Raw genomic sequence first — 114,147 nt, 5'->3', positions numbered from 1 at the left:
TCGCACGCTCGCAAGCGCATCGCCACAGAGCTTCCTGGCCAGTGCCGCGCCGACCGTGCTCTTGTGGCGCAGCGGAGCGTCCATGGCCCAGGGCTTGAGGACAATTGCATCTCTCAGGGCGCCGGGGATGACGTGCAGTCCCTTGTCGCGCAGCAGATCCTGCGACAGCTTGTCCGCCCTTGCCGACAGCTGGATGGCGGATGTGAAATCGTCCCGACCGATGGCATCGGAAATCAGCGACAGGAACATGCCGACGTTGAAATCCAGCAGTCGCGGATAGATGTCGTGATCCTCGGTGGTGCCGGGCAGGGGGTAAAAGACAAGCCCGCTGTCACCCTCGGCATCCTGCACCTCCAGCCCGATCAGCGGCGACGACAGCGGCCGGTAGCGCATGGTGAACCGCAAGGCCAGCCGCAGGTCCGGCTGGCTCATCACCGCGAGTCCGAAAATGCCGAAATCGGTAAAGCGAAACCTCTGTCCGGCCCGAAACACCGTATCGGCGTTGGCCACATGGGCGACGATCACGCGAAAGATCGCGAGGATCTCATCGAGCGCAAAAAGCCGGTCCACATTCCTGAACTCGTCCGGCCCGATACCGAAGGGCGATAGAAGCTGGCGCAGCGTACCATCCGAGAGGCCCGCTTCATCGACCAGCGCCAGGAGTTTCGCCGAGGTGTGTTTCATGACCCCAGTCTACATCGCGTCCCGCCGCAAACAAAGCTGCGCCGAGCGCTACTTCAGGGAAATCGGCGCGATGTAGGGTGCTTACCGGCGGTGCGATGCCCTTGCGCATCACGCGGGCGTATGGCCGTGGCGTGCAAGGTTCTTTGGGCAAGAAGCGCTTTCAGACCAGCGTGGCTTCCCAAATGCCGCGCTGTACCAATTCGCGCGCCACGTCCAGAGTCAGCTGTTCGACCGCGCGACAGGCACGGGTCATCACCCGTGCCGGATTCGACACGATGTAGACCGGGCGTGTCAGCGTCGGCGCGACGATCGGAGCGCGCAACAGCTCTCCGCGCTCGACGAAGTCCTGAGCCGCGACGGGCGCGAAGATCGTGTAGCCCGATCCGCGCGCCACCAGTTCCTTGATCTGGGTCATCGCATCCATCTCGATCACGACGTTCAGCTTGATGCCGTGGCTGCTGCAATAGCGTTCGATGGTGTTTCGCAGCCCGTTCGATGTCAGGATCATGTCCAGTGGCTGAAGTTCCGCCAGCGGGACGGGCGTGCCCGGCGGGGTGTCCAGAGGCCAGGCGTCGGGCGCGGAAAAGAAGAACAGCTGCTCTTGCATCACCTGCGTCTTGCGCAGATGTCCCGCATCGGTGAGATCATAGAGAAAACCTATGTCGACCGTGCCGTCCTCGATCCAGGTCTTGAGATAACCGCTCATGGACTCGACCGCGCGCAGGCGGACCTCGGGCAGTTCAAGCCGCACGGTTTCCGCCAGCGGGACCGACATGACCATGGAGCAGGACGGGGGCATGCCAAAGGCAACACGTCCCCTGATTGTTCCCCCCAGCTCGCGCATGTCCGCGACACAGCGATCGAGGCTGTCGCAGATCCGGCGGGCGTGTTCCACAAGTTCATGCCCCTCCTGCGTCAGCAACGTGCCACGGGGGGACCGATCCATGAGCTTGACGCCAAGTTCCTCTTCCATGCGCTGCACGTGCTGGGACAGCGAGGGTTGCGCCACGCCGATGGTATGTGCCGCCGCAGAGATCGACGGCGCGTCGGCAATGGCAAGAAAGTAACGCAGCTGCCGGATGTCGATCATCTGTCGAACTCGATCACCTGACGGATCGCGGTGCCCTGGTCGAGCTGGTCCATCGCGCGATTGATATCGGCCAGTTTCACGCGATGGGTCAGCATCTTTTCGACCGGCAGTTTGCCCTGCGCATGAAGCGAGAACATGCGGGGCAGGTCGCGCTGCGGCACGCAGGAGCCGATGTAGCTGCCCTTCAACGTGCGTTCCTCGGCAACAAGCTGCAGCGCGTTCAGTGACATGCGTTCATCCGGATGCGGCAGGCCGGCGGTGACGGTCAGACCACCACGGCAGGTGCAGCTCCAGGCGGTCTCGAGTGCGCGGCTCGACCCGGCCAGTTCGATCGCCACGTCGACGCCCCCGCCGGTGGCCTCCCGGATGGTTTCGATGGTATCGGCATCGGCCTTGATCGCACGTGTCGCACCCATGTCCAGCGCGGTCTGCATCTTTGTTTCGAACGTGTCGATGGCGATGATCTCTCCTGCTCCGGCCGCCGCGGCACCGAGGACGGCCGAAAGACCGACACCGCCCAGCCCGAAGACCGCGACCCTGGACCCGGGCATGACCCGCGCCGTGTTGAATACCGCTCCGGCTCCGGTCAGCATTGCGCAGGAAAAGAGAGCGGAAATATGCGGAGGAAGGTCGATATCGACTTTCACCAGGGACTGACGCGCGACCACCGCATGGCTGGCAAAGGCAGAGACACCGACGTGATGGTTCACAGGGCTGCCATCCATCGCCAGCCGCCGATGCCCAGTCATCAGTTCGCCGATGCCGTGATGCGCGGCGGCGCGCGTGCAAAGTGCCGGGCGACCTTCGGCACAGGGCAGGCAATTGCCGCATCCCGGTGCGAAAATGCACACCACGTGATCACCCGGCGACAGGTCATCGACACCCTGTCCGACCTCCTGCACAAAGCCCGAGGCCTCGTGCCCCAGGACCATGGGCAGCGGTCGGGGCCGTGTGCCGTTGATCACCGAAAGGTCGGAATGACAGACGCCTGCGGCCGCGATCCGGATCAGCACCTCGCCCGGTCCCGGCCCGGCCAGATCGACCTCGCGTACCTCCAGCGCATTGGCGGCTTCGAAATCACGCTCTATCCCTGTGCGCGTCAGCACGGCAGCTTCAATCTTCATGGTGGCATCCTCCCGCTGGCCAATTCGATTCCTCTTCCGGCTAAACTAGGACGCCGGGCGCGATGTGAAACGCAATTTAGCCCGGGACATAGGTTAACGCTATGACCGGAATTGCATCACGGTATTGGCGGCTGATCGCGGTCTGACCTTAGGCTCCTGCACATCTCTAAGCTCTAGGAGGAAGCGATGAGGGTTCAACGGAACATTGGTAGTTGCAATTGCGCCGCCGTCGGAACGACCGCGCGATTGACCGGACTTGCAGCCGTCGCGCTTGCGGCTTCGATCGGAGCGGCAGCAGCACAGGAGACCGCTCCTCCGGAATGGGCAGATCATAGATGGGGAGCCGAGGACGAGCTGGGCGCGGCCAACCACATGACTGCAGAGCGGGTCAAGCTGGCGGCCGAACTGGTCACTGACGGCAAGGTATACAGCCTCGGCATGATCGTCGGCTCGGACACGCCGGCCTTTCCGCCCCGCAGCCTGTCGGTGACCGTCCTGCAACCGGGTCAGAACGGCAACTCGGGTCTGGGCGAAAACAAGTTCACCTACAACGACGACATATTCATGGGCTGGCTGGGCATCGGTCCGCAGATCGACGGGCTGGGTCACGCGGGTGTCGATCACGTCTATTACGGTGGGCGCACCTATGCCGATTTCGCGCCGGCGTCCGGGCTGAGCCAATTGGGTCTTGAAAAGCTGCCGGGTCTGGTCGGGCGCGGTGTCATGCTCGACATGGCCGAATACTTTGGCACCGACATGGTCGAGGAAGGCACGGCCTATACCGCAGAAGACATCAAGGCGGCTGCCGAGGCCCAGTCGGTCGAGTTGCGCGAGGGCGATGTGGTCCTGTTCAATTCCAACTGGATGGACCTGCTGGAAGGTGACAATGCCGACCCGGAACGGTTCGGCGCGGCAGAACCCGGGCTGGGCGTAAGCGGCGCGGAATACCTGGCAGAGATCGGTGTCATGGCCGTCGGCGCGGACACCTGGGGCATGGAAGTCGTGCCCGCCGAGGTCGAGGGAGAGGCCTTTCGCGCACATCAGATCCTGCAACCCGAGAATGGTATCTACATTCTGGAAAACATGGATACGCGCGCCCTTGCAGCGGATGACGTTCACGAATTCATGTTCGTTCTGGGCCAAGCCCGCGTGAAGGGGGCCGTGCAGATGATCATCAACCCCATCGCGATCCGCTGACCGATCTGCACTGAAATCCGGGAGGAAATCCAAGATGAAGAACCTGTTGACGATGACCATGCTTTGCGCCGGGCTGCCGTTTGCGGCTCTCGCCGCTGACAAGCCCGAGACGCTCAAGATCGGCATGACCACCTTTTTGACCGGCCCCGCTTCGGTGTTCGGTGTTCCGGCACGCGATGCAATGAATATCCTGGTCGAGAACATCAATTCAGAAGGCGGCGTCAACGGCGTGCCGATCGAGGTGACCTATATCGACGAGGGGGCCGGCGCCGAAGCCCTGACGTCGGAATACCGCCGGGTCGCCCAGAGCGGTGGCGCCGAGGTCATGCTGGCCTCGATCTCTTCGGGCAACTGCCAGACGCTGGCGCCGCTGGCCGAGGATCTGAAGGTTCCGAACCTGATGTGGGACTGCGGCACGCAGCGCATCTTCGAGGAAAACAGCTATGACTACGTCTTCCGCACGCAAGGGAATGCCACCTCGGAAATGCTGGCGGCGGTGACCTACCTGCTCAAGACCAAGCCTGACTTCAAGACCATTGCCGTGGTCAATCAAGATTACGCCTGGGGCCGTGACAGTTGGGATATCTTCTACACTGCGCTGCAGGTCATGAAGCCGGATGTCGAAGTCGTGGGCGAGTTCTTCCCGAAATTCGGCGCGCCTGACTTCTCAACCGAGATTTCGCGCCTGCAGGCCTTGCGGCCTGACGTTATCCTCTCCACATCCTGGGGTGCGGATCTCGATACCTTCGTGCAGCAGGCGTTCCAACGCGGCCTGATGAACACGTCGACCTTCGTTCTGCCGCTGGCCGAAAGCTCGCTTGAACGGCTGGGCAGCAGCCTGCCTGCCGGGCACATCATCGGCGCCCGCGGGGATCATTATTTCCTGCACCCCGAGCGTCGCGATGACGCGGATTTCAAGAGCTTCATGGAGCAATACAAGCAAGCCACCGGCGATATCCCGGTCTATCCGGTCTTCCACGCCAGTCAGGCGATTGCCGCGCTGACGGCCGCCTATGACAAGGCCATTGCCGAGAATGGCGTCGACTGGCCAAGCAAGGACCAGCTTCTGGCGGCCTTCGAAGGGCTGGAGTTCCAGGGCCTCGGTCGCTCTCTGCACTTGCGCGAGGACAATCAGGGTGTCGAGTCGCAACTCATGGGGACTTCCGTCCAAAATGGCGACTACCCGTTCGCGACCCTCGAGAACATCATGATCTTTGACGGCGAAGACCTTCTGCCGCCGCTGGGTGAGGTCTCTCTGGACTGGATCAAGGGGCTCGATGCGGGCTTCGCCGACAGCCTGACAGTCTCGACATATGAAAAGTGATACCGTCGCGGGTTGTCCACGGATGGCATCATCAGATGCAATGTGAGGACAACCCGCAGGAAATGGCGCTTGGGCAGGGCCGGAGGCATGTCGTGGCGAGGCATCCTGCGCGCCTTTCACCGGGCGGCTTGACGGTCCACCAACGAGAGGCGGTTTCATGAACCTGACGATCTTCCTGCTCGCTCTGTTCGACGGGATCTCCTATGCGGCGCTGGTGTTCATCGTGGCGCTCGGTCTGACCCTGATTTTCGGCGTCATGCGCATCCTGAATGTCGCCCACGGGTCGCTTTACGCGATCGGCGCCTATGTCACGGTGTCCCTGAGCGGCTATTTCCTGGCGCTCGGTTTCGCGCCGGTGTTCGCTTTTCCGCTGATGATTGTCTCGGCCGCCCTCGTGGGGGTGGCCCTCGGGGGGCCGATCGAGTGGCTGTTGTTGCGGCGGATCTATGACAAGCCAGAAGTCCTGCAGCTTCTCGTCACCTTCGCCGTCTTCATGATCCTTGAGGACGTGCAGCGGCTGGTCTGGGGTTCGCAGCCCTATTTCGAGGCCCGCGTCCTGCAGGCCCTGGGAAATGTGACCGTCTTCGGCGTGACATATACGGTCTACCAGTTGATCCTGCTGCCGGTGGTCGCCACCGGCCTGCTGCTCGGGCTGCGCTTCTTTCTGCGCCGGACGGTGATCGGCAAGCTGATCCTGGCCACCACGGAAGACCGCGAGGCGGCGCAATCCATCGGGATAGATGCCGACCGCGTATTCCTGTTTACCTTCATGGTTGGCGCGGTGCTCGCCGGTCTTGGCGGCGCGCTTGCGTCGCCGACCACGTCGATCCTGCCCGGTATGGGCGCCGACATGATCGTGCTGTCGTTCGCCGTGGTCGCCACTGCGGGTCTGGGGCAGATCGGCGGGGCCGCGGTCGCCGCTCTGATGATTGGCCTTGGCCGGTCTTTCGCGGTCTATGTCTGGCCCGAGGTCGCCGTTCTCGTGCCATATCTCATCATGGTGCTGGTCCTGCTCGTGCGCCCCGAGGGACTCTTCGGCAGCCCTGTCGCCCGCAAGATCTGAGGACACCGCATGAGCGATACGACACGACACCCGACATCGGACAGCGCGAAATCCGGTGCCATGCCTTCGATACGCGCGATTCTGACATTGCTGGGAATCCTGTTGCTGGCGGCGGTGCCTTTCATCGCGCCCTCCATGCAGTTGCTGATCAATCTTGCGCTGGCCAAGGGGCTTGCTGTACTGGGGGTCACCGTCCTGCTGCGGGCGGGGCAGGTTTCTTTCGGTCATGCGCTATTCTTCGGCATCTCGGCTTATGTCGGTGCTTTCCTGATGGCGTCGCTGCCCGAGGCGGATCTGATCCTTGTGCTTGTGGCCGGGGTCGGCGGAGCCGCCGTCAGCGGGTTGCTCGTGGGGCTTTTCGTGGTGCGCTACCGGGGGATCTTCTTCGGAATGCTCAACCTGGCCTTCTCGATGATCTTCTGGTCGATTCTCGAAAAGTTCTATCATGTCACCGGCGGGGCCGACGGCATTCGCCTGGCACGCCCGGCGGTCCTTGGGATGGTCATGGAACGCTCCGATTTCGAGGCGGTGATATTCTACCTTTCGATCGTGCTTATGGTTGTGCTCGGCTGGTTTACGCTGCGCTGGTTCGCCTCGCCTGTCGGGCAGATTTTCCAGACCATCAAGACCAACGAAACGCGGCTTGAATATCTCGGTTTGTCGCCAAGGCGCGTATTGTTGTCGGGCTACATGCTGTCTGCGGCGCTCTGCGGTGTCGGCGGGTCGCTCATGGCGTTGACGCAGGGTGTGGTGACACCGGAATATGTCTGGTGGGTGCGTTCTGCGGAAATGGTTTTCATTGCCGTGCTTGGCGGCGCAGGTTCGGTGCGCGGTGCCTTTATCGGCGCGCTGATCTACGAGGTCGTGCGGATCTATGCCTCGGCCTTTGCGGGTGACGTCTGGCAGCTTCTGCTGGGAAGCTTCCTGCTGGTCATCATCCTGTTTGCGCCGGGCGGGATCATGGGTATCGCCGATACCCTGATCGGTCACCGCAAGATGAGCAGCCAGCGACCGGGAACAGCGGAGGAGGCCAAATGAACGCGACACCGAGATCGGGCACGCCGCCGCTGCTGGAAACCCGCGATCTGGTCATCAGGTTCGGTGGCGTGACCGCAGCCAACAATGTCTCGATGCAGATCGAGGCCTGGCGCAACCTTGCCATCATCGGTCCCAACGGGGCGGGCAAGACCACCTTCCTGAACATCTGCACCGGCTGGCTCAAGCCGCAACAGGGCAAGGTCTTTCTGGAAGGCGAGGACATCAGCGCACTGCCGCCGCGCAAGATCGTTCGGCGCGGTGTCGCGCGGGCGTTTCAGATCCCGCAGCTTTTCACCGAGCATACGGCGCTGGAAAACCTGCTGATCTCGGCGGCGGCGCGCGAAGGGCTGCGCAACCCGCTGCAAAGCCTGCACAGGATCAGGCAGCGTGACGAGATGATGCACCTGCTTGATCTGGTAAACTGCGCCGATGTGGCCGACCGCGTGGTGGTCGAGCTGTCCGAAGGGCAGCGCAAGCTGATCGACATTGCCGTTGCTCTGGCCCTGAAGCCGCGGCTTCTGCTGATGGATGAACCCACGTCCGGCGTGGCGTCTTCCCAGAAGCACGAGGTGATGGAAATACTTGTTGGTGCTCTGGCCGAAGCCGGGGTGACGTCGGTTTTCGTCGAACACGACATGGGGATCGTGTCGCGCTATGCCGACGAGGTCGCGGTCTGGAATGCAGGCAATGTGCAGTTGCGCGGCACACCCGAAGAGATGCTCGAACACCCCGACGTCATCCGCGATGTCATTGGCGAGGAAGTGGCCTGATGCTTGAATTTCGCGATGTGAGCGCCTCGATCGGAATCATCGGGATCCTGCGCAACCTGACCTTTCGCGTCGAGGCCGCCGAGACCCTGGCCCTGATCGGGCGCAATGGCGCGGGCAAGACCACGCTTTTGCGCACCATCATGGGCTTTACCAAGATGCAGACGGGCGAAATCCTGTTCGAGGGAAAGTCCCTCGGCTCGGTTGCGCCACCGAAACGGCCCGGTCTCGGCATCGGATATTCACCGGAAGACCGGCGGCTGTTCTCAGCCTTCACGGTCGAAGAGAATATCCTGCTGCCCGCCGATGCCGCCAGGCTTGGTCCGGTCGAGACGCGGCGCAGGCTGGACAGGGTCTATGACATTCTTCCCGAATTGCGGGAAATGGCGAACCGTCCGGCGGGCAACGTATCGGGCGGGCAGGGCAAGATGGTTGCCCTGGCGCGGGCGCTGATGCTGGGGACCAAGCTGGTGATGCTGGACGAGCCGTTCCAAGGCCTCGCGCCGGCGCTGGCCCTGCGCTACGCCGATGCGCTGCGCGCCCTGCGGGACAGCGATCGCAGCATTACCCTTGTCATCACAGAATCCAATCCCTCGCTGTTGCGCGGTTTCGCCAGCCGGACGCTGGTCATCGAACGCGGCGAGGTCTCTGAGGGGTCGCTTGACCCGGAAAGGAAAACGGCATGAAAGATTTCCCAGTCAGCAAGCGCGGCCTTGTGCTGCCCAGGCCCCTGAACCTGATCGGCAACGCCTTTGTGCCGGCTGGCACGGGGGCCGAGTTCGACGTCCTCTCGCCGCTGGACGGTCAGCGGTTCGCGGCGATCGCCGACAGCGGCCCCGAGGATGTCGATGCCGCCGTCGCGGCGGCCCGCGCAGCCTTTGACGGCGGTGCCTGGAGCAAGCTTTCGGCGACCGAGCGCGGGCGCCTCATGCTGCGCCTGTCTGCGCTGATCCTGGAGCATGCCGAAGATCTGGCGCAGCTGGAAAGCGCCGACAATGGCAAACCCATCTTGCAGGCGCGTGCCGACATGCAGGTGACGGCCCGCTATTTCGAGTTTTACGGCGGTGCCGCCGACAAGGTGCATGGAGAGATCATTCCCTTCCTGCCGGGCTACAATGTCGAGGTACAGCGCGAACCTCACGGCGTCACCGGACATATCATTCCCTGGAATTACCCGGCGCAGATGTTCGGCCGCTCGGTCGCCCCGGCACTGGCCATGGGCAATGCGACGGTGCTCAAGCCCGCGGAAGATGCGTGCCTGACGGCCCTGCGCATCGGTGAACTGTCGGTCGAGGCAGGCTTCCCGCCCGGCGCGCTGAACATCGTGACCGGGCGCGGGGATGTGGCGGGCAAGGCGCTATCGGAACATCCGGACATTGATTTCATCTCTTTCACCGGCTCGCCCGAAGTCGGTGTGATGATCCAGATCGCGGCCGCGCGCAATTTCATCGGCTGCACGCTGGAACTGGGCGGCAAGTCGCCGCAGATCCTGTTCGAAGACGCCGATCTCGATGCGGCCATTCCCGTGGTGATCAACGCGCTGATCCAGAACGGCGGGCAGACCTGTTCGGCAGGCACCCGCGTGCTGGTGCATCGCAGCCTCTGGGACCGCGTCGAGACCCGGTTGAAGGCCGCTTTCGAGGGCATCAGCGCCAGTGCGTCGGACGAGGCGGCGGTGCTGGGGCCATTGATTTCCGCCAGGCAGAAACGCCGGGTAGAAGAATATATCGAGACTGCCGATGCACCGCTCATCGCGCGCGGTGGCATCTCTTTCGAGGCGCCCGAGGGCGGTTTTTATGTGGCGCCGGCGGTCTTTGGTCCCTGTGCGCCGGACGCCCGGATCGCGCAGGAAGAGGTATTCGGCCCGGTTCTGGCCATGATCCCCTTTGATGACGAAGCCGACGCAATCCGTATAGCCAATGGCACGGATTACGGTCTGGTGGCCGCGATCTGGACACGGGATGGCGCTCGACAGCAGCGCGTCGCCAAGGCGCTGCGCTGCGGCCAGGTCTTTATCAATGGCTATGGTGCGGGCGGCGGCGTCGAACTGCCTTTCGGCGGTGTCCGCAAGTCCGGGCATGGTCGCGAAAAGGGATTTGCTGCGCTGCTGGAGTTTTCCCACATCAAGACCGTGGTGAACAACCACGGGTGAGCCCCATGCGCGACAGAATGCGATGCGACCCGCGAGGTCGATCCACAACACACTCAGATCAGCACAACGGAGAACGCAGGTGAGACTTCAAGGCAAGACGACAATGGTGACCGGTGCGGCTTCGGGTTTTGGCAAGGGTATTGCCGAAACCTATATTCGCGAAGGGGCGAAGGTCGCGATTTGCGACATCGATGCCGAAGGCGCCCGCGCCGTGGCCGAGGAACTGGGTGAAGATGCCATCGCGGTAACCTGCGACGTGGCGCAGGGTGATCAGGTCGAGGCGGCCGTGGCCCAGGTGACCGACGCGTTCGGCAGCCTCGACATCGTGATCAACAACGCCGGCTGGACCAACGCCAACAAGCCGCTGATGGAAACGGACGAAGCGACGTTTCGCAAGATCTATGATGTCAACGTGCTGTCGATCTTTCACATGACCAAGACCTGTGTGCCGCTCTGGCGCAAGCAAGGGGGCGGGGTGATGATCAATGTCGGCTCAACCGCCGGAATCCGGCCGCGGCCCGGGCTGACCTGGTACAATTCGTCAAAGGGAGCCGTGAACCTGATGACCCGGTCGCTCGCGGTCGAACTGGCACCGGACAATATCCGGGTCTGCGGCATCGCGCCGGTCATGGGCGTGACCGGGCTGTTGGAGAAATTCATGGGTGTGCCGGACACGCCGGAGAACCGGGAAAAATTCATAGCCACCATCCCGCTCGGACGTCTGTCCGAGCCACGCGACATTGCCAATGCGGCGCTCTATCTCGGCTCGGACGAGGCGGATTTCATCACCGGTGTCATCCTCGAAGTCGATGGTGGCCGTACCATCTGACGTTCCGGCGTCCGGTTCAGAAAGAGAGAGAGCAAATGCCAGTCAGCAACACGCGCGGGGCGGCAGGTCGGGGGGTGGTGCGGGAGCCAGACGTCGTCACCGCCCGAATCCTTGCACTTCTCGCGGACGAAGAGGTGCACCGGGTCGTCGATATCGGTTGCGGACGGGGTGGGCTGGCGGCGGCGCTGGTCCGTCGTGGTTACTCGGTGACCGGTGTCGATCCGTCTGACCTGGCGCTGGACGTGGCGCGGGCCCGGGCACCCGGCGCGCGATTCCTTCGGGCCGGCGCCGAAGCCATTCCCGCCAGCGACAGCAGCTTTGGTGCCGCGATTTTCCATAACGCGCTACATCATCTGCCAGAGGGGCGGATGGAGGCGGGCATCGTCGAAGCCTGGCGTCTGTTGCGGTCCGGCGGCGTGCTGGTGGTGGTCGAGCCGCTGGCCTCGGGAAGTTTCTTCGAGGCGATGCGGCGCGTGGACGATGAAACAGCGATCCGTGCGCAGGCACTGGCGGCTCTGACACGCTTTGCCGACCGGCATGACAGCTCGCTGGTCGAGGACAGTCAGCTTGACCGGATCAGCCGTTTTTCATCCGTGGATGAATTCCTGAGCTACCTGTGTGCTGCGGATCCGTCGCGACAGACGGTCATCGATGCCGACCGGGACGCGGTGACACGCGATTTCCTGCACCATGCTGAGGCGGTCGAAGGCGGCTTATCGCTCCTGAGGCAGCCTCATATGATACGGGTGTTGCGCAAGAACGCGGGTTAGCCTGGCCTGCAGGTCTCGGGATTTACCATGTGGCGGTGGCATCCATTGCGATGGGCCCGCCGGGCCGCGCGGTCCAGAGGCGCATACCATCATCCGTTGTTTCGGCATTGAGCACCACATCGCTGGTATCGAACAGCGGTGAAAGGCTGCGAAAGCGGAACTCTTTCGGGACCTCGCCGCGCAGATCCGCTGCGAAATGGACGAGAAGCGTCGCTTGCAGCGGCCCGTGAAAGATCAGGCCCGGATAGCCCTCTTCGGCGGTGACATAGGGCTGGTCATAGTGGATGCGGTGGCCGTTGAACGTCAGCGCCGAGTAGCGGAACAGCAGCACAGGATCGGTCGCGATGACCTTTTGATTTGCACCGGCCCCGGCGATGGCGGGCACATTTCCGACGCCCGCCTGTCCGGTGCCGCGGTAAACGATGTCCTGACGCTCGGTCAGGGCGATGCCCTGCGGGTCGGAAATCCGATGATCGACGGTGACGAAACACAGCGGCCCGCTCCGTCCCTGCTTGAGCACCACGTCACGGATGGTCGAGCGACGGGTGACAAGTGTGCCGACCCGCAGGGCGCGGTGGAAGACAAAGGCGCCGCCCGCCCACATGCGACGGGGCAGGGGGACAGGCGGCAGGAACCCGCCCCGCGCCGGGTGGCCGTCAGGACCGATTTCGCTGGCCGGTACTGCCGGCTGGGTCAGGCAAAGATGGATCAGCGACGGAGCCGCGGCACCCGCGCCGGTGTCTCCCGTGCGACCGAGCGTGGCGTTGAACCGTTCCGCCAGTGCCGGTGTCAGGTCTTCGGAACGGGTTTCGGTCCTGCCGATCCAGCCGCGCAACATCTCGATATCAAGCGCCAGGTCTGCCCCTGTGTCGTCCGATTGGGTCATTGATCCACCTTCGTCTTGATCGCGGGAAGCGCCGGGACGGGACCATAGCGGCGGGTCTCTCCGGCGACGCGTGCGGCGGGCGCAGGATAGGTAACGGGGCCATTGGGGGTGAGGACTTCGATCCGGCGCAGATGCGGATGCGCGGAAAGGCCCGACATGTCGTTGACAGAAGCCATGGCGACATCGGCGTGCCCAAGCGCCTTGATGGCCTGCTCATGGCACATCGAGGCAAAGGCCGCGGCGACAATCCCATCGGTTTCGCTACGGTTGGCAACCCTTGCGACATTGGTGGCAAAGCGCGGATCCAGGCCCAGATCCGGGCGTTGCAGGAAATGTTCGCAGAGCATGCGCCATTCCCGGTCGCTCTGGATCGAAATCAGGATCAACTGGCCGTCGCGGGTGGAAAAGGCACTGTAGGGCGAGATCGAGGGATGCGCCATTCCGACCCGCTTCGGCGATTTGTCGCCTTCGTGATTCAGCAACGGGACCGTCATCCAATCGGCCATCACATCGAACATCGAAATGGTGATCGCTGCGCCCTTGCCGGAAATACCGCGGGCGATCACCGCCTCCAGAATCGCCGCATGAGCGGTCGCGCCGGTGGCGATGTCCACGATCGACATGCCGACGCGGGCAGGTTCGGAAGGTCCGCCGGTGATCGAGCAGAGCCCCGATTCCGCCTGAATGAGCAGGTCATAGGCCTTGCGATCCGCCATCGGTCCGTCTTCGCCATAGCCGGTGATCGAACAGGTGATCAACCTGGGATAGTCGCGCGCCAGCCGCTCGGGTGTGAACCCCAGACGCCCGAGCGCGCCGCGCTTGAGATTTTGCACCAGCACGTCCGCGTCGGCCAGCAGGCGTGCAAGCTCAGCCTTGCCGCTCTCGGAGCGCAGGTCGAGCACAACCGATGTCTTGCCCCTGTTCAGCCAGACGAAATAGCTGGACTGGCCGGCGGCGACATCATCGTAGCCACGTGCAAAATCCCCTTCTGGTCGTTCGATCTTGATCACCTCGGCACCGGCGTCAGCCAGCCGGCAGGTGGCGAAAGGAGCCGCAACCGCCTGTTCGACGGCGACGACCTTGAGGCCTTTCAGCGGCAGCGTCATCAGAAGCTCCGGGGCAGGCCGAGCACATGCTCCGCGATGTAGGACAGGATGAGGTTGGTCGAGATCGGCGCAACCTGATAAAGGCGCGTCTCGCGGAACTTGCGTTCGACATCGTATTCGTGGGCAAAGCCAAAGCCGCCATGAAACTGGATGCAGGCATTCGCGGCTTCCCAACTCGCCTTGGCGGCAAGGTACTTGGCCATGTTCGCCTCGGCGCCGCAGGATTTGCCCGAGTCGAAAAGCGCGCAGGCCTTGTAGCGCATCAGATTGGCGGCCTCGACTTCGATATGGCTTTCGGCAATGGGAAACTGCACGCCCTGGTTCTGTCCGATCGGACGGCCAAAGACGATGCGGTCCCTGACGTATCTTGTCACCCGGTCGATGAACCAATAGCCGTCACCGATACATTCGGCCGCAATCAGCGTGCGCTCGGCGTTCAGACCGGTCAGGATGTAACCAAAGCCCTTGCCCTCTTGGCCGATGAGATTTTCCTCGGGGATTTCAAGGTTGTCGAAGAAAAGTTCGTTGGTCTCGTGGTTGACCATGTTCGGGATCGGCGTCACCTGCATTCCGGATTTCATTGCATCCTTGATGTCGACGAGGAAGATCGACAATCCCTCGGATTTTTTCTTCACCTCGGCAAGTGGTGTGGTGCGGGCCAGAAGGATCATCAGATCCGAATGCTGCACCCGGCTGATCCAGACCTTCTGGCCGTTGATGACATAGCGGTCCCCGGTTTTCACGGCTGTGGTCGTGATCTTCGTGGTATCGGTGCCCGTGGACGGCTCCGTGACACCCATGGATTGAAGGCGCAATTCACCAGAGGCCAGCCTCGGCAGGATGCGCTGTCGCTGTTCCTCGCTGCCGTGACGGACAAGCGTGCTCATGTTGTACATCTGACCGTGGCAGGCACCGGAATTGCCACCGGCCCGATTGATTTCTTCCATGATGACCGAGGCTTCGGTCAGGCCCAATCCGGAGCCGCCATATTCTTCGGGGATCAGGGCGGCCATCCAGCCGGCGCTTGTCAGCGCATCGACGAACTTTTCCGGATAGGCGCGGGCCGCGTCGACTTTTCGGTGGTATTCGTCGGGAAACTGCGCGCAGACCGCACGCACGCCATCGCGAATATCCTGAAAGTCGCTCTCGACGTCTTGAAGCAATGGCCTCTCCTTGTCTTTGCAGCCAATCGACATAGCTGCCGCCCCTCGCGGCACCTCGCTCGCAGACTGACCCATCCGCGTCAGTATACGGAAATACCGCTTTGTCATGGGGGGCATATCGTAAGTCTATGGCCCCGGATTCCGGTGTGGTATTGCGAACCAGGGTGCTGTCACGCGAACCTGCGGCAGTCAACCAAAGCCAGAGTGATTTATCGCCCGTTAACACACGGGTTTACAATGCGCCGGTTTCAAACGCGATACGTGAGGCATCGCTCCGAAAACGGAACCGGGACCCGCGCTGTCGTTCCGGGCTGGAATGACGCGCACCCGGACCGTCCTGAATCCGTCTCTCCAGAATGCCGCGCTCCGGCCAATGGCCGCCAGGCGGTAACATCGTTGACATTGCTCTATTGGATGCTCTACCGCTGACCTCATGATCAGATCGTTCTTCGTATCGCAGGACTATTATCCTCAGCTTCCATAGCTGCGGGTAATTCATCATTGGTTTTCCGCTGCCCCTGTCAGCGGTCAACATGCAATCGACCTTGTGCCGGGCGGCAAGTTCAAAGGTCGAAAGATGAACAACAGAATTCAAAACACCTCGCTTGGCATCGTCGGGTTTGGGGCATTCGGACAACTCGCAGCCCTTCATCTTGGCCAGTATTTCGAAATATCGGCCTATGACCCGTCCGTGGATGTTGCCGAGGCTGCAAAGCAACTCGGAGTGCGGCTGGCATCGCTACAGGACGTATCGCAGGCTGATGTGGTTCTCATTGCGGCCCCGGTGTCCTCATTTGAGCGGGTGGTCAGCGAGATCGCAGTTGCCTGTAAACCCGGCGCGCTGATTGTCGATGTTGGCTCAGTCAAAGTCATTCCCACGGAAATCATGCGGCGACTGTTACCGAACCATGTAGATATCGTGGCGTCTCACCCCTTGTTCGGACCTCAGAGCGCCACGACCGGTATTGAAGGGCTAAAAATCGCGATCTGTCCCATTCGGGGAAAACGACATTTGAGGCTGGGTGCTTTTTTGCGCAGGTCTCTTGGTCTGACCGTTGTCATGACGACACCAGAAGCGCATGACCGAGAAGCAGCCGTCGTACAAGGGCTCACGCATCTTATCGGCAAAGTGCTCCTGAGAATGGGACCGCTGCCGACGCGCATGACCACGAAGAGCTTTGACTTGTTATCCGAGGCGATTTCGATGGTTCAGCACGATGCGCCAGAAGTATTCGAAGCGATTGAGAAGGCCAATCCATACGCCGAGGCTGTGCGACGACGGTTTTTTGATTTGGCTGCAAGTTTGAGCGTCGAATTGGAAACGGCTTTGAGGACACCGCAATATAACGAAAGCGAGCATTGATGGAGCGGTAACCTGATCCCGGTCATTTGTGCGCGGGCAACGCCATCAGCAGTTGATAGACTCCGTTGCGGAGTGTCTGCGACGGGGCCGGTAGAAAACATCATGCCGGAAACATTGCTTGGCGGATGAGCACCTTCTTTTCGTATTCCGGCACCTTCGAAAGTGTCGCGGCATGCAGGATCAGGGCGTTTCGCATCAAACCGAAACGCCCCATCATCCGGTCGTCGGCATCACCCATGTGGCGTTACGGGCATGGTGATGATGTATCGGATTGGCGATATGGAACGGGCCCCGATCATACCGGGGCCCTCGTGTCCGGATCAGTTACCCGCCAGCGCCTTGTCCGTGATGACGGTTGTAAACGCGCCTTCCGGTTCCCTGGTGATCACCGGGTCCGATCCGCCCGCCAGCAGTGTTGCCACCGTGCGCTCGTAATCGGCAGAATCCAGCGCGCCATTCGAGCCGGCGGTCAGCTTGGCGACCTCGGTCATCATGCGCACCTGATGCGCTTCGGTCTGTGCGCCGGTCTCGTCATAATCAAGCACGATCATCGCCGCGTCCTCGGGGTTCTCTTCGGCCCATTTCCAGCCTTTCATCGACGCGGCGACGAATTTCTCCATCCGTTCGACAAAGGCCGGGTCGGACAGGTTTTCTTCCATGACATAAAGCCCGTCCTCGAGCGTCGCGACGCCCTGATCCTCGTATTTGAAGGTGATCAGCTCTTCGGGCGCGACACCGCTGTCGAGTACCTGTCCATATTCATTGTAGGTCATGGTTGAAATGCAATCGGCCTGACGCTGCAGGAGCGGATCAACGTTGAATCCCTGCTTCAGAACCTCGACGCTGTTCTCGCCCTTGCCATCGGTTCCGATGCCCAGATGCGACATCCAGCTGAGAAACGGGTATTCGTTGCCAAAGAACCAGACGCCGAGTGTTCGGTTGACCAGCGTTTCCGGTCCCTCGATTCCCACGTCGCCCCAGCAGGTCAGCATCATCCCAGATGATTTGAATGGCTGCGCGATATTGACCAGCGGCAATCCGTTTTCGCGTGCCGCCAATGCGGCGGGCATCCACTCGACGATGACATCCGCCCCGCCTCCGGCGATCACCTGCGTCGGCGCGATGTCCGGCCCACCGGGCAGGACGGTGACATCAAGCCCGGCCTCTTCGTAATACCCGTTCTCAAGAGCCACATAGTACCCCGCGAATTGCGCCTGCGTGACCCATTTCAATTGCAACGTGACGTCGTCGGCAAAGGCCGGAACGGTCAGCGCGGTCGACGCGAGCGCCGCGATCAGCATGGATTTTGTCATGATAGTCTCCTGTTGGTTTTGGTCCTTGGTTTGTTGTTGTCTGCGGTTCTCAGCCGCGCTGTGACGGGTGCCAGAAGGTGAGCCATTTTTCGATCAGTGCCGCCAGCCCGTAGGCCAGCGTGCCGGTGATCGCCGCAACCAGAATGGCGGACCAGACGAGGCCAAGATCAAGCTGACCGATCGACGTCGATATCCGGAACCCCAGCCCCTGGGTCGGAGAGCCGAAAAACTCCGCGACGATGGCGCCGATCAGGGCGAGCGTCGTGCAGACCTTGAGCCCGTTGAAAATGAATGGCAACGCTGCCGGCAGGCGCAGTTTCAGCAGGGTCTCGCCCCAGCTCGCCGCATAGGTCCGCATCAGGTCGCGCTGCATCGCGGATGTTTCCGACAGGCCGGCAACCGTGTTCACCAGCATCGGAAAGAACACCATCAACACCACGACCGCCGCCTTGGACTGCCAGCCGAAGCCGAACCACATCACCAGAATGGGTGCGGTGCCGACGATGGGCAGCGCGGCCATGAAATTGCCAAGCGGCAACAGGCCCTCGCGCAGATAGGCATAGCGGTCAACCAGCAGCGCGGTCAGGAAAGCGGCGGCGCAACCGATGACATATCCGGCAAGCGCGCCCTTGAGAATGGTCTGCACGAAATCGCCCCACAACATCGCGCCGTTGCTGGCAAAGGTGGCTGCAATGACGCTGGGCGGGGGCAGGATGACCTGCGGGACATCGAGGCCACGCACGATCAGCTCCCACATCGCCAGTACGGTCGCGCCGAATATCAGCGGAACCGCCAGCCGCGCCGCGCGTCCCTGTGCGCGCGCCGAAGACGCGAGCCAGAGGTTCAGCGCGAAACCCGCCGCCCAGATCAGCAAGGCAAGGATCACGAGATTCATGGCTGCCCCCCCATCGCGCGCAGCGTGCGCCGCTCCAGCCAACCGGTCAGCCAGACCAGCAGCGCCGCCAGCGCCGCCGCCATGATAAGCGCGGCCCAGACCTGCGACGTCTGACCATAATAGCTACCCGCCAGCATCCGTGCACCCAGACCGCCTTTCTGTACCGGCAATTCGCCGACGATGGCCCCGACCAGGCTGGCGGCGATGGCGATTTTCAGCGAGGCAAAGAGATAGGGCACCGACGCAGGCAGACGCAGCTTGGTCAGGACGGTCATGTCGCTGGCATTATAGGTGCGCATCAGGTCGAGCTGCATCGCATCGGGCGAGCGCAGACCCTTCACCATGCCGACGACCACGGGGAAAAACGACAGGTAGGCCGAGATCACCGCCTTGGGAATCAACCCCTGTATGCCGATGGAATAGAGCACCACGATGATCATCGGTGCCAGCGCAACAATCGGTATCGTCTGGCTGACGATGGCCCAGGGCATGATCGACATGTCCATGACGCGCGAATGCACGATACCGACGGCCAGCGCGATCCCCAACGCGGTGCCGATCACGAACCCGAGAAATGTCGCGCCCAGTGTGATGCCCCCGTGATAGACAAGCGAACGATTGGACAGGCTGCCCGACCTGACAAAGCCGCGCCGTCCGTTGATCTCTTCGTCTATGGTTGAACGATACAGTTCCCCGGCGACCTGATGCGGCGCGGGCAGGCGGGGCCGGTCCAGGCTCCAGCTTTCGCCCAGCAGGCCGGGATTGCGCATCACAAGGGTCCAGGCGCCCATATCGCGCCGTTCGACCGCTGTCGGCGGCGAAACGGATTCCCCTGCACGCTCTGCACGGGTCAGCACGTCCTGCACGTTCATCGGCACGACCGCGAGATACCAGATCGCCAGGACCGCCAGGACCATCGCCAGAACCGGCGGCAACCGCCAGCGGCCGGATCCGGTGCCGGCGCTCACTCTTCGTACCCCGCGCGCAGCCCGTCGCGCACCCGGTGGGCGATCTCGATGAACTCGGGCGTGTCCCGAATATCGAGCGGCCGTTCCTTCGGCAGCGGGCTTTCGATCACATCGCTGATGCGACCCGGGCGCGGGGACATCACCACGATATGCGTGGACAGGTAGACCGCCTCGGGGATCGAATGGGTGACGAAACAGATGGTTTTCCGTGTCCGGTCCCACAGGCGCAACAGTTCTTCGTTCAACCGGTCGCGCACGATTTCATCCAGAGCGCCAAAAGGTTCGTCCATCAGCAAAATTTCGGCATCAAAAGCCAGCGCCCGCGCGATGGATGCGCGTTGCTGCATGCCGCCGGACAATTGCCACGGGAATTTCTTTTCAAAGCTGCTCAACTCCACGAGTTCGAGCACCCGCGCGACGCGCTCGGCCTGTTCCGCCCTGGAGAAGCCCATGATTTCCAGCGGCAGGCGGATATTTCCGCCGATACTGCGCCACGGATACAGCCCCGCCGCCTGAAACACATAGCCATAGGCCCGTGCCCGCCGCGCCTCGTCCGCCGTCATGCCGTTGACCGTCAGGCTGCCGCCCGTCGGCGTTTCCAGTCCGGCGATACAACGCAGCAGGGTGGTCTTGCCACAGCCTGACGGACCGATGAAGCTGACGAAACTGCCGTTGGGCACATCGAGCGACACGTTTCTGAGGGCATGGACCGGACCGTCGGCCGTCTCAAAGGTCAGGTCCAGCGCGTTGGCCGCGATCACTGGCGTTGCAGCGTCCGGGGCCGGTGCGGAGTCGAGAGCGGAGACGCTCATGCGCAGGTCTTTGCAGTGCAAACCGATGCCATCAGACCCCCGTTGCGGGAATGCCGCTGCGCTCGACCGGGCGCGGCGCGGTCAGTTCTTTCCAGGTCGACAGCGCTTTGTTCACCGTGGTGTTGGCCGCGCGGCTGACGAATTCGCCATGGCCTTCCTCGGTGCGGATTTCCCCGTCCATCACCGCAACCTGTCCGCGGGTCAGCGTATAGCGCGGCAATCCCTTCACGGCCTGCCCCTCGAACACGTTGTAGTCGATGGCGCTCTGCTGGTTTGCGGCGGAAATCGTCTTTTCCTTTTTCGGATCCCAGACCACGATATCTGCATCCGAACCGACCATGATCGCCCCCTTGCGTGGATAGCAGTTGAGGATCTTGGCGATATTGGTGGACGTCACCGCAACGAATTCCTCGGGTGTCAGCCGCCCGGTTTCCACCCCCCGCGTCCACAGCATCGGCATCCGGTCCTCCAGCCCGCCGGTACCGTTGGGGATCTTGGTGAAATCGCCGACGCCATAGCGTTTCTGCTCGGTGGTAAAGGCACAATGATCGGTTGCCACCACGCTGAGCGACCCCGATTGCAGCCCGGCCCAGAGACTGTCCTGATGCTGCTTGTTGCGGAACGGGGGCGACATGACGCGACGGGCAGCGTGATCCCAATCGGCGTTGAAATACTCGCTCTCATCCAGCGTCAGATGCTGAATCAGCGGCTCGCCCCAGACCCGTTTGCCCTGCATCCGGGCGCGGCGGATGGCCTCGTGACTGTCTTCACAGCTGGTATGCACCACGTAAAGCGGCACACCCGCCATGTCCGCGATCATGATCGCGCGGTTGGTTGCCTCGCCCTCGACCTGCGGCGGGCGGGAATAGGCGTGGGCCTCGGGGCCGGTATTGCCCTCGGCCAGCAGCCTGGCGGAGAGTTCGGCGACCACGTCGCCGTTTTCCGCGTGCACCATCGCGATTCCGCCCAGCTCGGCCAGTCGCTGGAATGACGCGTACATCTCGTCGTCGTTGACCATCAACGCGCCCTTGTAGGCCATGAAATGCTTGAACGTGTTGATGCCGCGATCCTCGACCACGGTTTTCATCTCGTCAAACACCTGTTCGCCCCACCAGGTCACCGCCATGTGAAAGGAATAGTCGCAATTCGCACGGGTCGATTTGTTGTCCCACATTTGCAGGGCATCCAGCAGCCCCTGACCCGGCGAAGGCAGCGCGAAATCAACCACCATCGTGGTGCCACCGGCAAGTGCCGCGCGGGTGCCGCTTTCGAAATCATCGGTCGAATAGGTGCCCATGAACGGCATTTCCAGATGCGTATGCGGATCGATCCCGCCGGGCATCACGTAGCAGCCGGTCGCGTCCAGCACGTCGTCACCGGTCAGGTCGAGGCCGATCTCGGTGATCTTTCCGCCCTCGACCCTGACGTCTGACTTGTAGGTCAGATCGGCGGTGACGATGGTTCCGTTCCTGATGACGGTGCTCATTGATTGTTCTCCCCGTGTCGTGGGCACCTCGTTTCGGTGCCTGATTGTTCTTGTTCCCAGGTGGGATCAGGTGACGATCTCCGCCGTTTCGGCAACCGCGTGCAACAGCACATCCGCCCCGGCGCGCGCCCACTCGCGGGTGATCTCTTCGGCCTCGTTATGCGACAGCCCGTCGACACAGGGGCACATCACCATCGCGGTCGGTGCGACCTGATTGATCCAGCAGGCGTCGTGACCGGCCCCCGAAATCAGATCGCGATGCGAATAACCCAGACGCTCGGCGGCGTTGCGCACGGCGCTGACGCATCCCGCGTCGAACTCCACCGGATCGAACCCGCCGACCTTTTCGAATGCAACCTCAAGCTCCATGTCGTCGCAGATTTTCTGCGCCTCGGCCTTCAGGCGCGTCTCCATGTCCTGAATCACCGCCAGGTCGGGCGAGCGGAAATCGACCGTGAACACCGCGCGGCCCGGTATCACGTTGCGCGAATTGGGAAAGACCTCGATATGGCCCGCCGCACCTACCGCGTGGGGTTTGTGCGACCATGCGATCTCTTCGACCTTTTCCAGTATCCGCGCCATGCCAAGACCGGCATTCCTGCGCATCGGCATGGGGGTCGAGCCGGTATGGGCGTCCTTGCCGGTGACGGTGACCTGTGTCCATGACAGGCCCTGACCATGGGTCACGACCCCGATATCCTTGCCCTCGGCTTCGAGAATGGGGCCCTGTTCGATGTGCAGCTCAAAGAAAGCGTGCATCTTGCGTGCGCCGACTTCTTCCTCACCGCGCCAGCCTATGCGTTCGAGTTCATCACCGAACCTCTTGCCATCGTGATCCTCGCGATCATAGGCCCAGTCCTGGGTATGCACGCCCGCAAATACTCCCGACGCCAGCATCGCCGGCGCATAGCGCGTGCCCTCTTCGTTGGTCCAGTTGGTGGCGACAATTGGATGTTTGGTCTTGATGCCAAGGTCGTTGAGCGTGCGGATGATCTCGAGCCCGCCCAGCACGCCAAGCACGCCGTCATACTTGCCCCCGGTCGGTTGGGTATCGAGATGGCTGCCGACATAAACCGGCAGCGCGTCCGGATCCGTGCCTTCGCGCCGGGCAAACATGTTGCCCATCTGGTCGAGACCCATCGTGCAGCCGGCCTCTTCGCACCAGCGCTGAAACAGGGCGCGGCCCTCGGCGTCTTCGTCGGTCAGCGTCTGGCGGTTGTTCCCCCCCGCGACGCCCGGCCCGATTTTGGCCATTTCCATGAGAGAGTCCCAGAGCCTGTCGGCATTGACTGTCAGGTTCGCTGATGGTGCGGTCATATCATCCCCGATCTTGCTAGCAACTGCTGGCCATTTCATGATTTGACCAACCGGTCAAAGTCACGCTACCACGGAGCCAAGGTCAGTCAAGTCCGCCGCAAGCAAAAGCGGCGATCGCGTGAAAAATCGGCAGGGAATGTCAGGCAATGACGAAAAGATCGGCGCGACCGCATCCCCGCGACGGCAGCAAACCCAGAACCCGCATCCAGAAGCGCAACCGCGAGCTGATCCTCGGCGCGGCGCTCGAAGTATTTTCGAAACATGGCTATCGCGGCGCGACGCTGGATCAGATTTCCACCGAAGCGGGTCTGAGCAAACCCAACCTGCTATATTACTACCCGTCGAAAGAAGCCATTCACCGCGAGCTTTTGCACGGACTGCTCGACACCTGGCTGGACCCGCTCAAGGAACTTGATCATGGGGGCGAGCCACTGGACGAGATCCTGGAATACGTGCAGCGCAAACTCCAGCTGGCCCGCGATTACCCGCGTGAGAGTCGCATCTTCGCCAACGAGATCCTGCAGGGTGCTCCGACGATCCTGCCCGATCTTGAAGGCGATCTGAAAGCGCTTGTCGATCGCACGTCTGAAACCATCCGGCGCTGGATCGCGACGGGGAAGCTGGCACCGGTCGATCCCGTGCACCTGATTTTCTCGATCTGGGCGCTGACGCAGCATTATGCGGATTTCGATATCCAGGTCCGGGCCGTCAATGGCGGCGTCGATCCTTTTCCCGGTGCGGAACAGCATCTGAAAACGCTGTTCCGCCGCATGCTTACACCCGATTAATGCGTTTTGCGATTGACTTGAAACATCTGGTATCACCTGACGCGTTGAAATCTCTGATTTCAGGCAGCATCAGGTGATGCAGGTTTATCGCGAAATGCGATAGAGTTCATTCCGCCGCACGCGCCATCGGATTGTTGGGATGCGAGGTCCAATCCGCATGCTCGGCCGACACGACACGGCCGGTGCGCGGATCGGTCACGCCGGGTTCCAGCCGCTCCATGGTGATGCAGCCCTCGACCGGACAGACATCGAGACACAGGTTGCAGGCGACGCATTCGCTGTCGTCCACATCGAACACCCGGTCCGGGCTCATGGTGATGGCCTGATGCGACGTGTCCTCGCAGGCGGCATAGCAGCGGCCACATTTGATGCAGGCACTCTGGTCGATCCGGGCCTTGGTGACGAAATTCAGGTTGAGATACTGCCAGTCCGTCACGTTCGGAGCCGCGCGGCCCTGGAAATCGGCGATCGAGGCATAGCCCTTTTCATCCATCCACTGCGACAGGCCGCGTTTCATTTCCTCGACCACACGGAACCCGTAGGTCATCGCGGCGGTGCAGACCTGGACGGTTCCACATCCGAGCGCGATGAATTCCGCCGCATCCCGCCAGGTGGTGACGCCGCCAATGCCCGAAATCGGGAGGCCGTGTGTTTCGGGATCGCGGGCGATCTCGGCCACCATGTTCAGAGCGATGGGTTTGACTGCAGGGCCGCAATAGCCGCCGTGACTGCCCTTGCCATCGATGCTCGGCTCGGGGCTGAAGGTATCGAGGTTGACCGAAGTGATCGACGACACCGTATTGATCAGGCTGACCGCATCGGCTCCGCCGGCACGGGCCGCCCGCGCCGGATAGCGGATATCGGTGATATTCGGCGTCAGCTTCACGATGACGGGCCTGTCGTAATATTGCTTGCACCACTCGGTGACCATCTGGATATAGTCCGGCACCTGGCCGACCGCCGCGCCCATGCCGCGTTCGCTCATCCCGTGCGGGCAACCGAAGTTCAGTTCGATCCCGTCGGCCCCAGTTTCGGCGACACGGGGCAGGATGGCTTTCCACGACGCCTCTTCGCAGGGCACCATGATCGACGCGATCAGCGCCCGGTCCGGATAGTCGCGTTTCACCCGAGTCATTTCCTCAAGGTTCACGTCCAGCGGCCGGTCGGTGATCAGCTCGATGTTGTTCAGCCCCAGAAGTCTGCGGTCTGCGCCCCAGATCGCGCCGTATCGCGGACCGTTGACGTTCACCACCGGCGGTCCGGCTTCGCCCAGGGTTTTCCACACCACACCACCCCAACCGGCCTCAAAGGCGCGGCGCACGTTGTACTCCTTGTCCGTTGGCGGCGCCGAGGCGAGCCAGAAGGGGTTGGGGCTTTTGATGCCCAGGAAGTCGGTCGTCAGATCTGCCATTGTCTTGATCCTTTCCGGGCCGTCGCCCGTCATGATGTGGGGCGCGTCACTCTGAAAGTGCGGCGTGAATATCCTCGGCAGCGTCACGGCCCTCGGCCACGGCGACCACCGTGAGGTCCTCGCCCGGCGTGCAATCGCCTCCGGCCCAGACACCGGCAAGACTGGTACGCCCCGCGCCGGATACGGCGATCTTGCCACGTTTGGTCGCAAGCCCGGCGTCCTCGGCCAGGTTCTGCCCGATGGCCAGCAACACCTGGTCGGCGCGCAGCCGGATGCGTTCACCCGTCGCTTGCAGCGTGCCGTTGCCAGCCTGGGTGTATTCCAGTTCGATTTCCTGCGCCGCGCCATCGCCATGCACGGCAACCGGCGTGACATTGGTCATCAGCTGGACGCCGTGTGTGGCCGCAAGATCCTGCTCGTATCCGCTCGCTCCCATCGCCGAACGATCGCGCCGGTAGGCAAGCGTTACGCTCTGCGCCCCGAGCAACCGCGATTGCACCGCGGCGTCAATGGCTGTCATGCCGCCGCCGATGACCACGACATTGCGACCCACGGCGAGGCTGGACTTGTCATCCGCCTGCCGCAGTTCGGCGATGAAATCCACTGCGTTGCGCACACCCGCGAGGTCGAAACCCGGCAGGTCGAGCAGGTTGACGCCGCCAAGGCCGACCCCAAGGAACACCGCGTCATGATCGGCCTGCACCGTCGCAAGATCGACATTTTCGCCGAGAACCTGCCCGTGAACCACCTTGATGCCGCCGATACCCAGAAGCCAGCCGATTTCGCGCTCGGCGAAATTGTCGGCGGTCTTGTACGCGGCGAGACCGTATTCATTGAGACCGCCCGCCCGTTCGCGCGCCTCGTAGATGGTGACATCGTGCCCTTTCATGGCGAGGCGATGGGCACAAGCCAGACCGGCCGGTCCGGATCCCACGACACCGATGCTCTTGCCGGTACTGGGCGCCCGCAGAAACGGGTGCCCCTGCCGGGCCATCGCGGCGTCGGTCGCATAACGCTGCAGGCGGCCGATCTCGACCGGCTTGCCCTCGGCGGCCTCGCGCACGCAGGCTTCTTCGCAGAGTGTCTCGGTCGGGCAGACGCGGGCACACATGCCGCCCAGAATATTCTGCTCGAAGATCGTCCGCGCCGCAGCTTCGGGCTGCGCGGTCGCGATCTGGCGGATGAAAAGCGGAATGTCGATATCCGTCGGACAGGCCGTGACACAGGGCGCATCGTGGCAAAAGTAACATCGGTCGGCGGCAACGGCGGCTTCGTGAGGATCATAAGCCGGGTGCAGATCGGCAAAATTCACGGCGATCTCGTCGGCATCAAGGCGTCCGGCAACAAGGCCTGGGGTGTACGAGTTGGTCATTGAGTCTCCCTGGGCATTTTTACCGAGCCTGCCACAAGTCAGAATTTTATCAAACGGTAAAATTTTGGCAGCGCATGAATTCGCGCGTGTTTTTTCCGTGAAAAACTTGCCCAGAGGTCACACGCGCAAGGACTATCCTGCCGTCCGGGCAATCGGGGCGAGGCGCGGCAAACCGTCTTTTGCGAGTAATCGGTATTTTATTTACCAATTGTGTTCGCTACAAACCGGGCGGCGGCATTAATAAAGGTCGGAACAATGCAACTTCGGAACTCAGACGGAACAACATTCAATTCCGTGCGCCCTGATCTGACCCGGAACCTGATGGAGGAAACCGGTCTCGACAACGCGCAACTGTCCGTTCTTGTGGAAGAGTTCTACTCCAGGGTACAAACCGATCCTCTGCTGGGGCCGATCTTTGCCGCGCGCGTCACCGACTGGCCCGCGCATATGGAACGCCTGACCGCGTTCTGGTCTTCCGTGGCGCTGATGACCGGGCAATACCACGGCGCGCCGGTTCCGGCGCATGCGGATCTGCCGGTCGCATGGGCGCATTTCGAACGCTGGCTGATGCTGTTTCGTGAAACCGCAAACCGGGTCTGCTCGCCGGACGGAGCGGCGCATGTGATCGAGCGGGCGGAACGCATTGCGCGCTCACTGCACATCGCGGTTCAGGATGCGGCGGCCACCGCACCGGGCACGATTCCCAACCTGCGCTGAGCGTCGGATACTCGCTGACCGGGCAAAAAAACAGACCGCCGGAAAACTCCGGCGGCCCCGGCGAAAACCAATCCGCCCTGTTCGTTCGGTCAGACCCGCGGGCGGGCCGGCCTGATGCGTTTACCCGACCAGCGCGTTGTCGTTGCGCTTGATTGCCACGATGGTCGAGCGGGGCAAACCCTCGCCCGGGAAACCTGCATCGGGATGCTGGATCCCGACAAACATCGTGCGCTTGTCCGCCGACCAGCAGAGCCCGGTGACTTCGGACCCGTAGGGACCGGTCATGAAACGCTGGATTTCACCGGTTGCCGGGTCACCCGCCAGCATCTGGTTGTTTCCCATGCCCTCGAAGTCGCCTTCGTTGCTGAAGTCGCCATCGGTCTGAATCCAGATCAGGCCTGTCGAGTCGATGGCCATGCCATCGGGCGAATTGAACATGTTGCCTGCCGTGACGTTGCGCGAACCGGAATAGACGTCATCGTGCTTTTCCGGGTTACCCGCCATCACATAGAGATCCCAGGTAAAGGCCGGATCGGTGTGATCCTCGTTGGCCGGGTACCAGCGCACGATCTGGCCATAGCGGTTCTCGGCACGCGGGTTCGGGCCACCAACCGGCGTTTCGTCACCACCCGCGTTGGTCTTGATACCGCGGTTCTTGTTGTTGGTGAGTGCGCAATAGGCCGCAACCTCGTTCGGGCTGACGGCAACCCATTCCGGGCGATCCATCGTCGTTGCGCCAACCTTGGAAGCGGCGATCCGGGCAAAGACAAGAATCTCGTCCATTGCCATATCCGTCGTTTCCGGGGTCAGCGGCAACCATTGCCCCGAACCGTTCTCGAGGAATTTGGCGACATAGAGGGTCCCGTTGTCGAGCAGGGTCGAGGTGTCACCACCCGGAACGTAAACGTCATCGGATACGTATTTGTACAGGAACTCTCCGCGCTCGTCGTCGCCCATATAGACCGCGACACGGCCATCGGGCGCGATCGCGCAGGCGGCGTTCTCGTGCTTGAACCGTCCAAGCGCGGTACGCTTGTTGGGCACGGATTCCGGGTCGGTCGGATCGATCTCGACAACCCAGCCCTGCGTGTTCGGTTCGTTCGGGTCCTTGGAAATGTCAAAACGCTCTTCGAAATTCTCGTAGCCATAACGGCCCGTCAGACCGACGCCGTAACGCATCTGCTCGGGGGTACGCTCGAGCGTCTCGTCGGTCGAGCCGAAGTAACCGTTGAAGTTCTCTTCACAGGTCAGATAGGTGCCCCAGGGGGTCTTGCCCGCGCCACAGTTGTTCATGGTGCCGCGCGCCGTCATGCCCTGCGGGTCGGACACCGTCTTGAGCAGGTCGGAACCCGCAGCAGGTCCGGTCAGGTTGATCACGGTGTCCTGGGTGATACGGCGGTTGTAAGGGCTGTCGACCACCACGGCCCAGCCATCTTCTCCCTCTGCCACCTCGATCACGGCGACGCCCTGCAGGTTGCGCAGGAGCTGCGCGTCCTGTGCCGAGCCTGCCTTGCCCTCCACATGGGTATCGGGCAGGTTCACCTTGTTGTTGGTGTATTCGTGGTTCACCGCGATGATCTGGCGATTGCCCACGAGGAAAAGCTCCATGCCATCCGTGTTCTCGCCAAAGACACGCGTGGCAGAGGTGTGGGTCACGCCGTTTTCCGGGTCAAAGGGTTCGGCATCCGAGAACAGCGCGTCACCCCAGCTGACCATCGACTGCCAGGTATAGCCCTCGGGGACATGCACGGTGCCGTCGGTCGAGATCGGAACCGGTTTGAAGGCAAAGCGCGCTGCGTCCTGTGCCTGCGCCGAGGTGCCATTCAACAGCCCGGTTCCAAGCGCCGCTGCGCCCGAGCCGAAAGCCACGAGACCCGAGAGAAAACCACGGCGCGACAGGCTTGCTTCGACCACGCGGTCGAACTCGGTGACTTCCGGACGGGGATCGTTCGCTTCGTCCCACTCGTCCCAGCTCATTGCGCTTGCGTCAGAATTGTTCATTTTCCTGGCTCCAGTATGTTGCTGTGGCGGTAACTAGTCAGGATTTGAAACCAATATGTGACAGCCTGGCAGCAATGAGAAGAACATAAAGATTACAATGTCCTACCTGGTTTCCACTGAGACAATCCCCTGAATTGACATGCCGAGGGACGCAGCGGGCAAAACCGCAACGTATTGCGCCCACGCGTCCTGTCGGGAAGAACCGTTCGGCGCGCGTTATTCGGCCGACGCGACGGGCGCATCTCAAATGCACTCATCAACTGTGCTGGCGAAGCGCGTAGTGCGTCCGGTGGTGAATGCCATGCGTCAAAGATCTGTTGGAGTGTGACGCATCACGCACGAAATCCGCCCGAATGGTCTCTTTTCTCTGTGCTGTTCGGAAAGTTGGCTGGGGTGGTAGGATTCGAACCTACGATACACGGTACCAAAAACCGCTGCCTTACCACTTGGCTACACCCCAACGGTGAGCGGCTAATTAAGCTGCCGAGGCGGGCGGTGCAAGACCCGATTTGTCAAAATGCATCTATTCTTCGGGCGCTTCGGTTGTCAGCAGGTCGGCGGCTTGCAGGGAAAGGCGTTCTTCGGTGACGATTTGGTCGAGATCGCTGTCGGCTGTCGTCGCGACGTCCTGCGTCCCGGGGTCAGCCAGCGTGACGGCCTTTTGCGGGCGATCCTGCTGCGAATCGCCACCGGTATCCGGGAGCAGTACGCGCATTCCCGGTTCCGGCATCGATATTCCTGCGGCGTCGAAGGCCAGCATGGTCTTTCGGATCGCTTCTCCGCGGGCGAGCGCGAAGGAGGCATCGTTTTGCAGGATCCACGCGGTGATCTGCAGGATGATCGTACTGTCGCCCACGGTCTCGATCCAGACCGAAGCGGCGGGGGTCTCCAGCACGAAAGGCAGCGACTTGACGGTTTCGAGGGCGAGTTGACAGGCCTGCGCCAGATCGGTGTCGGGTGCGACACCGAGTTCGAAGAGAAATCTGCGTTCGTCGTTGCGCGTGTAGTTCACGATCCGGCTCTTGAACACGGTCGCATTGGGAATGCGGATATGATTGCCGTCAAAGCTGAGCAGGATCGTCGCGCGGCTGGTCAGCCGGATCACCTTGCCGATGTCGCCCTCGATCTCGACGGTGTCGTTGGGGCGGAAAGGTTGGCGTATCGACAGCAGGATAGATGCGATGAAATTCTCGACCGTGTCCCGCACTGCGAAACCGATGGCCAGACCGACGATCCCGGCCGCGCCGAGGATCGTCGACAAGAGTGCTGCCGCGCCCATGATATCGAGCGCGATCACGAGCCCTGCCACAGCGAACACGAGCCGCACGATCTGTCGGTAGATATCCGCGATGAAGGCGTTTGGCGCCAACCGGTCCCAGGGTTGTCGCATACGCGCAAGGAGGATACCCACCAGAAACACGAGGGCAAACACCCCGATGGCGATCACCAGCAGGGGCAGGAAGGCGATCGCCTGTTGCAGGCGCTCCTTGAAACGCAGGAGGGCCGGGTTCAGGCGTTCGACGACATCGGTTGTCTCGGTGATGTCATTTTCGATCGCGACAACCCCGTCAACGCGACTGACCAGCGTCGTGAGGCGTTGGGCGGCGTCGCTGTCCAGCGTATTTCCGCGCAAGGTGACGATCCCCGACGTGACCGTCACCGTGACATCTTCGAAACCATCCAGTTCCGCGAAGATGGTGCGAATGCGATTGGCGATGGCGGCGTCTTGCGCCGCACTGTTTTCGATCGGGATCGGGCCGTTCGGTTGATCGGTCTGCGCCACGAGCAGATCGGGAAGCAGCACGACAAGGCAGAGCATCAGAACGCGCATGGGCATGTCCTTTGGTTGATCTCAGGCAAGGTGGCGCACCCGATGGAAAATGCCAACCTCGCTTTGTGATTGCTTTGTGATTCAGGGGCACGGATCAGGACGGGCCGGAGCAGGGACCGCATCGGACAGGGGCACGCTCACTGTCCGCGCCCCAGGCAATGTCCGAGAGAAGACAGACATGATTCGCAGGCAACGGCCTATCTCGCCGCGCATGACGCATTCCGTTGGGTAAATCCCACTCACGGAACTCGGCTTTTTGCGAAAGCACGTTTCAATTCGGTCACAAATCCGCGCCATTCCGGATTGAGCGCTTGAAAAACCACTTGAAAAGCATCATCTAGCCGCACGCCCTGCCTTTTGGCGGGACCCATCACTATGGAGACAACATGGCCAAGGAAGATATCCTCGAATTCCCCGGTGTCGTGAAGGAACTCCTGCCAAATGCGACATTTCGGGTCGAACTTGAGAACGGCCATGAAATCATCGCACATACGGCGGGAAAGATGCGCAAGAACCGCATCCGTGTCCTTGCCGGCGACAAGGTGCAGGTCGAGATGACGCCCTATGATCTGACCAAGGGTCGGATCAACTATCGCTTTAAGTAACGCCAGATTAATGGCGTTCATTCTCGGATCGGGCAGCCCCCGGAGGCTGGACCTGCTGGCGCAGCTTGGGTTGACACCGGATGCGATACGCCCGCCCGAGATCGACGAAGACCCGCGCAGGGGCGAGCTGCCTCGTCCTTACTGTGCGCGTATCGCCCGGGAAAAGGTCGCTGCCGTATCGGCCGAAGCAGACGATGTCGTGCTCTGTGCCGATACGACCGTGGCGCTCGGGCGTCGCATATTGGGCAAGCCTGCAAACGCAGGTGAGGCGGCCGAGTTTCTGCTGGCCCTTTCCGGCCGACGGCATCGCGTCATCACCGCGGTCGCCGTGCGCCGGGGTGATGAAATCCGCGAAACCGACGTGGTCAGCACGGTGCGAATGAAGCGCCTGTCGGATGGTGATCTCAATGCCTATCTCGCGACCAATGATTGGCAAGGCAAGGCCGGCGCATACGGCATCCAGGGGCCTGCGGGGGCTTTTATCCCGTGGATCAGCGGGTCGTTCACAGGGATCGTAGGCCTGCCGCTCGCTGAGACCGCAGGGCTTCTGCAAAGCATGGGCGTCATGCGGGGTGCGGATCCGACATGAAGCGGCGTTGTATCATTCTGGACCATCTGGAAGGCCGGGAAGCCGCCGCGCTCATGGTCGACGGACAGCTTGACGATCTGCTGATCGAAAGCGACGCGCCCGCACCGGGAACAATCTATCGCGCCCGCGCGGATCGCCCGGTCAAGGGGCAGGGTGGCATGTTCCTGACAACGCCGGACGGCTCTGCCTTTCTGCGTCAGGTCAGGGGGCTCGCGCCGGGGCAGTCGCTGCTGGTGCAGGTGACGGGCTATGCCGAACCGGGCAAGGCGATTCCGGTGACGCAGAAGCTGCTTTTCAAGAGCCGCTACGCGATCATTACCCCCGACGCGCCGGGTCTGAACCTTTCACGCAGCATTCGTGACGAAGCGGAGCGCGACCGTCTGCTCGAAATCGCGCATGACACGCTCGGCGACGCGTCTTATGGGCTGATTCTGCGGTCGTCCTGCGCCGGAGCAAACGAGGACGAAATCGCCGATGACATCGCGCGCATGGCGGGCCTCGCTCAGGATGTGCTCCGCGACACCGGAAGCGAGGCCGAAACCCTGCTCGACGGCGATGGTCCGCATCTGCTCGCTTGGCGCGACTGGACCGATTCGGCCGAGATTATCACCGAGTCAGAGGGATTTGCAGCGCACGGCGTGCTTGACGCGATTGATCTCGCAAGGGGAACGGCAGAGCCGTTGCCAGGCGGTGGCCGCATGTTCATCGAGCCGACACGCGCGCTGATTGCCGTCGATGTGAATACCGGTCCCGACACGTCGCTCGCCGCTGGCATCAAGGCCAACCTGGCCTGCGCCAAGGCCCTGCCGCGTGCCTTGCGCCTGCGCGGGCTCGGTGGACAGATCACGCTCGATCTCGCCCCGATGCCCAAGAAGGATCGGCGGGGGTTTGAAACGGCCCTGCGCGCCGCCTTTCGCAGCGACAGCGAAGAAACCGCGCTGGTCGGCTGGACACCGCTTGGACATTATGAGTTGCAGCGTAAAAGAGGCCGGGCACCGCTCTGTCAGATGTTTGACCCTGCCGTTTGATGATGTGAGCCTTTCTCCATCGCCCTCGACGCGACTGGTATCGGCTGGATTCGTATGCTGAGCCAAGCTCGTGACAAGCCGTGACGAACTGGGTGCAATTGAATATACCTATGGGCGAAATTCGCGTGATCAATACCGTAATGGAGGTCATGCGCCATTGTCGCTGGCCCGCTGAAACACGCAATAATACCCGGAGTTCAAAATGAACGATCACCCCGAGAACCGGAATGACGAAGTCTATGGTTCAAATCTCCTGTCACAGACGTTGCCGAAGTCGGAATTTCCGTCGGCGGAAAATGATCCCGGTCGGGTATTTGCGGCAATCCGCGACGAGCTGATGCTGGACGGGAATTCGCGGCAGAATCTCGCGACATTTTGCCAGACGTGGGAAGAGCCGGAAATCCACAAGCTGATGGATGCCTGCATCGACAAGAACATGATCGACAAGGACGAGTATCCGCAGACCGCCGAGATCGAGGCGCGTTGCGTTCGGATGCTGGCCGACCTGTGGCATGCGCCGGCGGGAAACCCGACCGGATGTTCAACCACCGGGTCAAGCGAGGCCGCGATGCTGGGCGGGCTGGCGATGAAGCGCCGCTGGGAAGCCCGGCGCAAGGCCGAGGGAAAACCGATCGACAAACCCAACCTCGTGACCGGACCGGTTCAGGTCTGCTGGCACAAATTCACCCGCTATTGGGATGTCGAACATCGCGAGATCCCGATGGAAAACGGCCGTTTGCTGATGACACCGGAAGAGGCGCTGAAATATTGCGATGAAAACACCATCGGCGTCGTGCCGACACTCGGTGTGACCTTTACCGGCGAATACGAACCGGTGAAGGCGGTCAGTGACGCGCTGGATCGGTTTGAACAGGACACCGGGCTCGACATACCGATCCATGTCGATGGTGCAAGCGGGGGGTTTCTCGCTCCGTTTTGTGCGCCCGATCTGGAATGGGACTTTCGCCTGCCGCGCGTCCGCTCGATCAATGCGTCCGGTCACAAATTCGGGCTGGCGCCGCTCGGGGTTGGCTGGGTCATGTGGCGCGAGGAGCGTGACCTGCCCGAGAACATGATTTTCTGGGTGAATTACCTTGGTGGAAACATGAAGGACATCGCGCTGAACTTCTCGCGACCGGGCGGTCAGATCGCCTGCCAATACTACAATTTCCTGCGTCTTGGACGCGAAGGATACCGCAAGGTTCATGGCGCCTGCTACGACTCGGCCCGCTTTCTCGCGAATGAGATCAGCGCGATGGGTCCGTTCGAGATCGTGTTCGACGGTGATCGTGGCCGGGGTATTCCGGCGGTGTCGTGGAAACTGAAAGACGGCATCGACCACGGCTTCAGCCTGTTTGATCTGGCCGATCGTCTGCGCGTGCGGGGATGGCAGGTGCCAGCCTATACCCTGCCCGCGCATTGCGAGGAACAGGCGATCCAGCGCATTCTCGTCCGCAACGGCGTCAGCCGCGACCTCTGCGCACTGCTGATCGCGGATATGAAACGCGCGCTCGCTCATCTGGACAAGCATCCCGCCCGGGTTCCATTGGGTGGTGACGAAGCCAGCGGGTTCCACCATTGATCCGTCCCGTGCGCGTCCCGAACCCGGGTGTGGGATGACCGATCGTGAAACCTTGCCCGGCGAAACGGCCAAGGGCGCGGGGCCTTTCATCACCCTGCGCACCTACCGGCACCACGGGGCAGGTGTGCGCTGGCGGGCAAGGCAGCACCGCAAGGGCCTGTCTCGCCATCCGGATCAGACAGATGTGCCGGTCTGGCAACGGGCCGCGTATAACTGGTGGACCGGGCTGTGTTTCAGTGTGGGCTCGCTCCTGTTCATGTTGGGGGCGCTGTTGTCTGTCTTGCCGTATTCACTCGCTCCGGTGCAGATTGCGCGCATGTTCTTCCTCGGGTCGATTCCGTTCACGATTGCTGGTTTCCTGCAGAACTTTCAGGCCGCAAACGCGACAGAGTTTTCAAAAGACGCACCCGGGCCGCCGCGTCGCGTGCACCTGCTGGGCTGGCGTCCGCATGATCCGGGCTGGCTCAGCACAATTACCCAGTTTGCCGGTACGATTGCGTTCAACTTCAATACCTTCGACGCGATCAACCCGGTGGATGGCTGGTATCTTCAGGATTTGACGATATGGCTTCCGGGCATGATCGGATCGGTGCTGTTCCTGTTATCCGGCTATCTGGCCTTCGTGGAAACCGGCCATGCCTACTGGTCGTGGAGACCGCGTGACCTCGACTGGCAGATCGTGTTCATCAATCTCCTGGGTTGCATCTTTTTCATGGTGGCGGGGCTGCTGGCATATATCCCCAAGGGACCCGAGCCCGGCTGGGTTGCAGACCTTGCCAACATTCACCTGTTCTTCGGCGCGCTCTGCTTCCTGACCGGCGCCCTGCTGATGATGCGCGAAAGCCGCCAGGTCGAAACGCTCGGCTCAAACGCCTAAATGAAAACGCGATTGCCCAAGCCACTCTCGGTAACGGACTCGCGGATCAGCGCCCTACCGTCCATGAATGGCGCGGCCAGTGGTTGCGGGTCCACGAGACTCAGAACCCTGTGCTATGTATGTAACAACGGGTCTTCCTGACGCCATGCGGCCACACCCGTTCCTCTACGTAATCGTAGGCGGCGTACTCATCGTGGAACTCTTTGCGGGACAAGATCGACATGACCTTTTCCTCGTCTCACCAACCAACATATGGATCGAAGTGGGTTACGGAAAATATAATAATATCTCGGCAAGGGCACTTCTAATTTCTCTCAGGTCCGGCGTCTGGCGGTCGTGCGAGCGGCGAAGCTCATCAGGCGCTTGAACTTGGGGCAGTCCATGTGGTTTTCGGCAGGGCAATCCGCCACGTGCCGCAGGGCGTCGCGCAAGCGTGTAAGATCGCGGATCTTCTGCTCGAGCGCGTCGGCGCGCAGAAGCAACTCGGTGCGCGGCAATCGGGGCGTTCCGTCGCTGGCGAACATGCCCTTGATATCCTCGAGCGAGAACCCGGCCATCTTGCCCAGTGAGATCAGCGCGAGTTGCATGACCGCCTGCGTATCGAATTGCCGTCGCAAACCGTGCCGGCCGACCGACTGGATCAGTCCGATTTCCTCGTAATAGCGCAGCGTCGAGGGGGCGACACCGCTTTGTTCCGACAGGACCCCGATATCGAGCAATTTCATGGTTGACCTCAAGCTAACTTGAAGTGGCAGGCTATCTGCCACTGACCACGAAGGCAAGAGATCTACCATGTCTGCAATATCCGAGGCGCGCGCGCCGTTTCCCGTCCTGTTGGCGCTGGCCGCCGCGTCGCTGACCGCATCTCTCGGGATCAGCGTCGCGTCCGTGCTGCTGCCCACCCTGACACGCCATTTTGGTGTGTCCGTATCGGAGGCCCAGTGGGTTGTGCTGGCCTATCTGATGGCGGTGACGGTCACCATCGTCTCGGCCGGACGTCTTGGCGACCTGTTCGGCCACCGCCGGGTGATGATCCTGGGACTGATCGTCTTTGTTGCCGGGTCAATACTGAGCGCGACGGCCCCGAGCCTAGCGTTGCTGATCCTGTGGCGGGCGATTCAGGGGATTGGCGGGGCGATCCTGATCGCGCTGCCCTTGTCAATCACGCGCGACATGGTGCCTCCCGGCAGGCTTGGAAGGGTCATGGGCCTGTTGGGGACAACGTCCGCCGTCGGTACCGCACTCGGCCCCTCTCTGGGTGGTCTCGTGCTGGCGTGGAGCGATTGGCGGCTGGCGTTCTGGCTTCTCGCGGGGTTCTCCGGGCTGACCCTTGTTCTGGCGCTCCTCACGATCCGGCGTGATGATGAGCGTCCCCGCGCATCGGTGAGGTCACTGGACCTTGCCGGAACCTTCCTTTTGATCATCGCGCTTGCGACCTATTCCCTTGCCACCAGCGGCGGCGTGGCGGGTATTCCGGGTTCCGTGGTCGTACTTGCCTTGGCCACGGTGATCGCGACGGCGCTCTTCGTGGTTGTCGAGACCCGCGTGATCATGCCGCTTGTTCCAATGACCGTGCTGCTGGACCGGGTCGCGGGGTCCGGATTTGCCATGAATATACTCGTTGGCACCGTCATGATGGCAACGCTGGTCATCGGTCCGTTCTTCCTGACGTTCTCGCTTGGGCTGGATGAGGCCGTTGTCGGGCTGGTTCTGGCGGTCGGGCCGGTCGTTTCCGCAGTCTCGGGCGTGCCCGCGGGGCGGTTGACCGACCGCTTCGGGCCGCGTCGGGTGATGCGAACGGGTTTGTTGCAGACCATGATTGGTCTGCTCTGCCTGGCCTATTTGCCGCGCTATTTCGGTGTGGGTGGATACATAGCCGCGTTGATCTTACTGACGCCGGCTTTTCAGCTGTTTCTCGCGGCCAACAACACCGCGGTCATGTCCGGCGCCGGAAGGGATGAGCGCGGGCGGCTGGCCGGTCTGCTCGGGCTGTCGCGCAACCTTGGATTGATGACGGGTGCCGCCGCGATGTCCACGCTGTTCGTCATCTTCATGGGAACGGGTGAGGCGGCGGAAGCGCCAATCGCGGATATTTCGCGTGCCTTTTCGGCGACCTTTTCCGCTGCGGCCGGCCTGATCGCGATTGCCCTGGGAATGGCAATCTGGAGCCAGCCCACGCGGCGCTCGCTGTCTTGACCTTGCGCTTATGACCCTGGCTGAGCGAGGGCACAGCATGACTGTGGCTGCGGGCACGCGCGCGCCGTCGCTGCAACGCAGGTCGCAGATCAAACACTCCTGTCGCGCAGCAAGGTCGGTTGGCGCAATCATCGCTGCGTTTCGAACGGTCGAATGCGTTTCGCCGATGACAACTCTTGGATGACATGACGGATGTCGGAGGCTAGGCTTCTTGCGAGGAGACTATCCACGGAGGACTTCCTTATGAAACTCACGATCTTATTTGCAGTTGGTTCACTGACCTTCGGCATCGCCGCAAGTTCAGCGTTCGCGCAGGAGAGCGCGCCGCCGAACATCCTGGCCATCATGGTCGATGACGTGGCCCAGACGAGCCTCAGCGCCTACAGCCACGGGATGCAATATCCGACGCCGAATATCGACCGGATCGCGGCCGAGGGTGCATTGTTCACCGATCACTATGCCCAGCCAAGTTGTACAGCCGGTCGTGCCGCCTTCCTGATGGGGCAACTGCCGGTGCGCACCGGTCTGACGACGGTTGGCCAGCCCGGCAACCCGCTCGGCATTCAGCCCGAGGACCCGACGCTTGCCGAAGTCCTGAAAGAGCAAGGGTACATGACGGGGCAGTTCGGCAAGAACCACCTTGGCGATCTTGACGAGCACCTGCCCACGAAACATGGCTTTGATGAGTTTTTTGGAAATCTCTACCACCTGAACGTGTCCGAAGAGCCGGAGCAGGCGGATTATCCCAATACCCCCGAGTTTCTCGAGAAGTTCGGTCCGAGAGGGGTGATCGAGTCCTTCGCGGATGGCGAAATCAACGATACCGGTCCATTGACCAAGAAACGCATGGAAACCTTTGATGAAGAGGTGCTCGCCCGCAGTATCGACTTCATGGAGCGGGCCGTCGATCAGCAAAAGCCGTTCTTTATCTGGCATGCGCCCAGCCGGATGCATGTTTACACGCATCTCAAGGACGAGAGCCGCAATCTCGCTACCGACATCAGTTCGGAAGAGGACCTGTTCGGAAGCGGCCTGATCGAGCATGACGGTCATGTCGGCTCGCTGCTCGACAAGATCGACGAACTGGGTATCGCTGACAACACCATCGTTCTCTACACGACGGACAATGGCCCCGAAAGCGGCACCTGGCCCGATGGCGGCGTCACCAAATTCCGCGGTGAAAAAATGACCACATGGGAAGGCGGCGTTCGGGTGCCCTTCCTGGTCCGCTGGCCGGATCAGATTCCTGCGGGGCTGAAGCTCAACGGGATTTCCTCGCACGAGGATGTTCTGCCGACGCTCGCCGCCGCCGCAGGCCGGCCCAACGTGTCCGAAGAGTTGCGCGAGAGCCATAAGGTGATGATCGACGGGATCAACAATCTCGATTACTGGACCGGTAATGCCGAGGAATCGGCCCGCAACCACTTCTTCTATTACTACGAAACCAACCTGTCTGCGGTGCGCGTGGGGCCCTGGAAACTGCACTTTGCAAGCAAGCCCGGGGGCAAATATTACGAGGATATGGTTCAGCACACGATGCCCAAGCTGTTCAACCTGCGCAAGGATCCGTATGAATATTACGATGGCGACATCGGTTTTCAGCAGATGATGCGCAAAAGCTGGGTGATGCAGCCGATTATCGCCCTGCTGACCGAACATGTCGCGACCTTTGCCGAATTCCCGCCACGGCAGGAAGCGGCGTCTCTGAATATCAATGAGGCGATCGAAAAGGCCAAGTCGGCGACCGGCACGCGGTAAGGCAGTCCGGTGGCCTAAATTTGCGCGACAGGCCGGGAACCCCCGGCCTGTTTGCTTTGAACCGGCTGCTGAAATCTCATCAGATAACACCGGACGGCACATTCACACACAGGATCCGGCCCGCCTGGCCGGCGGCTCAGGTCTGGCCCGCGCGGTTCAGTCTGCGGCCATCGGTATCAAAGACATGGATCGACGAGGACCGTGCCGCCAAGGCAATATCTGCACCGCGCCGCAAGTCCAGATCGCCGGGCAGTTTCGCGATGATCGGTTTGTCGGCCATGCCGACATCCGTGTGGACCAACTGCAATTCTCCCAGATGCTCGATGTGGTCGATCCTGCCCCGGAACAAGGGGGCGGCATCACCGGCCAGCGCAAGGTCTACGGGTCGCACGCCCATCTGAACCGGGCCGGCACCGAATGCACCGGCACTGCCGAGCACGCATTCGCCGCTTGCGGCATGGGTGATGCTGACCCCGCCATCCCGGTGATGCAATTGCGCCGGCAGGACGTTCATCGCGGGCGAGCCGATGAACTGCGCCACAAAGACGTTTCGGGGGGTTCGGTAAAGCTCTTGCGGCGTGCCCACCTGCTCGATTTCGCCGTCGCGCAAGACAACGATCCGGTCCGCCAGCGTCATCGCCTCGACCTGGTCGTGGGTGACATAGATCATTGTCGTATCGGGCATGGATTGCTTCAATTTGGCAATCTCGATCCGGGTCGCCACCCGCAGCGCGGCGTCGAGATTGGACAGCGGTTCATCGAAGAGAAAGACCCGCGGATCCCGAACGATGGCGCGCCCGATTGCGACCCTCTGGCGCTGCCCGCCCGACAACGCCTTGGGATAGCGCCCGAGCAGCGGCGTGAGTTGCAGGATGTCCGCAGCGCGGTGAACCCGCTCGCGTATCTCGTTCTTTTTCATGCCGGCGATCTTCAGTCCGAACGCCATGTTGTCAAACAGGGTCATGTGCGGATAGAGCGCGTAGCTTTGGAACACCATTGAAATCCCGCGCCGCGAAGGTGGCACGTCGTTCATCAGTGCACCGCCGATCCGCAGTTCGCCGCTGCTTATTTCCTCAAGCCCGGCAATACAGCGCAGCAAAGTGGACTTTCCGCAGCCGGATGGGCCGACGAAAACCATGAATTCGCCCTTTTCGCATTCAAGATCGATGCCGTGCAGGACTTCGAGCCCGCCATAGGTCTTGCGGATTTGGTGAAGCGTCATCTCTGCCATGGCGGTTGCCTCCTGGATTGGGGGATAGCGGCGTCAGCCGTTGCCCGGTGTGAGGTCCGAAAGAAATCGGGTGAGCCGTCCGGGACGGTGTCCGGCGATCTCTGCCGCGTTTCGGCGGCGCACCGCGGCCCGTATGATACGCGCGCCGCAATACCGGATCGGTTCGGGCGGCAGCACCTTGCGACGAGCGAGACCCACGAGCCCGCTTTGCGCCCATTCATCCGCACGCCCCAGCACGAGGCTGGCCAGAATACGTCCGGCAACAGGGGTCTGCGCGATGCCGGTGCCGTTGAATCCGAGACCGAAAAAGATATTCGGATGGCCGGGAAGACGATCAAAGATTGGCATGTGATCAGAGGTGCAATCCACCGGGCCGGCCCAGTCATGGGTGATCCGGGCGTCGCCGAGCATGGGGTAGACCCGCGCCAGTTCGGTACGATTGACCTGCCCCCGGTCCCGGCTTCGGTTGAACTCAGTGCCGAAATCGTCGCGAAAGGCGATCTTGCCGCTGCCATGTCCGAAGATCACCCGCCCGGCGGAACTGCGTTGATAATACAAGACCTGCCGCTGTGAATCGCAGATTGCGGCCCCGTCCTTCCAACCGATTGCATCGAGCCTGTCTGGCAAGGGTTCGGTGGCGATGATCTGGCTCTGCACCACGAACATGTACCGGCGCAACGCGGGGATACCGGCAAGCCAGGCATTCGCAGCCAGAACCACCTTTGGCGTCCGCAGTGCGCCCCGGTCGGTCTCGACGGAACAGCGCGCGCCCGGCACGATCCGGCGTACCGGCGATTCCTCGAACACCCTGACGCCATTGGCGATGGCCAGATCGCGCAGACCCATTGCAAGCTTGGCGGGATGTACGCTCCCGGCGCGGTCTTCGGCAATGCCTGCGTAAGAGGCTGACGATCCTGTGCGTCTCGCGATTTCTCCGGCACTCAGGCTCCGGAACCGCCGCACTCCGGCAGCGGCGGTTGCGGCGGCGGCCCGTGTCCACGCGCCCTCCTGAGCCTTGGAGCTGGCAGTCCAGAGCCAGCCATCGAGCCTCAGATCCATATCAATCGCTCCGGAGATCTGAAGCGTTGCCAATTCCTCGATCGCCTCTGCAGACGCGGCGCAGAGCCGACGGGCTTCGGCGTCTCCGACCACCTCGGCCAGCGTGTCGATCTCGGCGTACCAGCTGTGCACCTGTCCGCCGTTTCGACCCGACGCGCCCGACCCGCAGCACCCGGCCTCGATCACGCAGACGCGGGTATCGGGCGCCATCTCAACCAGACGGAGTGCGGTCCAGAGCCCGGTATATCCGCCACCGACGATCACGACGTCGGCGTCTATGTCGCCGTCCAGCGGTTTGGTGGCCGCGGTCGCCTCGATGTCCTGCAACCAGAAGGACCGATCTTCCGGCGCCGCCTGAATGGGTCGCCGCATGGTGATCGCGGACATCAGAAACTCTCCTTCGTGGCATTGATCGTGTCGGCGTATTTCGCGCGGATCCAATCCGGAGCCGCACGCAGATCCTGTGGAAAGCCGCCTTTGTGCTGGCAGGTATCTGCGGCGGCTTGGGTGGCGGCGGTCATGGCGTCTAGAGGGTCATGGCCGTCGATGCAGAATGCGTCGATGAAGCGCGCTATGAAACTGTCGCCAGCACCACAGGTATCAAGGACCGGGATCCGGCGCGCGGGAACGGCATGAAATGCGGTGCCGTCGCCATAGAACGCGCCGCGCCCTCCACAGGTCACAACGGCGCGCTGCGCGCCGGCCGCCAGCAGTGCCTCGACCAGAGGCGCGACCGGACGGGCGGTGTCTTCTGGGCCGGAGGCAAAGACCAGCCGCGCGCCTCGCAATTCGAGATCCAAGGGGCGGGTCGAAACATCTATGCTAAAGGGGATTCGGTTCGAGACCAGCCGACGCACCAGTTCCGGATTGGAATGCGTGCCCAGATGAACCCAGTCGGCCCCCGCAAGCGCGGTGAAACGCTCGTCAGAGGGCAGATAATCCTGACCGACACCGAGATCCTCGAGCAGGAAGTGACGGTCCCCGTTGGTCTCGCGCAGCAGGGTGACGGCGGTTTTGCCGGCGCGGCGCTCGACATCCTCTACCGGCAATCCGGCGCGCGCCACCTCGTCGAGCAGGATGTCGGCCTCTGCATCGTCTCCGACGGCACCGAAATAGCGCGCATTGCGACCTGCGCGATGCCATTGCACCGCCACGTTGAGCGCGTTGCCGCCAACCGCCATCGTATTCTTGTCGATGTAGACATCCAGGCAATTGTCGCCGACGGCGATCAGGCGCGGACTTTCTCCTGCGCTCATGCCGAGGCCCCTGATGCGCCGGGATTTGGTGCGATTGGCCAAAGCATGATCTTGCCCGGTCCCGGGGGCAGGGAACAATTCAGCCGGCACTGCGTGACCGCGAAATCCGCGCCAGCCAGCCGCGACGCAACGCGCGCCGCCAAATCATTACTTGCGGTGGGTTTCATTTGCCGATGCCTTCTGTGAGACCGCGGACGAAATAGCGCTGCATTGCAAAGAACAGCAGCACGATCGGCAGCGCCGAAATGGTCATGGCGGCAAAGACCTGAGCATAGTCTGTCCCATGTTTGGCCATCAGCGAGGTGAGGCCCACCGGCAGGGTCTGTACCTCTTGCGCGTTGGTAAAGATCATTGCGAAGAGGTATTCGTTCCATGCGAAGAGGATGTGGAGGATCACGCTTGAGACAATGATCGGCCTGCACAGCGGCAGCATGATGCGCCAGAAGATCTGCCCTTCCGAAGCGCCATCCATGCGGGCGGCTTCATCGAGATCAGAAGGCAGTTCCAGCATGTAAGCGCGGATCAGGAAGGTCGTGAACGGAATGCGAAAGGCGGTGTAGAGCAGGATCAGCGCCCAATGCGTGTTGTAGAGACCCACCGATTGCATCATGCGCACCAGCGGGATCAGCGCGACGGTCGGGCTGAGCATGAGACCGCCGAGAATAAAAGCGGTGATCAGCGGCTTGCCGGGCATCCGCGTGCGGGTCAGGCCATAGGCTGTCCATGCGCTGATCATCACAGTGCAGAACGCCGAGGTGGCGGTAACGATCAGGCTGGAAACGAGAAAACTGCGCACGCCCTCATTCCACGCGCCGATATAGTTTTCCAGGCTCCAACTCAGGGGCATGGCAAAGGGCGCGTTGAAAATCTGTGTGTTGGTCTTGAAGCCGCTCGCCGCCATCCACAACAGGGGATAGAGCACGATGACGCCGAGGCAGACCAGCAACGAATAGACAAAGGATTTGCTGATCGCGCTCCAGAAAAGGGCGGACTCGCTCGGAGGGTTGCCGGTTCCGACGGTCATAATTTTACCCTTCGTTTCGCGGTGTACCAGACCTGCGCAGCGCCGGTGAGCATGGTGACCACGAAAATCACCGCGGCAATTGCCGCGCCATAGCCGAATTCGTTCTGAATGAACGCCTGCTGGTAGAGCCACGTGCCGAGCACCTGGCTGCTGTTATTCGGCCCGCCCGCGGTCATCACCATGATTTCGTTGAAGACCTGAAATGCCCCTGTGATCGTGACGATCACCATCAGGCCGGTCATCTCGCGCGACATCGGAAAGGTGATGCTCCACAACCGTCTGATCGGGCCGGCCCCGTCCATGATTGCCGCGTCATAAAGTTCGCGCGGAATTTTCTGAATGGCGATCGAAAAGAGAAGGGTGGAATATCCGAACCCTTGCCACTGGCTCATCGCGATGATCCCGAAGATTGCGGTTTCCTCGAGCGCGAGCCACGGTCTGGTCCAGTCCCCGAGACCGATCGCGCGGAGCCCGGCGTCAAGCAGCCCCACGTCAGGCTGGTAGATGAAGTAAAAGAGCAACCCGGTCACGGTGGTCGAAATTGCCGAGGGTATGAAGTACATGGCACGCCAGAAATTGCGCGCCCGTTTGCTCCTGAGGCCCTCGATCATCGCTGCCAGAAGGAAAGCGCCGAACACCTGGAAAATGATCGACAGCAGCGCGTAGAGCGTATTGTTCAGCAGCGCGCGCCAGACGACGGGATCCTGCAGCAGGCGCTCGTAATTGGCGAGGCCGACATTGGTGGTCTCGCCGGTGAAGATGTCGCGATTGGTGGTGCTGACACGGAAATTGTCAACGATGGGCACGTAGATCAGCACCCCGATCAGCAGCACCGCGAGCAGGACCCAGCGTAGCGATATCAGCCCGGCGATGCGGCGCCGCAATCCGGAGCGGCGCAACTCCCCGCTCGTGGCACGGTCGGTCGCGGCGCCACGGGTCGGATGCTCTGCTGTAGTGACCATCGCGGGAACCGATCAGCCGCCGACGGCTTCGGCGGTTTCGCGGACCGAGATGATGACCTCTTCGGGAGATTTGGAGCCACCGACGAGCGCCTGAAGGCCAGCCAGCCATGCCGCCGCGACACGCGGATGATTTACCGTGTCCAGCCATGGCATCAGGTAACTGGCCGAGTCGATATCGGCCATGCCGGCGACGACGTTGGCGTTCATCGCGTCCGGGTCGGAGCCGCCGATGACGGCGCTTGGCTGTCCATAGGGCGATGCGGAAAGCACCTTGCCCACCTCTTGTGAGGTAAGGAATTTCAGAAAGTCGATTGCCAGCGGTATCTGCGCCGAAGACGCGCTCACCATGTAGCCCTCGGGCGCCCCCTCGATGGCATTGGTATCGCCCTTGGCACCTTCCGGCGTGGGCAGGATGAAATATCCGAAATCCTCGGGTTTCAGGGTTGTCTCATCGTTCGCGGATCCGTCAAATTCGAGAATTTCCTGATAGTACATCGCCGAGCGTTCGTCGCTGAACGCCTGAATTGCCGCCTGATAGGACATCCCGTTGGGGGCGTCGCGCATGCAGCGGTTTTGAAGTTCCGAAAATTGCGTCAGTGCGGTGACATAGCCGAGATCGGTGAATTCGGCGGTTTTGGGATCGAAATCCTTTTCCAACGTGGCGACCGGCACGTTGTATACCAGCAGTTGACCGGCATAATGCACGGCTGGCCAAGCGTTCTTGTTGCCGAAGGAAATCGGTGTCATGCCGCTTTCCGAGATCGTGTCGCAAGCCGCGAGCAACTGTTCCAGGGTCTCGGGCTTTTCGATGTTGAGATCGGAAAAGATGCGTTTGTTATATCCCATGAACTTGGCGTCCAGATAGAGAGGCACACCGAAGTTCCGGTCGTTCCAGACAAAGGCTTCGAGCGCGGCAGGACTGAAGGTCTTGCCCCAGTCGGTGCCCTTGCCGATCACCGGAGTCAGATCGACGGCGCGATTGCCGCGAACGAAGTTGTGTCCCCAGGTCCCGGTCCAGCTGAAGAAGATGTCGGGCAGGGAGTTGGTCGCCACCAGGGTTTTGGTCTTGCCCTTCACGCTGTCGTCGGTTTCCTGGATGAGTTCGAAGGAAACCTCGGGATGCAGTTTCTGATAATCCTCGACGATGTCGCGAAAGAAGGGCGACAGATGCTGCGACCCGAATTTCGTCATGATTGACAAGGTGCCGCTGTATTCAACCGGAGCCGTCGGATCGGCCTTGACCAGGTCGCCCGCGGCTGCGGTCTGCGCTGTGGCAAGGGCCATCGCACCTGTCCACAGCGCTGCTGTCATTTTCGATGTATTGTTCATTGTCTGACTCCCTGTTGATGCTTGGTCGATGAAAGGTCAGTACTCGACACGCTTGTAATAACGCCGCGTTGTCAGCGGATGCTCCCGGAGCACTTCGAGATGCGCGCTCAGTCGTTCGAGCAGGCTCGCAAGCACCACCGGCGATATCATCGCACGCACCGTATTGCTGATGCCGGGCAGGTCGGTCTTTGCGGTGTCGATCACCCGCAGCCGGTCGGTGTAGCGGGGAACGAATTTCTCAACCCGCTCGGCAAGGGGGCGGTACGGGTCTTCGCCTTTCAGCAAGAACACGCTGACGCCCGGTTCAACCAGTTCCAGTGTCCCGTGAAAGAAATCCGAGGCGTGCACCGGTCGCGTGCGGATCCATTGCATCTCTTCGAGGATGCACATGCCGTAATAATGTGCCGCAGGCCAGGCGGAACCGGCGCCGGTGAAGATGTGATAGGTTTCATCCCTGATCGTTTCGGCGAGGGTTGCGGCCTCGTCTTCGAACGCGGCTTTCGCATCGGCCAGCAGCCCGGGCAAGCGTTGCAGTTCGGCGACGATTTCGTTGTAATTTCCGATCTCGCCGCGCGCGTCTAGGATGCTCAGCACCAGCAGAAGCGATTGCAGATGGAACATCTCGGAGGAGGTGTCGTCTTCGGCGAAATTCGTGAAATTGTAATCCGCGCCCTGCGCCAAGGGTGTGTTGGCATGACCGGTAAGAGACAGGGTACGCGCGCCGACCGACTTGAGATAACTCAGCAATTCGACGCTTTCCTTGGTGGTGCCCGACAGCGATGGCAGCACGACAAGCGCGCGCTCGTTCAATCCGGCCGGCGGAGCCAGCACAACCTGTGCCGGCATCTGCCCGCTGACCGGAAAGGTCGAATAGCGTGTCGCCAGTTCAATGGCCGGCTGTGTCAGGAATTGCACACCGCCAGTGCCCATGAAGAACACCCGCTCGACCCCCGAAGACAGCAATTCGCCCACGAGGCCATGCAGTTCGTCGGCAATCCGAAGTGCGCCGCTCTGAATGGACAGGTATCGGTCGCGGTCAAAATTCAACATGTTCTTACGATTCCTTCTTGGTGACTCTTTCCCGTGTCCGCGCCTTTTCAACGGCGTGCGCCGGGCGATGTTCCGGTCCGTATTCACTGAATGAGACCGATCTCATATCAATCTCAAAAAAGACGGCATCGCTGCGACTCGCATGTGATACCGATCTCATATATATACGCTGCCATATCGCACAAAACCTGGCAAGAAAAATTCGTTTCGGAAGTTTTCTTTTATGCACAGTGGGATAAGAGATATGGGTTGAGTGTATGGACAGGCACTGCCAAGCGCCACACAAATCGGCAGTTGCCACGATTCGCGGCGCTTTTGCTTGGCACTTTTGCTGTGGGCGTGCCAGTACGTGCTGGGAAACGCTGCTCCAAGTGAAAGGTCCCGTCCGTGTCACGCAAGACTGTTACCATCAAGGATGTTGCCGCCGAGGCCAAGGTGTCGCGCGCGACGGCGGCGCGGGCGTTGAACAATTATGGCTATGTCGGCGGGGCGGTATCCGAGCGGGTGCGCGAGGCGGCCCAACGTCTCGGTTATCGGCACAACAGGGTGGCACAGGCGCTGAGGCGCGGAGAACTCCCCCTTGTCGGGTTCATCCCCGGCGACGTGCAGAATCCCTTCTTCGCCCAGATTGCCCATGACCTGGATCGGAGCCTCAGACCCCAGGGCCACAACCTGCTGATCGCCTGCAGCGAGGAAGATCTCGAGCAGGAGCGGGCGGTGCTGGAGAACCTTCGCAGCCTGAGCGTTCGCGGTTTCATCGTGGCACCGACGTCGGAGCAGGAGACGCAGCACTTCCGGGAATTGGCCGCGGCAGGCACGCCGATCGTCATGATCGACCGGCGCGCGGGGACAATCGGGTGCGACAGCATCGTGGTCGACAACAACGGCGGTGCCCGCGAAGCCGTGAACTATCTTGTCGCCAACGGACATCGCAGGATCGCGTTCCTGGGAGATGAAGCGCGGATATTCACAGCGCGCGAGCGGTTGGCCGGATATCGCCAGGCACTTCAGGAGAACGAGATCGAAAGCGATGAGAGTCTGATTGCCGTCTCCTCTTCGACGACCAAACATGCCGTCGAGACCGCGATCAGGCTGTTCAGACAGACGCCGGCTCCGACGGCGTTGTTCACGGTTGACAGCCTGATGACCACGGGGGCTCTGATTGCCCTGCGCAGCATGGGGTTGAGCGTGCCGAGAGATGTCTCGCTCGTGGGGTTCGACGATTTCGATTTCGCGACCTTCACCGACCCCCAGATCACGGTAGTCGCACAACCGATTGACCGGATCGGCCCGCTGGCGGCGAAAATTCTGCTGCAACGGATAGGCGGCGACCAATCCGAGCCGCAGCACCATGTCTTTCCGACCAAACTGATCGTTCGGGGATCCGTTTCAGCCATATGAACCGGCGCGCCGGCTACCCGCGGGTCAGCCGCCGATTGCGACAACGCCTTGAACCCGGCGTTTCAGCGCGTGAACCGTTCCGGCCTGAAGGGCTCCAGGAGTTCGTGGCGCAGGCCGAGCGCCATTTCTTCGGCCAGAAGCTCGCCGGCGATCAGCCCGAGCGTGGCGCCGCTGTGCGAGAAGGCAAGGTAGCAGCCGGGCAGGGAGGTCACCTCGCCAAAAACCGGCTCGCCGTCACCTGGAATTGGCTTGGGTCCGTAATGTACTGCCGCGACTTCGAGCGCAGGCACGGGATCCAGCACCTTTTTCGCTTCCTCGATCAACCCGTCAATGACCCATTGCTCGACCTGATAACTGCCATCGGGCTGCTGACGAACTTCGTCCTCGGGCCAGGCCGAGTCGAGAAAGAATGCGCCTGTCGCGGTCGGACGCACGGCCACGCGCGGGGTATTCAGAACAGCGCGCAAAGGGTGATCCACCGGGTGCGTCTCGACCAGGACCGCGACGGGCGTCGCATCATCCACCTGAATCCCCAACTCGGCGGCCATGACCGGCACCGCAGGGCCGGTGGCAACAAGTGTGACGTCCGCGTCAAAGCTGCGCCCGTCAGATGTTTTGGCGCCCCGCGCGCGCCCGTTGCGGACCTGAACTTCGGCGGGGCCGGCGTCGGTCACGATCTCGCCGCCCTTGGCGCGCAGTTCCTCGGCCAGCAGCGCGATCAGCGCCGGCAGTTCGACCCAGCCCTCGTTCGGGTTGAGAATCGCCCCCGGCTCGGTAACCGCCGCGCCGTTCACCCCCGGCACGCATGTCGCGACGTCCGCGCCGCCGAGCAACACGGCTTCGTAGCCCAGATTGCGCTCATACCGATAGATATCGGCGATCTCGTTCCCGTCGTCCGCCGCATCCCATGTCAGACCGCCATCGAAACGCAGCCAGTCGGGACCACGATGCCGGTCGGACAGGCTGCGATAGCGTTCCATGCCGGCCTGCCGCAGTCGGTGATAGGGAATGGACCGGCGGCGGGACGAGTTCAGCCAGGCCAGCGAGCGCCCCGAGGCGCCATTGGCCAGTGGCCCGTCATTGATGAGAGTCACGGCGACCCCCATGCGGGCCAGCTGCACGGCGGTCGATACACCAAAGATACCTCCGCCGATGATCACGGCGCTTTCGATTTGAAGGTTGGAAGAAGACATCAGGCAACTCCTGCGATGGGTTTCGTTTCTGCAACCGGTTCCCAGACCCCGGTTCGTGCGGCGCGCGTTGTGGCTTCAAGGGCCGCTGCATTTCCGCGTATCTCGTCCAGGGCAGCCGCCCAGCCATCGCGCGCGCGTACCTGCCGGACAAATGCTTCGGCCTGTAGCCGGTATTGGTCTGCGGGTGGCATGGTCTGAATCTCGCGGCCGGTGCCCAGCAGGTCGGTGCCCGGATCGATGGCGAGCCGCGCGCGATGATCGCCGGGGCAATTGAATGGGGCGTCAAACACCAGATAGCCGTCCGTGCCCAGCAGCGTCAGCTGCTGCACCAGCGCGGATTGCGTGCTCACGGTAAAGCCGAGCTGTCCACCGCCCGCGAAACGCGCTGCCCCGGTTGTAATCCGGTCCGTGCCGAACACGGCATCGCGCTCCATTATGGCGGCGACGCTCTCCGGTGCCTGTTCAAAGAAAAATCGCGCGGTATCCAGCGCGTAACAGCCGATGTCATAAAGACCGCCGCCGCCGATATCCGCCTGATTGCGCACATTTTCCGGATCGTGATTGGCGTAGGAAAACAACGCCTGAACCGCAGTGAGGTGGCCGATCCTGCCGGCGCGGACGAGTTTTCTTGCACTTGTCCATTGCGGATGGTGGTGCGTCATGAAGGCTTCGGCCACGAACCTGTCCGCCTGTCGTGCGGTCTCGGCAACCTGTTCCGCGTCGGCGAGGGTGAGGGCCAGCGGTTTTTCACAAAGCACGTGTTTGCCGGCCCTGAGCGCCTGCAGGGTCAGGGGAACGTGCAGGTGATTGGGCAGCGGGATATAAACCGCGTCGATCTCGGGAGAGGCGAGCAGCGCCTCGTAACTTGCATGATATCGGGGAATATCGAAATCCCGGGCGAAAGCCTGCGCACGCGCGGCGTCGCGTGATGCGATCGCCACGACGCGGCAGCCTTCGGCAGATTGAAGAGCCGGCAACATGGCCTTGCGGGCGATGCCCGCCGTGCCGAGAATGCCCCACGAGAGATTGGTCATCGATGCGTTTCCTGAAATTGTCAGTTTAGAGAACTTCGGCGAAGAACTTTTTCAGCCGGTCGGTCCTGGGATTGGTGAACAGCTCTTCGGGTGGACCCTGTTCGACAATCTGACCCTCGTCCATGAAAACGATCTGGTCAGCGACCTGCCGGGCAAAACCCATCTCGTGTGTCACGACAACCATGGTCATGCCGCGGCGTCCAAGGTCCGCCATCAGGTTGAGTACCCCCTTGACCAGTTCCGGGTCGAGCGCGCTGGTCACTTCGTCGAACAGCACGACCTCCGGATCCATCGCGAGGGCCCGGGCGATGGCGACGCGTTGCTGCTGCCCGCCCGACAGGCTGCTCGGACGATGATCGCCCCGCCCCTGAAGACCGACATCGGCGAGGCGGGCTTCGGCGATCCGCCGCGCCTCGTCTTTGCTCATCCCCTTGATCCTGGTCAGCGACAGCATGATGTTGCCCAGTGCCGTGTGATCGGGGAACAGGTTGAAATGCTGAAACACCATCCCGACCCGCGCGCGCAGGCGTTCCGGTTTCATGCTGCGGATGTCGACGCCGTCGAGCCGTACTTCGCCCGCATTCATGTCGACCAGTCGGTTGAGGCTGCGCAGCAAGGTGGATTTGCCTGAACCTGACGGCCCGATGACGCAGGTGACAGAGCCTTGCGGGATCTCGAGATCAATCCCGCGCAACACCTCGAGTTGCCCGTAGGAGAGCCGGAGCCCCTTGATCGACAGGCTGCCACCATCGAACCGCGTCGCGTCATTGTTCTCGTGACGGACGTTGCTCAGTTCCTCGACCTCCTCAAGTCCGCTGGTCGGTTGCACGCGCCGCGGCGATTTCCCGGTGCGCAGACGGTGGTCGAAATAATTCACCAGATGGGTCAGCGGGACCGTTATCGCGAGATAGAAGATACCCGCCAGCAGCAGCGGAGAGAGGTTGCCTGTCACCACGGCGGCGTCCTGACCGACGCGGAAGATTTCCCGCTCGGACGCCAGCAGCCCCAGGAAATAGATCAGGCTGGAATCCTTCACGTTTGCGATGAACTGGTTGACCATGGCCGGCAACACGCGCCGGATGCCCTGCGGAATCACGATCAGCCGCATTCCCTGCCCGTAGCTCATGGACAGCGCGCGGCATGCCTCCATCTGTCCGGTGGGCACGCTCTGGATGCCGGCGCGAAATATCTCGCCCAGATAGGCGCCTGCGATCAGGCTCAGGGCCAGGATGCCGAGGGGATAGGGAGAGGGCCCAAACAGGTCCCGGCCCAGTCCGGCCAGTCCCTGGCCAATCAGCAGGATGGTGACGATGGCGGGGAGACCCCGGAAGATGTCGGTATAGATCCGGGCTGGCACGCGCAGCCAGAGTGACCGTGAAATGCCCATGACCGCCAGAATGATGCCGATCAGAATACCGATCACCGTCGAAGCAAAGGCGAGGATCAGCGTGTTCTTCAGGCCGGTCGTCATCATGATCGGCAGGATTTCGGCCATCGCCTCCCAGTCAAGGAAGGTTCGGCGGAGGTTTTCTAGCCACATGCGGAAGGTCTCCTCGGGCGCTTTGCCCGGTCACGAATTCAAGGGTGCGGCCGCCGGGGAGGGTGGCGACCGCGAGAACGACCGCGTCAGCCGTCCTTGGGGAGATATTGTTCCGGCATGGGCGAACCGGGGAACCATTGCTGGTAGAGCTCTCGCCAGGTGCCATCGTTCATGGCCGCCTGCATCGCTTCGTTCAGCGCATCGCGCAGGGCGTCATTGCCAGGCTGCACCGCAAAGCCGGCCGGCGCATCGAATGAGGGAATGTTGATCTTGAGCGCGAGATCATAGCGTTCGCCATAGGTCTTCGCCGCCTCGTAATCGAGAAAATGGGCGTCTATCGTCCCATTGTTGAGCGCCGCAACGCCGGTGTTGTTGTCAGGGAACTGCACGATGGCGGCGCCGTCGAAGTTCTTTTTGGCATAGAGTTCCTGCAACGTGCCCTGCACCACGCCAAGGCGCTTGCCCTCAAGCGTTGCCACGTCCTCGCCGATGTCATCGTCGGCGGACAGGACCGTCAGATAGCCCGCCAGGTAGCCATTGGTGAAATCGACCACCTTGGCGCGTTGTTCAGTGATACCGATGGCGGCCGCGGCAATATCGAAGCGCCCGTTGGCCACCGAAGGCAGCAGGGCAGCGAATTCCTGCCCCGTGAACAGAATTTGATCTTCTTCGAAGCCCAACCGTCCGAGCACGTTCTTGAGGAATTCCACGTCAAAGCCGGAGAACTCGCCGGTGGCGCTGGTAAAGGCGTAGGGCTTTGCGTCGCCGAGCGACCCCACGCTGACCGTGCCGGGTGTGATCAGGTTATACGGGTTCTCGTCGGCCCGGGAGCCCGTCGCGGAAAGAAGTGCCGCGGCGCAGAATGTCGCGACTGCGGTCTTCGCGGCATGAGAAATAAATGGGGGCATCATGTCGATAAGTCTCCACTGTTGTTGCTGTCAGGGCGCGTCTGTGAGCTGCGCGAACCGACCTATTATGATACCGGTGTCAATGCATTCTGAAGATCATGAGACCGGTCTCAATAGATGTATTTGTCAGGAATGTTTTGATTCGCGTCAACGATTTTGTTACAGATGCGGAAAAGCGAGCAGATGATCCCGGGATGAAGTCTAACACTGGCTCTGTGACGGTCGCAGACGTGGCGCGCGCCGCGAAAGTATCGAAAGCAACTGCGGCGCGGGTGCTGGGCGGCTATGGCGTGGCCAGCGAGAGTACCCGCGAAGCGGTGAACCGTGCCGCGGCGCAACTGGGGTACGTGGGCAACGATCTTGCGCGTTCGATGAGCACCGGTCGCACGGGTCTGATCGGCGTCGTCGTCGGCGATATCGAGAACGCATTTTTCAGCAAGGCGGTGCGAGGCATATCCGATACCGCCAGGGCGGCGGGCCTGAATGTCATCATCACGAATTCGAGCGAAGCCGTGGAACAGGAGCGGGAAATGGTTGGCGTGCTCCTTCGCCAGCGCGTGGCGGGACTCATCGTTGCGCCGACGGATTCCCGGGTTGTCGATCATCTCGAGACCGCAATCGCTTCGGGCACGCCCGTCGTGACGCTTGATCGTGATCTTGCTGCTCTCGATGCCGATGCGGTCTACGGCGCGGATTACGACGCGGCGCGGCATGTGATGCGACGGTTGCAGGATCACGGGCACCGCGAAATCGCCTATGTCACCGCCTTGACCGATCCGGTCCTGCAGGGTGACAATCTGGGCGGTGTTCCCATTTCGGCGGTTCGCGAACGTCTGCGTGGCTTTGTAGACGCGTCGCGAGAGGCGGGGGTCGCGCAGCCGGAGCAGCTGATCTTTACCAATGCCGTCGACGAAGACAGGATCTTCGGCATCGTTGCCACGCTCTTGAAGCGGCAGCCACGTATCACCGCCGTCCTCGCTTCCGACAGCATCATTGGTGCGGATGTATTCCGCGCGCTCGCCAGCGCCGGTATCAGAATACCGCGGGACCTGTCTTTTGTTTCGTGGTTTGACGCGGATTGGACGAGAATTGCCTCGCCCTCCGTATCCGTGGTGGATCAGCCGACCTATCGCTTCGGTGCGCGGGCGACGGAGTGCCTGATCGAACGGCTGAACGGCAGCACGAGCGCGCCGCGCAAGCTGCAGATCCCGACGAACCTCATCGAACGTGAGTCGATCGGAGCGGCGCCGGGCAGCTGACGATACGATCTGCCCGAGCCACGCCTTTCCGGCAGTTTTGCCTGCGGTGCCGGCTCCGGATGCCGCCCGATCTGCCTTGGTCGAGAACTGGTGGTTTTCCGGCCGACTCCTGCGGGCACAACTGTTTTTCGCATCGCTGCCGGGTGCATTTGCTTTTGATTGTGAAAATAAATCAAACCGATAAGCTGCGGCATAAAGGAAGGGCAGCATGCAACATCACGACATCGCGGATGCGCGTTTCGGCCAAGAGGATTTCGCGCGGTTTGCGGCCTGTATCAATGCGGTCGGCACCGAGCGATTTCCCGAGTTGATCTGCCAATTGTGCATGGAACTTGTCGGGGCCGAAAAAGTCTACCTGACCGCGTTTTTCGACCGTGACCCGATTGTCGAACTCTATTCGAACCATTCAAGCGAACGCCATCTCAAGGCGCTGGAGATGTATCTGAAGGTCGCGTATTTTCTCGATCCTTTCTTTCAGCGGTTCAGGGAACATCGCGGCGACGAACTCTTGCTGCTGGGCGATATCGCGCCGGACAACTTCAAGACGAGCGAGTATTATCAGCTTTTTTACAGGGATATGGGGCTTCAGGATGAATGTGGCATTCTGGTCCATATCGGCGAGAGTTCCGCGATCTGCATTTCCATGGGCGCAGAGGAAACCGGGCATGGCACCAACCCTTGGCGTCTTTCCCTGGCACTGCCGGCGATCTACGCGCTGATAAAGCGGCACTGGACGCGCCTGACACCGGTCCAGACCGACGGTACGGGGCGTCTGGCCGCGCAGCTGGAAGCGGCCTTCAAGGCGTTCGGCAAGAGCGTTCTCAGCCCGCGCGAATCCGATATCGTGCGCCTCATCCTGCAGGGTCATTCCAGCAAATCCATCGCACGGGAATTCGATAACAGCCCCGAAACCATAAAGGTTCACCGTCGTCGGGTTTACCAGAAGCTCAACATCGCCTCGCAGGGCGAGCTTCTCTCTTTGTTTCTTTCTGCGGTGATGGCGGCCCCGCCGACAAGTTCCGAAGATCCGCTTTATCACTATTTCGCGTCGAAAACCTCTACGTCGGGCTGAGTCCGAGGATGTTACAGGCCGCACTCAAGAGAACGTTGGCGCCCGCCTCGACCTGGTACGGTTCGGTATGCTCGGCCTCGTTATGGCTGAGCCCGTCGCGGCACGGGATGAAGATCATCGTGGTCGGAACCTTCCGCGCCACCATCAGGGCATCATGTCCGGCGCCGGACACGAGATCCAGATGGCTGTAGCCATGACCGGCGACCCCTTTGCGAACGGCGTCGATCAATGTGGGGTCAAAGGCGACGACAGGCGAGTGCCAGATCAGGTTCGATCGGATGTCGAGTTCCGCAAGATCCCTCTGAAGCCGTTCGAGCAGAGCCTCAAGGCTGCTGTGCATTTCGGTCAATGTGTCTTCGTTCGGATGGCGCAGATCGACGGTCAGCGAAACCTCACCGGGCACCACATTCCTGCTGCCGGGGGATGCGTTCAGCTGCCCGATCGTGGCCCTTGCGTGCGTGTCGATCGTGCCGATGTCCCGGACGCCCTGCAACAGGGCGGGCAGGGCGGCAACCGGGTCGCGCCGCATCGCCATCGGGAACGGACCTGCATGCACCTCCTGACCGGAAATCGATATGTCATACCACCGGATGCCCTGCGCACCGGTGACGATACCGATGGTCTTGTCTTCCCGTTCGAGCACCGGCCCCTGTTCGATGTGCAGTTCAAGGTAGGAGTGTATGATCTTGTCGGTCGGATGCGGCATGCCGGCGTAACCGTGGCGATCCAATTCCTCACCCACCGAAACCTTGTCGTGATCTTTCGATGCGCGGATCTCCTCGAGGCCAACCATGCCCGAATAGACACCGGATCCCATCATAGCCGGGGCAAATCGCGCGCCTTCTTCATTCATCCAGCAGGCCACCTCGACCGGACGTTCCGGCACGAGATCGTTTTCCGAAAGAACCCGCATGACCTCAAGCCCGGCAAGCACTCCCAGCACCCCGTCGAACTTGCCGCCGGTCGGCTGCGTGTCAAGATGGCTGCCGATGACCAGCGGCGGCAAGGTGTCGTCGCGGCCTTTCATCCGCGCAAACATGTTGCCGACCGCATCGTAGGTGATGTCAAAACCGCAGGGCGTGCACCAGGACGCGAACAGGGTGCGCCCTTTAATGTCCAGATCGGTGAGCGCCTGCCGGTTGCATCCACCCCTGGTGGTGCCCCCGATCTGTGCAATGTCCATGAGATTTTGCCAGAGGCGATCCGCATTGATGTGAAGCTGCATGTGACGGGCCTTGATGAACTGTAAATTCGGGGAAACGGGGTTCGGTTTTGCAGAGGATGCGCCCGCCCGGAGAGATCAGCCAGGGCGGCAGTTTCGTGACAACGTTTATGATGCCGAAAAGAAATACTTGCGGAACCGGCCCCTGGTTTCCCAATATCCGGTGAAGCCGCGACGAAACAGAAAGCTGTCTCCGGGTCCGTAGGTCTCGGACGCGCCATCGTCGGTCGAAAGCGTGACTTCGCCCGACAGGACAACGCACATCTCTTCGATCGGGCGGTTTTCGATGCGTTCCTTGTAGGCTCCGCATTCCCAGACGCCGGCCGTCACGCCCTTCTTGCTGAAGAACAGCGCGGCGCGCTCATCGGGATCGCCCGAGACGACGTTCGCGCGGTCAACCAGGCTGACCTGTTCCAGTGTTCCGTCCGGACCATCGGGCAGCATTTTTTGCATGAATTTCGCCATGTGTGTCTTCCTTTCATTTTGCAGAGATCGCGTATGCGCAGGCCGAGCCGGTTCACTCTTTCAGTCGGTCGCGCATCATGTAGTATTGATATGTCACCTCGGCTCCGATCTTTCCCAAGGGGCCGAAGGTCGAGGTCAGGCCGAACCGGTCCGCCAGCTTGCGATACCGCTGGTCGTTTTCGGCAATCGCCGCGGCCAGCATGTCACCTGTCACGTTCGTTGCCGCGACACCGTGGCCGCCAAAGGCTTGCGCGTACCAGACTCCGGGTCGCTCTTCGCCGATCTGAGGCATCTTGTGGGCCGACCAGCTCATCCAACCTTGCCAGGCGTAGTCGACTTTTACGCCTTCCATCTGCGGATAGACTTTGAGCAAATCCTGATACAGCAGATCCCTGAGGTTCTTCGGTTCGGTCAGGTTCGTGGCCACGCGCCCGCCCCACATGATCCGGCCGTCCACCAGCGGGCGATAATAATCAAAGGCAAAGCGCGTATCGTAGATCGCGTGTTGGCAGGTAAAGGCGTCATCCCGGCGCGCGCCGAGCGGTTCGGTCACCATCACATAGGTCGAGATCGGCAACGATGCTCGCGCCAGAGGTTTGTAGAGGCCCTCAAGATATCCGCCACAAGCAATCACGATGCGTTTTGCCCGGATCGTGCCGTTCGGGGTGTGCACCTCCTTGATCGGTCCGTCGGCCTTGATCTGCGTTGCGGGGGTATTCGAATATAGGCGCGCACCCTGCTTTGCGGCCTCTGCGGCAAGGGCCAGAGCATATTTCAGCGGATGGAAGTGAAAGGCGTTCTTTTCGACCAGCGCGCCGTTATAGCGGTGGGATTTCACGGTCTCGCGCAGTTCATCCGGCGCGATGTAATCCAGTTCGACGCCGAAACTGTCCGCCATGAAACGCCGATGATCGGTCAGTATGGATTCGTCCTTGAACCAGTTGCACAGCAATACGCCGTCCCATATCGCATCGCAGTCTATGTCGTATTTCCCGATGCGGTGCCGGATGAGTTCGATCCCCTCGGTGGTAAAGCCGTAAAGCTCACGTGCCTTTTCCTTGCCGACAGCCTTGATCAGGCCGTGCTCATGCAGCGAGAACCCGCCAAAAGCAAACCCGCCGTTCCGTCCCGAACACCCGAACCCGATACCTTCCGCATCGATCAGGACCACATCCTTGTGCCCGCGTTCTACCAGTCCAAGCGCCGTCGAGAGGCCGGCATAACCACCGCCGATGATGCAGGTTTCGACCTCGGTGCTTTCTGTCAAAGGCGGAAACGCGTCGGCACCGCTTGCGGTGGCTGCGTAATATGAATCCGGATATCCCATCTCGTCTCCTCCTCTTGTCAGGCAAATCGCTGTCCTGGGCACAATCTAGGTCAGGGCGGGTTGCCTGAAACAGTCACCAGAACGGAGTACAGCGACGGTCACGGCGACATCCGTCGCGAAATCACGTAAACGCGCGGGCGGCCGGAACGTTGCAGATCACTGCCGAACCAGCCCGCCCCGCAACCGATGGCGGCGGCAGCGCGCGGTCTGCGTGTACCCCTAAAGAAGTATCCCTAACCCCAACAGGTCACTGAATTTTCATTGGCCGCTTCGCTAGGCTGATGCAGGAAGGCAGGCGTAAACGACGCCCCGTTCCGGCCTGAGACAAGAGACCAGGACGAAAATAAAGGAGGAGGAGAACGTGGAAGATCCCGGAATTCTGGCATTGGTGCCCACATTGGTGGTGATCGTGCTCGCGGTTTGGTCGCGGCGGTCGCTGGAGCCGTTGATCGCAGGCGTGATCGTCGGATATGCGATGATCGCCACCAGCGATGTCATGTCGAAAACGCTGGAAAGCGCGCAATCGGTGCTCGCCGATGGCACGATGATTTGGATATTGCTGGCGGTCAGCCTGTTTGGCGCGCTGACGCATCTGATCGTGCATTCCGGCGGTGCGCAGGCCTTTAGCGGCAAGCTGGTGAAGTTTGTTCGCAGCCGCAAGTCGGCGCTGATGACCACATGGGTGCTCGGGCTTGTCATCTTCATCGACGATTACCTGAACGCACTGACGGTCGGGTCGTCGATGAAGGGCCTCACGGATAAACACAAGGTGTCGCGCCAGATGCTGGCCTATATCGTCGATACGACCGCCGCGCCGATCTGCGTGTTGATCCCGCTGTCGACATGGGCAGTCTATGTCTCCGGTCTGCTGGAAGCCAACGGCGTTGCGGGCGATGGCGAAGGGTTCCGCACCTATATCGGGGCGATCCCCTACATGCTCTATCCCATTGCCGCCGCTCTGCTTGTACCGCTTGTCGCTCTTGGCGTCGTGCCGGCAATCGGTCTGATGAAAAAGGCCGAGGACAAGGCCGCACGTGGCGAAAGCACGATCACCGCGCGGGGCGGAGCACTGACGATCGACCACGAGTTCAAGGGCGACCCGAACATCTGGAACTTTGTCGTCCCCATTGCAAGCCTGCTGTTCTTCACGTGGTGGTTCGGCATCGATATTCTGATGGGGGTCTCTGCGGCGCTTGTCATCACGCTGGTTTTCTATGGTATTCAGCGCGTTCTGACGTTCAACCAGATGTTCGACTATGCCATGGAGGGCATCAAGGGAATGCTCCCTGCCATTGCCATCATCGTCGTGTCTTTCATGCTCAAGGACGTGAACGATACGCTCAGGTTGACCGATCTCGTGATCGAAAGCGTGCGTCCCTTCATGTCTGCCGCCCTGCTGCCGTCGATCTGCTTTGGCGCGCTCGCCCTGATCGCCTTCGCGACCGGCAGTTTCTGGGGCATGTACGCCATCGCGCTGCCGATCGTGCTGCCGCTCGGCGCTGAACTGGGGGTCGATCCGGCCCTGACGATTGGCGCGGTGGTTTCCGCCGGCGCATTTGGCAGCCACGCGTGTTTCTACGGCGATTCGACCGTGCTTTCTGCGACCGCCACGGATGTCGAGCCGATGGATCACGCGTTGACTCAACTGCCCTATATCCTGATTGCCGCCGCAATTGCGCTTTTGGGTTTCGCTTTGCTGTGACGCAGTTGCTGCGGAAAAACTGCGGGCGCCTTTGTCGGGCGTCCGCAGTTCAAGATCGGTGAACGGCCCGGTTGCGCGTGGCAACCGGCCATCACAATACCCCAATTGTTATTCTCCAGGACGTTGCACGTACCGTGCTCGTCCTTTTCCGGCTTTCAAATCCGTGCGTGAAAAGCCGAGATATTCCACAAATCCTGCGTGTTGCCGCATCGTTGGAATATCGCTGTCGAAGGGGCTTGCTATATCTGACTTTTGTTGTCAAGAAAGGCGTGCCCAGTCACATTTGCAAGCAAATCCGCCCGGCATTTCACTAACACCCGACATCCGGAGCCTGCATGAGACATTCCCGCAAACTCAACGACACCCCCTGCATGCGCCAACTTTCAGACAAGGAAAGCCTGGTCATTCACGCCGACCTTGAACCGGATGACCTGAACTGCCTGATCGTCATCCGAAAGTTCTGCCAGAGCTTTGCGCCGACCGGGAATGGCGCATGGATTGATGGCTTCGTGACGGCAGAGGATATGTGGGGCGAAAAGGATGGCGTGCGGATCGCCCACCGTCTGATGCATGTCCTGCAGGCGATGCGGGAAAGCCGGTCATCGGTGTTTTCGTTCAGTTCACCAACCTGTCCCGTGTGCTCGCAGATACTGACGGAACACGAACGGCGGCTGATCACCGCAATCCGTTCTGCGCGGCAGGGTCGGCCGGAGCGGGCGGGTCTGCAACTTCTCATGCTGTGCGAAGGCAATCCGACCGACGATGTGATGGAGCAGCTGAAAAGCCTCGCCACCGTGTTTTCAGAAAAAGATGGGAGCGGCCCGAGCGAACGGGCGAGACCGGCGGCGCTCTGATGAATACGCTCAGGTTCCTGCTTGCGACCGACGATCAGGCGCAACGTGCCGGAAGCGGTCTGAATCCTGTTCTGAGACGCGCAATCGAGGCTCAGTTGCGGTTCCCGTCCACAGCGGCTGGTCCCTCTCTCACTGTCGAACTGTCAGAGGCCGCGCTGCCTGCAAACGTAACCCGATTGTTTCCCATCCCTCTGCAACCAGAACGGCGAAATGCATGAGCAGGTTATCCATGACAACGTGCCCCAACGTTCTGCACATCAGCCAGTTGCAATGCGACGATTTCGAGCGGGCGGTCTTGCCGATGGCACGTCATCTCGTGCTGTCTCTCACTCAGCCGGAACATCACTGCTGGCACCGGGCATTCGTGATCGCGGTGGAGCAATGGGACGAATCCGTTGGTCTGAGTGTCGCGTATCATCTGCAAAAGCTTGTCAGGGCATTGTTGCATTGCCGCACCGAGGGGCTGACCTTTCAGGATCCGCTGTGCATCGACGACAAGCACACGGTGACCCGAGACGAGTGGCTGCTGATCGGCATGATTCACAACATGCGCCGCGATCAGACGCCGGAGGCGCGGGACTGTGTGTATCAAATCACCCGGGGCAGAATGGACCCGGTCGTGATCCGCACCGCCCTGCAATTCGCCACGCGCTTCTCCTGCGGAGTGGGTGGCGCCATACGGCAGACAGCCGCCGCGCCCGTGTTGCGGGTTGTGCAATGATCGGGCACCGGACACGCTCTGTTCCGTCGCGCTGACAGGCAAATCGGCACCTGACGCTTTTGCAGGTAGCCTTCGGTATCCGAAAGCCAGTGGCGGGATCATTTGTTTTTGAGTTTGATAATTTTAAGAACAAATGTAACATGGCCATACATGACCGCCCGAAAGGGAGCGATTCGATGGCGGATGGACGATCCATCACTGATCTTGTGTCCGCACGGTATGGCGAACTTACCGAGGGTTTGCAGCAAGCTGCGGATTACGTCGTCGCCAACCCGATTGACGTGGCAACGCAAAGCCTGCGCTCGGTCGCGGCCTCCAGCGGGATGTCTCCCACGACCTTTTCGCGCTTGAGCCGTGCGCTTGGCCTCAGAAATCATGACGAAGTGCGCGCGCTGTGCCGCGTGGCGCTGACGACGCCCAGGGCGAGTTTTGCCGACAAGGCCCGCGATTTGCAGTGCGAAACCCTCGGGGCTGACGGTCCGGGTGCGCTGTTTGTCCAGCAGGCCGAGGCAAATCTGAGGAATATCTCCGAGCTGGTCAATTCGATCAACATGCAAAAGACCGTGCGCGTGGTCGAAAAACTGGCCGGCGCGCGGCGGGTGTGGCTTCTGGCGGGTGCAATGTCCCAGGCGCTCGCGAGGTATCTCGACGAAATGGCCGTATGGATCACCGACAACTGGCGGCTTGTTGCAGATGATGGAACGTCGATGTCGCGCGCTGTGTCCACGGCGACGGCGGACGACGTTGTCATCCTGATTTCCAAGTCGCTGTTTACCGCCGCGCCCATCAGGGCGGCGGAACTGGCGGCAGGGCGTGGGGCCCATGTCGTGCTGATTACCGACTCGCATACCTGCCCGGCCCTTGCATTTGCCAGCGACTATTTCGTCTTGCCCGCAGACAGTCCGCATTTCTTCCCGTCCTATGCGCCCGCTGTCGTGCTGCTGGAAGCGATGATGAGCATGCTGGCTGCGCATCTGGGCGACGCGGCCGAGGAGCGGATCAAGCAGACCGAAGCGATCCGGCGCGACCTCGGGGTCTATTGGGAGTAGCCGAGACCGTGCGGCCATCACCCCACGGTATATTTTTGACAGTTCGACAGGAGAATTTCGATGAAAACCCATGCGCAGGCCGTTGTGATCGGTGGCGGGCTTGTCGGTTGCTCGATCCTTTATCACCTCGCGAAACTCGGTTGGACCGATGTTGTCCTGCTGGAGCGGAACGAATTGACCTCCGGCTCGACCTGGCACGCCGCGGCCAATATCCATGGGCTGCATGACAACAACAACATCACCCGCATCCAGCACTATACGATGAACCTCTACAAGGAACTCGAGCAGGCAACCGGGCAGGGCTGTGGCGTGTTCCAGCCCGGTTCGCTCTATCTGGCCCAGACCAGGGAGCGGGAACACCAGTTGCGGTTGCAGGCGGCCAAGGCAAAATTCTACGGGCTGAATTTCTACGAAGTCAGTCGCGAAGAGGCAAAAGAGCTTCATCCGCTGGCGCGGTTCGACGACGTGCGTTGCATCATGTTCGAACCCGAAGGCGGCAATGTCGATCCCTCGGGCGTGACCATGGCCTATGCGGCGGGCGCCCGCGCGATGGGGGCCGAGATCGAGCGGTTCTGCCCGGTGATCGGTACCGATCAGCAACCGGACGGCAGCTGGATCGTGCGCACCGAAAAGGGCGATATCCACGCTCAGTGGGTCGTCAATGCGGCGGGGCTGTGGGGGCGCGAGGTCGCGGCACTCGCCGGTCTCACCTTGCCTCTGCAACCGACCGAACACCAGTATTTCGTGACCGAGACCATTGCCGAGGTCGCCCGGCTGGGTCGCCGTCTGCCGTCTATTGCCGATCGCGACGGTGAATATTACTTCCGCCAGGAAGGCAATGGTTTCCTGATCGGCGCCTATGAGCGCGACATGCGGTTTTGGGCGCAAGAGGGCACGCCGCTGGATTTTGCCCATGACCTGTTCCCCGACGATCTCGACCGGATCATGGACAACGTCATCCGTGCAACCGAACGTGTCCCCTGCGCCGAAACCGCAGGTGTCAAGCGGGTGATCAACGGCCCGATGATCTGGTCGCCCGATTCCAATGCGCTCTGGGGTCCGGTGCCCGAATTGCGGAACTACTTCCTGTGTGGTGGCATCATCCCCGGCTTTTCCCAGTCCGGCGGCCTGGGCCTGCTATCGGCGCAATGGATGATCGATGGCGAGCCGCAATACGACATGTTTGCCTGGGATCTCGCCCGCTTTGGCGACTGGGCGGACAAGGCATTCACCACGGCCCGCGTAAAGGATCAGTACGCCAACCGCTTTGCCATCCACTTCCCGAACGAGGAACGCAGCGCGGGCCGTCCCGCGCGGGTGCGCCCGGCCCATGAGATGCAGAAAGAGATGGGCTGCGTCTTTGGCATGAATTGCGGTTGGGAACATCCGCTGTGGTTTGCAGACAGACCCGGCGTCACCGACAGCAACAGCTTTACCCGCCAGAACTGGTGGGAACCGGTGGGGCGAGAGGCGAGGATGTTGCGCGAGAATGTCGGGATCATCGACATTTCGAATTTTGCCAATTACGTGGTGAAGGGGCCGGGCGCGCGAAGCTGGCTTGACGCGCTGGTCGCCAACCGGGTGCCGACCGAAATCGGTCGGTCCTGCCTGACACCGCTGATCTCGGTGCGCGGCGGGATCGCTGGCGATTTCACCATCACCATGACGGGCGATGACAGTTACATGATGATCGGCTCCGGTATGGCCGAGCGGTATCATCAGCGTTTTTTCAACATGGTCGAACTTCCCGAAGCGACGACGTTCGAGGTGGCCACGAACCGCATCGCGGGCTTCAACGTCGCGGGACCCCGGTCGCGCGAGATGTTGCAGCGCCTGACCAATGCAGACCTGACCAATGACGCCTTCCGTTTCATGCGGTCGCGCACCATCGAGGTTGGCGGGGTGGAATGCCTCGCGATGCGCGTGTCCTTTACCGGCGATCTGGGTTGGGAACTTCACTGTGCCGAGGCGGATCAGGTAAAGCTCTACGCCGCGTTGCTGGCGGCGGCCCGGGAATGCGGTGGCGGCCCGGTAGGCGGCCGTGCACTGGCGGCGCTGCGGATCGAAAAGGGTTATGGATCATGGGGGCGCGAATACAGCCAGGAATACTGGCCGCAGGAGGTCGGGCTGGACGGTCTGATCAGGCTGGACAAGGATTTTCTGCACAAGGCGGCCTATCTGTCGATCAGGGAGAATGCCCCGCGCGAGTGCCTGAGCTTTTTCGAAATCGACGCCACGCATGATGCCGATGCGAGCGGGGGCGAACCGGTTTTCACGCCGGATGGCCGATCCGTTGGCCGGGTGACGTCGGGTGCCTATGGCTATTCGGTCGGCAAGTCGCTCGCCATCGGCTATGCAAATCCGCAGATCGCCGGACCCGGGGACGAGGTCAACGTGATGATACTGGGCATCCCGCACAGCGCCCGCATCCTCGCCGCGCCCGCCTTCGATCCCAAGGGCGCGCGTCTGAGAGCGTGACCCCGGACATTTCGGGAATTGAATGGACATTCGATCGGAACAGGGGTACCAGCATCCCGTTTTTTGACGAGTTGCAAGGTGATGACGATGGGCGGACTTTCCGAAGGGATTGGCGAGGGGAATATCTGCTATTGCGTGATCGAGACGGATCTCCCGAAATATCCGGCCAAGATCGACTTTACCACGCAGTCCGATGCGGGCAGCATCGAATATGCGTATATCGGCACATTCCAGAATGCGTTCGATATCACCGGGTTCGGACTTGAGGGGCATGACGGCTGGCTCCGGGCCGGCGTGTATCTCACCGGCCAAAAGGGCTTTCAGTTCGAGTCAGTCACGCTGGACGGTGAAGTGCTCCAACGCGAATATCTGCGTGAGATCCTCAATACCGGGACGATAAGCGGCAGAGAGTATTCCATATTCAGTGCAAGCCAGATCGAAACGCTGATCCGCAACGAGGGTGAACTGATCGGCGATGTCGTGCTTGGCGACGGTATCGACCAGCTGATTAACACCGGCAGGATCTCCGGTTCGGTCTTCACTGGAAACGAAGGTGCTCTTTCATCCAGTGACCATGACCTTATCGAGAACCACGGTGTAATTACCGGCCCCGTGAACCTGGGCTGGGGCGATGACGTGTTTACTTCTGTCGGTGACGGGCGCGTGGGCAGCGAGAGCAGGCCATTCGCTGTCCGGGGGATGGACGGGGACGACATGCTGAAAGGCGGGGCGCGTGATGACAAGTTTCTTGGTGGCCGGGGACAAGACACGCTGTCGGCCGCAAGGGAGATGACAGGCTTTTCGGAAATGCCGACGATGATGTTCTGCGGGGCGGTGCGGGCGACGATCTGATCTCTGGCGGTCGCGGAAGCGATCTCCTCTTCGGTGGCGCGGGAAGTGACGTCTTTCAGTTCCGCAGCGCCGATGCCTCCGAGCGCGGCGCGCTGGCCGACCGGATCAAGGATTTCCAGCAGGGCGAGGATCGGATCGATCTGTCCTCGGTGGCCGATGAAATCGACTTTATCGGATCAGGGGCGTTTTCCGGCGCGGGCAATGCCGAGTTGCGTTTCGTGGCGGCCGGTAATGGCACCGCGCGGGTGCTTGTCGATGTGGATGGCGACGGCACGATCGACATGCGCATCAATCTCAGCAACACCCCTGACCTTCTGGAAACGGATTTCATCCTCTGACCTTTCCGGAACGGCGCATTGTGCCGGCACCTCCGCCAAAACCAGCAGCGGTGTTTTTCACCATGGGTTCCATTTGCCGCTTCATGTGGTTGCGAACGCCGTCATGCAGGGTGCGTACCGTACAGATGAGTGTCACATCCTGCGGCACCACATTGAATGCCTGGCCGGCATGTGAACAGGCCGTTATCGATCATCGCCTTGGCACCTGCTCCTCCCTCTTCGGGTGGTTGGAAGATGAAGATCACCGTCCCGTCGAAACGCGGTCAGGCTCTCCACCTCTTTGGAGACCTGGTTTTCGATGGCCATATGTCAGGCGTCCTTCTTCATCCGATAACGGAAATCGCAATGCGACGCGCCCTTCATGATCGTTTGCGTCCGGGTCAGCTCGATTTCGGGATTGTAGCCGATACAGAAATCGCCATCGCGGTTGCAGGACAGCAGATGGCCGATGTCCCCCAGCCCCATTTCGCGATACATCTCGGAATAGCGACACCGGGTGACGTTGAAATCCATCCTGGTTTCGCTCGCCTCGACCATCTCGATCCGAAGCGCATCCTCGCGCGTCCAGTTGGGCATGATATCGGCAAAATCCCCGAGATCGGGTGCATGCCCAAGTGCCTGGGCAAGCTGTTCGCCCTGTTCGATTGCCGAGCGCGAGCAGGTTTCACCGATCACCGCTTCGCCCTCTTCGCGACCCGAGCGTTCGGTGATCACATCAAGCACATGCTTCAGGATCATCGCCTCGATCCTGCGTCGCAACAGGATCGGGATGTCGTTGATATCCATGCCCTCCGGCACGGTGGTTTCAGTCGGGCTCATCGCATCCTCCTTACAGGTCGGGTTCGCGCAGGTCCTGGCGTTTCAGCCAGGCGAGATAGGCAGGGGCCACGCGCCTCACGATCGCGTGAAGCGGGAAGGGTTGCGGCTCGGTCAATGGTAAGGCCAGTTCCGCTTCGGGCCAACCCAGGGCGGCACGTGCCCCCACGGTCCCATCGGGCGTTTCAATCACCCATTCCGCACCGTCCCGCCTGTAAGCGGTCGCCGGGATGGCTTCGTGGATCACCGCGCCCAAGTCCTCGGTCTGCATGTCGAACTCACGGACCAGAGCAAAGAGCGTATTGGCGGTGACCTGCCACGGGATTTTTCCTCCATCTGGAATTAGAGACCGGCCTAACGAAGGGACGGAGAATGAAGCGATCAGGATAGACAGAAGAGCAGATGATCGGGATTCTGACCGAACATGAGGCGGGCGCGAAGAGCGCCGACCTGTGCCGCAAACACGGGATGTCGGAAGGCACCTTTACGTCTGGAAGGCCAAGTTCGGTGGCATGACGGTGCCAGATATGGCCGCTTATGATGCGGTTTACAAAAGGATGATCGAACGCCTCGATTTCTCGCATGTGAACTCGATGATCTCGATGGAAGAGCTGAAATTCACCACCGCGATCCCGACGAAATATCTTTGAGCGGATCGGTCGGGATTTGGAGCCCGACCGATCCCGTCAGCGCAGTTGCTCCCCGCACGCCTTGCTGAATTCTAGCCCGCAGGAATGTCGCCCACGGCTCTGGGCACGTGATATCCCTTTCTCACCGCATCGCGGGCCAGAAGCCGTTGATACCAGGCGCGGACATGCGGATAGTCTTTCAGGTCGATTTCCTGCCATTCATGGCGCGAGACCCAGGGCCAGATCGCCATGTCGGCGATGCTGTAGTCGTCGCAGACATGCTCGCGCCCCTCCAGCCGCGTGTTCAATACCTTGTAGAGCCGCCGCACCTCGTTGCGAAAGCGGGTTTCCGCATACTCGGCCTTGCCGGGATTGAAATGCAGGAAATGATGCGCCTGACCCGCCATGGGGCCGAAGCCGCCCATCTGCCACATCAGCCATTCCAGCACACGGGCGCGTCCTTCGGGGTCGTCGGGAATGAACCTGCGGTATTTGTCCGCCAGATAAACCATGATCGCGCCGGATTCCATCAGGTGCAGACCGTTCTCTTGGTCGACGATCGCAGGGATCTTGTTGTTGGGGCTGATGGCCAGGAATTCCGGCGTCATCTGTTCGTCCTTGCCGATATCGATTGCGTGGGCGGTATAGGGCACCCCCAGTTCCTCGAGCAGGATGGAGACCTTGCGCCCGTTGGGTGTGGTCCATGTATACAGGTCGATCATGCTATGGTGCTCTTTATTTTACGGCGTGGATACCGGGACAAGCCGGTGTACATTTATCCGGGTTATTATATTAGCATAACTCACTGAGAGCAAAGCAGGGGAACCTATCTGATGGTCGGGAAATTCGGGTTGATCACAGGCGCGGGCAGCGGCGTGGGGCGCGCCTGTGCCGAGGCGCTGGCGCAGGATGGATTCACGCTGGCCCTGACCGGACGGCGGTCCGAACCACTGGAGCAGACGCGCGAGGCCCTGGCGGGGCAAGGGCATCTGGTTGTTCCGGCCGATATTGGCAAGGAAGAGGAAGTAGACCGCGTGTTCGCACAGATTGAGGGGACTTTCGGGCGACTGGACCTGCTGTTCAACAACGCCGGCCGAAATACGCCTGCCGTCGAACTTGACGAGTTGCCGGTGGATACGTGGCACGAGATCATGGCCACAAATGTCACGGGTGCGTTCCTGTGCGCGCGGGCCGCGTTCGGCTTGATGCGCCGGCAGTCTCCGCGCGGCGGCCGCATCATCAACAACGGTTCGATCTCGGCATCGGTACCGCGACCACTGTCGCTCCCTTACACGGCGAGCAAGCACGCCATTACCGGCATGACGAAATCGCTGGCGCTGGACGGTCGCAAGTTCGACATCGCCTGCGGCCAGATCGACATCGGCAACGCCGCCAGCGAAATGACGGAACGCATGGCCGAGGGTGTCCTGCAACCTGATGGATCGATGCAGGCGGAACCGCGCATGGATGTGCGGGACGTCGCGCGCACATTGTCCTATATGGCCTGTCTGCCGGCGGGGTCCAACGCGCTGTTCGTGACGGTGATGGCGACCAAGATGCCCTTTGTCGGGCGCGGCTGAGGCGTTTCGCGCTAGAACAGCTTGCCTGGGTTCATCAGCCCGTCCGGATCCAGCGTGGTCTTGATCTGTTGCATTACGGCCAGCGCCACCGGATCCTTGTAGCGTTTCAATTCCGCGCGCTTGACCTGCCCGATCCCGTGCTCTGCCGAAATGGATCCGCCCATCTCGTGCACGATGTCATGCACGATGCGGTTGAAATTAGGGTATTCCTTCAGGAATGTGGCATCTTCCATATCCTGCGGGCGGGTCAGGTTGAAGTGCAGGTTGCCATCGCCGAAATGGCCGAAGGGGCAGGGGCGCAGCCCGGGCATGTAATCCTTGCAGGCAGCCGTCGCGGTTTCGATGAAATCGGCCACGCGCGACACCGGCACCGCCACATCGTGTTTGATGGATGCGCCTTCGGACTTCTGCGCCTCCGAGAGTTCCTCGCGCATGCGCCACAGGGCGTCCTTGCGGGCTTCGGACGTCCCGATCACCGCATCCGAGATGACCTCCTGTTCGAACGCTGCGGCAAGGGCGGTTTCAAGTCGCGCATCCAGGTCATCTGCCGGATTGGCGCTGGTCAGTTCCACAAGGCAATAGGCGGGGTGGATTTCCGTCATCGGGTCGGTGCATCCGGCATGGCGGATTACGGTTTGCAGCGCGAAACGGTCGATATATTCGAAGGTGGACAATGTATCGGCATTTTCGCGGCGCAGCTTGTCATAGAGGGCAAGCGCGGGGTACGGTCCGGCGCAGGCGACCATCGCCGTTGCACGTCGAACCGGCTTCGGGAAAAGCTTGAGCACTGCCGCGGTGATGATTCCGAGAGTCCCCTCCGAACCGATGAAAAGGTTGCGCAGATCATAGCCCATGTTGTTTTTGCGCAACCCGTTCAGGTCGCTCAGAATGCGCCCGTCCGGCAGCACCGCTTCGATCCCCAGAACCAGCTCGCGGGCATTTCCATAACGCAGAACCGCGGTGCCACCCGCGTTGGTGGCCAGGTTGCCGCCGATCTGGCAGGATCCTTCCGAGGCCAGCGAAAGCGGGAACAGGGCGTCCGCTTCGGCGGCGGCCTCCTGGATGTTGGCGAGGACACAGCCCGCGCCGACGGTCATTGTCGCGTTGAGCGGGTCGATGTCGATAATCCGGTTGAGGCGCTCGGTGCTGAGGATCACTGCACCATAGGGCGTCCCACCGCCGACCAGACCGGTATTGCCGCCTTGTGGCACGATGGCCACGCCTGCCGCACGACACAGACGCACCGCCAGCGACACCTGTTCGGTATCGGCAGGACGGATCAGCGCCAGCGCATGGCCCTGATAAAGGCCCCGATCCTCGACAAGGCGGCCGGCGAAATCCGCAGGATCAGTCAGGACATGCGCCATGCCGAGCACCGTTTTAAGGTTCTCGAGAAGCAGGGTCAGATCGGTTCCGGCAACCTGACCTGCCGGAGAAGCGACGTCCTGTGGCATGTCTGTCCTCTTATGCGGTTTCCTTTGACCGCGCGGCCTCGCGCAGGCGAGAGATCGTCGTTCGGGTCGAGATTTGTTCGGGGTTGGTCACGAGCTCGATGACGGCGGGCCGGCCCGATGCGCGGGCGCGCTCAAAGGCTGCGGCAAAATCTTCGGTGCGCGTCACCCGTTCGGCATAGGCGCCGAGCCCTTCGGCCATCTTGACGAAATCCTGGTTTTGCAGGGTTGTTCCAGAGACACGTGCGGGGTGTTCCCGTTCCTGATGCATCCGGATCGTGCCATAGATGCCGTTGTTGAACAGCAGCACGACAGGGCAGGCGCCATATTGCGCGGCGGTGGCAAGCTCGTTGCCGCTCATCATGAACCCGCCATCTCCGACGAATGACAGCGCCAGTCGTCCAGGCTGCGTGATCGCGGCGGATACAGCGGCCGGTACGGAATAACCCATGGCGCCACAGGTCGATCCGACAATTCGGCCCGGCCTGCCGAAACGCAGATAGCGCTGCGCCCAGCCGGTGTGATTGCCCGCGTCCAGCGTCACGATCATGTCCTCGGGCAGGCTGTCACGAATCTGGCACAGGGCCACCCCCATATCCAGTTCCCATTCCTCGCCATTCGGACTTTCGCTATCGTTCAGGTAATCCCCATGCAGTTTCCCGCACCAGGCCGCCCAGTCCTTCGCGCGCCCCAGATCCAGTGCGGCCAGACCTTCGGCTGCGGCGGCAGAGCTGGAGGCCAGTCCCAGGTCTGGCGCGTAAACGCGCCCGATCTCGTCGGGATCGGGATGCAGGTGGATCATCCGGACCGCCGGATTGGGCGGGGTGAGCGTGGTGTAGGTCCTGGTGGTCATCTCGCCAAGCCGTGCCCCGATCACGATCAGCAGATCGGCGTCGCGCTGGTTGGCGTATAGGCTGGGTGCGGTCGAGGTGCCGAAATCACCTGCATAGACCGGGGACAGATTGGGCACGATGTCCTGACGCCGGAAGGAACAGCTGACCGGAATGTTGTTGGCCTCGGCAAAACGCGTGATGTGCCGCGCCGCCGCACTGTCCCAACCCGAGCCGCCCAGCAGCAACAGGGGCCGGTCCGCCGCACTGATTTCGGCCCTGATCGCTTCGATTTGCGCCGTCGACAGGCTGGCTTGCGTCGGCTGATAGGGGCGGGCATCGGCGACCGAGACGACATCGGTCAGCATATCCTCAGGCAGGGCAATGACCACCGGTCCGGGGCGGCCCGATGTGGCAACCCGAAAGGCACGCGCCATGTATTCCGGAATGCGCCTAGCATCGTCGATCTGCGTGACCCATTTGGCGATGGGGCCGAACATGGCGCGATAGTCGACCTCCTGGAACGCCTCGCGGTCGGTGGTGTCGCGGGCAATCTGCCCCACCAGCAAGATCATCGGCGTGCTGTCCTGCTGCGCGATGTGGACGCCGATGGACGCATGGCAGGCACCGGGGCCACGGGTGACCATGCAAATGCCGGGCTTGCCGGTCAATTTGCCATGCGCTTCGGCCATGTTTGCCGCACCTGCTTCGTGCCGCGCATTGATCAGGCTGAACCGGTCGCTGACATCATGCAGCGCGTCCAGAACCTCGAGATAGCTCTCCCCCGGCACACAAAAGGCCGTATCGGCACCATGGATCAGCAGTTGATCCACCAGGATCTGGCCACCGGATCGCGATCGGAGGGCGTTGGGGTCTTGCAGCATGGTTCAGGCTCCGTTTCTTCGACTAGTGGCCGGTATCACCAACCGGCGTGGGCTGATCGCGCCTGCCCAGCTTTTGCATCGCAAGGATTGCCCCCGCGATACCGAGGCCCAGCAGCGTCACTCGCAAATCGGGGTAAATCAGACAGATCGAAGCTGCAAACAAAAGTACGGCCTTCCAGCCCTGCAGGCGGCCAAAGAAGTAACGTTGGAGCGCCGCAGCCAGCAAGATGACGCCGATGGTCGCCTGGGCAATCACGATAGCCACGTTCACCCGGTTGCCCTGCATCAGGATCGCGGGCTCCAAGCATGCGTAATTGGCCTGTCACTTCGGAATCTAGTCCCGCAGCGTCGAATACCGACGTCATCAAGCTGGCCGGTGTCGTGTCGGGTGATGAGATCACGCGGTTATCCGCGACAGCAGCCGGGCTGTTACGGTAGTTTTCGGCTCCTCCGTATCCGGGCGGCGATACGGTAAAGGTAGAGAGTGACGATCTGGCGACAGCGCAATCGCTGTCCCAACGGCGCGCGATGGCGGCGCGGGGACAAGCGGACTGATGCGCAATTTCCGCCCTGCCTGATTACAGAAGGGTGCGTTGTTCGTGATGGGTCTTGCGGCTCTTTTCTCGGCGCAAAACTTGGCCGGCATATTGAAGCCGATCACGAGCGAATGACGGCGCGCAATCCCCGAATGGATCAACAGATCTCGTTCTGAATGAGTGAGAAGCGACCTTCACAACGCGGATCGCGAACTGGTAAGGTGCGGACATGCCTATGCCATGGACATATAGACACGCGTCAAAAGAATGGCGGGCGTTTCTCGATGATGCGAAAGAGCGCATGTGTCTGGAGTCGGACAACATGACCTACACCGCTGTTGATGCAGTGCTTCAGGTGTTTCGCCGCCGCTTGACCGCGCAGCAGGGCTTGGATTTCGCGACGGTTCTTCCGACTGTGCTTCGTGCAATTTTCGTGAACAACTGGGATCTTACGGCCTCTCCTGCTCCCTTTTCCAGTCGGCTTGAACTGCTTTCTGAAGTGAAGCAGGTTCGCGTGAACCACAGCTTGACCCCGGATAACGCGATCGAAGCGACCGCATGGGCGATCCGGCGATGCACCAACAAAAGAGACTTCGAACGCGTGCTACAGAAAATGCCCGATGGATCAGACGCATTCTGGCACGTCGATGTCGATGACCCCGCAGAACTTGAACAACGGATAATCTAAAGCGTTTCGCGATTGACTTGAAACATCTGGTATCACTTAACGCGTTGAAACCTTTGATTTCAGGCAGCTTTAGGTGCTTCAGGTTTATCGCGAAACGCTATAGCTGCGACGCAGCGTCAGCAAGTTTGCTCCCTCGATTCGATTTCGTGGCGGGTCGGTCAAGTGCCACATGCGGATACCCGATTGTAGCTGTGCCGGTTCAATCGGGGCACGTGAACACGATCATTGCTCGCCGGGTTCACGTGACAGGGCGATGATGCGCGCCAGCTGTGCGTCCGTGGGCGCGGTGTTGTCGCCATTGGTCCAGTCATAGAAGCCGCGCCCGGATTTTCGGCCCAGATCGCCCTGTTCGACTTTGTCCCGCAGCAGTTTTGACGGACTGTCCTGCGCGGCGAGGTCGGGATAGAGATAGTCTGCGATGGCGAGATGCGTATCCAGCCCGTTCAGATCGCGCTGTTTCATCGGCCCGCTCAACGCGAGACGTATGCCGATGGACCAGCGGATGATGTCATCCAGACCGGCGGCATCTACCACACCCTGTTCTATCAGCGAGAGGGCTTCGCGCATGATCGCATGTTGTATGCGATTGGCGACGAAACCCGGCACTTCCTTGGTCAGCAGCGCAGGGAATTTGCCAAGTTCGGTCAGCCAGTCGCAGACCTGCCGGGTCAGGGTGTCCGGCGTAGTTTCATGGGGCAGGATTTCCACGGCCGGGATCACATCTGCGGGGTTGAAGAAATGCGTGATCAGAAAACGCCCGGGATGTGCCATGTCCGCGGTAAGCGCGGCAAGCGTCAGTCCTGATGTGTTCGACAGGATCGGCGTTTCAGGGGGCAGGACATGCTCGAGCCCGGCGATGACCTGCTTCTTGATCTCCAGGTTTTCGGGCACGGCTTCGATGATGGCGGCGGCCTCTGTCGCGTTTCCCAGTCGGGTGCAGTGCCGGATGTGCGGGTGGTCGGGGTTGTGGGCCAGTGCCTCCGGATTCGGATCGATCAGGCTCACCTGCCAGCCGCCATGTGCAAAGAGCCGTGCCAGCGCGCGTCCCATGATACCCGCACCCAGGATCGCGAATGTTCGGTTGCCACCGCTGTCGGTCATGGCCGGGGTCTCTCATCCTAAGGCGCGGAACATGGCCTGCCAGCAGATTGATATATTGGCTTGGCAGTCTGGGGAAGCCACAACCCGATGCAATGGCGCAGTGTCGGTCCGGGGTAGATCAGACGAGCGGGAGCGCCTTCACGACGGTGTCGTCAAGCCCCGCGCCGCCGGCCTCGGCATAGGCGCGCAGCTGCTCGCGCATCCGCGGTTCCCAGAAATCCGAGATATGCGCCGCGATTTTTGCGGGGGCGTCTTCTCCGGGCTGGGTCTTGAAAAAAGTGGCAATCTGGTTTGCCATGCGGATCATCTTGTCAGGCGACATGCGCGGCCTCGTTGCTGATACGGTGGGGGTGGGTGTAAATGTCGAATCCGCCGCTGCGGGCAAAGGCGACAAGGGTGATGCCGGCGCTGTCGGCCAGGCGCATGGCGGCTCCGGTGGGGGCCGAGACGGCGATCAGAACCGGGATGCCCGCGAGCGCGCATTTCTGCACCAGTTCCACCGACAGCCGCGATGTCATGACCGCAGCACCGGTCGCCGGACCGGTTCCCCGCAGCAGCAAAGCGCCGATGAGCTTGTCCAGCGCGTTGTGGCGACCCACATCTTCGCGTGCGAGGGTCACGCCGGCACCCGGCACGAGAAACCCGGCCGCATGGGTCGCACGGGTCAGGTGATGCAGGCGCTGACAGTCGCGCAACCCCTCGGTTGCCTGCGAAATCTCTGCGGGAGACAGGTACAGATCGGCGACGACCCTGGGCACCGTGCGCAGCGCCTGTTCGAGGCTGTCGATGCCGCAGAGACCACAGCCGACCGGTCCGGCCATGCTGCGGCGCCGCTCGGACAGGGCCTCGGCCCGGTCCACGCGCAACCAGAACCGCGCCTCGATGCCCTGTGCGTGTTCCGCGATCTCAAAGGCCTCGATCTGGGCGGTATCAGTGACAATGCCCTCGGTCAGGGCAAAGCCATGGGCAAAATCCTCGACGTCGGAGGGAGTCGCCATCATCACCGCCTGCGTCGTGCCGTTGAAAACAAGGGCAACGGGTACTTCCTCGGGCAGCGCGCGGTGAATGACGCGCGCCCCGTCGGCGCGGTGGGCGCGGCCCGGAACGCTGACATGCGTCTGCATGGCGCTACTCTGCTGCCGGCAGGATACGGCGCGAGCGTTCGGCCTGTGCGGCATAGTCTTCCTGCCAGTCGGTAGGCCCGTTCGAAGAGGATACCTGTACCGCCGTCACCTTGTACTCCGGACAGTTCGTCGCCCAGTCGGAATAATCCGTGGTGATCACGTTCGCCTGCGTGTCGGGATGATGGAAGGTTGTATAGACCACGCCGGGACTGACACGATCCGTGACCTTGGCTCTGAGCGTCGTCTCGCCCGAGCGCGAGGCCAGCCGCACCCAATCGCCGTCGATCAGGCCCCGGTTCTCCGCATCATGCGGATGGATCTCGAGCACATCGCGCTCGTGCCAGACCACGTTCTCGGTGCGCCGCGTCTGGGCGCCCACATTGTATTGCGACAGGATGCGCCCGGTTGTCAGCAACAGCGGAAAGCGCGGGCCGGTCTTTTCATCCGTTGCCACGTATTCGGTGACGATGAACCGCCCCTTGCCGCGAACGAAGCCGTCGACATGCATGAGGGGCGCGCCCTCCGGATGCGCCTCGTTGCAGGGCCATTGCACCGACCCTTTTTCCTCCAGCAGGTCATAGGTGACGTTGGCAAAGCTGGGCGTCGTGGCGGCGATTTCCGCCATGATCTGCGACGGATGGGTATAGGTCCAGCCCGCGCCCATCGCGTTCGCCAGCAACTGCGTCACCTGCCAGTCGGCATAACCGTTCTTTGGCGCCATGACACGCCGCACGCGGTTGATGCGCCGTTCGGCATTGGTAAAGGTGCCGTCCTTTTCCAGAAAGGTCGAGCCGGGCAGGAAGACATGGGCATAATTCGCCGTCTCGTTCAGGAAGAGGTCATGAACGATGACACAGTCCATCGCCGCCAGACCTGCCGCGACATGCTTGGTGTCGGGATCGGATTGCAGGATGTCTTCGCCCTGGCAATACAGTCCCTTGAAGCTGCCCTCGACCGCGGCATCCAGCATGTTGGGAATCCGCAGGCCGGGTTCCGGATCGATCTCGACGCCCCATGCGGATTCAAACATCGCGCGCACCTCGGGCAGCTTCACATGACGATAGCCGGGCAATTCGTGCGGAAAAGAGCCCATGTCGCAGGATCCCTGAACGTTGTTCTGCCCGCGCAGCGGGTTCACGCCCACGCCCGGGCGGCCGATATTGCCGGTCAGCATGGCAAGGTTGGCAATGCCCATGACGGTGGTCGATCCCTGGCTGTGCTCGGTTACGCCCAGCCCGTAATAGATCGCGCCGTTGCCGCCCCGCGCAAATGTCCGGGCCGCCGCGCGCAGCTCTTCGGCGGGCACGCCGGTCAAAAGCTGCGTTGCTTCGGGACTGTGGCGTGGGTCGCTGACGAACTCGGCATAGATCTGGAACTCGTCCCAGTCGCAGCGCTCGCGGATAAAGGACTCGTCCATCAACCCCTCGGTCACGATCACATGGGCCAGCGCCGTGACCACGGCGACGTTGGTGCCCGGTTGCAGGGCGAGGTGATGCGCGGCCTGCACATGCGGCGACTTGACCAGATCGATCCGGCGCGGGTCGATCACGATCAGCTTTGCCCCCGCGCGCAGACGTTTCTTCAACCGGCTGGCAAAGACCGGGTGGCCATCGGTCGGGTTGGCGCCGATGACGATCACCACGTCGGTCTGTTCGACACTGTCGAAATCCTGCGTGCCGGCGCTGGTGCCAAAGGTCTGGCCCAGCCCATAGCCGGTGGGCGAATGGCAGACGCGGGCACAGGTATCGGTGTTGTTGTTGCCGAATACTGCACGGGTCAGTTTCTGCACCAGATAGGTTTCCTCGTTGGTGCAGCGGCTTGACGTGATGACACCGATGGATTTCCTGCCATACCTGTCCTGAAGCCCGCGCAGCCGGCTGGCGGCGAAATTCAGCGCTTCGTCCCAGCTGACTTCGCGCCAGGGTTCGTCGATCGTATCGCGGATCATCGGGTTCAGGATGCGGTCCTTGTGGTTCGCATAGCCATAGGCAAACCGCCCCTTGACACAGCTGTGGCCCCGATTTGCCTTGCCGTGCTTGTAAGGCACCATACGCACCAGATCGTCACCCTGCAGTTCCGCCTTGAACGAACAGCCCACGCCGCAATAGGCGCAGGTGGTGATGACCGAGCGGTCGGGTGTGCCCATCTCGATGATGGATTTCTCTTGCAGGGTTGCGGTCGGGCAGGCCTGCACGCAGGCACCGCAGGACACGCAGTCGGAGGACAGGAAGTCGTCCCCGGCGCCGCCCGCTGCGACGCGGCTGTCGAATCCACGCCCTGAAATGGTCAGGGCAAAGGTCCCCTGAACCTCTTCGCAGGCGCGCACGCAGCGGTTGCAGACGATGCATTTCGAGGGATCGTAAGTGAAATACGGGTTGCTGTCGTCCTTGGGCAGCCATTGCGGATTGACCTCGCCCGAGGTGTTGCGTGCGGTGAAATGATTGGCGAGACCACCGTTCTCCGGGGCCGTGTAACGCACGTCGCGCAGCCCCACGGCACCCGCCATGTCCTGCAATTCGCAATCCCCGTTGGCCGAACAGGTGAGGCAATCAAGCGGGTGATCGCTGATATAGAGCTCCATCACACCCTTGCGGATTTTCCGCACCTTGGCGGAATTGGTATCGACCACCATCCCCGGCGACACCGGCGTAGTGCACGAGGCGGGCGTGCCGCGCCGTCCCTCGATCTCGACCGCGCAGAGGCGGCAGGACCCGAAGGCGTCCAGGTTGTCGGACGCGCAGAGCTTGGGGATCTGGATGCCGAGTTCGGCGGCGGCGCGCAGTACCGAAGTGCCCTCGGCCACGGTCACCTCGAATCCGTCGATGGTCAGGGTGACGGGCTTGCCCGCGCTGGCGGGTGTGCCCATGTCGCGGTCGTCTTGCGGGTTCATCGCGGGAATGATGAAGTCCTTCATTCTGCGGCCTCCTTCTGGCGGGCGAAATCGTCGGGGAATTGGGTCACGGCGGACATGACGGGGAAGGGCGTGAAGCCGCCCAAAGCGCAAAGCGATCCGTCCTTCATGGTCTCGCAGAGATCGGCGAGCAAGGGCAGGGCGGCAGGGTCGCCCTCGGCAATGCGGTCGATGGTTTCCACGCCGCGTACCGCTCCGATCCGGCAGGGCGTGCATTTGCCACAGCTTTCGACCGCGCAGAACTCCATGGCAAAGCGCGCCATTCCCAGCATGTCGGTCGTGTCGTCGAATACCGTCAGGCCGGCATGGCCGATCAACCCGCCCGCCGCGTCGAATTCCTCGTAACCCAGCGGGGTGTCGAATTTCGTGACGGGCATGTAGGCCCCCAGCGGGCCGCCAACCTGCACCGCCTTGACCGGGCGGCCCGAGCGGGTGCCGCCGCCAAGGTCGTTGACGACGTCGCCAAGGGTGATGCCGAACGCGGTTTCGAACATCCCGCCACGCGCGACGTTCCCGGCAATTTGCAACGTCACCGTGCCGCGCGATCTTCCAAGGCCGAAATCGGCGTAATATTGCGCGCCCTTCTCGAAGATCACCGGAACCGTGGCGAGGCTGATCACATTGTTCACTACGGTCGGGCGGCCAAGGAACCCTTCCAGTGCCGGCAGCGGTGGCTTGGCGCGCACGACGCCGCGTTTGCCTTCGAGTGAGTTCAACAGCGAGGTTTCCTCGCCGCATACATAGGCTCCGGCCCCCTTGCGGATCTCCATGTCGAACGCCTTGCCCGATCCGAGCACGTCGACGCCCAGCAGGCCCGCGGCGCGGGCAATCTCGACCGCGCGGGTCATGACCGCGATGGCATCGGGATATTCCGAGCGCAGATAGACATAGCCCTGCGTCGCACCCACACCGATCCCGGCAATCGCCATACCCTCGATCAGGGTAAAGGGATCGCCTTCCATCAACATCCGGTCGGCAAAGGTGCCGCTGTCGCCTTCGTCGGCATTGCAAACGATGTATTTGCGCGGGGCGTCGGCGTCATGCACCGTCTGCCACTTGATGCCGGTGGGGAACCCCGCGCCGCCGCGTCCGCGAAGGCCCGATGTCTTGACCTCGTCAACGATGGCCTGGCCGCTCATGGCGAGCGCGCGCCGCAGCCCCGCCAGACCGCCATGCGCCTGGTAATCGGTCAGTGACAGGGGATCGATGACGCCGACGCGGGCAAAGGTCAGACGGGTCTGCCGCCGCATCCAGTCGAGATCCTCGACCGGGCCGAGCGCCTTGGCGCTGGTGCCATCGAGAATTGCAGCCACGTCGTCAGGCGTTGCCGGGCCAAAGCCGTGACGCACGCCATCCATTTCGATCTCGACAAGAGGTTCGAGCCAGATCATTCCGCGTGTCCCGGTCCGCACGATCTCGGCCTCGGGCGCGGCGGCGCGCAGGGCGGCGGCGACCTCCTCGGCTCCCAGAGCCTTGGCGGCGCTGTCCATGGGCAGGAAAATTCTCATGCGCCTGCCTCCGCCAGTATCCTGTCGAGTTTCGCGGCGTCCACGCGACCGATGACGCGGTCATCCATCATCGCCGCAGGCGCGCAGGCACAGAGGCCGAGGCAATAGACCGGCTCGATCGTCACCGCGCCATTGTTGGTGGTGCCATGCCATTCAAGCCCGAGCCGGGCCAGCACCGCCTCGGCCACCGCGTTTGCGCCGACGGACTGACAGGATTCGGCGCGGCAGACCTTGAGCACATGCCGCCCCGCAGGGGCCTGGCGGAAATCGTGGTAAAAGGAGATGACGCCATGCAATTCGGCGCGAGAGATGTTCAGGGCGTCGCAGATGATCTCGTGCGCGGTTTCCGGGATATGCCCGAACCTGTCCTGAATATCGTGTAATAGGGGCAAAAGCGGCCCTTCGCGCCCGGCGTGGGCACTGGCGAGAGCGCGCAGATCCTCGTCTGAAAATGGTGATGCGGCTGGTTGCATGGACTGGCCTCTTGGTTGAGTCCGCCCCAGTCAATCAGCCCTTATGTTCAATAATCAATATCGAATTTCCGTTAACCGATAGAACATTTCTATCAAGGATTGGCCGATATTCTACGCGCCTCGCGCAGCAGCGCGTCAAGCACAGGTGTGTGCGGTTCGTGATAGGGCGCGACCAGCCCAACGGTGTGATTTGGTTCCTTGCCGGTCATCGGAACGACCGACAGCGGCTTGCCGGCGACGAGAAACCGCGCCATGTCCTCGGGAAGGACCGTCAGATATCCGCCGGTTTCGACATAGGCCACCAGAACGATCGTGGAATTCGACTCGACACTGGGCGAAGGAGTCACGCCGACAGACGCGAAATTCCTGTTGATGATCCGGCGGTTCTGCATGTCCGGCGTCAGGAGGCACAGTTTCTGATCGAACAGCTCTCGCCATCCGACCGCGTTGCGGCTCGCGAATTCGGATTCCGACCGGCAGATGAGCATGAAGCGCTCTTCGTAAAGAGCTTCGGTGCTGACGCGCCCCATCGGTTCGTTGTCGAGATAGGAAATGCCGGCGTCGACCTCGTGATTGTCGAGCATCGACAGGATTTCGGTCGAGGTGCGCGACAGGATCCGGAATCTGACATTAGGGTGTTTGGCACTGAACGCGGTCGAGAGTGTTGACGCCCATGTCAGCGCAGTGGGAATGACCGCGATACGCAACTGACCGGACAGGCCATGTTTCTTGAAGCGCATCTCTTCGCGCAACTGGCGTGCATCGCCAACGATCTTCCTGGCCCAGACAAGGGCGCTCTGCCCCTCCGGTGTGAGCCCGCCAAATCGCGATCCACGATAGACCAGTTGCACGCCGAGTTGCGCTTCGAGTTGCTTGATCCCGGCGGATAGTGTCGGCTGGGCGATGTTCAGCCGTTCAGCGGCCCTCCCAAAATGGCTTTCGCGGGCGAGGACGATGAACATTTCCAGCTTGTCGAGCATCGGTGTCTATCCGGGATTGATGTGTCAGAAGGCCGGGACATCTGTAAACGCCCCGGCCCCCCTTGTCATTCGCCCGGAACGGCCTGCAACTCCGGCTCGTCGTGATGGTGATGTTCTTTCACCGGCCGCATCAGAAGGTTGGCAAACAACGCCACGACCAGCAGCGCCGCCATGCAGTACATCGTGGTATTGTACAGCGAAGGCGTCGGGTCGATCGTTCCCTCGGGCGCAATCTCCATCAGCTTTGCAATGGTCACGGTCTTGGCCGCGACCAGTTGATCGAGCTGCGCCAGCGGAGCGCCGAATTTCGCGGCAAAGGCGGCGGGATCGACCTTGGCGGCCAGGTCCTGGATTGCGCTCGTCACCGACATCTGCCGCAACGACGTGATGGCCAGCGGCCCCAGAACGCCGGCGGTGGACCACGCGGTCAGCAGCCGACCGTGAATGCCCCCCACATGCATGGTGCCGAACATGTCGGCGAGATAGGCCGGGATCGTTGCAAAGCCGCCACCATACATCGAGAAGATGATCATCGTCGCGGCATAAAAGCCGATGAGATATATCATTGCCGGGTTGGTTGCCACCGCCGACGCGAAATAGGGGATCGACAGGTACAGGAGCGGACCCAGCACGAAGAAGCACATATAGGTCGTCTTGCGCCCGATATAATCCGATGTCGAAGCCCAGAAGAACCGCCCCAGCATGTTGAAGACCGAGATCATCAGCACATAGGTCGACGCAAACCCGGCCGTAACGACCAGCGGCATCACCGTGCCGAAGATTTCCGACATCATGGTCTTGGCGACACCGATCACGCCGATCCCTGCCGTCACGTTGAAGCAGAGCATGATCCAGAGCTGCCAGAACTGCGGGGTTTTCAGCGCCTGGTCGATATGGACGTTGTTGTCGCTGACCATGCCCGAGGCTGCGGGTTTCGGCGTCCAGCCGGCGGGCCGCCAGTCTTTGCCGGGGACCCGGTACTGGAACGAGGCAAGGATCATCACGATGAAATAGAAGATGCCGAGCGTCATGAAGGTTTGCGCGGCACCCGTCGCGCCGGTTCCGACGACGTAGACGCCGGCCTGACCGGCAAAATCGGCGGCCTGCGTGGCCGAGGCGATCACCACCTCGACACGCCCGGACGCGGTCTCGGCAAAAACGCGGCCACCCTCGACCACGGTTGCGACGGCATCCTGCGTGCCAAGGTAATCGGGCGCCTTGGCATAGAGGCTCAGAAGCCAGCCATTCACCGGGGCGGCGATCATCGCGCCGCCGCCAAAGCCCATGATCGCCATGCCCGTCGCCATGCCGCGCCGGTCGGGAAACCAGCGGATCAGTGTCGACACCGGTGAGACATAACCAAGCCCGAGGCCACAGCCGCCCAGCACACCATAGCCGAGATAGACGAGCCAGAGCTGGTGGCTGGAGATCCCGAACGATCCGATGATAAAGCCGCCGCCCCACAGGATTGCGGCGACGACGCCGACCATCCGTGGACCGACCTCTTCCAGCCATTTTCCGGCAAAGGCGGCGGCGAGACCGAGAAACACGATCGCCACGGAAAAGATCCACACGACCGAGCCAAGGCTCCAGTCATCCGCGCTGGATGCGACCACGCCCAATTCCCGCGTGAGCGGTGGGTTGAAGACCGACCACGCATAGACCGAACCGATGCACAGGTGGATGGCGATTGAGGCCGGCGGCACCCGCCAGCGGTTGAATCCGGGTTCGGCGACGATATGGCTCTTGTGCAAGAACCCCAACGCGCCGGTTGCGGCGTTGCTCATGGTTGTTCCTCCCTTGGTGTGTCCGGCGCGCCGTCCTCCGGGCGCGCGATGGCATGCATCACAAGAAAAGGACGAGTGTGCCTTGCAAGGTCAAGGAAATTTTATTAACGTTATCAATGCTTTGAATGACATTTTGTCGGATATCAACCAGCGGCGGTCGCGCTTTTGGAACAATCTGTCGAACATGGGACTCCACTGACGCAGGATTTCGGGACATTCTGTCCAAATCGGCCGGTCTTCAGATTTTTTCCACCGGCAGGCGCACCGTGAACCGGCTGCCTGCGCCGAGCGTTGATTGGGCGGTGATCTGGCCGCCTGCGCGACTCACGATCTGGCGGCTGATCGACAGGCCCAGCCCGGTGCCTTGCGCCTGTTTCGTGGTAAAGAACGGGTCGAATATCCGGGCCAGCGTTGCAGGGTCGATGCCTTTGCCGGTGTCTTGGACAGTCAGGATGATCTCGCCATCCTCTTCGGTGGTGGACACGTGCAGCGTCCCGCCCTCGGGCATGGCGTGAACCGCATTCAGGATCAGGTTGACGATCACCTGCTGCAATTCGGTGCGCGAGATGCGTACCGGGGATGTGCTGGCGGTTTGCGCAGTGCAGGTAATGCCAGCCGTCTGGACCTGATGCCGTGTCAGAACCAGACAGTCGTGCAGCACCTGTGACGGATCCACCAGCCGGTCGGCACCGGAATATTCTTCGGGACGGGCGAAATGCAGCAATTTTGAAACGATGACGCCGATGCGATAGACCTGATCGTCGATCAGGCGGAATTCCTCGTCCGCCTTGTGCCCGGCCTCTCCCAGATTGCTGCGGGCCAGGTCCAGATTGCCCTGGATCACGGCCACCGGGTTGTTGATCTCATGCGCGACCGAGGCCGTGATTTCGCCGACAGCGGCAAGCTTTTCGGAAATGATCAGCCGCTCGGTGGTTTGTTCCAGCTGTTGATGTGCTTCGCGCAGGTCGCGCGTGCGGTCGGCGACCCGTTGTTCCAGCGTCTCGCCCCATTCACGCAATTCGCGGTCGCGCTGCTCCAGACCGTCAAGCAGGCTGTCGAAATGCCGCGCTACCTGTGCGATTTCGCCATCCGCCTCGACCGGCGGGTTGCGGGCACTCAGATCGCCGCTTTCGACCCGGTCGATTGTGCGGGTCATGCCTTCGAGCGGACGAAAGATGCGCCCGGCCCATCGCAGGAACACCGGCACCGACGTCAGGGCGATCAGCAGGAAGGCAACGCCAAGGATGATGATCGAGTTCCGCTTGGCCTCGGTAAAGGGTGTTTCAAGAAATCCGACATACAGCATGCCGACCGGTGCGCCGAAACTGTCGAAGATCGGCTCGTAGGCCGAGATGTACCAATCGTTGACCACAAACGCGCTGTCCAGCCAGACCCGGCCTTCGCCGAGCACCTGCGCGCGGACTTCGGCGGAAACGCGGGTGCCCAGGGCGCGTACGTTTTCGAACAGGCGGACATTGGTGGAGATGCGCACATCGTCAAGAAACAAGGTCGCGGTGCCCTGGCTGCCCTGCGGAAGGCTTTCGTCACGATAGACCAGCGCGTTGATCGTATCGATGAAGTCGAGATTCCGGTTCAGCAGAAGCCCACCCACCAGCGCCGCCCGCGTTCCGTCAGGCAGCGTTACCGGCGCGGCGGAATGAATGACCAGTCCGCGCGTCTCGACAGAGCGGTCGGTTGGCACGGCGCCGCGTGTCGGAACCAGCGGGATCGCGGCACGGTCCGCCAGTTCGGGCGAGAGTGTCGCCAGCGTCTGCGCATCGAACACGTCGATCCGGCTTTGCCATTGTCCGCCAAGCGCGCTCTGCACCACGGGCCAGTTCCCGTCGCGGGTGATGCGGAGGAAATCGAACCCCAGATCGGCGCGTTTGCCGGCCAGGAAATCGTCAGGGCTGCCGGTCTGGAGTGCCTCTTGCAGATCGACCGAACGCGCGATGGCGTCCAGGCGCTCGCCCGAGGTCTCGATAAGCTGGCCCAGGTATTGATCCGCGATGGTCAGATCGCCCGTCACCTTGTTGACGAGGATCGCGTCCACCTTGCCCGACCAGCGCCAGACCGTACTGCCCAGCAGGATCGGAAGGAGCACGAGCATGGGCAGCAGCGCGATCACCAGAAGCCGTACCCGGACCGAGCGCAGGGCCTTGGGCAGACGCGCCATCGATCAGAGGCCCCAGGCCGCACATTTGCGATCAATCGTCTTGCGTGACACGCCCAGCCGTCGGGCGGCTTCGGAGCGGTTGCCGTCCAGAGCGTCGAGCGCGCGCAGGATTTCGCGCTTTTCGGTGTCTTCCAGCGGAGTGATGTCATCGGGCGTGCCGGTGTTGCCGAGCGTTTCGAGCGGGAAGCGGCCAAAGATCAGCGCCCGTTCGACGAAGTTGTGCAATTCGCGAATATTGCCGGGCCAGTCGTGTCGCAGCATGGCGGATCGAATGGCCGAGGTCATCTCGATCCTTGGCAGGTTGAGCGCCAGTGATATCTCGGTCTGAAACAGTTCGGCCAGTTCAAGCACATCGCCACCGCGATCCTTCAACGGCGGCATGGTCACTTCGATCACATTGATCCGAAACAGCAGGTCCTCGCGGAAGGTGCCGGCCTGCACCGCCATGTGCAGCGACCTGCTGGATGCAATGATAAAGCGCAGGTCCAGTTGCACATCGCGCCCGGTTCCGATCGGTCGGATCACGCCATCTTCCAGCACCCGCAGCAGGGCGGTCTGTGCGCTGGCGCTCAGTTCGCTGACATCGTCCAGAAAAACGGTCCCGCCCGAAGCATGCGCCAGCAGGCCCTCGCGGCCCGTCTGTGCCCCCGGAAAGGCGCCGGGGGCATGGCCGAACAATTCGTATTCGATCATGTCGGCGGGAATCGCCCCGCACTGGATCGGCACGAATGGTGCCGCGCCGCGCCCGGAATGCAGATGCAGGTGCCGTGCGGCGACTTCCTTGCCCGATCCCGACGGACCGGTGATCATGACCGGTGTTGACAGGGGCGCGACTCGCTCCAGCAGCGTACGGACGTCACCGATGGCGGGTGAGGCCCCGACCAGTTCCTTGCGGCGATTGCCCCTCGAGGCGGTATCCAGCTCGCGCAGCAAGAGCGCGTTCTCGCGCTTCAGTTGCGCCAGTTCCAGGCATTTGTGCAGGGCATTCAAGATCTGGTTCGATCGGAAAGGCTTGATCAGGAAATCCGAAGCGCCCGCCCGCATCGCCTCGATCGCGGTCTGCAGGTCCGCGTAGGCGGTAATCAGGATGGTATTCGCAAAACCGCCCTTGCCGCGCTGTTCCTGCAGCCAGTCGAGCCCCTTTTGCCCCGGCATGATGTTGTCGAGCACCATCACGTCATATTGGCGCGTGGCCAGCAGCATTTCGGCGGCGCTGGCGTCCTCGGCGCTGTCCACGTGGCGGCAGAGCGGTTGCAGGGTCTTGACGAGAAAGTGGCGCATTCCCGGCTCGTCATCGACGATCAGGATGCGCGCCGTCCGCAACGGATCGCCACCGTTCTCGGCTGATCGAAGCATCGTTCCCTCCCGTTCCGCCTCGCCAACGGGCAGCGCGGTTTCGTGAATTCTCTCCTGCGGACAATATCGCTTGCCGCGAGGCGCGGCATCCGCAAGATCGCCGGCTCGATATTCTGCTACCAGTGTCGCGCCCGGATGTCATCCAGCGGATCGGGACCGGTCGTCATGACGGATGCAGGTGTGTCTCCCGAACGCGCAACGCCGACCGGGCAGACGGTTCCGGGTTCGCGACTGCGTTTCGGCCATGTCAGGCGTCGCCTCGGGATTGACGGTGTCGCTGACTTTCGAGAGGGGAGGGCGGCAATGCAAGCCCGTCGCGCGCAAGTGTGCGGGCCTCTGCTTGGTCGAGACGTTCGAGAATGCTGTCAAGGCTGGCGCCCTCGGAGCGCGCTTTCTGCCAGAGCCGGTGGCAGGATGCCGGCGACCATGGCAAGGCGGCCTGTGCCATCCAGGCGCGCAACGGTCGTGGCAGGCTGTCAAAGGCACGCATCGGGTCCGGACGAAAACGGCGGCGCAGGGTCGATGACATGTTGCGGCTCATCACCCTTCCTCCGGATCAGTCACCGGGTCGAGGACCAGTACAAGTCGTGTTTCGCCGGTGCCCGCGACAGGTGGGGAACGGTGCCGCAGATCGTGGTTCGCTCCCGCCGGCCAGAGCGTGCCGCGCATGACAAACGGCGCGCCGGTGGGAACGGTGTGAATGACGTCCGGCTCTCCCGCCGGCGAGACTCCGTATTGGGTCCCGGTACCGCGATAGGTACAGACCAGCCGGGCCGTTACCCGATCGACGTGGAAGCGGCGACAGGCGTTGGTATCGACAACATCCAGTCGCAGGCGCAGCCATCGCGCGCACATCGTTTGCGAAAAAACATCGGCCAGAAACGTGATGTCATCGATCAGCAGGCTGCGTTCAGGAACCGCTGGCAGACCGGCGCAAAGGAATGTCTCGGTCAGGGTCGCGCGGATCTGCCCGGGCCGCAGCGTGACCCGCATTCGTGGCAGCAATCCGGGTTCGAGACCGTCTAGCCACGTTTGCAGCGCAGCGTGCGGGCGGCGCTGCCAGATCATGGCTTCGATTCCCGGTGACCGGATGGCGCCGAAATCCTCGCGGTCGCTGACCATCAGAACGCCCGGCGGCATTCCGGCGTCGATGGGTCGGTGCAGTGTCAAGCCGCGGCCCTCCGCCAGACGGGAAACGGGTCCGGCAGGTCGGGCAGCATGTCCGGCGACGGCGCCAGGTTTTCAGGCAGCAGCGCCTCGTCAAGCCGAGACTTCAGGACCGGCCAGTCGATGCCGGCACCGATGAAAACGATCTCCTGACGCCGATCGCCCCAGGGTTCCTGCCAATGCCGGGCCAGATAGGCCCGGGCGCTCTCGTGGTCAGGATGGCGGTCGTGTGGAATGGACGCCCACCATTGTCCAAGCGGCGTGACCGACGACAACGCCCCGGCAAGTGAGAACTCCGCGACCCAGTCCGGTCGTGTTGCGATCCAGAAATGTCCCTTGGCGCGAATGACCCCCGGCAGGTCTCCGTTCAGCACGTCCATGATGCGCGACGGATCAAACGGACGCCGCGCACGATAGACGAATGACCCGACGCCATATTCCTCGGTTTCCGGTACGTGATCGGCGAACCCGTACAGTTCCCTGGCCCACATCGGGTGTTGATGCGCCTTTTCAAAGTCGAACAGTCCGGTGTCGAGTATCGCCTCCGGTGCCACTTCTGAATGATCGGTTTCGATGATCCGGGCATCGGCATTCAGGCTGCGGATGATTTTGCGCGCGGCATCCACCTTTTGCGGGTCTGCATCGGACACCTTGTTGAGTATGATCACATCCGCGAATTCGATCTGGTCGGTCAGCAGGTGAACGAGGGTGCGCGCGTCGTCGCTTCCCAATGTCTCGCCCCGGTCACGCAGGAAATCATGGCTGGTGTAATCGTTCAGAAGGTTCACCGCGTCAACGACCGTTACCATGGTGTCAAGGCGCGTGATGTCCGACAGGCTCGCACCGGCCTCGTCGCGAAATTCGAATGTGGTGGCGACGGGGAGCGGTTCGGAGATTCCTGTGGATTCGATCAGCAGATAGTCGAACCGGCCTTCGGCGGCGAGCTTTCTCACCTCCTGCAACAGATCGTCACGCAGGGTACAGCAAATGCAGCCGTTGGACATTTCGACCAGCGTTTCGTCGGTGCGCGACAGTTCGGTATCCGCGCGGACGAGATCGGCATCGATATTCACCTCGGACATATCGTTGACAATGACGGCCACGCGTCGCCCGTCGCGGTTGTTGAGAACCCGGTTCAGAAGCGTCGTCTTGCCCGCGCCGAGAAACCCGGAGAGGACGGTGACAGGGAGGCGTGTGTCGGTCATTTGGTCAGTTCCATCTGTTCTGCGGTGTGCGTGTCGCGCGACACGTGTGGCTGTGTGATGCATCCGGTCGATCTGCCCGAACCCATCACGCAGGTCGCGGCAATCAAGAATGATACTTTATAACATTTCATTCTTATCCCGTAAGCCAGAACAGGATGCAAGACAACAATCGCTTGTCGGAAACATCTCGCCGAAGAATGGTCAGGAACCATCAGCCAGCGCCTTGGCCGTTTGCGAGACAAAGAACTCCCGTCACGGCGCACCGGCATGTGCGTGCCAGTCAACGCATGGTTCGGAAACGGGCTGTTTCCCGCTGTCGCTCAGGCCGAGCGGCGATGCGCGTCCGGTTGCTCGGGCGCTTGCACATGAACCTCTTCGATCAGCCGGTATTCGGTTTCGGTCAGATTATCCTTCGCGCGGGCGCGCGCGTCCGCAGCCATTTGCGCCGCCGGCTCGGCAAAGACATCCGGTGAGATTGCCGCCAACGCCTGCAGCGCCTTCTGGACCCGAATCTGCACCTCGATACAGCCGGCGCCATCGCGGACAATCGGGCGAAAGGCGTCTATGATAAGTGCATTTGCCGTCACGGCCGGCACAAATATAGCGTCGTATTCAATCTCGGCATCCACTGGCTCGCGCCACCGCGAGAGTATTCGCACCACCCGTCCTAAAATGCTGATCGCTGTTCCGGGGTCATTGACCGCAGGCGAAAGCGCGCGCGACGCGATTTCGGATATCACGATCAATCCGAATCTGGGATCCTGCTCAAAGCTGCGTTCCGTGCCGATGGTGAATGCGTCGCGAAGGCGTTTCACCAGATCGTCGTCCTGTATTTCGCGGTCGATGTAGATCAGCGCACGCGCCTGGTGCACGAACGACCCGGGCAGCGCGCGTAGCCATATCTTACACTGCAAGACCTTGGCGATGGTATTGAGTTCGCCCATATCCACATGCAGCACGTATCCGGCCTCGTCGGACAGCAGGGGCACGCAACTGCTGGGAATGTCCGAGATCAGGGGGCGCCCCCGCAGATAGGGGGTCGCAAGCCGGTTCTCGAGCGAGTTGATCGCAGCCGATTCGACGCGGTCCAGCGTATCGCCCATTCTGCCGAAGGACATCAGGTGGCTGATCCAGCGCAGCAATGTCACGACGACCAGCCCGATCACGATCACCGTCACGATGAACAGGACAAGTCGTCCGGCACTGCTGTAGTATCCCGCCTGGAGCGCAATGATCCCCACCAGGCTGAACAGAAACGCGCCGAGAAATGTTGCCAGAACATTTTGTGCAGTCGGGTCCTCCTGAAGAAGCGCGGTCGCGCGCGGGGTTGCAGTGCTCGCTGCGGCGGCAAATGCGGAGGTGGCGATTGCCAGCGAGAAAGTCGTGACCGCCAGCATCGAGGACGCAAGAATATTCAGAACCTGATCGACTGACTCGGCGCCGATCTTCATGATCCAACTCGATGGGATCAGTGGCGCAATGAGTTGCGCGAGCACGGCAGTCGCGACTGCCAACAGTGCAAATGCGGTCACGCGGACCCAGACCTTTCGCAGCTGCCGTAAAAGGTGCCAGCCTATTTTTGATGTCACTGTAGAATCCGCCGTAGTTCGCCAGTTGATTTTCCGATCGACCGCAGGGCGTGAGGTGCTGCAGCAACCGCCAGCGAGACGTTAACGACATTGTTTTCAGTTCTAAAGCGCAAACTGCGCAGACATGTCTGAGGACATTCTGATCTGTAACGAGATCGCCGGAAATCGTGCCTTCTGAAAACAAAACCTTTGCAAGCCGAAACCACGCTGGAGCAAGCCGCCGCAACAGGTCGCCGTCGCCGTGGAGATGGCCGGGTGGCTCTGTTGCCTATCGTGGAAAATTGTTTCTGTTCTGCGTCCTTGGTCACGGGTTTCCGGGAATTTTTGTAAAACTTCGTGTTGACGGATAGTAAAATAACTTGATTATAAGGAATATCGAATTGCTTGAAGCCGGGAGGGACGAAGAGGCATGTCGCTTGATGACGTCGGTATCTGGAAGTCTGGCCGTGGCAAGGGGCGGCGCACGCCGAAGGGGCGTCAGTACGACGATGAGTCTCTTATCGAAATCCGTGACCTCCTCGGAGAAGAGCCGCGTCGCCGTGACCTGCTGATCGAGTACCTGCACCTCATTCAGGACCGCTTCGGGCACCTCTCTGCCACGCATTTACGGGCGCTGGCGGAGGAAATGCGACTATCCATGGCCGAAATCTACGAGGTTGCGACATTTTATGCCCATTTCGACGTCGTCAAGGAAGGCGAGACACCGCCTCCGGCGTTGACGATCCGGGTATGCGATTCGCTGTCCTGTGAACTGGCGGGGGCAGGGCAGCTCAGGCAGGCGCTGGAAAACGGGCTCGACCCGTCGCAGGTTCGCGTTCTGCGGGCGCCGTGCATGGGGCGTTGCGATACCGCGCCGGTGCTGGAACTGGGCCATCGTCATATTGACCATGCGGATCCGGACAAGGTGAAGGCGGCGATTGCCGCTGGCGAGACCAAGGCGCAGATTCCGGAATACGAAACACTCGATGCCTATACCGCTCAGGGCGGATATGACCGGCTCGCAGCGTTGCGCTCGGGTGGCGACTGGGAAGCCGTGCAGGACATGCTGCTTTCTGCCGGCCTGCGCGGGCTTGGCGGTGCGGGGTTTCCCTCGGGCAAGAAATGGGGCTTCGTGCGCGCCGAAACCGGCCTTCGTTATCTTGCGGTGAACGGCGACGAAGGCGAACCGGGCACTTTCAAGGATCGGTTCTATCTGGAACGCACTCCACATCTTTTCCTTGAGGGAATGCTGATAGCCGCCTGGGCGGTCGAGGCGGATCGTTGCTTTATCTACATGCGCGACGAATACCCGGCCGTGATCGAGATCTTGCGAAAGGAAATCGAGGCGCTTGAGAGCAAGGGACTGATCGAAAAGGGATTTGTCGAACTGCGACGCGGTGCGGGCGCCTATATCTGCGGCGAAGAAAGCGCGATGATCGAATCGATCGAGGGCAAGCGCGGCATTCCGCGCCATCGCCCGCCATTCGTGGCGCAGGTCGGCGTGTTTGGTCGTCCGACCCTCGTTCACAATGTCGAAACGCTCTACTGGATCGCGCGGGTCTGCCGCGAAGGCCCACAGATCCTGTCCGGCGTGGAAAAGAACGGGCGCAAGGGGTTGCGGTCCTACTCGGTCTCGGGGCGGGTGAAAAACCCGGGTGTGCACCTGTTGCCCGCCGGATCGACGATCACCGACATCATCGCGGCAGCCGGCGGCATGCTGGATGGACACGCGTTCAAAGCCTACCAGCCGGGCGGCCCGTCATCCGGGTTGTTGCCCGCATCAATGGACGATGTGCCGCTGGATTTTGACACGTTGCAGCCTCACGGCAGCTTTATCGGCTCGGCTGCGGTGGTGGTCCTGTCGGATCAGGATTCGGCGCGCGGGGCGGCACTGAACATGCTGCGGTTTTTCGAGGACGAAAGCTGTGGCCAGTGCACGCCATGCCGGGCGGGGTGCGAAAAGGCGGTCAAGCTGATGCAGGCCGAGCGGTGGGATACGGACCTGCTGGAAGAACTGAGCCAGACGATGGTCGATGCCTCGATCTGTGGGCTGGGACAGGCCGCGCCGAACCCGATCCGTCTGACGATGAAACATTTCCCGGAGGAGATCTGAGCGATGGGCGAGACAGTCACCTTCAATCTGGATGGCGAGGATGTCACCGCCGAGGCGGGCATGACGATCTGGGAAGTCGCAAACGGGCGCGGGCTCAGAATCCCGCATCTGTGTCACAAACCGGCGCCGGGCTATCGCCCGGATGGCAATTGTCGTGCCTGCATGGTCGAGATCGAGGGCGAACGCACCTTGGCGGCGTCCTGTATTCGCGAACCTGTCGAGGGCATGGTGGTCAAGACCGCGACGCCCCGTGCGGAAAGCGCGCGCAAGATGGTCATGGAACTGCTGGTCGCGGACCAGCCCGCGCGGGACGTGGCGCATGACAAGTCCTCGCATCTCTGGGACATGGCCGAGGCGAACGGCGTCGACGCCAGCCGTTTTCCCAGGCTGGAAGAGGGCCGGATACCCCTGCTGGATGACAGCCATGTCGCGATGAGCGTCAATCTGGATGCGTGCATCCAATGCGGCCTGTGCGTGCGTGCCTGCCGCGAAGTGCAGGTGAACGACGTGATCGGCATGTCGGGGCGGGGGCACGATGCCTATCCGACCTTTGATTTTGCCGATCCGATGGGCGCTTCGACCTGTGTGGCCTGCGGTGAATGCGTTCAGGCCTGTCCGACAGGCGCCCTGATGCCCGCGACCGTGGTGGACGAACAGCAACGCGGCGACAGCGCCGATTACGACAGCGAAACCGAAAGCGTCTGCCCGTTCTGCGGCGTCGGATGCAAGGTCTCGCTCAAGGTCAAGGATGGCAGGGTCAAATATGTCGAAGGCATCAACGGACCCGCGAATGAGGGCCGTCTTTGCGTCAAGGGCCGGTTCGGATTCGATTATATCCACCATCCGCATCGGTTGACCAAGCCGCTGATCCGGCGCGACGACGCCCCGGCCAAGGGCCTGAATGTGGATCCCGGCAACCTGATGACCCATTTCCGCGAAGCCACGTGGGAAGAGGCGATGGAGGCGGCGGCCGGTGGCCTGTCAAAGCTGCGCCAGGCCCATGGCGGACAGTCGGTGGCCGGCTTTGGCTCGGCCAAATGCACCAACGAAGAGGCTTATCTGTTCCAGAAGCTGATCCGTCAGGGTTTCAAGCACAACAATGTCGACCACTGCACACGGCTTTGCCACGCGTCGTCGGTTTCTGCACTGATCGAGAATGTGGGGTCCGGTGCGGTAACCGCGACCTTCAATGAAATCGAGAATGCCGACGTGGCGATCATCATCGGTGCCAACCCGATCGAGAATCATCCGGTTGCCGCGACCTATTTCAAACAGTTCACCAAGCGCGGCGGCAAGCTGATCGTCATGGACCCGCGCGGGCAGGGCATGAAGCGCTTTGCCTATCAGATGTTGCAATTCCGCCCCGGCGCCGACGTGTCGATGCTGAACGCGATCATGCATGTGATCGTTGAAGAGGGGCTTTATGACCAGCAGTATATCGACGCCTATACCGAGAATTGGGAGGCGGAAAAGCAACACCTGCAAGCGTTCACACCAGAGGCGATGGAGCCGATCTGCGGTATCTCGCCCGAAGTGATCCGCGACGTCGCGCGCACCTTTGCCGGGGCCAAGGCGGCGATGATCTTCTGGGGCATGGGCGTATCGCAGCACATCCACGGCACCGACAATTCGCGTTGCCTGATTTCGCTGGCCCTGATGACGGGTCAGGTGGGTCGGCCGGGTACCGGCCTGCATCCGCTGCGGGGCCAGAACAATGTGCAGGGCGCGTCCGATGCCGGTCTCATTCCGATGTTCGTGCCGGATTACCGCTCGGTCGAGGATGACGCGGTGCGCGAGGACATCTTTGGAGTCTGGGGTCGCGACGAGGACTGGTCCAACAAGAAGGGCCTGACCGTGACCGAGATCGTCGATCAGGTTTATGCCGGCAATATCAAGGGCATGTACATACAGGGCGAAAACCCGGCGATGTCCGATCCGGACGTCGAGCATGCCCGCGACGCCTTTGCCCGGCTGGAACATTTGGTCGTGCAGGATATTTTCCTGACCGAGACCGCCAATTTCGCCGATGTGATCCTGCCGGCGTCGGCGCTCTATGAAAAGAACGGCACGGTCAGCAACACCAATCGCCAGGTCCAGCGGGTACGCCCTGCCGTGGCGCCTCCGGGCGAGGCGCGCGAGGACTGGCAGATCACCGTCGATCTGGCCCAGCGTCTGGGGCTGCCCTGGGATTATTCCGAGGTCAGCGAAGTCTTTGACGAGATGAAACTGGTGATGAAGTCGCTCGACAACATCACATGGGAACGGCTCAAGACCGAGACCGTGACCTATCCGTCTCTGTCAGAGACCGATCCCGGGCAGGCGGTGGTGTTCGGCGACGGTTTCCCGCGCCCCGAGGGGCGGGCGAAATTCACGCCCGCCGCCGTGATCCCGCCGGACGAGGCGCCGGACGAGACTTATCCGATGATCATGACCACCGGTCGGCAGCTCGAACATTGGCACACCGGGTCGATGACCCGCCGCGCCAGCGTGCTGGACGCGGTGGAACCCGAGGCAAACTGCTCTCTGCACCCCAAAACGCTGCGCGATCTGGGTGTGAGCCCGGGCGAAATGATCCGCCTGACCACCCGGCGGGGCAGCATCGACATCATGGCCCGCGCCGATCGGGCCGTTTCCGAAGACATGGTCTTTGTTCCCTTCGCCTATGTCGAGGCGGCGGCGAACGTGCTGACCAATCCGGCGATCGACCCCTATGGCAAGATCCCGGAATTCAAATTCTCGGCCGTTCGTGTCGAGGCCATCGCCAAGGCCGCAGCCGAGTAACGCATCCAACCAACAGGGACTTCTATCATGGCATTCAGAAGCGACATCGAGATTGCGCGTGACGCGCAGAAAAAACCGATCCAGGAGATCGGTGACCGGCTGGGCATTCCCGGCGAACATCTGCTGCCCTATGGCCATGACAAGGCCAAGGTGAGCCAGGACTTCATCAACTCGGTTCAGGACCGGCCGGACGGCAAGCTGATCCTTGTGACGGCGATCAACCCGACGCCGGCGGGCGAGGGCAAGACGACGACGACGGTGGGGCTGGGCGACGGTCTGAACCATATCGGCAAGAAGGCGATGATCTGCATCCGCGAAGCCAGCCTCGGGCCGAATTTCGGGATGAAGGGCGGTGCCGCAGGCGGCGGCATGGCGCAGGTTGTGCCGATGGAAGAGATGAACCTGCATTTCACCGGCGATTTTCATGCGATCACCAGCGCACATTCCCTGTTGTCGGCGATGATCGACAACCACATCTATTGGGGCAACGAGCAGGAGATCGACCTGCGCCGTGTCCAGTGGCGGCGTGTCGTGGACATGAACGACCGCGCCTTGCGCAATGTCGTGCTGTCGCTTGGCGGCGTGGCCAACGGTTTCCCGCGCGAAGGCGGGTTCGATATCACCGTGGCGTCCGAAGTCATGGCGATCCTCTGTCTCGCCAAGGATCTCAAGGATCTGGAAAAGCGTCTGGGCGACATGATCGTGGCCTATCGCCGCGACCGCAGCCCGGTCTATTGCCGTGACATCAAGGCCGAAGGGGCGATGACCGTGCTGCTCAAGGATGCGATGCAGCCGAATCTGGTGCAGACGTTGGAAAACAACCCCGCCTTTGTGCATGGCGGTCCTTTTGCCAATATCGCGCATGGCTGCAACTCGGTCATTGCCACCACCACCGCCCTGAAACTGGCGGATTACGTGGTGACCGAGGCCGGATTCGGGGCCGATCTGGGTGCCGAAAAGTTCATGAACATCAAGTGCCGCAAGGCGGGTCTGTCCCCGGCGGCGGTGGTCTGCGTGGCGACTGTACGGGCAATGAAGATGAACGGCGGTGTCGCCAAGGCCGATCTGGGTGCGGAGAATGTCGAAGCGGTCAGGAAAGGCTGTCCGAACCTGGGCCGTCACATCGAGAACCTGAAATCCTTCGGCGTGCCGGTGGTTGTCGCGATCAACCACTTCGTGACCGACACCGATGCCGAGGTCGAGGCGATCCGGGAATATGCCAAGTCACACGGGGCGGAGGCGGTGCTGAGCCGCCACTGGGAGCTGGGATCCGAAGGGTCTGCCGATCTGGCGCGCAAGGTGGTTGCGGTGGCCGAGGCCGGGCAGGCGAATTTTTCCCCGATCTATCCCGACGACATGTCGCTGGCCGACAAGATCCAGACGATCTGCAAACGCATCTACCGGGCCGACGCGGCCTTGATGGACAAGAAGATCCGCGATCAGCTCAAGCTCTGGGAAGAGCAGGGCTATGGCAACCTGCCGGTCTGCATGGCCAAGACGCAGTACTCCTTCTCGACCGATCCGAACCTGCGCGGGGCGCCTACGGGCCACTCGGTTCCGGTGCGCGAAGTGCGCCTCTCGGCGGGGGCCGGGTTCGTCGTCGTGGTCTGTGGCGAGATCATGACCATGCCGGGCCTGCCGCGCGTGCCGTCGGCCGAGAACATCCGTCTGAACGATGCCGGTCAGATCGAGGGCCTGTTCTGATCGCCACCTGAACACGGGTCTGTGCATCAGGCCCCGATAGCGAGGTGCGGCGGCGTGAGGCAGCCGCACCTTTTCATCATTCCGACGGCGTGACACCGCGCCGGGAAAGGGACCGAGAGATATGAAAGACACGACAGCAACACGCATCGACGGCAAGGCTTTTGCCGCCACCGTCCGCGACAAGGTCGCCGCACATGTGGCCCGTCTGAAAGAGGAAAGCGGCATCACGCCCGGACTGGCCGTGGTCCTTGTTGGCGAAGACCCGGCATCGCAGGTCTATGTGCGCTCCAAGGGCAAGCAGACCGTCGAGGTCGGAATGAACTCCTACGAGCACAAGCTGGAGGCGGATACGTCCGAAGCCGACCTGCTCGCGCTGGTGGACAAGCTGAACAACGACCCTGCGGTGCATGGCATTCTCGTGCAGTTGCCGCTGCCCGGGCATCTGGACGAGGATCTGGTGATCAATTCGATCGACCCGGCCAAGGACGTGGATGGGTTCCATATTTCGAATGTCGGATTGCTGGGGACCGGACAGAAATCGATGGTGCCGTGCACGCCGCTCGGCTGCCTTATGATGCTGCGCGATCACCACGGGTCGCTGTCGGGCATGAATGCGGTCGTGATCGGCCGGTCGAATATCGTGGGCAAGCCGATGGCGCAGTTGTTGCTGGGCGACAGTTGCACCGTGACCATCGCGCATTCGCGCACCAGGGACCTACCCGAAGTGGTGCGGCGCGCCGATATCGTGGTTGCGGCGGTCGGACGCCCCGAGATGGTGCCGGGCGACTGGATCAAGCCCGGCGCGACGGTGATCGATGTGGGCATCAACCGGATCGATGCGCCGGAAAAGGGCGAGGGCAAGACACGACTTGTCGGAGATTGCCATTTCGAGAGCTGCGCCGCGGTTGCCGGTGCGATCACCCCGGTTCCCGGTGGGGTGGGCCCGATGACCATCGCGTGCCTGCTGGCCAACACGCTGACCGCCTGCTGCCGCGCCAACGGGCTGCCGGAACCCGAGGGCCTGACCGCATGAATCCGGACCCCCGGTTACTGCTCGGCAAACCCGTAAAGGATCGCATCCTGTCGGAGGTGCGGGCGCTGACCCGTTCGGCGGGCCGGATTGGCAAGCTTGTATCGATCTCCATTGGCGAGGTGCCCGAGGTTGCAGTCTATGTCCGCAACCAGGCGCGCGCGGCGGCGGCGGCAGGTTTGCCCTTCGATCAGGAGTTCTGGGGCGGCGAGACCAGCCAGGAGGACTGCAAGGCGCTGATTCAGGCGATGAATGACGATCCGGAGGTGCTGGGAATCATCCTGCAACGTCCGGTGCCCGATCACATCAACGTGCGCTCGCTGCAATCGGCGATCCATCCGCTTAAGGATGTGGAAGGCATGAATCCGGCCTCTATCGGGAATATCGTCTATAACGATGTGGCCATGGCCCCCTGTACCGCCGCCGCTGCTGTCGAACTGATCCGCGAGACCGGGCTCGACATGAAGGGGCTTGAAGTGGTGATGGTCGGTCACTCCGAGATTGTCGGCAAACCGGCGGCGATGATGCTGATGGCCGAAGGCGCGACGGTAACGGTCTGCCACCATCTGACCCGGTCGGTCGCCATGCATTCGCGCCGTGCGGATGTCATCGTGGTGGCCGTGGGCAAGCCGCACCTGATCGGGGCCGATATGGTCAAGCCGGGCGCGGCAGTGATCGATATCGGCATCAACCAGATCGTCGGGGATGATGGCACGACGCGGATTGTCGGCGACGTTGACACCGATGCGGTCAGGGAAATTGCCGGCTGGATCACGCCGGTGCCCGGCGGCGTCGGCCCGGTGACCGTGGCAATCCTGATGCGCAACGCGATGCGCGCGCATGCGCGGCAAAAGGCGGCGGGCTGGCGGAACTGATCCGCCGCCCGACCGCTGCGCGGGCTACAGCGTCAGGTAGCCGATGCCCAGAAAAGCCACGATGCACCCGGCCCATTGCGCAGCGCCCATCTGTTCCTTGAGGAAAACCCGCGCCAGCAGGATGGTGAACAGACCGAACATCGATGCGGCCACGGCGGCGAATTCCGGGCGTTCGAGCACTCCGGCAGAAATCACCGCAAGCAGGGCGATGCCATCCAGCACGCCCATCGTGATCAACGGCACCAATGCCTTTCGCCCGATGCGCAAATCCGGACGCAGCACAAGCAACAGGGCGCAGAGCCCGGCCAGCGCAATCGCCCGCGTGGCAAAGGTGCTCTGCCATTCCCCGCCATATTCCGCCGCCATCTGACCGAGCTTGAAGGTACTTGCGAACCCGATGGCCGAGAGCAGCGACAGCGCGATTGTCGGGCCGCGCGCGGGCACATCGTCGGCGGCGGGATCGGACAGGATGGCCACCAGCCCGACGGCACAGACGATCACCAGCACGGCGGCGATCTGATCCGCGCTCACCTGCGATCCGCCAAGCATGGCATAGACCAGAGACAGGATCGGGTAGGCGCCGATGATCGGGCTGACCAGCCTGACAGGCCCGCGTTCGAATGCGAAATAGAGACCCAGGCTGGCGAACAGGAACGCAATCCCGGCGCCGATCGATAGCCAAAGGGCCGGGCCGGTGGGTAACATCGTCGTGCCATTGATCAGAATCACCCCGGATTGAAAGGCAAGGGCCGTAAGCAGCACGACCAGCAACGCCCCCAGCAGCGGCACCGTCTTGCTGAGGTAGCGGATCGCTATATCGTGCAACCCCCAGCAAAAGGCGGCCACAAGTCCCAGAATGAGCGTATTCATCAAACAGTCCCTCGTCAGGATGAGATTTTTCAACGGATCGCTTGCGCGATTGGACAACGCCATATATTCTCATCATTAATATTTTTTTCCGTAAAGGCAAATGCCGGGAGGAGAGAACGTGCTTGATGACAGCTATCCCACAGTGGTGCCAGGTCCGCCGCGCCCCAGCGGCATTATCGAGCCACGGGTCTTTTCGATGCCGCCGGGAACCGAGCGCTATGTGGTCGAGGGCAACGGTGCAATCCTGGTCCGCCTTGAAGCCGGCGATCGTCTGGATATCGAGAATACCGAGGGCGGCCAGGTCTGCGAAATTGTCTGCGCCCGCGCGGATGGCCGCTTTGATCCGGGTCTGATCGGGGCCAGCGCCGGCGGGGATGCCGCCGGGCTCAAGGCGCTGCTGACCTCATCCGACCAATCGCTGCGCAGTCTGCGGATGGGAATTCAGGCACGCGGGCTCGATCTGGCCAAGGCACAGGCCGTGCAGCTGTTCGAGAGCACGACACCGGCCCGAACCACCGAACATTTCACCGCGACGGCCGAAGGCATCGCCATTATCGCCGCGCCCGGCGGAATCATGGATTTCGAAGCGCAGGATACCGCGACACCGCTTACCGTCTATATCCGCCGCGCCACGATCAAGCCGCTTCCCCGGTTCGAGCTGCCCGATCCCCTGGCCGATCCGGTGGCGGATGTGCGCGTGCATTCCGCAACCGCCGAGGCCTATTTCGTGAAGGCCGGCGACTATATCCAGATCCTCGATGTGGATGGGCGCCAATGCACGGATTTCCAGTGTTTTTCGGCGCGCAAGCTGGACAAGGGTATCGAACATGCGCTGGATGTGACCACCACCCGGACCCTGATGGAACATGCCTATCCGATGCCGGGGCTGCACGCGAAATACTATGATCAGGACATGCTGCCGCTGGTCGAGGTGATTCAGGATACCTGCGGGCGGCACGATGCCTTCGCGCTGGCCTGTTCGGCCAAGTATTACGACGACATCGGCTATCCGGGGCATGTGAACTGTTCGGACAACTTCAACGCAGCGCTGGCGCCGCACGGGGTGACAGGCCGCAAGGGCTGGATGGCAATCAACTTCTTCTTCAACACCGGCCTGGACGAGCATGGCGTCATGTATTCGGACGAGCCGTGGTCGCGCCCTGGCGATTATGTGCTGCTGCGGGCGTTGACCGATCTGGTCTGCGTGAGTTCGGCCTGCCCGGACGATACGTCGGCGGCGAACGGCTGGAACCCGACCGATATTCACGTGCGCACCTATAGCGGCAAGGAAACCTTTCAACGCGCCGTGGCGTACCGGCCCACCCCAGATGCGGAACCGAAAATGACGAAACAGACAGGCTTTCACGACCGGTTCGACCGGTTCACCGACAATTTCATCGAATATAACGGCTATTGGCTGGCCAATTGCATGTCCACTGCCGGTCCGATCGAGGAATACCATGCGTGCCGGCAGAAGGTTGTCGTGACCGACCTCAGCCCGTTGCGCAAGTTCGAAATCACCGGACCCGACAGCGAGGCGCTGTGCCAGTATGTCTTTACCCGCAACATGAAAACACTGCCCATCGGCGGTGTGGTCTATACGGCGATGTGCTATCCGCACGGGGGCATGGTCGATGACGGCACGGTGTTCCGGTTGGGCAAGGACAATTTCCGCTGGATCGGCGGGACGGATTACGGTGGCGAATGGATCCGCGAAAAGGCCGAGGAACTGGGCCTTCGCGTGCTGATACGCTCGTCCACCGACATGCAGCACAACATCGCCGTGCAGGGCCCCGAAAGCCGCGATCTGTTGCGCAAGATCATCTGGACCGCGCCGCATCAGCCGAATTTCGACGATCTTGCCTGGTTCCGCTTTACGCCCGCACGGATCGGCGACGATCAGGGCATTCCGGTGGTGGTCAGCCGCACCGGGTACACCGGCGAGCTGGGCTATGAGATCTTCTGTCATCCGAAACATGCGGGGGCGGTTTTTGACGCCGTGTGGGATGCGGGGCAGGCGCACGGGATCACCCCCCTTGGTTTTGAAGCGCTGGACATGGTGCGGATCGAGGCGGGGCTGATCTTTGCCGGTTTCGATTTCTCGGACCAGACCGATCCGTTCGAGGCGGGCATCGGTTTCACCGTGCCGCTGAAATCGAAACAGGATGATTTCATCGGACGCGAGGCCTTGATCCGCCGCAAGGAAACACCGGCGCGCAAGCTGGTGGGGCTGGATATCGACAGCAATGTCGAGGTCGGTCATGGAGATTGCGTGCATGTGGGCCGGGCGCAGATCGGCGAAGTCACCTCCTCGATGCGTTCGCCCTTGCTGGGCCGCAACATTGCACTTGCGCGGGTTGACGTGGCGCATTCCGAACCGGGCACGCGGCTGGAAATCGGCAAGCTCGACGGCCACCAGAAGCGCCTGCCCGCGACCATCCGGGCCGACCTGGCGGCCTATGATCCGAAAAAGGAACGCCCGCGTTCTTGACTCTGGTCAATGCGGCCGGCGGGTAGAAAGGGGATCCTGATATCATGACGAGCGCACTGGAACAGATTGGCGGTGAAACCGTCCTGAAAGCCGTTGTCGAACGGTTCTATGACCTGATGGAAAGCGATCCGGCGGTGCACGAGCTGCACCGCCTGCATTTCCGTGGCCACGGCTTGTCACATACGAGGCAGGCGCAGTTCGAGTTCCTGTGCGGATTTCTCGGCGGGCGGCCCCATTACCGGGAACGTTTCGGGCATATGAACCTGCGCGAGATTCACGAACACGTGCCGATCCGGACTGCGGATGCCGAACTGTGGCTTGAGACATTCGACCGGGCGTTGCAGGACGTGGGTCTTGCGGGGCCGGCAGTCGAACGGTTCCGGGCCACATTGCAGCGCAGCGCGCACAAGCTGGTCAACGAGGTGCCCGATTGGCGCCGCGGCGAGACAGCAGCCACAGCATAATCTTCAACCCGAGAGCGTCCCCAAAGAAAACCCCCTTGCAGTCGCCTGCAAGGGGGCAAGAACGTGATCCGCTGCGCGGGGATCGACCCGCGCTCAGATGTCGAGCGTGTTCTCGCGTTCCCACTGGGTGAAATGGGTCACGAAGGAATTCCATTCCTGCATCTTCATCTTGATGTAGGAGGCCGAGAATTCGTCGCCCATCATCTTCTTGAGCTCCTTGTCCTTGTCGTACTCCCGGATCGCGTCCAGCATGTTGAGCGGCAGCTTGGGTGCGCCGCGAACCTTGTGGCCCTCGGCATACATGTCGATATCGTGCCGCTTGCCGGGATCGGCCTTGGTGCGGATACCCGACAGCCCCGCCGCGATGATCACCGCCTGCAACAGATAGGGGTTGGCCGCGCCATCGGGCAGGCGCAGTTCAAAGCGGCCCGGACCGGGAACGCGCACCATATGGGTACGGTTGTTGCCGGTCCACGTCACGCTGTTGGGTGCCCAGGTGGCCCCTGACATCGTGCGTGGCGCGTTGATCCGCTTGTAGCTGTTCACGGTCGGGTTGGTGATCGCGGCGAGGGCGGATGCATGCTTCATGATGCCCCCAAGAAAGTGCTTGCCGCGTTCGGACAGGCCGACTTCACCGGTCTGTCCTTCGCCCGTGCCGGCGAACACGTTGGTTTCCGACGCCGCGCCCGGCGCGTCCCAGACCGAGATATGCGCATGGCAGCCATTGCCGGTCAGACCGGCGATCGGCTTGGGCATGAAGGTGGCACGGAAGCCGTGTTTTTCCGCCACCGACTTGGTCATGAACTTGAAGAACGAATGCTGATCCGCCATGGTCAGAACGTCGTTGAATTCCCAGTTCATCTCGAACTGGCCATTCGCGTCCTCGTGGTCGGTCTGGTAGGGCTGCCAGCCGAGATCCAGCATATAATCGCCAATCTCGCGCACAACCTCGTAGCGGCGCATCACCGCCTGCTGATCGTAGCATGGTTTGGCGGCGGTATCGAAAGGATCGGAGATCTGGTCACCTTCGGGTGTCAGCAGGAAAAACTCTGCTTCGACACCGGTCTTGACGTGCAGACCCTCTTCGGCAGCCTCGGCGATCAGACGCTTGAGCACGTTGCGCGGTGCCTGCGCGACCGGCTTGCCTTCCATCACGCAATCGGCCGCGACCCAGGCAACGTCCGGCTGCCAGGGGAGTTGAATGACCGAGGCCGGATCCGGCACCGCGAGCATGTCGGGGTGGGCAGGCGTCAGGTCGAGCCATGTCGCGAATCCCGCGAACCCCGCGCCGTCTTCCTGCATGTCGGCAATCGCCGCCGCAGGAACCAGCTTGGCCCGCTGTCCGCCGAACAGGTCGGTAAAGGAAATCATGAAATACTTGACGCCGCGTTCGGCGGCGAATGTGGCGAGATCGATCTGTGCGCCCGGCGCGACTTGATCCTTGGCCATGTGTGTCATCCTCTCTGTCGAATTATTTCGCGATGGCCGTCAGTTAACCCGCGCACCATCTCTCGTGAAACGACGCGACCCCGGTGTGAGGCCGCGCCGTGCTGTGTCAGAAGCCGGGTTTGCCGGGATACCAATCGGTGCCGGCGAGCGGCACACGGGCCATGGCGGCGGCTTCCATCGTCAGCGCGCACAAGTCCTCGGGTTCCAGGTTGTGCAGATTGTTGTGGCCGCAGGCCCGGGCAATCGTCTGCGCCTCGAGCGTCATCACACTGAGATAGTTGCGCAGATGGCGTCCCGCTTCCACCGGGTCCAGCCGTTTCTGCAATTCGGCGTCCTGGGTGGTGATCCCGGCCGGGTCGAGACCCTCGTGCCAGTCGTCATATGCGCCTGCCGTGGTGCCCAGCTTCTGGTATTCGGCTTCCCATTGCGGGTCGTTATCGCCCAGAGCGATCAGAGCGGCGGTGCCGATGGCAACCGCATCCGCCCCCAACGCCATGGCCTTGGCTACGTCCGCCCCGCTGCGGATGCCGCCGGATACGATCAACTGAACCTCGCGGTGCACGCCGAGATCCTGGAGCGCCTGAACGGCGGGACGTATACAGGCCAGCGTCGGCAGTCCCACATGTTCGATGAACACATCCTGCGTTGCCGCGGTGCCGCCCTGCATCCCGTCGAGCACCACGACGTCGGCCCCGGCCTTCACCGCCAGCGCGGTGTCATAGTAGGGGCGGGTGCCACCGACCTTGACATAGATCGGCTTTTCCCACGCGGTGATTTCGCGCAGTTCGAGGATCTTGATCTCGAGATCGTCCGGACCGGTCCAGTCCGGGTGCCGGCAGGCGGACCGCTGGTCGATACCCTTGGGAAGGTTGCGCATCTCGGCAACGCGGTCCGAGATCTTCTGACCGAGCAGCATGCCACCGCCTCCGGGCTTTGCGCCCTGGCCGACCACGACTTCGATGGCATCCGCCTTGCGCAGGTCGTCAGGGTTCATGCCATAGCGCGACGGCAGGTATTGATAGACCAGCTTGGTGGAATGGCCGCGTTCTTCGGGGGTCATGCCACCGTCGCCGGTGGTGGTTGACGTGCCCGCCGCCGAGGCACCGCGGCCCAGGGCCTCTTTGGCACGCCCCGAGAGAGCGCCAAAGGACATGCCGGCAATGGTGATCGGGATTTCGAGTTCGATCGGCTTTTTTGCGAACCGGGTTCCAAGCGTTACCTTGGTGTCGCATTTTTCGCGATAGCCTTCGAGCGGGTAGCGCGACACCGATGCGCCAAGAAACAGAAGGTCGTCGAAATGCGGCACCCGTCGCTTGGCGCCGCCGCCACGAATGTCATAGATGCCGGTTGCGGCTGCGCGCCGGATCTCGGCATTGATCGGGTTCGAAAAGGTCGCCGACTGGATGGGCACCGTCTGTGGGGGACGCTTATCCTTGATGTCTTTCACGGTCTGGTCTCCCTCAATATGCGTTGTCGACTTTGAAATTGTAGAGCTGGCGCGCCGAACCATAGCGTTTGAACTCTTCCGGCTTGGCGTCGCTTCCGGCGCGTTCCAGCAGGTCGCGCAGGATGTCCAGATGCTCGGGACGCATCTCTTTCTCGATGCAATCCGCACCGAGCGACTTGACCGATCCGCGCACGAACAGCCGGGCCTCGTAGATCGAGTCGCCAAGCGCGTCGCCCGCGTCGCCACAGACGACGAGGTTGCCGGATTGCGCCATGAAGGCGGACATATGGCCCACGTTGCCATGCACGACGATGTCGATACCCTTCATCGAGATGCCACAGCGCGAAGAGGCGTTGCCCTTGATCACCAGCAATCCGCCATGACCGGTGGCACCGGCATATTGGCTGGCGTCACCTTCGATGACCACGGTGCCGGACATCATGTTCTCGGCCACGCCGGGGCCGGCCGAGCCATGCACATGCACGGTGGCCTGCTTGTTCATGCCGGCACAGTAATAGCCGGTCGAGCCTCTCACGTCGACTTCGATCGGGGCGTCGAGCCCGACGGCGATGGCGTGGCTGCCACGGGGGTTGACGATTTCCCAGGCGGTCTGGTTGGTGTCCGCCGCCTGCGCATGCAGCGTGGCGTTCAGCTCGCGCAGGCTGTTGGCCTGTAGATCATAGGTCTGCATTTATGCCGCCTTCTTGTTCGGGTTGCTGGCCTCGGCATGGGTCCAGAAATACACGGTCGCGGGCTCGGGCTCCCAGACACGGGCGTTTTCGATGCCCGGCAGGTTGACCAGCGCGCGATATTCCGAACCGAAGGCCACGTATTGATCGGTTTCCGCCATGACAGCGGGTTTGCAGGCGATCGGGTCGCGTACGACGCCAAAACCGTCCTTGGTGCCGACTACGAAGTTGAAGAACCCGTCAAGATCATCCAGCGACGCCTCCAGCGCCTCGCCCAGGGTCGCCCCGTTCTGCATCTTCCACGTCAGGTAGGCGGCACCGACCTCGGTGTCGTTCTGGGTTTCGATATGGATCCCCTCGCGCTGCAGCTTGCGACGCAGCGAGTTGTGGTTCGACAGCGAACCATTATGCACGAGGCACTGATCGGAACCGGTGTTGAACGGGTGTGCACCCAGTGTGGTTACCGCGCTTTCGGTCGCCATGCGGGTGTGGCCAATGCCGTGGGTGCCGGACATGGACGACAGGTCGAAGCGGTCCGCCACCTCCTTGGGCAGGCCGACCTCCTTATAGATCTCCAGCGTGTCGCCAAAGGACATGATGCGCACGTCCGGCGCGATCTCGCGCAGGGCCACGCGCGCCGCTTCCGCCTTGCCCGCCGGAACGGTCAGCACGGCGTGGGTGTCATTGCGGCTGAGGCCGACCTCGCCGTCAATGGCCGCGCCGAGCCTGTCGGCCAGCCCGTCAAAGGCGGTATCGCCATCTTCGGCCTGCACGGTCAATTTCGAGGCCGCGCGATTTTCGTTTCCGTAGATGGCAATCCCGGCGCTGTCCGGGCCGCGATCGGTCATCGTGATCAGCATATCTGTGAGCAGCGCGCCCAGTTGAGGCTCAAGCGCCTTGTCCTTCAGGAACAGTCCGACAATTCCGCACATTCTGGTCTCGCTCCATTTTCTTGATTCTTCCCGGTACGGGTGACGGGGTCAGATTAGCACCGGAATAGCGTTACTGCAACCAATATGAATATTATTTTCCTATGAGGCAAGTGCCGGCATGCCTGCTGCCATCCACGCTCTCAATGCACGTGTCAGATTCCAGAGATCTTTGACTCACTGTGCGAGGCATTCCCGCGCCCGACCGGCAAAAGCGTCAGATATGTCCACCCCATCCGTCAAGCATAGCTGACCCATTGTGCCGGAAAACCGCGTCTGCTATGCAGGACAAAACGGGCTTTCGCTGCGGCTGCGCCAATGTCAGGTTTCCTGTTTTAGAGAAGCTTAACCAACAGAAAACAGTCGCTCAAATTCTTTGGCTCCATTTGTCGAGAACGAAACCACGCGCGTTTTCTGATCGCGCTTGGCCCACGACAGGTCTTCAAACCGGTTAAGGAACGCGCGACCAATACTACCCGCCAGATGTGATCTGCGCTCGCTCCAGTCCAAACATTCACGGCAAAGCGGAGATTTGTTTTTGCGCAGTTCTGCTAAATCAATTCCGAATTCTGTTACAAAGGCTTGGCCGGAACGCGTTAGATTTAGGTCGTCGCCAACAAGGGTCAGGTGGCCTTGCGCTATCAAGCTGTCGAACATTTGCGTGCCCATATCACCTGCAAGATGATTGTAGCAGACGCGTGCCTGTCGCAATGCGGCGTCTTTTGGCCCGGTGCGCTTACGCAGATGGCCTGATCCTGCTGCCAAACCCATCAAACCTTCCAGAACATGCGCAACGTCTTCATTTGCGAGAGAAAAATATTTGTGTCGCCCTTGTTTGCGAGGGCGCAGCAAACCGCCGTCATCAAGCTTGGACAGGTGAGAGCTGGCTGTCTGGATGGTAACGCCTGCTTCCTCTGCCAATTCGCTCACGGTCAGGGCTTTCCCGCTCATTAATGCTGTCAGCATGTTGGCACGGGCGGGATCACCAATCAGCGCGGCTACATGTGCAATATCAGGGCCTTCTTTCATGGTTCGATCTTAATCGAAGCATTCGGTTGTCGCAATCCGGTAGGCCATAGAAAACACACTGAAAGGATTCCGCTATGTTGACCTGTATCATTCGCTACCAGATCGACCCAACCAAGAAGGCCCTGTTTGAAGAATATTCCCGCAACTGGGGACAGGCGATCCCGCGCTGTGGCGCTGACCTGATCGGCTATTACGCGCCCCATGAAGGGTCTTCGACGCTGGCCTACGGCATCTATAACGTTGAAAGCCTTGCCGATTATGAAGCCTATCGGTCGCGATTGTCGGCGGACCCGCTGGGCCGTGAGAACTATGAGTTCGCCCAGAAAGAGAAATTTCTGCTCCGTGAGGATCGGACATGGCTCAAGCTCGCGTCGGCCCCGCATGGAGATGGCGCATGATCGCAGTGATTTTCGAAGTCGAACCAGCAGAGGGCCGCAAGGGTGATTATCTCGATATCGCCGCTGAGATGAAACCGCTGCTGGATGATATCGAGGGTTTCATCTCGGTCGAACGGTTTCAGAGCCTTGCCGATCCGCGCAAAATACTCTCCCTTTCGTTCTTCGAAGACGAGGAAGCGATTGCGCGCTGGCGCAATCTGAACGCGCATCGCGGGGTGCAGACGAAAGGGAGAGGTGGCGTTTTCGACGGCTACCGCCTGCGCATCGCTAGCGTCATCCGTGACTACGGCATGTTTGATCGCGCTCAAGCTCCAAGAGACAGTAAAAAGGTCCACTCATGATTTCACTTATTCTAACAGCTTGGGCCGCCCTCGCCACTGCGGCGATCTCGCCCGGACCAAACCTCGTTGCCGTGGCATCCCGTGGCCTTGGATCGGGTAGGAACGCCGCATTGATAGTCGCGGCAGGCTTGGCCTGTGGCGCGTTCTTATGGTCATTTCTCACGGCGGTAGGACTTGGGACTTTGTTTGAGGCTTACCCGGTTCTCCTGCGCGTCATGGGGCTATTCGGTGGAGCATATCTTCTGTGGCTTGGTGTCAAAGGATGGCGAGCCGCGCTCACCGGAAAAGGCGGACAGATCGCGCCTAGCAAGGGGCGCGGGGTATGGCAGGACTTCTTACATGGCCTGACCGTCACATCGACCAACCCCAAGGTTGCTCTGCTTTGGGCATCGCTTTCTACGTTCGTCGGGCCTGCGATCACCGATTGGTCACTTCTATTGTTGTTCACAACAGGGTCGGCAATCATCATCTTTGCGATCTACGGAACATATGGCTGGCTGTCTTCCACAGGCCGCGCACGAGGCCTTTATCAGAAATTTGAAAAGACCAGTGAAGCGCTCTTTGGCACTTTGTTTGGAGTACTTGGCATATTCATGATGAAACGAGCCTTGTAAAAGACCAGACCTTCATGCGCCGCGCAGCATTCGGTAAAATGGGCTCATCGCTGCCCAATGCCCGCGCAGCTGCGCCCACGCGGCAGATCGAACCACACCCGTCATCCGCTAGATTTGCCAAATCTCTGATTTCATGATGTCTTGATCAATGTGCGGCCGTTCACAGATCAACAGCTGATGTTCGTGCCCCGGGTGGCGAAGTCTGAAGGTGAGCCCTTACCTCCCGCAATGATGCGCTGCGGCTAACGTCAACTTTCGTGGAAGGCCATCTAGAAGTTCCCGGCTAAGTCGTTTCCAATGCCAATCTCGCGCCGAGCATCAGGAAAGTCGCCGAGAAGCCCCGCTTGAGCCATGCAATGGCGGACGGGGTGCGCTGGACATAGAGCCGGATTCTGGAGGCGAACGCGCCGTAGCAAATGAAGACGGCAAAGGTCATCGCCATGAATATCCCGCTCAAGACGAACATCTGTGCCAATGGCGAGGGGGTGTCGGCAGGAACGAATTGCAGCAGGAACGCCAGAAAGAAGATCGAGAGCTTGGGGTTCAGGATGTTTATCAGGAAGCCCGTCACAGCGACCTTGCGAAGCGGGCCAGCGTTGCTTTCCATTTTGAACTGGATAGGTCCATCGTCCTTCACGATCGACCAAGCCAGATATAGCAGATAGAGAATGCCCGCCCATTTGAAGGTCTGGAACAGAACCGCGCTGGTATGCAGAAGCGCTGCAAGTCCGGCGATGGCCGCCACCATGTGCGGAATGATTCCGCAGGTGCAGCCCGCAGCGGCGGCAAAGCTAGCTGCCGTGCCTCGGGCCAGGCCCACACCGACAGTGTAGATCACGCCTGTGCCCGGCGCGACAACGACGATCAGCGAGGTAATCAGGAATTCAACCCACATGACCACCGTCTCCAGCATTCTCGCAGGCATAGAAGGCATCCGGCGACAGCAGCAGCTGTGTCTGCCCCGCCACCCCGAACCTGTTCGCTATCATCCCCGACATTTCCCTCGTGAGCGCCGCTACATCCTCTGCGCCGCCTTTATGCAGCGCTTCGGCAACGATCACGGCACGTTTCGTCTTGGCGGTCACAGCCGATTTGCGGCTTTGACGGTTAGCCCAACGGCGTGCGTGGGCGTAGCCGTCCTCATCCGCGAAGATGACCTCATCGGGGTCTGGCGTTTCGGTCTCGCCGGAAAATGCGATGTAGGTCTCGTCACCGCTCGCCTGTCTGACCTCAAGATCACCAGCCACATGATCGAGATCGAACACCGCGACGGGCACGGCGTAGGACACAGAGGCGGCGTTGCACAGGTCGATCAGGGGATGCAATTCGGGCAACGAACCATCCTTGCGCAATCGCCTCAGCAGAGCCTCTGAGGCACAACGATACTGCGTCGGCTTCAGACCCATTGTGGAATAGGCGCGCCGCCAAGCCTGAATCTCAGGAAGACTTCCCTCTGTTTCGGTTTCCAGCCGTTTAAGAGCCCGCGCGGTCAGCTCTGCGACCTCAGCCGAGACCGTGGCATCGGGCCGGATGCCGTCCACTTCAATGATCCCGGTCACCCTGTCAGGGAAAGTGTGTTGCATGTATCGAGAATAGAGAAAGCGCATTTTGCCCCCGTTTTGGAGGATACTCTATTCGTCTGACGTGCCTTGATATTGAAGGATATTGCAGGTCAGTGGATGGCTGGCCTAGCAAAGCAACCTGGGGTCAGACCAAGCTGGCGGGAGAATGTCCGGGTCAGATGGCTCTGATCCGAGAACCCGCAGGCAATGGCCGTGTCTGCAATCGATGATCCGGCCATGATCATGTCCTTCGCCCGCTTGACGCGGTGTTGAGTGAGATAGGCGTGTGGGGTTGTGCCCAACTCGCGCGAAAACCTGCGAAGAATCTGGAACTTGCTAGCGTTCGTTGCGGTCGCAAAATCAGCGAGTGACAAAGGTGCTCCCCAGTCTTGGCAGATCATGTCGAGGACGGTTTGGACGTCCTTCGAACGGAGAGAGGTCTTCGGGATGTCGCCGCTACGATTTGGCGTAAGCTGAGCGGCAAGCGCCAGCATCACGAGCTGCTCCGCATGTTCCAGGTCGGGCTGGCCAAGCGTCACGGCTTTGATAGCTTCCACGGCCAGCCTCAAAGTCCGTCTGGACCTGTTGACCGGAAGTGAGAACTCCGCGCTCTCGACCGGAATGTCGCTGAATTCTGCAAGCGCAGCGGGAGCGAGATACAACATCCGCCAGTGGCGCGGGTGCCCGTCGCGACCAGTTCCATCGTGCAATTCGGCGGGGTTCACCGTGATCGTGTCGCCTGCCTTCGCCGCCACCAGACCGTGACCACTCCAACTCTCCTGTCCTCCATCGACAATGTATCCGAACCCGAACTCGTCATGAGAATGGCGAGGGAATGTGCGATCCGACTTGATGGAGATCGCGTCTACTCCAGGCAGAATGGTCTGATGGCGAACCGATTTGTGCATAAAGCTCAATAGCATGGATGCGATGCAAAGGTCCATTTGCCATCCACCGAGAAGATTCGAAAGCGGACATTCCATTGAACACAACGAACGCCAGCATTGGTCCGCGATGTGTGAGTTGCCCCGACAAGCCTCGCTGCGCGATGTTCAAATGACCGAATTTGGAGCCGTCCTGCAGCACGCGAGATTGAGCACTTGCAGAAATTTCCGAGCTGCGAGCGCATGCAGCAAAAAATGAGGATTTCCGCTGTGGGCTCA

The 114,147-nt window shown here is 61.5% G+C and carries 102 protein-coding genes, 1 tRNA gene and 2 pseudogenes (1 of these 105 only partly in view); 41 read left to right on the top strand and 64 right to left on the bottom strand.

Annotation, left to right across the window (positions count from 1 at the left end; genetic code table 11):
* The 3 genes from AB9K34_RS07680 to AB9K34_RS07670 form a co-directional block, all read right to left on the bottom strand.
* Window positions 1-684, bottom strand: partial view of a helix-turn-helix domain-containing protein gene (locus AB9K34_RS07680; protein WP_369953834.1) — the 5' portion only. 357 nt of this gene lie to the left of the window's left edge; 684 of the gene's 1,041 nt are visible here — the first part of the coding sequence; it begins with the start codon at window positions 682-684; its stop codon lies off the left edge, out of view.
* Between the two features lie 160 nt (window positions 685-844).
* A complete protein-coding gene (locus AB9K34_RS07675; RefSeq protein ID WP_369953833.1) occupies window positions 845-1,774 on the bottom strand; it encodes a LysR family transcriptional regulator in 930 nt (309 codons plus the stop codon).
* Window positions 1,771-2,898, bottom strand: coding sequence for a zinc-dependent alcohol dehydrogenase family protein (locus AB9K34_RS07670; protein WP_369953832.1), 1,128 nt, complete (start codon window positions 2,896-2,898; stop codon window positions 1,771-1,773). Before AB9K34_RS07670 ends, AB9K34_RS07675 begins: the two co-directional genes overlap by 4 nt.
* A 246-nt stretch (window positions 2,899-3,144) precedes the next feature.
* On the opposite strand from AB9K34_RS07670, the gene AB9K34_RS07665 reads away from it, so the two are divergent.
* The 9 genes from AB9K34_RS07665 to AB9K34_RS07625 all read left to right on the top strand — a co-directional run bounded on the left by AB9K34_RS07665 (window position 3,145) and on the right by AB9K34_RS07625 (window position 12,038).
* Complete coding sequence (locus tag AB9K34_RS07665) at window positions 3,145-4,095, top strand: cyclase family protein (protein WP_369953831.1); 951 nt, start codon at window positions 3,145-3,147, stop codon at window positions 4,093-4,095.
* A 34-nt stretch (window positions 4,096-4,129) separates the two neighbouring features.
* Entirely contained in the window at window positions 4,130-5,419 is a 1,290-nt protein-coding gene (locus AB9K34_RS07660; protein WP_369953830.1) for an ABC transporter substrate-binding protein, read from the top strand.
* Window positions 5,420-5,576: 157 nt separating this feature from the next.
* Entirely contained in the window at window positions 5,577-6,482 is a 906-nt protein-coding gene (locus AB9K34_RS07655) for a branched-chain amino acid ABC transporter permease (protein ID WP_369953829.1), read from the top strand.
* A gap of 9 nt (window positions 6,483-6,491) precedes the next feature.
* On the top strand, window positions 6,492-7,520 hold the full coding sequence (locus tag AB9K34_RS07650; protein WP_369953828.1) for a branched-chain amino acid ABC transporter permease: 1,029 nt from the start codon (window positions 6,492-6,494) through the stop codon (window positions 7,518-7,520).
* Window positions 7,517-8,290: an ABC transporter ATP-binding protein gene (locus tag AB9K34_RS07645; protein WP_369953827.1), complete on the top strand. Its 774-nt coding sequence runs from the start codon at window positions 7,517-7,519 to the stop codon at window positions 8,288-8,290. The genes AB9K34_RS07650 and AB9K34_RS07645 overlap by 4 nt, the downstream gene beginning before the upstream one ends.
* Window positions 8,290-8,973 carry an ABC transporter ATP-binding protein gene (locus tag AB9K34_RS07640; protein ID WP_369953826.1) on the top strand — a complete coding sequence of 228 codons (684 nt, stop codon included), beginning with the start codon at window positions 8,290-8,292 and terminating at the stop codon, window positions 8,971-8,973. Before AB9K34_RS07645 ends, AB9K34_RS07640 begins: the two co-directional genes overlap by 1 nt.
* The gene (locus AB9K34_RS07635) at window positions 8,970-10,439 is read left to right on the top strand and encodes an aldehyde dehydrogenase family protein (protein ID WP_369953825.1); all 1,470 of its coding nucleotides are present in this window, start codon (window positions 8,970-8,972) and stop codon (window positions 10,437-10,439) included. The genes AB9K34_RS07640 and AB9K34_RS07635 overlap by 4 nt, the downstream gene beginning before the upstream one ends.
* Before the next feature lie 79 nt (window positions 10,440-10,518).
* Complete coding sequence (locus AB9K34_RS07630; protein ID WP_369953824.1) at window positions 10,519-11,268, top strand: SDR family oxidoreductase; 750 nt, start codon at window positions 10,519-10,521, stop codon at window positions 11,266-11,268.
* 35 nt (window positions 11,269-11,303) lie between these two features.
* Window positions 11,304-12,038: a class I SAM-dependent methyltransferase gene (locus AB9K34_RS07625; RefSeq protein ID WP_369953823.1), complete on the top strand. Its 735-nt coding sequence runs from the start codon at window positions 11,304-11,306 to the stop codon at window positions 12,036-12,038.
* A gap of 22 nt (window positions 12,039-12,060) precedes the next feature.
* Here the strand turns inward: AB9K34_RS07625 and AB9K34_RS07620 are convergent, their stop codons facing one another.
* From AB9K34_RS07620 to AB9K34_RS07610, 3 genes are read right to left on the bottom strand one after another with little or no spacing between them, the layout of a single operon-like run.
* A complete protein-coding gene (locus AB9K34_RS07620; protein WP_369953822.1) occupies window positions 12,061-12,924 on the bottom strand; it encodes a MaoC family dehydratase N-terminal domain-containing protein in 864 nt (287 codons plus the stop codon).
* Window positions 12,921-14,030, bottom strand: coding sequence for a CaiB/BaiF CoA transferase family protein (locus AB9K34_RS07615; RefSeq protein WP_369953821.1), 1,110 nt, complete (start codon window positions 14,028-14,030; stop codon window positions 12,921-12,923). Before AB9K34_RS07615 ends, AB9K34_RS07620 begins: the two co-directional genes overlap by 4 nt.
* Entirely contained in the window at window positions 14,030-15,226 is a 1,197-nt protein-coding gene (locus tag AB9K34_RS07610; protein ID WP_369953820.1) for an acyl-CoA dehydrogenase family protein, read from the bottom strand. Before AB9K34_RS07610 ends, AB9K34_RS07615 begins: the two co-directional genes overlap by 1 nt.
* 514 nt (window positions 15,227-15,740) lie before the next feature.
* On the opposite strand from AB9K34_RS07610, the gene AB9K34_RS07605 reads away from it, so the two are divergent.
* Window positions 15,741-16,556, top strand: coding sequence for a prephenate dehydrogenase/arogenate dehydrogenase family protein (locus AB9K34_RS07605; protein ID WP_369953819.1), 816 nt, complete (start codon window positions 15,741-15,743; stop codon window positions 16,554-16,556).
* A gap of 100 nt (window positions 16,557-16,656) precedes the next feature.
* Here AB9K34_RS07605 and AB9K34_RS07600 read toward each other — a convergent pair whose 3' ends face one another.
* From AB9K34_RS07600 to AB9K34_RS07570, 7 genes are all read right to left on the bottom strand, one after another.
* A complete protein-coding gene (locus tag AB9K34_RS07600) occupies window positions 16,657-16,794 on the bottom strand; it encodes a hypothetical protein (RefSeq protein WP_369953818.1) in 138 nt (45 codons plus the stop codon).
* Window positions 16,795-16,876: 82 nt separating this feature from the next.
* Complete coding sequence (locus AB9K34_RS07595) at window positions 16,877-17,869, bottom strand: ABC transporter substrate-binding protein (protein ID WP_369953817.1); 993 nt, start codon at window positions 17,867-17,869, stop codon at window positions 16,877-16,879.
* Between the two features lie 49 nt (window positions 17,870-17,918).
* Window positions 17,919-18,764 (bottom strand): ABC transporter permease, encoded by an 846-nt coding sequence (locus tag AB9K34_RS07590; RefSeq protein ID WP_369953816.1) that lies wholly within the window; start codon window positions 18,762-18,764, stop codon window positions 17,919-17,921.
* Complete coding sequence (locus tag AB9K34_RS07585) at window positions 18,761-19,681, bottom strand: ABC transporter permease (RefSeq protein ID WP_369953853.1); 921 nt, start codon at window positions 19,679-19,681, stop codon at window positions 18,761-18,763. The genes AB9K34_RS07590 and AB9K34_RS07585 overlap by 4 nt, the downstream gene beginning before the upstream one ends.
* A 47-nt stretch (window positions 19,682-19,728) precedes the next feature.
* On the bottom strand, window positions 19,729-20,544 hold the full coding sequence (locus tag AB9K34_RS07580) for an ABC transporter ATP-binding protein (RefSeq protein ID WP_369953815.1): 816 nt from the start codon (window positions 20,542-20,544) through the stop codon (window positions 19,729-19,731).
* Window positions 20,545-20,575: 31 nt separating this feature from the next.
* A complete protein-coding gene (gene hydA / locus AB9K34_RS07575; RefSeq protein WP_369953814.1) occupies window positions 20,576-22,030 on the bottom strand; it encodes a dihydropyrimidinase in 1,455 nt (484 codons plus the stop codon).
* A gap of 66 nt (window positions 22,031-22,096) precedes the next feature.
* Window positions 22,097-23,347, bottom strand: a complete 1,251-nt coding sequence (locus AB9K34_RS07570; RefSeq protein WP_369953813.1) for a Zn-dependent hydrolase — start codon at window positions 23,345-23,347, stop codon at window positions 22,097-22,099.
* Window positions 23,348-23,493: 146 nt separating this feature from the next.
* Here AB9K34_RS07570 and AB9K34_RS07565 point away from each other — a divergent pair, with 146 nt between their 5' ends.
* Window positions 23,494-24,135: a TetR family transcriptional regulator C-terminal domain-containing protein gene (locus AB9K34_RS07565; protein ID WP_369953812.1), complete on the top strand. Its 642-nt coding sequence runs from the start codon at window positions 23,494-23,496 to the stop codon at window positions 24,133-24,135.
* 106 nt (window positions 24,136-24,241) lie between these two features.
* Here the strand turns inward: AB9K34_RS07565 and preA are convergent, their stop codons facing one another.
* Window positions 24,242-25,546 carry an NAD-dependent dihydropyrimidine dehydrogenase subunit PreA gene (preA, locus tag AB9K34_RS07560; RefSeq protein ID WP_369953811.1) on the bottom strand — a complete coding sequence of 435 codons (1,305 nt, stop codon included), beginning with the start codon at window positions 25,544-25,546 and terminating at the stop codon, window positions 24,242-24,244.
* 46 nt (window positions 25,547-25,592) lie between these two features.
* Window positions 25,593-26,918, bottom strand: a complete 1,326-nt coding sequence (locus AB9K34_RS07555) for an NAD(P)-dependent oxidoreductase (protein ID WP_369953810.1) — start codon at window positions 26,916-26,918, stop codon at window positions 25,593-25,595.
* A 255-nt stretch (window positions 26,919-27,173) separates the two neighbouring features.
* Between AB9K34_RS07555 and AB9K34_RS07550 the strand changes: the two genes are divergently transcribed.
* Window positions 27,174-27,635, top strand: a complete 462-nt coding sequence (locus AB9K34_RS07550; RefSeq protein ID WP_369953809.1) for a group III truncated hemoglobin — start codon at window positions 27,174-27,176, stop codon at window positions 27,633-27,635.
* A gap of 120 nt (window positions 27,636-27,755) precedes the next feature.
* Here the strand turns inward: AB9K34_RS07550 and AB9K34_RS07545 are convergent, their stop codons facing one another.
* The 3 genes from AB9K34_RS07545 to AB9K34_RS07535 all read right to left on the bottom strand — a co-directional run bounded on the left by AB9K34_RS07545 (window position 27,756) and on the right by AB9K34_RS07535 (window position 31,467).
* Entirely contained in the window at window positions 27,756-29,636 is a 1,881-nt protein-coding gene (locus AB9K34_RS07545) for a PhoX family phosphatase (protein WP_369953808.1), read from the bottom strand.
* Window positions 29,637-30,021: 385 nt separating this feature from the next.
* Window positions 30,022-30,096, bottom strand: a tRNA-Gln gene (locus tag AB9K34_RS07540).
* Between the two features lie 63 nt (window positions 30,097-30,159).
* Window positions 30,160-31,467, bottom strand: a complete 1,308-nt coding sequence (locus AB9K34_RS07535; RefSeq protein WP_369953807.1) for a mechanosensitive ion channel domain-containing protein — start codon at window positions 31,465-31,467, stop codon at window positions 30,160-30,162.
* 386 nt (window positions 31,468-31,853) lie between these two features.
* On the opposite strand from AB9K34_RS07535, the gene infA reads away from it, so the two are divergent.
* The 5 genes from infA to AB9K34_RS07510 all read left to right on the top strand — a co-directional run bounded on the left by infA (window position 31,854) and on the right by AB9K34_RS07510 (window position 36,148).
* Entirely contained in the window at window positions 31,854-32,072 is a 219-nt protein-coding gene (infA, locus tag AB9K34_RS07530) for a translation initiation factor IF-1 (RefSeq protein ID WP_010137880.1), read from the top strand.
* A 10-nt stretch (window positions 32,073-32,082) separates the two neighbouring features.
* Window positions 32,083-32,661 carry a nucleoside triphosphate pyrophosphatase gene (locus AB9K34_RS07525; RefSeq protein WP_369953806.1) on the top strand — a complete coding sequence of 193 codons (579 nt, stop codon included), beginning with the start codon at window positions 32,083-32,085 and terminating at the stop codon, window positions 32,659-32,661.
* Window positions 32,658-33,689, top strand: coding sequence for a ribonuclease E/G (locus AB9K34_RS07520; RefSeq protein ID WP_369953805.1), 1,032 nt, complete (start codon window positions 32,658-32,660; stop codon window positions 33,687-33,689). The genes AB9K34_RS07525 and AB9K34_RS07520 overlap by 4 nt, the downstream gene beginning before the upstream one ends.
* A gap of 202 nt (window positions 33,690-33,891) precedes the next feature.
* Window positions 33,892-35,271, top strand: coding sequence for a glutamate decarboxylase (locus AB9K34_RS07515; protein WP_369953804.1), 1,380 nt, complete (start codon window positions 33,892-33,894; stop codon window positions 35,269-35,271).
* Between the two features lie 34 nt (window positions 35,272-35,305).
* A complete protein-coding gene (locus tag AB9K34_RS07510) occupies window positions 35,306-36,148 on the top strand; it encodes a hypothetical protein (protein WP_369953803.1) in 843 nt (280 codons plus the stop codon).
* 314 nt (window positions 36,149-36,462) lie between these two features.
* Here AB9K34_RS07510 and AB9K34_RS07505 read toward each other — a convergent pair whose 3' ends face one another.
* Window positions 36,463-36,873 carry a helix-turn-helix domain-containing protein gene (locus tag AB9K34_RS07505; protein ID WP_369953802.1) on the bottom strand — a complete coding sequence of 137 codons (411 nt, stop codon included), beginning with the start codon at window positions 36,871-36,873 and terminating at the stop codon, window positions 36,463-36,465.
* A 67-nt stretch (window positions 36,874-36,940) separates the two neighbouring features.
* Here AB9K34_RS07505 and AB9K34_RS07500 point away from each other — a divergent pair, with 67 nt between their 5' ends.
* Entirely contained in the window at window positions 36,941-38,344 is a 1,404-nt protein-coding gene (locus tag AB9K34_RS07500; RefSeq protein ID WP_369953801.1) for an MFS transporter, read from the top strand.
* A gap of 243 nt (window positions 38,345-38,587) precedes the next feature.
* Window positions 38,588-40,102, top strand: coding sequence for an arylsulfatase (locus AB9K34_RS07495; protein WP_369953800.1), 1,515 nt, complete (start codon window positions 38,588-38,590; stop codon window positions 40,100-40,102).
* A 136-nt stretch (window positions 40,103-40,238) separates the two neighbouring features.
* Here AB9K34_RS07495 and AB9K34_RS07490 read toward each other — a convergent pair whose 3' ends face one another.
* From AB9K34_RS07490 to AB9K34_RS07460, 7 genes are all read right to left on the bottom strand, one after another.
* Window positions 40,239-41,333 (bottom strand): ABC transporter ATP-binding protein, encoded by a 1,095-nt coding sequence (locus AB9K34_RS07490; RefSeq protein ID WP_369953799.1) that lies wholly within the window; start codon window positions 41,331-41,333, stop codon window positions 40,239-40,241.
* A 33-nt stretch (window positions 41,334-41,366) separates the two neighbouring features.
* Window positions 41,367-42,779: an NAD(P)/FAD-dependent oxidoreductase gene (locus tag AB9K34_RS07485; protein ID WP_369953798.1), complete on the bottom strand. Its 1,413-nt coding sequence runs from the start codon at window positions 42,777-42,779 to the stop codon at window positions 41,367-41,369.
* Window positions 42,779-43,648 (bottom strand): PfkB family carbohydrate kinase, encoded by an 870-nt coding sequence (locus tag AB9K34_RS07480; RefSeq protein ID WP_369953797.1) that lies wholly within the window; start codon window positions 43,646-43,648, stop codon window positions 42,779-42,781. Before AB9K34_RS07480 ends, AB9K34_RS07485 begins: the two co-directional genes overlap by 1 nt.
* A 163-nt stretch (window positions 43,649-43,811) precedes the next feature.
* Entirely contained in the window at window positions 43,812-44,672 is an 861-nt protein-coding gene (locus AB9K34_RS07475; protein WP_369953796.1) for a carbohydrate ABC transporter permease, read from the bottom strand.
* The gene (locus AB9K34_RS07470) at window positions 44,669-45,634 is read right to left on the bottom strand and encodes a carbohydrate ABC transporter permease (protein WP_369953795.1); all 966 of its coding nucleotides are present in this window, start codon (window positions 45,632-45,634) and stop codon (window positions 44,669-44,671) included. The genes AB9K34_RS07475 and AB9K34_RS07470 overlap by 4 nt, the downstream gene beginning before the upstream one ends.
* A gap of 12 nt (window positions 45,635-45,646) precedes the next feature.
* A complete protein-coding gene (locus AB9K34_RS07465; RefSeq protein ID WP_369953794.1) occupies window positions 45,647-46,963 on the bottom strand; it encodes an extracellular solute-binding protein in 1,317 nt (438 codons plus the stop codon).
* A gap of 36 nt (window positions 46,964-46,999) precedes the next feature.
* Window positions 47,000-48,013 carry an SIS domain-containing protein gene (locus tag AB9K34_RS07460; protein ID WP_369953793.1) on the bottom strand — a complete coding sequence of 338 codons (1,014 nt, stop codon included), beginning with the start codon at window positions 48,011-48,013 and terminating at the stop codon, window positions 47,000-47,002.
* Between the two features lie 387 nt (window positions 48,014-48,400).
* Between AB9K34_RS07460 and AB9K34_RS07455 the strand changes: the two genes are divergently transcribed.
* Window positions 48,401-49,414: a LacI family DNA-binding transcriptional regulator gene (locus AB9K34_RS07455; protein WP_369953792.1), complete on the top strand. Its 1,014-nt coding sequence runs from the start codon at window positions 48,401-48,403 to the stop codon at window positions 49,412-49,414.
* 62 nt (window positions 49,415-49,476) lie between these two features.
* Here AB9K34_RS07455 and AB9K34_RS07450 read toward each other — a convergent pair whose 3' ends face one another.
* The 5 genes and pseudogenes from AB9K34_RS07450 to AB9K34_RS07430 all read right to left on the bottom strand — a co-directional run bounded on the left by AB9K34_RS07450 (window position 49,477) and on the right by AB9K34_RS07430 (window position 54,092).
* On the bottom strand, window positions 49,477-50,607 hold the full coding sequence (locus AB9K34_RS07450) for an NAD(P)/FAD-dependent oxidoreductase (protein ID WP_369953791.1): 1,131 nt from the start codon (window positions 50,605-50,607) through the stop codon (window positions 49,477-49,479).
* Window positions 50,607-51,641, bottom strand: a complete 1,035-nt coding sequence (locus AB9K34_RS07445; protein WP_369953790.1) for a Gfo/Idh/MocA family protein — start codon at window positions 51,639-51,641, stop codon at window positions 50,607-50,609. Before AB9K34_RS07445 ends, AB9K34_RS07450 begins: the two co-directional genes overlap by 1 nt.
* 25 nt (window positions 51,642-51,666) lie before the next feature.
* Window positions 51,667-52,380: an amino acid ABC transporter ATP-binding protein gene (locus AB9K34_RS07440; RefSeq protein WP_369953852.1), complete on the bottom strand. Its 714-nt coding sequence runs from the start codon at window positions 52,378-52,380 to the stop codon at window positions 51,667-51,669.
* Window positions 52,381-52,503: 123 nt separating this feature from the next.
* Window positions 52,504-53,112, bottom strand: a pseudogene (locus tag AB9K34_RS07435) (amino acid ABC transporter permease); the annotation flags it as partial.
* Window positions 53,113-53,267: 155 nt separating this feature from the next.
* Window positions 53,268-54,092 (bottom strand): ABC transporter substrate-binding protein, encoded by an 825-nt coding sequence (locus AB9K34_RS07430; RefSeq protein ID WP_369953789.1) that lies wholly within the window; start codon window positions 54,090-54,092, stop codon window positions 53,268-53,270.
* Between the two features lie 191 nt (window positions 54,093-54,283).
* On the opposite strand from AB9K34_RS07430, the gene AB9K34_RS07425 reads away from it, so the two are divergent.
* On the top strand, window positions 54,284-55,348 hold the full coding sequence (locus tag AB9K34_RS07425) for a LacI family DNA-binding transcriptional regulator (RefSeq protein WP_369953788.1): 1,065 nt from the start codon (window positions 54,284-54,286) through the stop codon (window positions 55,346-55,348).
* Window positions 55,349-55,556: 208 nt separating this feature from the next.
* A complete protein-coding gene (locus AB9K34_RS07420) occupies window positions 55,557-56,420 on the top strand; it encodes a LuxR C-terminal-related transcriptional regulator (RefSeq protein ID WP_369953787.1) in 864 nt (287 codons plus the stop codon).
* On the opposite strand, the gene AB9K34_RS07415 is transcribed toward AB9K34_RS07420, so the two are convergent.
* From AB9K34_RS07415 to AB9K34_RS07405, 3 genes are all read right to left on the bottom strand, one after another.
* Window positions 56,407-57,645, bottom strand: coding sequence for a Zn-dependent hydrolase (locus AB9K34_RS07415; RefSeq protein ID WP_369953786.1), 1,239 nt, complete (start codon window positions 57,643-57,645; stop codon window positions 56,407-56,409). The genes AB9K34_RS07420 and AB9K34_RS07415 overlap by 14 nt on opposite strands.
* Window positions 57,646-57,750: 105 nt before the next feature.
* Window positions 57,751-58,107, bottom strand: coding sequence for a cupin domain-containing protein (locus tag AB9K34_RS07410; RefSeq protein WP_369953785.1), 357 nt, complete (start codon window positions 58,105-58,107; stop codon window positions 57,751-57,753).
* Window positions 58,108-58,159: 52 nt separating this feature from the next.
* Window positions 58,160-59,434: an NAD(P)/FAD-dependent oxidoreductase gene (locus AB9K34_RS07405; protein ID WP_369953784.1), complete on the bottom strand. Its 1,275-nt coding sequence runs from the start codon at window positions 59,432-59,434 to the stop codon at window positions 58,160-58,162.
* 361 nt (window positions 59,435-59,795) lie between these two features.
* Between AB9K34_RS07405 and AB9K34_RS07400 the strand changes: the two genes are divergently transcribed.
* The 6 genes from AB9K34_RS07400 to AB9K34_RS07375 all read left to right on the top strand — a co-directional run bounded on the left by AB9K34_RS07400 (window position 59,796) and on the right by AB9K34_RS07375 (window position 67,428).
* A complete protein-coding gene (locus AB9K34_RS07400; protein WP_369953783.1) occupies window positions 59,796-61,136 on the top strand; it encodes a Na+/H+ antiporter NhaC family protein in 1,341 nt (446 codons plus the stop codon).
* Between the two features lie 335 nt (window positions 61,137-61,471).
* Window positions 61,472-61,990, top strand: coding sequence for a hypothetical protein (locus tag AB9K34_RS07395; RefSeq protein WP_369953782.1), 519 nt, complete (start codon window positions 61,472-61,474; stop codon window positions 61,988-61,990).
* 229 nt (window positions 61,991-62,219) lie between these two features.
* The gene (locus AB9K34_RS07390) at window positions 62,220-62,711 is read left to right on the top strand and encodes a hypothetical protein (protein ID WP_369953781.1); all 492 of its coding nucleotides are present in this window, start codon (window positions 62,220-62,222) and stop codon (window positions 62,709-62,711) included.
* Window positions 62,712-62,887: 176 nt separating this feature from the next.
* Complete coding sequence (locus AB9K34_RS07385) at window positions 62,888-63,760, top strand: MurR/RpiR family transcriptional regulator (protein ID WP_369953780.1); 873 nt, start codon at window positions 62,888-62,890, stop codon at window positions 63,758-63,760.
* A 60-nt stretch (window positions 63,761-63,820) separates the two neighbouring features.
* Window positions 63,821-66,238 carry an FAD-dependent oxidoreductase gene (locus AB9K34_RS07380; RefSeq protein WP_369953779.1) on the top strand — a complete coding sequence of 806 codons (2,418 nt, stop codon included), beginning with the start codon at window positions 63,821-63,823 and terminating at the stop codon, window positions 66,236-66,238.
* A gap of 824 nt (window positions 66,239-67,062) precedes the next feature.
* On the top strand, window positions 67,063-67,428 hold the full coding sequence (locus AB9K34_RS07375) for a M10 family metallopeptidase C-terminal domain-containing protein (protein WP_369953851.1): 366 nt from the start codon (window positions 67,063-67,065) through the stop codon (window positions 67,426-67,428).
* Window positions 67,429-67,529: 101 nt separating this feature from the next.
* Here AB9K34_RS07375 and AB9K34_RS07370 read toward each other — a convergent pair whose 3' ends face one another.
* The 3 genes from AB9K34_RS07370 to AB9K34_RS07360 all read right to left on the bottom strand — a co-directional run bounded on the left by AB9K34_RS07370 (window position 67,530) and on the right by AB9K34_RS07360 (window position 68,515).
* On the bottom strand, window positions 67,530-67,673 hold the full coding sequence (locus AB9K34_RS07370) for a hypothetical protein (RefSeq protein ID WP_369953778.1): 144 nt from the start codon (window positions 67,671-67,673) through the stop codon (window positions 67,530-67,532).
* Window positions 67,674-67,737: 64 nt separating this feature from the next.
* The gene (locus AB9K34_RS07365) at window positions 67,738-68,247 is read right to left on the bottom strand and encodes an L-2-amino-thiazoline-4-carboxylic acid hydrolase (RefSeq protein WP_369953777.1); all 510 of its coding nucleotides are present in this window, start codon (window positions 68,245-68,247) and stop codon (window positions 67,738-67,740) included.
* 10 nt (window positions 68,248-68,257) lie between these two features.
* On the bottom strand, window positions 68,258-68,515 hold the full coding sequence (locus tag AB9K34_RS07360) for a hypothetical protein (protein ID WP_369953776.1): 258 nt from the start codon (window positions 68,513-68,515) through the stop codon (window positions 68,258-68,260).
* 131 nt (window positions 68,516-68,646) lie between these two features.
* Here AB9K34_RS07360 and AB9K34_RS07355 point away from each other — a divergent pair.
* Window positions 68,647-68,771: pseudogene (locus tag AB9K34_RS07355) on the top strand (transposase); the annotation flags it as partial.
* A 194-nt stretch (window positions 68,772-68,965) separates the two neighbouring features.
* Here AB9K34_RS07355 and AB9K34_RS07350 read toward each other — a convergent pair.
* Window positions 68,966-69,595, bottom strand: a complete 630-nt coding sequence (locus tag AB9K34_RS07350) for a glutathione S-transferase family protein (protein WP_369953775.1) — start codon at window positions 69,593-69,595, stop codon at window positions 68,966-68,968.
* A 111-nt stretch (window positions 69,596-69,706) separates the two neighbouring features.
* Here AB9K34_RS07350 and AB9K34_RS07345 point away from each other — a divergent pair, with 111 nt between their 5' ends.
* On the top strand, window positions 69,707-70,453 hold the full coding sequence (locus tag AB9K34_RS07345; RefSeq protein WP_369953774.1) for an SDR family oxidoreductase: 747 nt from the start codon (window positions 69,707-69,709) through the stop codon (window positions 70,451-70,453).
* Between the two features lie 11 nt (window positions 70,454-70,464).
* Here AB9K34_RS07345 and AB9K34_RS07340 read toward each other — a convergent pair whose 3' ends face one another.
* The 3 genes from AB9K34_RS07340 to AB9K34_RS07330 are packed head-to-tail and all read right to left on the bottom strand — an operon-like array spanning window position 70,465 to window position 73,922.
* Window positions 70,465-71,907 (bottom strand): FAD-binding oxidoreductase, encoded by a 1,443-nt coding sequence (locus AB9K34_RS07340; protein ID WP_369953773.1) that lies wholly within the window; start codon window positions 71,905-71,907, stop codon window positions 70,465-70,467.
* A 10-nt stretch (window positions 71,908-71,917) separates the two neighbouring features.
* A complete protein-coding gene (locus AB9K34_RS07335) occupies window positions 71,918-73,618 on the bottom strand; it encodes a thiamine pyrophosphate-dependent enzyme (RefSeq protein ID WP_369953772.1) in 1,701 nt (566 codons plus the stop codon).
* A gap of 22 nt (window positions 73,619-73,640) precedes the next feature.
* Window positions 73,641-73,922 carry a DUF3394 domain-containing protein gene (locus tag AB9K34_RS07330; RefSeq protein WP_369953771.1) on the bottom strand — a complete coding sequence of 94 codons (282 nt, stop codon included), beginning with the start codon at window positions 73,920-73,922 and terminating at the stop codon, window positions 73,641-73,643.
* Between the two features lie 461 nt (window positions 73,923-74,383).
* Between AB9K34_RS07330 and AB9K34_RS07325 the strand changes: the two genes are divergently transcribed.
* Window positions 74,384-74,842 carry a DUF2267 domain-containing protein gene (locus tag AB9K34_RS07325; protein WP_369953770.1) on the top strand — a complete coding sequence of 153 codons (459 nt, stop codon included), beginning with the start codon at window positions 74,384-74,386 and terminating at the stop codon, window positions 74,840-74,842.
* 222 nt (window positions 74,843-75,064) lie between these two features.
* Here the strand turns inward: AB9K34_RS07325 and AB9K34_RS07320 are convergent, their stop codons facing one another.
* From AB9K34_RS07320 to AB9K34_RS07255, 14 genes are all read right to left on the bottom strand, one after another.
* Entirely contained in the window at window positions 75,065-75,943 is an 879-nt protein-coding gene (locus tag AB9K34_RS07320; RefSeq protein WP_369953769.1) for a 3-hydroxyacyl-CoA dehydrogenase NAD-binding domain-containing protein, read from the bottom strand.
* Between the two features lie 118 nt (window positions 75,944-76,061).
* Complete coding sequence (locus AB9K34_RS07315; RefSeq protein ID WP_369953768.1) at window positions 76,062-76,265, bottom strand: formate dehydrogenase subunit delta; 204 nt, start codon at window positions 76,263-76,265, stop codon at window positions 76,062-76,064.
* Window positions 76,255-77,067, bottom strand: coding sequence for a formate dehydrogenase accessory sulfurtransferase FdhD (gene fdhD, locus AB9K34_RS07310; RefSeq protein WP_369953767.1), 813 nt, complete (start codon window positions 77,065-77,067; stop codon window positions 76,255-76,257). Before fdhD ends, AB9K34_RS07315 begins: the two co-directional genes overlap by 11 nt.
* 4 nt (window positions 77,068-77,071) lie before the next feature.
* Window positions 77,072-79,981 carry a formate dehydrogenase subunit alpha gene (fdhF, locus tag AB9K34_RS07305; RefSeq protein ID WP_369953766.1) on the bottom strand — a complete coding sequence of 970 codons (2,910 nt, stop codon included), beginning with the start codon at window positions 79,979-79,981 and terminating at the stop codon, window positions 77,072-77,074.
* A complete protein-coding gene (locus tag AB9K34_RS07300) occupies window positions 79,978-81,486 on the bottom strand; it encodes an NADH-ubiquinone oxidoreductase-F iron-sulfur binding region domain-containing protein (protein ID WP_369953764.1) in 1,509 nt (502 codons plus the stop codon). The genes fdhF (AB9K34_RS07305) and AB9K34_RS07300 overlap by 4 nt, the downstream gene beginning before the upstream one ends.
* The gene (locus AB9K34_RS07295; protein WP_369953763.1) at window positions 81,483-81,959 is read right to left on the bottom strand and encodes a formate dehydrogenase subunit gamma; all 477 of its coding nucleotides are present in this window, start codon (window positions 81,957-81,959) and stop codon (window positions 81,483-81,485) included. The genes AB9K34_RS07300 and AB9K34_RS07295 overlap by 4 nt, the downstream gene beginning before the upstream one ends.
* A gap of 92 nt (window positions 81,960-82,051) precedes the next feature.
* A complete protein-coding gene (locus AB9K34_RS07290; protein WP_369953762.1) occupies window positions 82,052-82,939 on the bottom strand; it encodes a LysR family transcriptional regulator in 888 nt (295 codons plus the stop codon).
* Between the two features lie 65 nt (window positions 82,940-83,004).
* On the bottom strand, window positions 83,005-84,726 hold the full coding sequence (locus AB9K34_RS07285) for an OFA family MFS transporter (protein WP_369953761.1): 1,722 nt from the start codon (window positions 84,724-84,726) through the stop codon (window positions 83,005-83,007).
* Window positions 84,727-84,964: 238 nt separating this feature from the next.
* Entirely contained in the window at window positions 84,965-86,902 is a 1,938-nt protein-coding gene (locus AB9K34_RS07280; RefSeq protein ID WP_369953760.1) for an ATP-binding protein, read from the bottom strand.
* Between the two features lie 3 nt (window positions 86,903-86,905).
* A complete protein-coding gene (locus AB9K34_RS07275; RefSeq protein WP_369953759.1) occupies window positions 86,906-88,258 on the bottom strand; it encodes a sigma-54-dependent transcriptional regulator in 1,353 nt (450 codons plus the stop codon).
* A 247-nt stretch (window positions 88,259-88,505) separates the two neighbouring features.
* Window positions 88,506-88,799 (bottom strand): DUF6525 family protein, encoded by a 294-nt coding sequence (locus tag AB9K34_RS07270; RefSeq protein WP_369953758.1) that lies wholly within the window; start codon window positions 88,797-88,799, stop codon window positions 88,506-88,508.
* A complete protein-coding gene (locus AB9K34_RS07265) occupies window positions 88,799-89,428 on the bottom strand; it encodes a DUF1826 domain-containing protein (RefSeq protein ID WP_369953757.1) in 630 nt (209 codons plus the stop codon). Before AB9K34_RS07265 ends, AB9K34_RS07270 begins: the two co-directional genes overlap by 1 nt.
* Window positions 89,425-90,630, bottom strand: coding sequence for a GTP-binding protein (locus AB9K34_RS07260; protein WP_369953756.1), 1,206 nt, complete (start codon window positions 90,628-90,630; stop codon window positions 89,425-89,427). Before AB9K34_RS07260 ends, AB9K34_RS07265 begins: the two co-directional genes overlap by 4 nt.
* Window positions 90,631-90,950: 320 nt before the next feature.
* The gene (locus tag AB9K34_RS07255) at window positions 90,951-92,219 is read right to left on the bottom strand and encodes a DUF2254 domain-containing protein (RefSeq protein ID WP_369953755.1); all 1,269 of its coding nucleotides are present in this window, start codon (window positions 92,217-92,219) and stop codon (window positions 90,951-90,953) included.
* A 409-nt stretch (window positions 92,220-92,628) separates the two neighbouring features.
* Between AB9K34_RS07255 and AB9K34_RS07250 the strand changes: the two genes are divergently transcribed.
* The 5 genes from AB9K34_RS07250 to AB9K34_RS07230 all read left to right on the top strand — a co-directional run bounded on the left by AB9K34_RS07250 (window position 92,629) and on the right by AB9K34_RS07230 (window position 100,701).
* Window positions 92,629-94,311, top strand: coding sequence for an NAD(P)H-dependent oxidoreductase subunit E (locus tag AB9K34_RS07250; protein ID WP_369953754.1), 1,683 nt, complete (start codon window positions 92,629-92,631; stop codon window positions 94,309-94,311).
* A gap of 3 nt (window positions 94,312-94,314) precedes the next feature.
* Window positions 94,315-97,092, top strand: coding sequence for a formate dehydrogenase subunit alpha (fdhF, locus tag AB9K34_RS07245; RefSeq protein WP_369953753.1), 2,778 nt, complete (start codon window positions 94,315-94,317; stop codon window positions 97,090-97,092).
* Between the two features lie 27 nt (window positions 97,093-97,119).
* Entirely contained in the window at window positions 97,120-98,796 is a 1,677-nt protein-coding gene (locus tag AB9K34_RS07240; RefSeq protein WP_369953752.1) for a formate--tetrahydrofolate ligase, read from the top strand.
* Between the two features lie 121 nt (window positions 98,797-98,917).
* Window positions 98,918-99,829 (top strand): bifunctional methylenetetrahydrofolate dehydrogenase/methenyltetrahydrofolate cyclohydrolase FolD, encoded by a 912-nt coding sequence (folD, locus tag AB9K34_RS07235; protein WP_369953751.1) that lies wholly within the window; start codon window positions 98,918-98,920, stop codon window positions 99,827-99,829.
* Window positions 99,826-100,701 (top strand): bifunctional 5,10-methylenetetrahydrofolate dehydrogenase/5,10-methenyltetrahydrofolate cyclohydrolase, encoded by an 876-nt coding sequence (locus tag AB9K34_RS07230; RefSeq protein ID WP_369953750.1) that lies wholly within the window; start codon window positions 99,826-99,828, stop codon window positions 100,699-100,701. Before folD ends, AB9K34_RS07230 begins: the two co-directional genes overlap by 4 nt.
* Window positions 100,702-100,725: 24 nt before the next feature.
* Here the strand turns inward: AB9K34_RS07230 and AB9K34_RS07225 are convergent, their stop codons facing one another.
* Window positions 100,726-101,571, bottom strand: coding sequence for an EamA family transporter (locus AB9K34_RS07225; RefSeq protein ID WP_369953749.1), 846 nt, complete (start codon window positions 101,569-101,571; stop codon window positions 100,726-100,728).
* A gap of 118 nt (window positions 101,572-101,689) precedes the next feature.
* Between AB9K34_RS07225 and tdm the strand changes: the two genes are divergently transcribed.
* Both tdm and AB9K34_RS07215 read left to right on the top strand, forming a co-directional pair.
* On the top strand, window positions 101,690-104,062 hold the full coding sequence (gene tdm / locus AB9K34_RS07220) for a trimethylamine-oxide aldolase Tdm (RefSeq protein WP_369953748.1): 2,373 nt from the start codon (window positions 101,690-101,692) through the stop codon (window positions 104,060-104,062).
* 44 nt (window positions 104,063-104,106) lie between these two features.
* Window positions 104,107-104,526 (top strand): group II truncated hemoglobin, encoded by a 420-nt coding sequence (locus AB9K34_RS07215; RefSeq protein ID WP_369953747.1) that lies wholly within the window; start codon window positions 104,107-104,109, stop codon window positions 104,524-104,526.
* A gap of 93 nt (window positions 104,527-104,619) precedes the next feature.
* Here the strand turns inward: AB9K34_RS07215 and glnT are convergent, their stop codons facing one another.
* The 5 genes from glnT to AB9K34_RS07190 form a co-directional block, all read right to left on the bottom strand.
* Window positions 104,620-105,975: a type III glutamate--ammonia ligase gene (gene glnT, locus AB9K34_RS07210; RefSeq protein WP_369953746.1), complete on the bottom strand. Its 1,356-nt coding sequence runs from the start codon at window positions 105,973-105,975 to the stop codon at window positions 104,620-104,622.
* A 106-nt stretch (window positions 105,976-106,081) separates the two neighbouring features.
* Window positions 106,082-107,422, bottom strand: a complete 1,341-nt coding sequence (locus AB9K34_RS07205) for an FMN-binding glutamate synthase family protein (protein WP_369953745.1) — start codon at window positions 107,420-107,422, stop codon at window positions 106,082-106,084.
* A 13-nt stretch (window positions 107,423-107,435) separates the two neighbouring features.
* Window positions 107,436-108,113, bottom strand: coding sequence for a protein GlxC (locus AB9K34_RS07200; RefSeq protein ID WP_369953744.1), 678 nt, complete (start codon window positions 108,111-108,113; stop codon window positions 107,436-107,438).
* A complete protein-coding gene (locus AB9K34_RS07195; protein WP_369953743.1) occupies window positions 108,114-109,043 on the bottom strand; it encodes a glutamine amidotransferase family protein in 930 nt (309 codons plus the stop codon). It lies immediately after the preceding gene.
* A 342-nt stretch (window positions 109,044-109,385) separates the two neighbouring features.
* A complete protein-coding gene (locus tag AB9K34_RS07190; protein WP_369953742.1) occupies window positions 109,386-110,069 on the bottom strand; it encodes an ArsR/SmtB family transcription factor in 684 nt (227 codons plus the stop codon).
* A 74-nt stretch (window positions 110,070-110,143) separates the two neighbouring features.
* Between AB9K34_RS07190 and AB9K34_RS07185 the strand changes: the two genes are divergently transcribed.
* From AB9K34_RS07185 to AB9K34_RS07175, 3 genes are read left to right on the top strand one after another with little or no spacing between them, the layout of a single operon-like run.
* Entirely contained in the window at window positions 110,144-110,467 is a 324-nt protein-coding gene (locus AB9K34_RS07185; RefSeq protein ID WP_369953741.1) for an NIPSNAP family protein, read from the top strand.
* Complete coding sequence (locus tag AB9K34_RS07180; RefSeq protein WP_369953740.1) at window positions 110,464-110,808, top strand: antibiotic biosynthesis monooxygenase; 345 nt, start codon at window positions 110,464-110,466, stop codon at window positions 110,806-110,808. The genes AB9K34_RS07185 and AB9K34_RS07180 overlap by 4 nt, the downstream gene beginning before the upstream one ends.
* Entirely contained in the window at window positions 110,805-111,422 is a 618-nt protein-coding gene (locus AB9K34_RS07175; protein ID WP_369953739.1) for a LysE family translocator, read from the top strand. The genes AB9K34_RS07180 and AB9K34_RS07175 overlap by 4 nt, the downstream gene beginning before the upstream one ends.
* 283 nt (window positions 111,423-111,705) lie before the next feature.
* On the opposite strand, the gene AB9K34_RS07170 is transcribed toward AB9K34_RS07175, so the two are convergent.
* From AB9K34_RS07170 to AB9K34_RS07160, 3 genes are all read right to left on the bottom strand, one after another.
* The gene (locus AB9K34_RS07170; protein ID WP_369953738.1) at window positions 111,706-112,317 is read right to left on the bottom strand and encodes a LysE family translocator; all 612 of its coding nucleotides are present in this window, start codon (window positions 112,315-112,317) and stop codon (window positions 111,706-111,708) included.
* Entirely contained in the window at window positions 112,307-113,029 is a 723-nt protein-coding gene (locus tag AB9K34_RS07165) for a B3/4 domain-containing protein (protein ID WP_369953737.1), read from the bottom strand. Before AB9K34_RS07165 ends, AB9K34_RS07170 begins: the two co-directional genes overlap by 11 nt.
* Window positions 113,030-113,094: 65 nt before the next feature.
* Window positions 113,095-113,928 (bottom strand): AraC family transcriptional regulator, encoded by an 834-nt coding sequence (locus AB9K34_RS07160; RefSeq protein ID WP_369953736.1) that lies wholly within the window; start codon window positions 113,926-113,928, stop codon window positions 113,095-113,097.
* Between the last annotated feature and the right edge of the window lie 219 nt (window positions 113,929-114,147).

Origin of the sequence: Sedimentitalea sp. XS_ASV28, assembly GCF_041224545.1 — a bacterium.
Taxonomy (GTDB): domain Bacteria; phylum Pseudomonadota; class Alphaproteobacteria; order Rhodobacterales; family Rhodobacteraceae; genus Sedimentitalea.
This window is presented reverse-complemented; position numbering and strand designations above follow the sequence as displayed.

Excerpts from the sequence above, each read along its gene's own strand:
- AB9K34_RS07260 (WP_369953756.1), bottom strand. The coding sequence starts at position 90,630 with ATGACCGACACACGCCTCCCTGTCACCGTCCTCTCCGGGTTTCTCGGC.
- AB9K34_RS07200 (WP_369953744.1), bottom strand. The coding sequence starts at position 108,113 with ATGCAGACCTATGATCTACAGGCCAACAGCCTGCGCGAGCTGAACGCC.
- AB9K34_RS07660 (WP_369953830.1), top strand. The coding sequence starts at position 4,130 with ATGAAGAACCTGTTGACGATGACCATGCTTTGCGCCGGGCTGCCGTTT.
- AB9K34_RS07635 (WP_369953825.1), top strand. The coding sequence starts at position 8,970 with ATGAAAGATTTCCCAGTCAGCAAGCGCGGCCTTGTGCTGCCCAGGCCC.
- AB9K34_RS07285 (WP_369953761.1), bottom strand. The coding sequence starts at position 84,726 with ATGAGCAACGCCGCAACCGGCGCGTTGGGGTTCTTGCACAAGAGCCAT.
- AB9K34_RS07225 (WP_369953749.1), bottom strand. The coding sequence starts at position 101,571 with ATGAATACGCTCATTCTGGGACTTGTGGCCGCCTTTTGCTGGGGGTTG.
- AB9K34_RS07650 (WP_369953828.1), top strand. The coding sequence starts at position 6,492 with ATGAGCGATACGACACGACACCCGACATCGGACAGCGCGAAATCCGGT.
- glnT (WP_369953746.1), bottom strand. The coding sequence starts at position 105,975 with ATGGCCAAGGATCAAGTCGCGCCGGGCGCACAGATCGATCTCGCCACA.
- AB9K34_RS07490 (WP_369953799.1), bottom strand. The coding sequence starts at position 41,333 with ATGGCAGAGATGACGCTTCACCAAATCCGCAAGACCTATGGCGGGCTC.
- AB9K34_RS07315 (WP_369953768.1), bottom strand. The coding sequence starts at position 76,265 with ATGTCGCCTGACAAGATGATCCGCATGGCAAACCAGATTGCCACTTTT.
- AB9K34_RS07445 (WP_369953790.1), bottom strand. The coding sequence starts at position 51,641 with ATGACCAATCTCTCGTGGGGCATTCTCGGCACGGCGGGCATCGCCCGC.
- AB9K34_RS07465 (WP_369953794.1), bottom strand. The coding sequence starts at position 46,963 with ATGAACAATACATCGAAAATGACAGCAGCGCTGTGGACAGGTGCGATG.
- AB9K34_RS07425 (WP_369953788.1), top strand. The coding sequence starts at position 54,284 with ATGAAGTCTAACACTGGCTCTGTGACGGTCGCAGACGTGGCGCGCGCC.
- AB9K34_RS07335 (WP_369953772.1), bottom strand. The coding sequence starts at position 73,618 with ATGCTGCAAGACCCCAACGCCCTCCGATCGCGATCCGGTGGCCAGATC.
- AB9K34_RS07545 (WP_369953808.1), bottom strand. The coding sequence starts at position 29,636 with ATGAACAATTCTGACGCAAGCGCAATGAGCTGGGACGAGTGGGACGAA.
- AB9K34_RS07300 (WP_369953764.1), bottom strand. The coding sequence starts at position 81,486 with ATGAGAATTTTCCTGCCCATGGACAGCGCCGCCAAGGCTCTGGGAGCC.
- AB9K34_RS07270 (WP_369953758.1), bottom strand. The coding sequence starts at position 88,799 with ATGAGCCGCAACATGTCATCGACCCTGCGCCGCCGTTTTCGTCCGGAC.
- fdhF (WP_369953753.1), top strand. The coding sequence starts at position 94,315 with ATGGGCGAGACAGTCACCTTCAATCTGGATGGCGAGGATGTCACCGCC.
- AB9K34_RS07190 (WP_369953742.1), bottom strand. The coding sequence starts at position 110,069 with ATGAAAGAAGGCCCTGATATTGCACATGTAGCCGCGCTGATTGGTGAT.
- AB9K34_RS07295 (WP_369953763.1), bottom strand. The coding sequence starts at position 81,959 with ATGCAACCAGCCGCATCACCATTTTCAGACGAGGATCTGCGCGCTCTC.
- AB9K34_RS07340 (WP_369953773.1), bottom strand. The coding sequence starts at position 71,907 with ATGCCACAGGACGTCGCTTCTCCGGCAGGTCAGGTTGCCGGAACCGAT.
- AB9K34_RS07230 (WP_369953750.1), top strand. The coding sequence starts at position 99,826 with ATGAATCCGGACCCCCGGTTACTGCTCGGCAAACCCGTAAAGGATCGC.
- AB9K34_RS07240 (WP_369953752.1), top strand. The coding sequence starts at position 97,120 with ATGGCATTCAGAAGCGACATCGAGATTGCGCGTGACGCGCAGAAAAAA.
- AB9K34_RS07250 (WP_369953754.1), top strand. The coding sequence starts at position 92,629 with ATGTCGCTTGATGACGTCGGTATCTGGAAGTCTGGCCGTGGCAAGGGG.
- AB9K34_RS07495 (WP_369953800.1), top strand. The coding sequence starts at position 38,588 with ATGAAACTCACGATCTTATTTGCAGTTGGTTCACTGACCTTCGGCATC.
- AB9K34_RS07195 (WP_369953743.1), bottom strand. The coding sequence starts at position 109,043 with ATGTGCGGAATTGTCGGACTGTTCCTGAAGGACAAGGCGCTTGAGCCT.
- fdhD (WP_369953767.1), bottom strand. The coding sequence starts at position 77,067 with ATGCAGACGCATGTCAGCGTTCCGGGCCGCGCCCACCGCGCCGACGGG.
- AB9K34_RS07485 (WP_369953798.1), bottom strand. The coding sequence starts at position 42,779 with ATGTCCGCGATCACCATGCGGCGACCCATTCAGGCGGCGCCGGAAGAT.
- AB9K34_RS07565 (WP_369953812.1), top strand. The coding sequence starts at position 23,494 with ATGACGAAAAGATCGGCGCGACCGCATCCCCGCGACGGCAGCAAACCC.
- AB9K34_RS07365 (WP_369953777.1), bottom strand. The coding sequence starts at position 68,247 with ATGAGCCCGACTGAAACCACCGTGCCGGAGGGCATGGATATCAACGAC.
- AB9K34_RS07500 (WP_369953801.1), top strand. The coding sequence starts at position 36,941 with ATGTCTGCAATATCCGAGGCGCGCGCGCCGTTTCCCGTCCTGTTGGCG.
- preA (WP_369953811.1), bottom strand. The coding sequence starts at position 25,546 with ATGGCAGATCTGACGACCGACTTCCTGGGCATCAAAAGCCCCAACCCC.
- AB9K34_RS07390 (WP_369953781.1), top strand. The coding sequence starts at position 62,220 with ATGACAACGTGCCCCAACGTTCTGCACATCAGCCAGTTGCAATGCGAC.
- AB9K34_RS07585 (WP_369953853.1), bottom strand. The coding sequence starts at position 19,681 with ATGGTCCTGGCGGTCCTGGCGATCTGGTATCTCGCGGTCGTGCCGATG.
- AB9K34_RS07420 (WP_369953787.1), top strand. The coding sequence starts at position 55,557 with ATGCAACATCACGACATCGCGGATGCGCGTTTCGGCCAAGAGGATTTC.
- AB9K34_RS07280 (WP_369953760.1), bottom strand. The coding sequence starts at position 86,902 with ATGGCGCGTCTGCCCAAGGCCCTGCGCTCGGTCCGGGTACGGCTTCTG.
- AB9K34_RS07160 (WP_369953736.1), bottom strand. The coding sequence starts at position 113,928 with ATGGACCTTTGCATCGCATCCATGCTATTGAGCTTTATGCACAAATCG.
- AB9K34_RS07645 (WP_369953827.1), top strand. The coding sequence starts at position 7,517 with ATGAACGCGACACCGAGATCGGGCACGCCGCCGCTGCTGGAAACCCGC.
- AB9K34_RS07600 (WP_369953818.1), bottom strand. The coding sequence starts at position 16,794 with ATGGGTGATGCCGACGACCGGATGATGGGGCGTTTCGGTTTGATGCGA.
- AB9K34_RS07360 (WP_369953776.1), bottom strand. The coding sequence starts at position 68,515 with ATGCAGACCGAGGACTTGGGCGCGGTGATCCACGAAGCCATCCCGGCG.
- AB9K34_RS07165 (WP_369953737.1), bottom strand. The coding sequence starts at position 113,029 with ATGCGCTTTCTCTATTCTCGATACATGCAACACACTTTCCCTGACAGG.
- AB9K34_RS07535 (WP_369953807.1), bottom strand. The coding sequence starts at position 31,467 with ATGCGCGTTCTGATGCTCTGCCTTGTCGTGCTGCTTCCCGATCTGCTC.
- AB9K34_RS07675 (WP_369953833.1), bottom strand. The coding sequence starts at position 1,774 with ATGATCGACATCCGGCAGCTGCGTTACTTTCTTGCCATTGCCGACGCG.
- folD (WP_369953751.1), top strand. The coding sequence starts at position 98,918 with ATGAAAGACACGACAGCAACACGCATCGACGGCAAGGCTTTTGCCGCC.
- AB9K34_RS07415 (WP_369953786.1), bottom strand. The coding sequence starts at position 57,645 with ATGCAGCTTCACATCAATGCGGATCGCCTCTGGCAAAATCTCATGGAC.
- AB9K34_RS07460 (WP_369953793.1), bottom strand. The coding sequence starts at position 48,013 with ATGTTGAATTTTGACCGCGACCGATACCTGTCCATTCAGAGCGGCGCA.
- AB9K34_RS07325 (WP_369953770.1), top strand. The coding sequence starts at position 74,384 with ATGCCTATGCCATGGACATATAGACACGCGTCAAAAGAATGGCGGGCG.
- AB9K34_RS07180 (WP_369953740.1), top strand. The coding sequence starts at position 110,464 with ATGATCGCAGTGATTTTCGAAGTCGAACCAGCAGAGGGCCGCAAGGGT.
- AB9K34_RS07640 (WP_369953826.1), top strand. The coding sequence starts at position 8,290 with ATGCTTGAATTTCGCGATGTGAGCGCCTCGATCGGAATCATCGGGATC.
- AB9K34_RS07610 (WP_369953820.1), bottom strand. The coding sequence starts at position 15,226 with ATGTCGATTGGCTGCAAAGACAAGGAGAGGCCATTGCTTCAAGACGTC.
- AB9K34_RS07430 (WP_369953789.1), bottom strand. The coding sequence starts at position 54,092 with ATGATGCCCCCATTTATTTCTCATGCCGCGAAGACCGCAGTCGCGACA.
- AB9K34_RS07320 (WP_369953769.1), bottom strand. The coding sequence starts at position 75,943 with ATGACCGACAGCGGTGGCAACCGAACATTCGCGATCCTGGGTGCGGGT.
- AB9K34_RS07590 (WP_369953816.1), bottom strand. The coding sequence starts at position 18,764 with ATGAATCTCGTGATCCTTGCCTTGCTGATCTGGGCGGCGGGTTTCGCG.
- fdhF (WP_369953766.1), bottom strand. The coding sequence starts at position 79,981 with ATGAAGGACTTCATCATTCCCGCGATGAACCCGCAAGACGACCGCGAC.
- AB9K34_RS07450 (WP_369953791.1), bottom strand. The coding sequence starts at position 50,607 with ATGTCTTCTTCCAACCTTCAAATCGAAAGCGCCGTGATCATCGGCGGA.
- AB9K34_RS07470 (WP_369953795.1), bottom strand. The coding sequence starts at position 45,634 with ATGGTCACTACAGCAGAGCATCCGACCCGTGGCGCCGCGACCGACCGT.
- AB9K34_RS07655 (WP_369953829.1), top strand. The coding sequence starts at position 5,577 with ATGAACCTGACGATCTTCCTGCTCGCTCTGTTCGACGGGATCTCCTAT.
- AB9K34_RS07555 (WP_369953810.1), bottom strand. The coding sequence starts at position 26,918 with ATGACCAACTCGTACACCCCAGGCCTTGTTGCCGGACGCCTTGATGCC.
- AB9K34_RS07670 (WP_369953832.1), bottom strand. The coding sequence starts at position 2,898 with ATGAAGATTGAAGCTGCCGTGCTGACGCGCACAGGGATAGAGCGTGAT.
- AB9K34_RS07405 (WP_369953784.1), bottom strand. The coding sequence starts at position 59,434 with ATGGGATATCCGGATTCATATTACGCAGCCACCGCAAGCGGTGCCGAC.
- AB9K34_RS07520 (WP_369953805.1), top strand. The coding sequence starts at position 32,658 with ATGAAGCGGCGTTGTATCATTCTGGACCATCTGGAAGGCCGGGAAGCC.
- AB9K34_RS07570 (WP_369953813.1), bottom strand. The coding sequence starts at position 23,347 with ATGACCGCACCATCAGCGAACCTGACAGTCAATGCCGACAGGCTCTGG.
- AB9K34_RS07170 (WP_369953738.1), bottom strand. The coding sequence starts at position 112,317 with ATGTGGGTTGAATTCCTGATTACCTCGCTGATCGTCGTTGTCGCGCCG.
- AB9K34_RS07550 (WP_369953809.1), top strand. The coding sequence starts at position 27,174 with ATGCAACTTCGGAACTCAGACGGAACAACATTCAATTCCGTGCGCCCT.
- AB9K34_RS07175 (WP_369953739.1), top strand. The coding sequence starts at position 110,805 with ATGATTTCACTTATTCTAACAGCTTGGGCCGCCCTCGCCACTGCGGCG.
- infA (WP_010137880.1), top strand. The coding sequence starts at position 31,854 with ATGGCCAAGGAAGATATCCTCGAATTCCCCGGTGTCGTGAAGGAACTC.
- AB9K34_RS07345 (WP_369953774.1), top strand. The coding sequence starts at position 69,707 with ATGGTCGGGAAATTCGGGTTGATCACAGGCGCGGGCAGCGGCGTGGGG.
- AB9K34_RS07510 (WP_369953803.1), top strand. The coding sequence starts at position 35,306 with ATGACCGATCGTGAAACCTTGCCCGGCGAAACGGCCAAGGGCGCGGGG.
- AB9K34_RS07525 (WP_369953806.1), top strand. The coding sequence starts at position 32,083 with ATGGCGTTCATTCTCGGATCGGGCAGCCCCCGGAGGCTGGACCTGCTG.
- AB9K34_RS07480 (WP_369953797.1), bottom strand. The coding sequence starts at position 43,648 with ATGAGCGCAGGAGAAAGTCCGCGCCTGATCGCCGTCGGCGACAATTGC.
- AB9K34_RS07625 (WP_369953823.1), top strand. The coding sequence starts at position 11,304 with ATGCCAGTCAGCAACACGCGCGGGGCGGCAGGTCGGGGGGTGGTGCGG.
- AB9K34_RS07620 (WP_369953822.1), bottom strand. The coding sequence starts at position 12,924 with ATGACCCAATCGGACGACACAGGGGCAGACCTGGCGCTTGATATCGAG.
- AB9K34_RS07475 (WP_369953796.1), bottom strand. The coding sequence starts at position 44,672 with ATGACCGTCGGAACCGGCAACCCTCCGAGCGAGTCCGCCCTTTTCTGG.
- AB9K34_RS07275 (WP_369953759.1), bottom strand. The coding sequence starts at position 88,258 with ATGCTTCGATCAGCCGAGAACGGTGGCGATCCGTTGCGGACGGCGCGC.
- AB9K34_RS07595 (WP_369953817.1), bottom strand. The coding sequence starts at position 17,869 with ATGACAAAATCCATGCTGATCGCGGCGCTCGCGTCGACCGCGCTGACC.
- AB9K34_RS07580 (WP_369953815.1), bottom strand. The coding sequence starts at position 20,544 with ATGAGCGTCTCCGCTCTCGACTCCGCACCGGCCCCGGACGCTGCAACG.
- AB9K34_RS07515 (WP_369953804.1), top strand. The coding sequence starts at position 33,892 with ATGAACGATCACCCCGAGAACCGGAATGACGAAGTCTATGGTTCAAAT.
- AB9K34_RS07380 (WP_369953779.1), top strand. The coding sequence starts at position 63,821 with ATGAAAACCCATGCGCAGGCCGTTGTGATCGGTGGCGGGCTTGTCGGT.
- AB9K34_RS07350 (WP_369953775.1), bottom strand. The coding sequence starts at position 69,595 with ATGATCGACCTGTATACATGGACCACACCCAACGGGCGCAAGGTCTCC.
- AB9K34_RS07185 (WP_369953741.1), top strand. The coding sequence starts at position 110,144 with ATGTTGACCTGTATCATTCGCTACCAGATCGACCCAACCAAGAAGGCC.
- AB9K34_RS07505 (WP_369953802.1), bottom strand. The coding sequence starts at position 36,873 with ATGAAATTGCTCGATATCGGGGTCCTGTCGGAACAAAGCGGTGTCGCC.
- AB9K34_RS07215 (WP_369953747.1), top strand. The coding sequence starts at position 104,107 with ATGACGAGCGCACTGGAACAGATTGGCGGTGAAACCGTCCTGAAAGCC.
- AB9K34_RS07395 (WP_369953782.1), top strand. The coding sequence starts at position 61,472 with ATGAGACATTCCCGCAAACTCAACGACACCCCCTGCATGCGCCAACTT.
- AB9K34_RS07385 (WP_369953780.1), top strand. The coding sequence starts at position 62,888 with ATGGCGGATGGACGATCCATCACTGATCTTGTGTCCGCACGGTATGGC.
- AB9K34_RS07615 (WP_369953821.1), bottom strand. The coding sequence starts at position 14,030 with ATGACGCTGCCGCTGAAAGGCCTCAAGGTCGTCGCCGTCGAACAGGCG.
- AB9K34_RS07410 (WP_369953785.1), bottom strand. The coding sequence starts at position 58,107 with ATGGCGAAATTCATGCAAAAAATGCTGCCCGATGGTCCGGACGGAACA.
- AB9K34_RS07290 (WP_369953762.1), bottom strand. The coding sequence starts at position 82,939 with ATGCTCGACAAGCTGGAAATGTTCATCGTCCTCGCCCGCGAAAGCCAT.
- hydA (WP_369953814.1), bottom strand. The coding sequence starts at position 22,030 with ATGAGCACCGTCATCAGGAACGGAACCATCGTCACCGCCGATCTGACC.